At 72.3% G+C, this 114,381-nt stretch carries 102 protein-coding genes and 5 pseudogenes; 58 read left to right on the top strand and 49 right to left on the bottom strand.

Annotated elements, in window-relative coordinates; translation table 11 throughout:
- Positions 1-7 precede the first annotated feature (7 nt).
- Both ACIQUT_RS22410 and ACIQUT_RS22405 read right to left on the bottom strand, forming a co-directional pair.
- Positions 8-1,021: a helix-turn-helix domain-containing protein gene (locus ACIQUT_RS22410; protein WP_403564998.1), complete on the bottom strand. Its 1,014-nt coding sequence runs from the start codon at positions 1,019-1,021 to the stop codon at positions 8-10.
- A gap of 185 nt (positions 1,022-1,206) precedes the next feature.
- Entirely contained in the window at positions 1,207-1,428 is a 222-nt protein-coding gene (locus ACIQUT_RS22405; protein ID WP_403564996.1) for a hypothetical protein, read from the bottom strand.
- Positions 1,429-1,560: 132 nt separating this feature from the next.
- Between ACIQUT_RS22405 and ACIQUT_RS22400 the strand changes: the two are divergent.
- Positions 1,561-1,674 (top strand): annotated as a pseudogene (locus ACIQUT_RS22400) (DNA-binding response regulator); the annotation flags it as partial.
- Between the two features lie 57 nt (positions 1,675-1,731).
- Here ACIQUT_RS22400 and ACIQUT_RS22395 read toward each other — a convergent pair.
- The 3 genes from ACIQUT_RS22395 to ACIQUT_RS22385 all read right to left on the bottom strand — a co-directional run bounded on the left by ACIQUT_RS22395 (position 1,732) and on the right by ACIQUT_RS22385 (position 5,977).
- Entirely contained in the window at positions 1,732-2,988 is a 1,257-nt protein-coding gene (locus ACIQUT_RS22395) for a protein-glutamine gamma-glutamyltransferase (protein WP_403564994.1), read from the bottom strand.
- A gap of 873 nt (positions 2,989-3,861) precedes the next feature.
- On the bottom strand, positions 3,862-4,935 hold the full coding sequence (locus ACIQUT_RS22390) for a pentapeptide repeat-containing protein (RefSeq protein WP_403564992.1): 1,074 nt from the start codon (positions 4,933-4,935) through the stop codon (positions 3,862-3,864).
- Between the two features lie 610 nt (positions 4,936-5,545).
- On the bottom strand, positions 5,546-5,977 hold the full coding sequence (locus tag ACIQUT_RS22385) for a hypothetical protein (protein WP_403564990.1): 432 nt from the start codon (positions 5,975-5,977) through the stop codon (positions 5,546-5,548).
- 1,122 nt (positions 5,978-7,099) lie between these two features.
- Here ACIQUT_RS22385 and ACIQUT_RS22380 point away from each other — a divergent pair.
- The 3 genes from ACIQUT_RS22380 to ACIQUT_RS22370 all read left to right on the top strand — a co-directional run bounded on the left by ACIQUT_RS22380 (position 7,100) and on the right by ACIQUT_RS22370 (position 11,536).
- Positions 7,100-9,019: a hypothetical protein gene (locus tag ACIQUT_RS22380; RefSeq protein WP_403564988.1), complete on the top strand. Its 1,920-nt coding sequence runs from the start codon at positions 7,100-7,102 to the stop codon at positions 9,017-9,019.
- A gap of 228 nt (positions 9,020-9,247) precedes the next feature.
- Positions 9,248-9,379 carry a hypothetical protein gene (locus tag ACIQUT_RS22375; protein ID WP_403564986.1) on the top strand — a complete coding sequence of 44 codons (132 nt, stop codon included), beginning with the start codon at positions 9,248-9,250 and terminating at the stop codon, positions 9,377-9,379.
- 705 nt (positions 9,380-10,084) lie between these two features.
- Entirely contained in the window at positions 10,085-11,536 is a 1,452-nt protein-coding gene (locus ACIQUT_RS22370; protein ID WP_403564984.1) for a Dyp-type peroxidase, read from the top strand.
- A 97-nt stretch (positions 11,537-11,633) separates the two neighbouring features.
- On the opposite strand, the gene ACIQUT_RS22365 is transcribed toward ACIQUT_RS22370, so the two are convergent.
- Positions 11,634-13,370 carry an immunity 49 family protein gene (locus tag ACIQUT_RS22365; RefSeq protein WP_403565075.1) on the bottom strand — a complete coding sequence of 579 codons (1,737 nt, stop codon included), beginning with the start codon at positions 13,368-13,370 and terminating at the stop codon, positions 11,634-11,636.
- Positions 13,371-14,277: 907 nt separating this feature from the next.
- Between ACIQUT_RS22365 and ACIQUT_RS22360 the strand changes: the two genes are divergently transcribed.
- Together ACIQUT_RS22360 and ACIQUT_RS22355 are read left to right on the top strand one after the other, a co-directional pair.
- Positions 14,278-14,802, top strand: a complete 525-nt coding sequence (locus tag ACIQUT_RS22360; protein WP_403564982.1) for a VOC family protein — start codon at positions 14,278-14,280, stop codon at positions 14,800-14,802.
- Between the two features lie 90 nt (positions 14,803-14,892).
- Positions 14,893-15,189, top strand: a pseudogene (locus ACIQUT_RS22355) (transposase); the annotation flags it as partial.
- 141 nt (positions 15,190-15,330) lie between these two features.
- Here ACIQUT_RS22355 and ACIQUT_RS22350 read toward each other — a convergent pair.
- On the bottom strand, positions 15,331-16,872 hold the full coding sequence (locus ACIQUT_RS22350; protein ID WP_403564980.1) for an AMP-binding protein: 1,542 nt from the start codon (positions 16,870-16,872) through the stop codon (positions 15,331-15,333).
- A gap of 406 nt (positions 16,873-17,278) precedes the next feature.
- On the opposite strand from ACIQUT_RS22350, the gene ACIQUT_RS22345 reads away from it, so the two are divergent.
- From ACIQUT_RS22345 to ACIQUT_RS22335, 3 genes are all read left to right on the top strand, one after another.
- Positions 17,279-17,779 (top strand): hypothetical protein, encoded by a 501-nt coding sequence (locus tag ACIQUT_RS22345; protein ID WP_403564979.1) that lies wholly within the window; start codon positions 17,279-17,281, stop codon positions 17,777-17,779.
- Between the two features lie 88 nt (positions 17,780-17,867).
- Positions 17,868-18,077 carry a hypothetical protein gene (locus ACIQUT_RS22340; RefSeq protein ID WP_403564978.1) on the top strand — a complete coding sequence of 70 codons (210 nt, stop codon included), beginning with the start codon at positions 17,868-17,870 and terminating at the stop codon, positions 18,075-18,077.
- Between the two features lie 32 nt (positions 18,078-18,109).
- The gene (locus ACIQUT_RS22335; RefSeq protein ID WP_403564976.1) at positions 18,110-18,346 is read left to right on the top strand and encodes a LysR substrate-binding domain-containing protein; all 237 of its coding nucleotides are present in this window, start codon (positions 18,110-18,112) and stop codon (positions 18,344-18,346) included.
- Between the two features lie 192 nt (positions 18,347-18,538).
- Here the strand turns inward: ACIQUT_RS22335 and ACIQUT_RS22330 are convergent, their stop codons facing one another.
- The 3 genes from ACIQUT_RS22330 to ACIQUT_RS22320 form a co-directional block, all read right to left on the bottom strand.
- Positions 18,539-19,492 carry a C40 family peptidase gene (locus ACIQUT_RS22330; protein WP_403564975.1) on the bottom strand — a complete coding sequence of 318 codons (954 nt, stop codon included), beginning with the start codon at positions 19,490-19,492 and terminating at the stop codon, positions 18,539-18,541.
- A gap of 790 nt (positions 19,493-20,282) precedes the next feature.
- Positions 20,283-20,510, bottom strand: coding sequence for a hypothetical protein (locus ACIQUT_RS22325; protein WP_403564973.1), 228 nt, complete (start codon positions 20,508-20,510; stop codon positions 20,283-20,285).
- Positions 20,511-20,651: 141 nt separating this feature from the next.
- Complete coding sequence (locus ACIQUT_RS22320; protein WP_403564971.1) at positions 20,652-21,071, bottom strand: hypothetical protein; 420 nt, start codon at positions 21,069-21,071, stop codon at positions 20,652-20,654.
- Positions 21,072-21,242: 171 nt separating this feature from the next.
- Between ACIQUT_RS22320 and ACIQUT_RS22315 the strand changes: the two genes are divergently transcribed.
- Positions 21,243-21,536 carry a TniB family NTP-binding protein gene (locus ACIQUT_RS22315; protein WP_403564970.1) on the top strand — a complete coding sequence of 98 codons (294 nt, stop codon included), beginning with the start codon at positions 21,243-21,245 and terminating at the stop codon, positions 21,534-21,536.
- A gap of 210 nt (positions 21,537-21,746) precedes the next feature.
- Here ACIQUT_RS22315 and ACIQUT_RS22310 read toward each other — a convergent pair whose 3' ends face one another.
- Positions 21,747-21,962 (bottom strand): hypothetical protein, encoded by a 216-nt coding sequence (locus ACIQUT_RS22310; protein ID WP_403564969.1) that lies wholly within the window; start codon positions 21,960-21,962, stop codon positions 21,747-21,749.
- Positions 21,963-22,111: 149 nt separating this feature from the next.
- On the opposite strand from ACIQUT_RS22310, the gene ACIQUT_RS22305 reads away from it, so the two are divergent.
- Positions 22,112-23,182, top strand: a complete 1,071-nt coding sequence (locus tag ACIQUT_RS22305; protein WP_403564967.1) for a DUF4034 domain-containing protein — start codon at positions 22,112-22,114, stop codon at positions 23,180-23,182.
- Here ACIQUT_RS22305 and ACIQUT_RS22300 read toward each other — a convergent pair.
- From ACIQUT_RS22300 to ACIQUT_RS22290, 3 genes and pseudogenes are all read right to left on the bottom strand, one after another.
- Positions 23,076-23,627 carry a transposase gene (locus tag ACIQUT_RS22300; protein WP_403564965.1) on the bottom strand — a complete coding sequence of 184 codons (552 nt, stop codon included), beginning with the start codon at positions 23,625-23,627 and terminating at the stop codon, positions 23,076-23,078. The genes ACIQUT_RS22305 and ACIQUT_RS22300 overlap by 107 nt on opposite strands.
- Positions 23,628-23,893: 266 nt before the next feature.
- Complete coding sequence (locus ACIQUT_RS22295) at positions 23,894-24,640, bottom strand: helix-turn-helix transcriptional regulator (RefSeq protein WP_403565073.1); 747 nt, start codon at positions 24,638-24,640, stop codon at positions 23,894-23,896.
- Between the two features lie 30 nt (positions 24,641-24,670).
- Positions 24,671-24,805, bottom strand: a pseudogene (locus tag ACIQUT_RS22290) (HTH domain-containing protein); the annotation flags it as partial.
- Here ACIQUT_RS22290 and ACIQUT_RS22285 point away from each other — a divergent pair.
- Positions 24,785-25,098 (top strand): annotated as a pseudogene (locus ACIQUT_RS22285) (VOC family protein). The pseudogenes ACIQUT_RS22290 and ACIQUT_RS22285 sit on opposite strands and share 21 nt — an antisense overlap.
- 553 nt (positions 25,099-25,651) lie before the next feature.
- On the top strand, positions 25,652-25,978 hold the full coding sequence (locus ACIQUT_RS22280; protein ID WP_403564964.1) for a hypothetical protein: 327 nt from the start codon (positions 25,652-25,654) through the stop codon (positions 25,976-25,978).
- Here ACIQUT_RS22280 and ACIQUT_RS22275 read toward each other — a convergent pair.
- A pseudogene (locus ACIQUT_RS22275) lies at positions 25,917-26,525 on the bottom strand (transposase); the annotation flags it as partial. The gene ACIQUT_RS22280 and the pseudogene ACIQUT_RS22275 sit on opposite strands and share 62 nt — an antisense overlap.
- Positions 26,526-26,845: 320 nt before the next feature.
- On the opposite strand from ACIQUT_RS22275, the gene ACIQUT_RS22270 reads away from it, so the two are divergent.
- Positions 26,846-27,937: a methyltransferase domain-containing protein gene (locus ACIQUT_RS22270; RefSeq protein WP_403565071.1), complete on the top strand. Its 1,092-nt coding sequence runs from the start codon at positions 26,846-26,848 to the stop codon at positions 27,935-27,937.
- Between the two features lie 943 nt (positions 27,938-28,880).
- On the opposite strand, the gene ACIQUT_RS22265 is transcribed toward ACIQUT_RS22270, so the two are convergent.
- Positions 28,881-30,101: an alpha/beta hydrolase family protein gene (locus tag ACIQUT_RS22265; protein WP_403564962.1), complete on the bottom strand. Its 1,221-nt coding sequence runs from the start codon at positions 30,099-30,101 to the stop codon at positions 28,881-28,883.
- A 483-nt stretch (positions 30,102-30,584) separates the two neighbouring features.
- On the opposite strand from ACIQUT_RS22265, the gene ACIQUT_RS22260 reads away from it, so the two are divergent.
- The 4 genes from ACIQUT_RS22260 to ACIQUT_RS22245 all read left to right on the top strand — a co-directional run bounded on the left by ACIQUT_RS22260 (position 30,585) and on the right by ACIQUT_RS22245 (position 34,476).
- Complete coding sequence (locus ACIQUT_RS22260; RefSeq protein ID WP_403564961.1) at positions 30,585-30,827, top strand: hypothetical protein; 243 nt, start codon at positions 30,585-30,587, stop codon at positions 30,825-30,827.
- Between the two features lie 256 nt (positions 30,828-31,083).
- On the top strand, positions 31,084-31,740 hold the full coding sequence (locus tag ACIQUT_RS22255) for a hypothetical protein (RefSeq protein ID WP_403564959.1): 657 nt from the start codon (positions 31,084-31,086) through the stop codon (positions 31,738-31,740).
- 434 nt (positions 31,741-32,174) lie between these two features.
- Positions 32,175-32,843: a hypothetical protein gene (locus ACIQUT_RS22250; RefSeq protein ID WP_403564957.1), complete on the top strand. Its 669-nt coding sequence runs from the start codon at positions 32,175-32,177 to the stop codon at positions 32,841-32,843.
- Positions 32,844-33,360: 517 nt separating this feature from the next.
- The gene (locus tag ACIQUT_RS22245; protein ID WP_403564956.1) at positions 33,361-34,476 is read left to right on the top strand and encodes a translocation protein TolB; all 1,116 of its coding nucleotides are present in this window, start codon (positions 33,361-33,363) and stop codon (positions 34,474-34,476) included.
- 418 nt (positions 34,477-34,894) lie between these two features.
- Here ACIQUT_RS22245 and ACIQUT_RS22240 read toward each other — a convergent pair whose 3' ends face one another.
- The 18 genes from ACIQUT_RS22240 to ACIQUT_RS22155 form a co-directional block, all read right to left on the bottom strand.
- Entirely contained in the window at positions 34,895-35,773 is an 879-nt protein-coding gene (locus ACIQUT_RS22240; protein ID WP_403564954.1) for a DNA/RNA non-specific endonuclease, read from the bottom strand.
- Between the two features lie 30 nt (positions 35,774-35,803).
- Positions 35,804-36,139: an IS3 family transposase gene (locus tag ACIQUT_RS22235; RefSeq protein WP_403564952.1), complete on the bottom strand. Its 336-nt coding sequence runs from the start codon at positions 36,137-36,139 to the stop codon at positions 35,804-35,806.
- Positions 36,127-39,750, bottom strand: a complete 3,624-nt coding sequence (locus tag ACIQUT_RS22230) for a hypothetical protein (protein ID WP_403564950.1) — start codon at positions 39,748-39,750, stop codon at positions 36,127-36,129. The genes ACIQUT_RS22235 and ACIQUT_RS22230 overlap by 13 nt, the downstream gene beginning before the upstream one ends.
- Positions 39,747-40,505 carry a hypothetical protein gene (locus ACIQUT_RS22225; RefSeq protein WP_403564948.1) on the bottom strand — a complete coding sequence of 253 codons (759 nt, stop codon included), beginning with the start codon at positions 40,503-40,505 and terminating at the stop codon, positions 39,747-39,749. Before ACIQUT_RS22225 ends, ACIQUT_RS22230 begins: the two co-directional genes overlap by 4 nt.
- Positions 40,502-40,936: a hypothetical protein gene (locus tag ACIQUT_RS22220; RefSeq protein WP_403564946.1), complete on the bottom strand. Its 435-nt coding sequence runs from the start codon at positions 40,934-40,936 to the stop codon at positions 40,502-40,504. The genes ACIQUT_RS22225 and ACIQUT_RS22220 overlap by 4 nt, the downstream gene beginning before the upstream one ends.
- A gap of 225 nt (positions 40,937-41,161) precedes the next feature.
- Complete coding sequence (locus ACIQUT_RS22215; protein ID WP_403564945.1) at positions 41,162-41,728, bottom strand: hypothetical protein; 567 nt, start codon at positions 41,726-41,728, stop codon at positions 41,162-41,164.
- A gap of 758 nt (positions 41,729-42,486) precedes the next feature.
- Entirely contained in the window at positions 42,487-43,857 is a 1,371-nt protein-coding gene (locus ACIQUT_RS22210) for a hypothetical protein (RefSeq protein ID WP_403564944.1), read from the bottom strand.
- A 302-nt stretch (positions 43,858-44,159) separates the two neighbouring features.
- Positions 44,160-44,711 (bottom strand): MOSC domain-containing protein, encoded by a 552-nt coding sequence (locus ACIQUT_RS22205; protein ID WP_403564942.1) that lies wholly within the window; start codon positions 44,709-44,711, stop codon positions 44,160-44,162.
- Between the two features lie 7 nt (positions 44,712-44,718).
- Positions 44,719-44,952 carry an acyl carrier protein gene (locus ACIQUT_RS22200; RefSeq protein ID WP_403564940.1) on the bottom strand — a complete coding sequence of 78 codons (234 nt, stop codon included), beginning with the start codon at positions 44,950-44,952 and terminating at the stop codon, positions 44,719-44,721.
- A 2-nt stretch (positions 44,953-44,954) separates the two neighbouring features.
- A complete protein-coding gene (locus tag ACIQUT_RS22195) occupies positions 44,955-45,998 on the bottom strand; it encodes an NAD(P)H-dependent flavin oxidoreductase (RefSeq protein ID WP_403564939.1) in 1,044 nt (347 codons plus the stop codon).
- Entirely contained in the window at positions 45,995-46,870 is an 876-nt protein-coding gene (locus ACIQUT_RS22190) for a hypothetical protein (RefSeq protein ID WP_403564937.1), read from the bottom strand. Before ACIQUT_RS22190 ends, ACIQUT_RS22195 begins: the two co-directional genes overlap by 4 nt.
- A complete protein-coding gene (locus ACIQUT_RS22185) occupies positions 46,857-47,771 on the bottom strand; it encodes a diiron oxygenase (protein WP_403564936.1) in 915 nt (304 codons plus the stop codon). Before ACIQUT_RS22185 ends, ACIQUT_RS22190 begins: the two co-directional genes overlap by 14 nt.
- Positions 47,772-47,776: 5 nt before the next feature.
- Complete coding sequence (locus ACIQUT_RS22180; protein WP_403564934.1) at positions 47,777-48,733, bottom strand: inositol monophosphatase family protein; 957 nt, start codon at positions 48,731-48,733, stop codon at positions 47,777-47,779.
- The gene (locus ACIQUT_RS22175) at positions 48,730-50,112 is read right to left on the bottom strand and encodes an aspartate aminotransferase family protein (RefSeq protein WP_403564933.1); all 1,383 of its coding nucleotides are present in this window, start codon (positions 50,110-50,112) and stop codon (positions 48,730-48,732) included. Before ACIQUT_RS22175 ends, ACIQUT_RS22180 begins: the two co-directional genes overlap by 4 nt.
- Before the next feature lie 101 nt (positions 50,113-50,213).
- On the bottom strand, positions 50,214-50,708 hold the full coding sequence (locus ACIQUT_RS22170; protein WP_403564932.1) for a hypothetical protein: 495 nt from the start codon (positions 50,706-50,708) through the stop codon (positions 50,214-50,216).
- A gap of 258 nt (positions 50,709-50,966) precedes the next feature.
- Positions 50,967-51,965: a phosphotransferase gene (locus ACIQUT_RS22165; protein WP_403564930.1), complete on the bottom strand. Its 999-nt coding sequence runs from the start codon at positions 51,963-51,965 to the stop codon at positions 50,967-50,969.
- 56 nt (positions 51,966-52,021) lie between these two features.
- Entirely contained in the window at positions 52,022-52,966 is a 945-nt protein-coding gene (locus ACIQUT_RS22160) for an ROK family protein (RefSeq protein WP_403564928.1), read from the bottom strand.
- The gene (locus ACIQUT_RS22155; RefSeq protein WP_403564927.1) at positions 52,963-54,099 is read right to left on the bottom strand and encodes a zinc-binding dehydrogenase; all 1,137 of its coding nucleotides are present in this window, start codon (positions 54,097-54,099) and stop codon (positions 52,963-52,965) included. Before ACIQUT_RS22155 ends, ACIQUT_RS22160 begins: the two co-directional genes overlap by 4 nt.
- 514 nt (positions 54,100-54,613) lie before the next feature.
- Between ACIQUT_RS22155 and ACIQUT_RS22150 the strand changes: the two genes are divergently transcribed.
- Entirely contained in the window at positions 54,614-55,096 is a 483-nt protein-coding gene (locus ACIQUT_RS22150; RefSeq protein ID WP_403564925.1) for a hypothetical protein, read from the top strand.
- A complete protein-coding gene (locus ACIQUT_RS22145) occupies positions 55,081-55,314 on the top strand; it encodes a hypothetical protein (protein ID WP_403564923.1) in 234 nt (77 codons plus the stop codon). Before ACIQUT_RS22150 ends, ACIQUT_RS22145 begins: the two co-directional genes overlap by 16 nt.
- Positions 55,315-55,816: 502 nt before the next feature.
- Here ACIQUT_RS22145 and ACIQUT_RS22140 read toward each other — a convergent pair.
- The 3 genes from ACIQUT_RS22140 to ACIQUT_RS22130 form a co-directional block, all read right to left on the bottom strand.
- The gene (locus tag ACIQUT_RS22140; protein WP_403564921.1) at positions 55,817-56,944 is read right to left on the bottom strand and encodes a PP2C family protein-serine/threonine phosphatase; all 1,128 of its coding nucleotides are present in this window, start codon (positions 56,942-56,944) and stop codon (positions 55,817-55,819) included.
- 808 nt (positions 56,945-57,752) lie between these two features.
- A complete protein-coding gene (locus ACIQUT_RS22135) occupies positions 57,753-58,703 on the bottom strand; it encodes an RNA-binding protein (protein ID WP_403564919.1) in 951 nt (316 codons plus the stop codon).
- 586 nt (positions 58,704-59,289) lie between these two features.
- The gene (locus tag ACIQUT_RS22130) at positions 59,290-59,874 is read right to left on the bottom strand and encodes a hypothetical protein (protein WP_403564917.1); all 585 of its coding nucleotides are present in this window, start codon (positions 59,872-59,874) and stop codon (positions 59,290-59,292) included.
- 168 nt (positions 59,875-60,042) lie between these two features.
- On the opposite strand from ACIQUT_RS22130, the gene ACIQUT_RS22125 reads away from it, so the two are divergent.
- Entirely contained in the window at positions 60,043-60,354 is a 312-nt protein-coding gene (locus ACIQUT_RS22125) for a hypothetical protein (RefSeq protein WP_403564915.1), read from the top strand.
- 428 nt (positions 60,355-60,782) lie between these two features.
- Positions 60,783-61,280, top strand: coding sequence for a LamG-like jellyroll fold domain-containing protein (locus ACIQUT_RS22120; protein ID WP_403564913.1), 498 nt, complete (start codon positions 60,783-60,785; stop codon positions 61,278-61,280).
- Here the strand turns inward: ACIQUT_RS22120 and ACIQUT_RS22115 are convergent.
- The 3 genes from ACIQUT_RS22115 to ACIQUT_RS22105 all read right to left on the bottom strand — a co-directional run bounded on the left by ACIQUT_RS22115 (position 61,273) and on the right by ACIQUT_RS22105 (position 62,671).
- The gene (locus ACIQUT_RS22115) at positions 61,273-61,725 is read right to left on the bottom strand and encodes an iron chaperone (RefSeq protein WP_403564911.1); all 453 of its coding nucleotides are present in this window, start codon (positions 61,723-61,725) and stop codon (positions 61,273-61,275) included. The genes ACIQUT_RS22120 and ACIQUT_RS22115 overlap by 8 nt on opposite strands.
- A gap of 140 nt (positions 61,726-61,865) precedes the next feature.
- On the bottom strand, positions 61,866-62,318 hold the full coding sequence (locus ACIQUT_RS22110; protein WP_403564910.1) for a pyridoxamine 5'-phosphate oxidase family protein: 453 nt from the start codon (positions 62,316-62,318) through the stop codon (positions 61,866-61,868).
- On the bottom strand, positions 62,315-62,671 hold the full coding sequence (locus ACIQUT_RS22105; RefSeq protein WP_403564908.1) for a VOC family protein: 357 nt from the start codon (positions 62,669-62,671) through the stop codon (positions 62,315-62,317). Before ACIQUT_RS22105 ends, ACIQUT_RS22110 begins: the two co-directional genes overlap by 4 nt.
- 136 nt (positions 62,672-62,807) lie before the next feature.
- Between ACIQUT_RS22105 and ACIQUT_RS22100 the strand changes: the two genes are divergently transcribed.
- The 3 genes from ACIQUT_RS22100 to ACIQUT_RS22090 all read left to right on the top strand — a co-directional run bounded on the left by ACIQUT_RS22100 (position 62,808) and on the right by ACIQUT_RS22090 (position 68,488).
- Positions 62,808-65,624, top strand: coding sequence for an ATP-binding protein (locus ACIQUT_RS22100; RefSeq protein ID WP_403564906.1), 2,817 nt, complete (start codon positions 62,808-62,810; stop codon positions 65,622-65,624).
- A 244-nt stretch (positions 65,625-65,868) separates the two neighbouring features.
- Positions 65,869-67,224 carry a hypothetical protein gene (locus ACIQUT_RS22095; protein WP_403564904.1) on the top strand — a complete coding sequence of 452 codons (1,356 nt, stop codon included), beginning with the start codon at positions 65,869-65,871 and terminating at the stop codon, positions 67,222-67,224.
- A 154-nt stretch (positions 67,225-67,378) separates the two neighbouring features.
- On the top strand, positions 67,379-68,488 hold the full coding sequence (locus tag ACIQUT_RS22090; protein WP_403564902.1) for a protein kinase family protein: 1,110 nt from the start codon (positions 67,379-67,381) through the stop codon (positions 68,486-68,488).
- Positions 68,489-68,784: 296 nt separating this feature from the next.
- Here ACIQUT_RS22090 and ACIQUT_RS22085 read toward each other — a convergent pair whose 3' ends face one another.
- Positions 68,785-69,759: an NADP-dependent oxidoreductase gene (locus tag ACIQUT_RS22085; protein ID WP_403564900.1), complete on the bottom strand. Its 975-nt coding sequence runs from the start codon at positions 69,757-69,759 to the stop codon at positions 68,785-68,787.
- A 132-nt stretch (positions 69,760-69,891) separates the two neighbouring features.
- On the opposite strand from ACIQUT_RS22085, the gene ACIQUT_RS22080 reads away from it, so the two are divergent.
- The 5 genes from ACIQUT_RS22080 (at position 69,892) to ACIQUT_RS22060 (ending at position 73,573) form a co-directional block, all read left to right on the top strand.
- On the top strand, positions 69,892-70,893 hold the full coding sequence (locus tag ACIQUT_RS22080; RefSeq protein ID WP_403564899.1) for a GlxA family transcriptional regulator: 1,002 nt from the start codon (positions 69,892-69,894) through the stop codon (positions 70,891-70,893).
- 128 nt (positions 70,894-71,021) lie between these two features.
- Entirely contained in the window at positions 71,022-71,807 is a 786-nt protein-coding gene (locus tag ACIQUT_RS22075) for a hypothetical protein (RefSeq protein WP_403564897.1), read from the top strand.
- Positions 71,808-71,845: 38 nt separating this feature from the next.
- Positions 71,846-72,049 (top strand): hypothetical protein, encoded by a 204-nt coding sequence (locus ACIQUT_RS22070; RefSeq protein WP_403564895.1) that lies wholly within the window; start codon positions 71,846-71,848, stop codon positions 72,047-72,049.
- A 588-nt stretch (positions 72,050-72,637) separates the two neighbouring features.
- Positions 72,638-73,093: a hypothetical protein gene (locus ACIQUT_RS22065; protein WP_403564893.1), complete on the top strand. Its 456-nt coding sequence runs from the start codon at positions 72,638-72,640 to the stop codon at positions 73,091-73,093.
- A gap of 132 nt (positions 73,094-73,225) precedes the next feature.
- On the top strand, positions 73,226-73,573 hold the full coding sequence (locus tag ACIQUT_RS22060) for a hypothetical protein (protein ID WP_403564891.1): 348 nt from the start codon (positions 73,226-73,228) through the stop codon (positions 73,571-73,573).
- Positions 73,574-74,122: 549 nt separating this feature from the next.
- Here the strand turns inward: ACIQUT_RS22060 and rpsN are convergent.
- Positions 74,123-74,428, bottom strand: a complete 306-nt coding sequence (rpsN, locus tag ACIQUT_RS22055) for a 30S ribosomal protein S14 (protein WP_403564890.1) — start codon at positions 74,426-74,428, stop codon at positions 74,123-74,125.
- Positions 74,428-74,664, bottom strand: coding sequence for a 50S ribosomal protein L28 (gene rpmB, locus ACIQUT_RS22050; RefSeq protein WP_403564888.1), 237 nt, complete (start codon positions 74,662-74,664; stop codon positions 74,428-74,430). The genes rpsN and rpmB overlap by 1 nt, the downstream gene beginning before the upstream one ends.
- Positions 74,665-74,733: 69 nt before the next feature.
- Here rpmB and rpmG point away from each other — a divergent pair, with 69 nt between their 5' ends.
- Genes rpmG through rpsR form a run of 4 tightly spaced genes read left to right on the top strand, consistent with a single transcriptional unit; the run spans position 74,734 to position 76,465 of the window.
- Positions 74,734-74,898: a 50S ribosomal protein L33 gene (gene rpmG / locus ACIQUT_RS22045; RefSeq protein WP_403564886.1), complete on the top strand. Its 165-nt coding sequence runs from the start codon at positions 74,734-74,736 to the stop codon at positions 74,896-74,898.
- Between the two features lie 30 nt (positions 74,899-74,928).
- Positions 74,929-75,063 (top strand): 50S ribosomal protein L31, encoded by a 135-nt coding sequence (locus tag ACIQUT_RS22040; protein WP_403564884.1) that lies wholly within the window; start codon positions 74,929-74,931, stop codon positions 75,061-75,063.
- Positions 75,060-76,202, top strand: coding sequence for a CobW family GTP-binding protein (locus ACIQUT_RS22035; RefSeq protein WP_403564882.1), 1,143 nt, complete (start codon positions 75,060-75,062; stop codon positions 76,200-76,202). The genes ACIQUT_RS22040 and ACIQUT_RS22035 overlap by 4 nt, the downstream gene beginning before the upstream one ends.
- A gap of 26 nt (positions 76,203-76,228) precedes the next feature.
- Positions 76,229-76,465 (top strand): 30S ribosomal protein S18, encoded by a 237-nt coding sequence (rpsR, locus tag ACIQUT_RS22030; RefSeq protein ID WP_403564881.1) that lies wholly within the window; start codon positions 76,229-76,231, stop codon positions 76,463-76,465.
- A 321-nt stretch (positions 76,466-76,786) separates the two neighbouring features.
- Here the strand turns inward: rpsR and ACIQUT_RS22025 are convergent, their stop codons facing one another.
- Positions 76,787-77,239: a YbhB/YbcL family Raf kinase inhibitor-like protein gene (locus ACIQUT_RS22025; protein ID WP_403564879.1), complete on the bottom strand. Its 453-nt coding sequence runs from the start codon at positions 77,237-77,239 to the stop codon at positions 76,787-76,789.
- A 110-nt stretch (positions 77,240-77,349) separates the two neighbouring features.
- On the opposite strand from ACIQUT_RS22025, the gene ACIQUT_RS22020 reads away from it, so the two are divergent.
- Positions 77,350-77,871, top strand: coding sequence for a nucleoside-triphosphatase (locus ACIQUT_RS22020; RefSeq protein WP_403564877.1), 522 nt, complete (start codon positions 77,350-77,352; stop codon positions 77,869-77,871).
- A gap of 368 nt (positions 77,872-78,239) precedes the next feature.
- On the opposite strand, the gene ACIQUT_RS22015 is transcribed toward ACIQUT_RS22020, so the two are convergent.
- Positions 78,240-78,692 (bottom strand): DUF6069 family protein, encoded by a 453-nt coding sequence (locus ACIQUT_RS22015; RefSeq protein WP_403564875.1) that lies wholly within the window; start codon positions 78,690-78,692, stop codon positions 78,240-78,242.
- A 498-nt stretch (positions 78,693-79,190) separates the two neighbouring features.
- On the opposite strand from ACIQUT_RS22015, the gene ACIQUT_RS22010 reads away from it, so the two are divergent.
- Positions 79,191-79,784, top strand: coding sequence for a nuclear transport factor 2 family protein (locus tag ACIQUT_RS22010; RefSeq protein ID WP_403564874.1), 594 nt, complete (start codon positions 79,191-79,193; stop codon positions 79,782-79,784).
- A gap of 348 nt (positions 79,785-80,132) precedes the next feature.
- On the opposite strand, the gene ACIQUT_RS22005 is transcribed toward ACIQUT_RS22010, so the two are convergent.
- The gene (locus ACIQUT_RS22005; RefSeq protein ID WP_403564872.1) at positions 80,133-81,152 is read right to left on the bottom strand and encodes a polysaccharide deacetylase family protein; all 1,020 of its coding nucleotides are present in this window, start codon (positions 81,150-81,152) and stop codon (positions 80,133-80,135) included.
- A gap of 207 nt (positions 81,153-81,359) precedes the next feature.
- Between ACIQUT_RS22005 and ACIQUT_RS22000 the strand changes: the two genes are divergently transcribed.
- On the top strand, positions 81,360-82,982 hold the full coding sequence (locus tag ACIQUT_RS22000; protein ID WP_403564871.1) for a putative glycoside hydrolase: 1,623 nt from the start codon (positions 81,360-81,362) through the stop codon (positions 82,980-82,982).
- 170 nt (positions 82,983-83,152) lie between these two features.
- Here the strand turns inward: ACIQUT_RS22000 and ACIQUT_RS21995 are convergent, their stop codons facing one another.
- Positions 83,153-84,646: a long-chain fatty acid--CoA ligase gene (locus ACIQUT_RS21995; RefSeq protein ID WP_403564870.1), complete on the bottom strand. Its 1,494-nt coding sequence runs from the start codon at positions 84,644-84,646 to the stop codon at positions 83,153-83,155.
- Between the two features lie 167 nt (positions 84,647-84,813).
- Between ACIQUT_RS21995 and ACIQUT_RS21990 the strand changes: the two genes are divergently transcribed.
- The 6 genes from ACIQUT_RS21990 (at position 84,814) to ACIQUT_RS21965 (ending at position 91,242) form a co-directional block, all read left to right on the top strand.
- Entirely contained in the window at positions 84,814-85,839 is a 1,026-nt protein-coding gene (locus tag ACIQUT_RS21990; RefSeq protein ID WP_403564869.1) for an AraC family transcriptional regulator, read from the top strand.
- Positions 85,840-86,166: 327 nt separating this feature from the next.
- Positions 86,167-87,225 (top strand): 3-keto-5-aminohexanoate cleavage protein, encoded by a 1,059-nt coding sequence (locus ACIQUT_RS21985; protein ID WP_403564867.1) that lies wholly within the window; start codon positions 86,167-86,169, stop codon positions 87,223-87,225.
- A gap of 60 nt (positions 87,226-87,285) precedes the next feature.
- Positions 87,286-88,260 carry a quinone oxidoreductase family protein gene (locus ACIQUT_RS21980; RefSeq protein ID WP_403564865.1) on the top strand — a complete coding sequence of 325 codons (975 nt, stop codon included), beginning with the start codon at positions 87,286-87,288 and terminating at the stop codon, positions 88,258-88,260.
- Between the two features lie 38 nt (positions 88,261-88,298).
- Positions 88,299-89,228 carry a TauD/TfdA dioxygenase family protein gene (locus ACIQUT_RS21975; protein ID WP_403564864.1) on the top strand — a complete coding sequence of 310 codons (930 nt, stop codon included), beginning with the start codon at positions 88,299-88,301 and terminating at the stop codon, positions 89,226-89,228.
- Between the two features lie 38 nt (positions 89,229-89,266).
- Positions 89,267-90,637 carry an MFS transporter gene (locus tag ACIQUT_RS21970; protein ID WP_403564862.1) on the top strand — a complete coding sequence of 457 codons (1,371 nt, stop codon included), beginning with the start codon at positions 89,267-89,269 and terminating at the stop codon, positions 90,635-90,637.
- The gene (locus ACIQUT_RS21965) at positions 90,634-91,242 is read left to right on the top strand and encodes an RBBP9/YdeN family alpha/beta hydrolase (protein ID WP_403564860.1); all 609 of its coding nucleotides are present in this window, start codon (positions 90,634-90,636) and stop codon (positions 91,240-91,242) included. Before ACIQUT_RS21970 ends, ACIQUT_RS21965 begins: the two co-directional genes overlap by 4 nt.
- 92 nt (positions 91,243-91,334) lie before the next feature.
- Here ACIQUT_RS21965 and ACIQUT_RS21960 read toward each other — a convergent pair whose 3' ends face one another.
- Entirely contained in the window at positions 91,335-94,217 is a 2,883-nt protein-coding gene (locus tag ACIQUT_RS21960; protein ID WP_403564858.1) for an AAA family ATPase, read from the bottom strand.
- A 305-nt stretch (positions 94,218-94,522) separates the two neighbouring features.
- Here ACIQUT_RS21960 and ACIQUT_RS21955 point away from each other — a divergent pair, with 305 nt between their 5' ends.
- The 3 genes from ACIQUT_RS21955 to ACIQUT_RS21945 all read left to right on the top strand — a co-directional run bounded on the left by ACIQUT_RS21955 (position 94,523) and on the right by ACIQUT_RS21945 (position 98,189).
- A complete protein-coding gene (locus tag ACIQUT_RS21955) occupies positions 94,523-95,236 on the top strand; it encodes a LuxR C-terminal-related transcriptional regulator (protein WP_403564857.1) in 714 nt (237 codons plus the stop codon).
- 164 nt (positions 95,237-95,400) lie between these two features.
- Positions 95,401-96,102, top strand: coding sequence for a DUF4255 domain-containing protein (locus ACIQUT_RS21950; protein ID WP_403564855.1), 702 nt, complete (start codon positions 95,401-95,403; stop codon positions 96,100-96,102).
- A complete protein-coding gene (locus ACIQUT_RS21945; protein WP_403564853.1) occupies positions 96,099-98,189 on the top strand; it encodes an ATP-binding protein in 2,091 nt (696 codons plus the stop codon). The genes ACIQUT_RS21950 and ACIQUT_RS21945 overlap by 4 nt, the downstream gene beginning before the upstream one ends.
- A gap of 75 nt (positions 98,190-98,264) precedes the next feature.
- Here ACIQUT_RS21945 and ACIQUT_RS21940 read toward each other — a convergent pair whose 3' ends face one another.
- Positions 98,265-99,662, bottom strand: coding sequence for an RICIN domain-containing protein (locus ACIQUT_RS21940; protein ID WP_403564852.1), 1,398 nt, complete (start codon positions 99,660-99,662; stop codon positions 98,265-98,267).
- 575 nt (positions 99,663-100,237) lie between these two features.
- Between ACIQUT_RS21940 and ACIQUT_RS21935 the strand changes: the two genes are divergently transcribed.
- From ACIQUT_RS21935 to ACIQUT_RS21880, 12 genes are all read left to right on the top strand, one after another.
- Positions 100,238-101,860 (top strand): phage tail sheath family protein, encoded by a 1,623-nt coding sequence (locus ACIQUT_RS21935; RefSeq protein ID WP_403564850.1) that lies wholly within the window; start codon positions 100,238-100,240, stop codon positions 101,858-101,860.
- 72 nt (positions 101,861-101,932) lie between these two features.
- Positions 101,933-102,376, top strand: a complete 444-nt coding sequence (locus ACIQUT_RS21930) for a phage tail protein (RefSeq protein ID WP_403564849.1) — start codon at positions 101,933-101,935, stop codon at positions 102,374-102,376.
- Positions 102,376-102,888 (top strand): hypothetical protein, encoded by a 513-nt coding sequence (locus tag ACIQUT_RS21925; RefSeq protein ID WP_403564847.1) that lies wholly within the window; start codon positions 102,376-102,378, stop codon positions 102,886-102,888. Before ACIQUT_RS21930 ends, ACIQUT_RS21925 begins: the two co-directional genes overlap by 1 nt.
- On the top strand, positions 102,885-103,043 hold the full coding sequence (locus ACIQUT_RS21920; RefSeq protein WP_187743631.1) for a DUF6760 family protein: 159 nt from the start codon (positions 102,885-102,887) through the stop codon (positions 103,041-103,043). The genes ACIQUT_RS21925 and ACIQUT_RS21920 overlap by 4 nt, the downstream gene beginning before the upstream one ends.
- 2,869 nt (positions 103,044-105,912) lie before the next feature.
- Positions 105,913-106,533 carry a hypothetical protein gene (locus ACIQUT_RS21915; RefSeq protein WP_403564845.1) on the top strand — a complete coding sequence of 207 codons (621 nt, stop codon included), beginning with the start codon at positions 105,913-105,915 and terminating at the stop codon, positions 106,531-106,533.
- 74 nt (positions 106,534-106,607) lie between these two features.
- Positions 106,608-107,030 (top strand): phage tail protein, encoded by a 423-nt coding sequence (locus ACIQUT_RS21910; protein ID WP_403564844.1) that lies wholly within the window; start codon positions 106,608-106,610, stop codon positions 107,028-107,030.
- A 32-nt stretch (positions 107,031-107,062) separates the two neighbouring features.
- Positions 107,063-107,785: a LysM peptidoglycan-binding domain-containing protein gene (locus ACIQUT_RS21905; RefSeq protein WP_403564842.1), complete on the top strand. Its 723-nt coding sequence runs from the start codon at positions 107,063-107,065 to the stop codon at positions 107,783-107,785.
- Complete coding sequence (locus ACIQUT_RS21900; protein WP_403564840.1) at positions 107,785-109,701, top strand: VgrG-related protein; 1,917 nt, start codon at positions 107,785-107,787, stop codon at positions 109,699-109,701. Before ACIQUT_RS21905 ends, ACIQUT_RS21900 begins: the two co-directional genes overlap by 1 nt.
- Before the next feature lie 60 nt (positions 109,702-109,761).
- A complete protein-coding gene (locus ACIQUT_RS21895) occupies positions 109,762-110,193 on the top strand; it encodes a GPW/gp25 family protein (protein WP_403564838.1) in 432 nt (143 codons plus the stop codon).
- Complete coding sequence (locus ACIQUT_RS21890; RefSeq protein ID WP_403564836.1) at positions 110,193-112,166, top strand: putative baseplate assembly protein; 1,974 nt, start codon at positions 110,193-110,195, stop codon at positions 112,164-112,166. The genes ACIQUT_RS21895 and ACIQUT_RS21890 overlap by 1 nt, the downstream gene beginning before the upstream one ends.
- Positions 112,163-112,735 carry a phage tail protein gene (locus ACIQUT_RS21885; protein ID WP_403564834.1) on the top strand — a complete coding sequence of 191 codons (573 nt, stop codon included), beginning with the start codon at positions 112,163-112,165 and terminating at the stop codon, positions 112,733-112,735. Before ACIQUT_RS21890 ends, ACIQUT_RS21885 begins: the two co-directional genes overlap by 4 nt.
- The gene (locus ACIQUT_RS21880; protein WP_403564833.1) at positions 112,732-114,243 is read left to right on the top strand and encodes an NADase-type glycan-binding domain-containing protein; all 1,512 of its coding nucleotides are present in this window, start codon (positions 112,732-112,734) and stop codon (positions 114,241-114,243) included. Before ACIQUT_RS21885 ends, ACIQUT_RS21880 begins: the two co-directional genes overlap by 4 nt.
- Positions 114,244-114,381 lie beyond the last annotated feature (138 nt).

Here is a 114,381-nt window from a genome sequence, read left to right as displayed (position 1 = left end):
GGCGGCTTCACCCTGTCATCGCCGTGCACGGCCCGTCTTGCAGAAAACGGCCACAGCCAAGCGGTACCTCTCCTGCCGCTTGGGCAGGCAGGAGAACGCTGGTCACCTCGCCGGGGACCCGGTCCACCCGGCCGCCTCCGGCGAGCGTCGCGGTGGCCGCACGGTGGCTGAGGAACGCGGCCGGGGTCAGCCCGGTCATGGCTTTGAACTCCCGCTGGAAATGCGGCTGGTCGTGGAATCCGCAGGCAAGCGCGGTCGCGCTGGCAGGGTGCCCCCGGGTCAGCAGCGCCAGGCCGTGGCGCAGGCGGGCCACCCGGGCGACGGCCTTGGGCGACAGGCCGATCTGCTCCCGGAACCGGCGCCGTAGCTGGCGTTCGCTCCATCCGACCTCGGCGGCGACGCTGCCCACGGGCACGGGGCGCGGCCCGGCCGCGAGCAGCTCCCAGGCCCGCAGCACCTGCGGGTTCGGCTCCGGGCCGGTCACGCGGCCGCCGATCAGGCGGGAGGGGCCGACGGGCAGGGAGGTCAGCAGGGAGTCCAGGAGGGCGAATCGCTCGGCCCATCCGGGGGCGGTGGCGAGGGCGTCGGCCAGGTTCCGGGCAGGCGGGCTGCCGAGTACGACGTCCAGGTCGGCCACCGAGTCGGTGAAGTCGCCCATGTCGACGGCCAGCAGCCGGTGGGCGGCCCAGGGAGCGAGGAAGACCTGCACCCCGTACGCGCGCCCGTCGTGCTCGCCGAGTACGGCGCGGGTGTGCGGGCCCGCGAACAGGGAGGTGAAAGAGCGCGGTGTCCGGCCGTCAGCGCCCGCGGGATCGCTGACGCGCACCGGGGGGCCGAACCCCACGAGCAGGGTCACCAGCCCACCGGGCAGCTCCAGCCTGCGGTGGGTCCGGCCCAGGTCGACGCGGTAGCCCCGGTAGCCCCGCACCCCCGGGCGCAGTCGCTCGTGCGGCCGTCCCCGGGCGATCTCCCAGCGGCCCGACGGACACGCCCACACCCGCATGCCGCCCCGGTCCGCCACGTCGGCACCCCCGGCACAATCCAAGCGTGACCAACCGGACGCGACCAGCACGGAACCGGCCAGTCCGGGCGGGATGGGGGTAAACCGCCGGTCAGCCGCCGTCGGTGAAGCGGTGGTGCCGGGCGGCCGTACGGTAGTTGCGCAACGCGCTCACGGCACCGGCGGTCCAGGCCGTCTTCTTCGGATCACCTCGCCGACCAGACGAGGATGGCGGCGAGGTGGAGTCCGGCGAGGCAGACGGTGGCGGTCTTGTCGTGTCGGGTGGCCAGGCCGCGCCACTGCTTGAGTTGGTTGATGCACCGTTCGACGGTGTTCCGCTGTTTGCAGGCGTCGCGGTCGAAGGCGGGTGGGCGACCACCGGGCCGGCCGAGCCGGCGGCAGGTGGCGGCAGGTGGCGGCAGGCGCACCCGTCGCAGTGAGGGAGCTGGAGGAACCAGACATGTGACAGACGAGCGCGTTCGCAGGCGAGCACGACGGCCGGCCCGTGGCCGTCCCCGACGACGGCGGCGAACCCAAGCCCCTCATCCACGGCGTAGGCAGCGGAACGCCGTGTGAGCCGTGTCCTCGTCAAGCTCGATGCCCGGGAACAGGCCCAGCGCGTGGTGATCGCGTACGAGAGCGGCCTGGTACGACCAGGTCAGGCAAGTGCCTGACCCAGAGAGCGCCCAGGCCCGCGGCCGGCCCGGAGGCCGGACTCCCGTCCGTGGCTGTTACGGCCAGCCCTGCTTCACCTTGGCGGGGGCGGTGTTCCAGCTCTTCGGAATGAACGTGATCACGTAGGCTCCGCGGTCAAAGTCTGCGTACCCGGCGGACCAGTTCGGGAAGGTGCTCTCGTACACCTTCATCGGACCCATGCCACCATCGGGCGAGTGATAGTGGTTGGCGTGGGTCCATACCGTCTTCTTGGGATCCGCTTCCGTCTGATCGCCGAACCAGCCGTAGTCGAAGTTGACGTATCCTTCGCCCGGGTTGGCCGGACTGCGCGACACGTTCCTGTCCCCCGACATGTCGACCAGGCCTGTTCCCTGGTCCGGGCGGAAGGCGTCCGGGTCGCCGTACTTGCGCTTGTCGGAGGAGCTCCTCGGATCCTGCCCGCTCCAGAAGTGCTTCGAGTAGACGACCGCCTTCATCCTGGACGGGTCGAAGTTCCCCCCGTCACGGTCCTTGAAGGACGGCGTGCTGCTGAGAGCCGAGTAGAAGGTCGAACGGCCGTCCTCGTGAAGCAGCGGGTCGTTGCTCTTGGCGAGCTCCGCCTTGAGATTGTTCACGTAGGCCGCCACGTCGTGCGAATTTTCCAGGGCCTTGTTCATGGTGGATGCCACATCACGAGCTCGTGTGAAGCCCTTCGTTTCGTCGAAGCTTCCCTTCGCGATGCGCCCTTCGAATTCGGCCCGCGTCTCGCCGGGCCGGGGGCTGTTGTTCCTCAGGCCACTGTTGTACTTGTTCTCGTCGAACGAAGCGAACGCCAATTTGTTCGTCGGGTAGGGCCCCGAGTTGACCCAGGTGATTCCGACACAACCGTAGGACAGCTGTTCTCGCTGCGCTTCGGTCATCTGCCGCGCCTTGCCGTCGCGGTGGCTGTAGGCCTGCTGCCACTTGCGTATGTAGTTGCTGACGTCTGTAGTGGCCCTGCCTCCGCGGGCCCGGTACGCGTCAGGCATCCTGTCCAGGGGCTCGGCCGGAGGGGTCACCCGGTCGTCGGCCGAGGCGGGAGGCCTGAGGGACTCGACGGCGTCCGGCGGTAATCCGAGCGGGGGCTTGCCGGGCTGACCCAGGTCCAAGGCCCGCTCGTTCAGTGCGTTGATCTGCCTGACGTCGTCCACCGTCAGGTCGTGCGTCTCGGCGTAGGAATCCTCCGTCCCCCCACCGTCGCGGCCGACGGCCAGACTGACCGATGGCATGAACGCGGTGGTGCACATGACCACGCCCACAGTGGTGAGGGCGAGAAATACCCGATGTTTATGCATGAACTCACAACTCCCCTGCGGTGAAACCGCGATGGCGGCACGGTCGCCCGCCGGCCAAAACGAGAATCGGCCACCCCTTCGCACGTCATGGAAGGGATCGGCACATCACATGTCGACTCCCGAATCAGGATCGGCTTGCACAAAAAGCGATCATGTCTCTGTGCCAACTCCCCGGCAACATCGTGACTTCAGAATCGGCCACGCCGTCAGACAGGCGGTATCCCGTCATGCGTCCGGGCCTGCCCATCGTTGGAATGCGTAGCGGCAGCGTCCTCTGTTTCTGCTTCCGGGCCCTGCTGGAAGCAGCCCGCCGACCGCCGGGCAGACCGCACGATCCGCGCCACTCGCCTCTGCGGACGCTCACCGGTTCGTCACCGCCGCCGGGGCCGTCACCGCTCCCGCCCTCTACAGAACGGCTGGTAAGACTCTCTGGGCACAGCTTCCCCGCCGGTTTGTGGTTCGTTGTCCCCGCCGGGGGCGCCGGTTCGCCAGCCGACGGTGGCGAGCAGGCATCTCCACTCCCCGGGCCGAGACCTCCTGCACCACGGCATCACTGCCGAGCACTCGGCCGGCGCGCCGGCCTTGATGCTGCGTCTCCCGGTACGCGCAACGAAGAACGTGCCGCCGAAGCGGGAGAAGCCGCGCGTCGACCCCTTGCGCGACGACGCACCTGGGGAGTCCCGCAGCTCCGGTGCGACCCGACGTGGCATCGCTCCAGCCGCAGGACCTACCTCGGCCGAGCGGATCCGAGCCCCCTCATCCTGTGGACCACCTACACCCGATCCAGCTCGATCACCGCCGTCGGGTCGGCCCGCGGCAACTGGCGTTCGCATGAGGTACTCGAGTGGCGCTCGCCACCCTGACACGCCCTGCTCAGGGCTTCGTGCCGTCCGAGAACCTCTGGGTGCAGCGTTCGATGTGCTCCTTCATGCCGTCGGCGGCAGAGTGATGCCCGGGCAGGGTCGTGCTGGTCGTAACGGTCGCCGTGAGCAGCTGCTCAGCCTCCACGATGGTGATGCCCGTGCCGTCGTCGTCTATCAGCCTTGCACCCGAGAGATCGGCCCCCTTGAGGTTCGCCGCGCCCAGGTGTGCACCTTGCAAGGACGCATCCGTAAGCAGCGCGTCACGAAGGTCGGCCCCAGTGAGGTCGGCACGCTTGAGGTTGGCTTCGGACAACTGGGCGCAGCTGAGATCTGCGTTGTCGGCGTGGACACGAGCAAGTGATGCCTGGTAAAAGCTACTTCCCCGCAGTCGCGCGCCGACCAGCGTGGCCCCGTCCAAGCAGCTGCCGACGAACAGCACACCCTCAAGACGCGCTTGGTGGAGGTTAACCTTCAAGAGCGCCGTGTGACTCAGGTCAATCTCGTGTTCGTCTTCCCGGTCGGGACGGCGGCCGAGCACGGATAGAGCCGCACGCACGTCCTCACCAGGTGGGCGAACGCCGCTGTCAGACGCAACAGGCGCATGCTCGCGAATGAAGGCGGCCAGCAGTTGAACGATGGCGTCGTGATCCCGCGCTGAGTCGCCCATGACACGTTCCAGGGCGTACACGCCGCCAAGGCGTTCCGCCAGCGTCTCGGACCCAAGCAGCTTCACCGCAGCCACGAAGCGATCAGTCACCTGCCCTTCGCGGGTCAGCTCCGCTTGCTCTCGGTCCTTGTCGCGGGTGTGCGTCAACGTCTGCTGCGCCACCCGCAGCGTCTGGGCTGTGAAGAAAAGACCGAGACCGGCGCCAAAGGCGACGAACAGCCCCACGATCGCGGTCCGGAATCCAGAGACCGCAACGGCTTTGGGCGCGCTGTCATGCAGACGGGCAAGTTCCGCGTGATCCAGTAGCCACGGGCCACGCCACAGCACAAGGAAGGCCGCGACGAAGGCAACAGCCGCCCACGGCAAAGGGTGGGCCGAGGGCCGCCAGCGGCCTATCCAGCCAGTGAACTTCTTCAACGGAGCTCCGGCGAAGGAACGAGCCCGGCGCCATGCCGGTGCCCGCATTCGACCATGCTGAAGCGGTCCGAGTCCTGCAGGTACCCAGGGGCGGCAGCTCCACTACGGGACCATGGAGGGCGGGTGCGGGGCCCGGAGAGGCGTTCATGGGGCGCCCCACCCGGGTCATACGAGCCGCCATCACCCAGCGGCGTGCCGGCGCCATCGACCTCAAGCACGTCGGCGTCGACTGGCTGACGATCGACCGGAAACTCCCGCAGACCCGACGATCAACTCGGACGGGATCGCCTACCCGCAGGGGCACGGCATTGGCAGCTCCGCCGTGCGCTCGGAATGGGCAGCGGTGCCATGGGGTGACCCGCCCATGGCCGGCCAAACCACGGGCGACGGCGGCCACGGGCTCGACAGGCACGGTAGTTGTCACCAGATCAGCGCGCTGCTCGGCACCACCGGCCTCGGCGGCATGGCTCTCGGCCGTCGGCTACCTCATGCGCCCCGAGCGCGGCGGCACGGGCATCGCCTCGGCCGGTGCATCGTCAACGGCGGCGCGAGTGCGACAGCCAGCGCACCGGCCGGCCGGACGGGCAACCGGCGATCGCCAGCCGAGGGCTCACCAGTAGGCGCGGTCGTCCCAGGACCGGAAGTCCGCGAACTCGACGGGGTCGTCGTCCTCGTCCAGGGCGGCGAACCCATGCGTGGCCAGCGTGCCGCGCTGCCAGTCGAGGAGGGTGTCGATCAGGCCGCCCTCCAGCGGCGGCCCCTGGTTCGCGTGGCGGGGCCAGACGATCAGCGGCCATGTGTCGGGATCCCCGCCCTCGGTGAGCCAGCCGAGGTAGTCGCCGTCGATGGAGTTGGCGAAGGGGAGGAAGCCGCCGGGTTCGGGCCAGATGGCCAGCGGGTACGGCCCCGCGTGGCCGTCCTTGAGCTGCCGGTAGGCGTCCACGGTGTCCTCGACGTGCGTGAGGAAACGCCGCTCGCCGGTCCGGAGCGGGGTGCGGAAACGCAGCCACCCGCTCCAGATGCCGGCACCGTACCCGTCCATCAGCCGCACGTACTCCCCGGGCAGCGGTGTGCCCAGCTCGGCGAACGGCCCCTCCCAGGAGCCGTCGCCGAGGTACGGCCGCTCGGGTGGCGGCGACAGCAGCCGTGGCCCGTCCAGCCCGGTGCCGGTCTCCAGCGCGATTCGGCGCTCGGCCTCGGTGAGCCGAGGCGGGACCGGCGCGGGCGGGGTCCACGCCTCGGCGTCGGGAAGGAAGGCGGTCCGCGACGGTGCCCGGCAGCGGGCCCAGCAGCGGGCCGGGAGGAGAAGGGAGCTCCCAGGTGTCGCGGACGGTGTGCCGCAGATAGTCGGTGAGCGTCAGGTCGTACCGGTGCCACGGGAGCAGGCCACTGCCCGGCACCGCCCCCGAGTGCTGCACCACCACGGTCCACTTGTCGGGGTCGACGGAGGCCGAGGTGTCCCAGAACAGTACGTCGCTGCCCCGCGTGCAGCCCCAGGCCAACAGGCCGCCGGGCTCGGGGTGGAGCACGGGCCGTTCGGCCTCGGGCAGCTCCCGCGCCTCGATCCGCGCCTCCCGGTGCGTCGCGCGCAGCCACTCGCCGTAGTCGAAGCGGTCCCGCTGGACGCACGGCACGTGGATCCACACGTACTCACCGAAGTCCAGCGGCCCGTACCGGTCGGCGAGCCGCTTGTAGTCTGCCGGCAGCCGCAGTCCGAGCCAGTCCTCGACGGCCGCCCAGTCGATGGGTACAGAGGAGGAGGGGGAGGGCGGGCGCTCCGCGGGCCGGGCGGAAATCGGGCGGGGGCGGATGTGCCCGCGCGGGTCGGACTGGCGTGCCTGGAGGACGAGATGGCCCGCAGGGTGGCCGAACTGGATGCGGAGTCGACCGAGGTGGCCGGGGAAGCCCAGCACGCGCTGATCGCCCTGCGGCCGTGGGTGCTGGAGCCGCTGAACGCGGCGGCCCCGGCGCTGAACCCGTTCGAGCAGAGTGGGCGCCGTCGCAGGAGAGCACGCCGTTCACGCTCGGTCATCCCGCCCCGGATTACGAGTTCGTCGAGCGAGACGCCTTCGCAGCCCAAGACACAGGCCAACGCCACCATGGCTGCGCGGGCGTTGCCGTCCTCGAACTTGTCCCACCGCGAGTCGGCGGGGATCATGACCGCGTGCAACACCGACAGGAACTCCACGAGCTGCTCACATGCGCCGGACTCACGGTCGTCGGGGACATGCGCCCGGGCAGCCTGTTCCCGCCGGAGGCCGGCTGGCCCATCGCGCGGGGGATCGCGGCGCCGGACGGCGCGGTCCGGGAAGCGCTCGACGCCGCGTGGTGGCGCCGCCTCGCAGATGCCGACGGCGAGTTCCTGGTGGCCGTCCTCGGACATCGGATCGGCGGCAACGACTCCTGGTGGACCCGGGTCCGCTACGCCGGCAGCGGTGTGCCGGGGCTGACCGGCGACCCCGGGTTCGTGGCGCTCTCCCTTGACGGGCAGGTGCTGCTGGCGGAGGTGCCCGGCGCGGACGGGCCCCGAGTGACGGCCCTCGACCGACTGCCGGAGCGGCTGGAGGAGGCCGCCGGGGCCGCCGGGCGCGAGACGGAGGCCGAGCGAGCCGAGGTGTGGGCAGCGGTGCCCGGCCCACATGCGTGGCCCCTGCACTGGGCGGAGGGGATCGGATCCAATCCGGCCGCGCCGGACGAGCTGCTGATCCGGCTGCTGGATGTGGCGGAGGGCTTCCTGCACGGCTGCGACCGGCCCACCGTACTCGACGCCGCCGTGGCGCACCCCGATCCACGGGTGCGGTCGACGCCCGCCGACACCTTCCGGCCCAAGCTCACGTCCGATCAATGGGTACGCCTGGTCCGTGCCGAACCGTCGCCGAGTCGGCGCGCGCTCTGGGCCGACCATGCCTGCAATCGGGGCGTCGAACTCCCAGGCGACCTGTACGACGACCTCCTCGCCGGCCCGTCCCGCGCTCAGGCCGCCGAACTCCCAGGGCTCCCCGCACACCACCTCCCCGGCCTCGCGGCCGACGCCGATCCCCGGGTGCGGGCGGCTGCCTGCGCCCGGTGGGAGGACCTCGCCGCGCCGCTGCGGGAGCGGCTGCTGGTCGACACTGACGACGCGGTGCGTACGGCGGCGTTGCTCGCCCACCACACCGGCGCCCCCATGCCTCGCGAGGTCTTTGCCGCGCTGCCCGCGCCCCGGCGCGCGCTCGAACTGTGCCGTCTCTCCCGCGGGCTGGAGGCCGACCTGGTCCGGGACGGGGACGCGGAGGTACGCCGAGCGCTGGCCGCCAACCCGCGGCTCAGCGCACCCAGCGTCGCCGTTCTGGCGGAGGACCCGCACGACGACGTCCGCTCGGCGGTGGCACTGCGGCCCGACCTCAGCGAGGAGCAGCGTGCCGCGGTGCGCTGCGACTTCGACCCGACGTTGATGTCGCGCACTCTGCCGTGGGTCGAGGACCTGCACGGTGACGCCGATGCGATGCGCCGCCTCTCCGTATCGTCCCATCCGCTCATCCGCCGAAGCGTGGCCCGTGCCCGGCATCTTCCGCCGGACGTCGTGGAACGTCTGGCGCGGGACGAGGACCGGACGGTCCGCCTGTTCCTCGCCGAATCGTGCGACGACGCGCCAGCCGAGATGCTGCTGGAGGTCTGGCGCTGGTGGGACGGCAGCTTCACTCACCCCGACCGCCCCCGCAGCCACCCCCACTTCCCCCGTGCGGGCCTGCTGCGCTACGCCGGCGACCCCAGTGGGCGGATGCGCCGCCTGGCCCTGGACGATCCGGAGTCCACGCCTGCCGACGTCGCACGTCTCGCCCGCGACCCGGAAGCCGAGGTGCGCCGCCGCGCGGCCGAGGACCCCCGGCTGTCACCGGCCGACGCGGTGCGGCTGCTGAACGACCCGGCGGCCGACGTCCGCGGGACCGCGATGCGCAATCTGCGGCTGCCGGCCCGCGTCCTTGCCGGGCTGCTGCACGACCGCGACACGGCATGCGCGGCGGTCACCAATCCGGCGATCCCGGTCCCCGTCCTGCACCGCCTCCTGGCCGCGGCCGCCGAAGCCGTGGCAGCCCGGCGCTGAACACCGCCACCCCGCAGGGCGGCCCGGACCGTCCCACCCTGAACTCCGGCACACCCCGGCCGGGCGGCCCCACCAAGGCTTGTGTGCTGTCGTGATCAGTTGCTGCGTTCTGCCCTCTTCGCGGGGTGGAACCCGGTAGGACTGGTCGTGCCGCGCAGGCAACTCACCGAGCTGCAGAAGACGTCACCGCCGGACCGAGCGAACACGGCGCACGGCTGTCATGGGGCCGTGGCAGACGGCGCATTCATGGACAACCCCGCCGGAGGACCCCATGAGCCGCACCGGCGCGACATCGACCACGCCATCGCCTACCCCGAGCCACCCACATCCCCGGTCCGGCACCGCCACTGGAGCGTTTGACCATCGCGCGGGAGACGGTGGCCGAGGTCCTGAACGGCCCGGCCGTTCCAGCCCAGGGGGCCGCACTGAAGGACGCGGATGCGGTTCCGGCCGGGGTGACGGTGGCGCCCCGCCGTCGTGAGAGCCGCTCGGCTTGTCTGCTGCCCCAGGAGTATCAGCAGGTCAGGGCCGCACTGGAGCACCGAGTCGGCATCGCGCTGGGACGGGTGACACCGCGGGCCACCGAAACGGGCCTGCTCGACAGCGATGGGTGTGTCCTCGTGATGGGACCGCACCGCCTCCGTATCGGCGGGGCGTCACTGGGCGGGAGATCGCCGGCTTCCTTCGCTCCTCGCCGTCCCGCCCACCCGGCCGATCTCTTCCTGGCCAGACGCGTCGTGCGACGTCCGCGACGAGCGGGAAGACGTCCGTGTCTCCTCCCTTCCCTGGTAGCGCGTGATGGCGTTGGGGTGGAGATCGCGACTGGATTTGGGGAAGCAGCGGCCTGCCGTCGGCGTCACCAGTGCGGCACCGGCTATAACCGGAAGGCGACCTGGTCCGATATGTCTTGTTTTCTGGATTATCCGAGGAAAGATGGCGTCCTCGAACGCCTGATGGATCGGGCACCGCGTTGCGCCGCCCGTGTCGCGGCATGACCGGACCCCTTTTGCCCCGGCGCATTCGCCGTTCCTCGTTACGAGCCCGTCCCAGAGCAAGGAGTGCAGCATGGTCACGGCCCCGACCCGCCCCACGATCGCCCCGGAGGCAGAGCGGCTTCCCGCACCGCCGCTGCGGATGTCCCGAGAGATCCAGGGCAACATCCTGGCAGCGTTCAACAAGGACCACATGACCTTCCGCCATCTGCGGTTCCCGGACCCGGCCCGCGGCCGCGGCTGGCTCTCGGTGATGCTGAACACCGTGGCGGTCACCGCTGAAGTGGAGGACTTCAACGAGGAGTTCTCGGTCACCCGCCGCGCCTACGGCCGCGACCCGGCCAAGGCCGCGACCTGGGTGGGGCTGTCCCTCACGTACCAGGGTCTGCTGGAGGTAGCGGCCCAACCCGACCAGATCACGAAGGACCTACGTGCCTTCGAGGCGCTGCGGGCGGGCGCCGACGGGCGCGCCGCGATCGTCGGCGACGACCCGTCGGAGTGGCTGTTCGGAACGGGTGACACCACTGTGCACGCGATCCTGCTGATCGCCGCGGACTCCAAGGCCGATCTGGACGAGAAGCTCCTGAAGATCGCCGCGGCCGAGAAGGCCCACGGCATGATTCTGGTCCGTCAGGACCAGGGCGAGACCCTGCCGGGCGAACTGCGCGGGCGCGAGCACTTCGGTTTCAAGGACGGTGTCTCCCAGCCCGGGGTCAGCCAGTTCCACCGCGAGGACCCCCGCAAGCCCGGGTTTCGCGAGAACCGGCTCGGGTCCGAACTCATCGCCCCCGGGGAGTTCGTCTTCGGATACCGGTGCGAGAAGGGCAGCAAGAACCGCCAGGGGCCGGAGTGGATGAAGGACGGCTCGTTCCAGGTGGTGCGCCGCCTGCACCAGGATGTGGCGGGCTGGCGCAATGCCGTGGCCGGGGAGGCGAAGAAGTTCACTCCCCCGCTGGACTACGACCGGCTCGCCGCCTGTCTGGTCGGCCGTAGACCCGACGGCAGCCCGCTGGCCAGACCGTCCGACCCGGTGGTCGGTATCGGCACCGACCAGAACAACTTCGACTACCACAACGACCCCCGCGGCCGAGACACGCCCTGCGCGTCGCACATCCGCAAGACCAACCCGCGCAACGCCGACCGGACCAGCAACCCGCGCAGCCACCGCATGCTGCGACGCGGCACCACATACGGCGCGCCCCTGGAACCGGGCAAGCCCGACGACGGCCAGGAGCGCGGTCTGCTGTTCGTCTGCTACGGCACCTCGTTCGACGAGCAGTTCGAGCATGTCCAGGCCAGATGGGCCAACGCCGGGGACTTCACCCCCGGCGAGGAGGGATCACCCACCGGTGTGGACAACGTCTGCGGAGCTGCGGGCAAAGCGACGTTCGAGCTGGGCGAGAACGGCCCGAAGGGCACGGTGAACATGCGGCCCTTCCTCCGGACCACGGGCATGGTGTACGCCTTCACCCCGTCGATGTCCACCCTGCGCATGCTCGCCGAGGGCACACCGCTGCCCGGGTAGCCCGCGCCACCTGGGCACGTACAGGCGCTGCTCCGTCCTCGGCTCCTCGACTCCTCGGCATGAGAGCCGGCAGGACTTCCGCTGCGGCCCGGCCCCCTCAGAAGGGCTCGGCGGCCCGCAGGAGATCCTGCGGAAGACAAGGGGACTCGACGCGGATGGTCCAGCCGCGGCGGCGGGCGTGGCAGGCCAGGCCGAGGATGTCGAGGTCGACGGCGGCGTCCGGGTCGTCGGCGCGGTCCGCGACCCGGTAGTAGTCGCGGTGGGCTTCGAGTGCGTCGGCCAGGGCCAGGTTGAAGCTCTCCTCGTCACCGTCCGCGAGCTGCGACGGCAACACGGCCGGCGGCATGGCGAAGCCCCAGTCCTCGGCGTTCTCGGCCTGCTCCAGCGCCCGCTGCGCGGCCGGTTCGGGGTCGGCGCCCTTGAGGTAGGCGTGGAGGGCTTCGCGGTACGCGCTGAAGGCGGAGCCGTCCGGGCGGGCGAAGGCGGGGCCGGTGAGGACGAGCGGGGCGAGGTCCTCGCGTGCGCCGGTGATGAGGGCGAAGGCGGTGGCCGTCTGCCAGGTGCCGGCGCCGGCCTCCTCGCCCCGCTCGGCCGGGTAGCTCAGCGTGCGGCCGTCGATGGTCACCTCGGCCTCGGTGCCCGGCTCCGCGAGGGCGACACGGAAGAGGGCGGCCCCCATCTGGGAGGCCAGCCGGAGGTTCGCGAGCTGGGCGTCCTTGACGTCGCCGGAGTCCCCTGCGCGCCACTTGAAGAGGCGCTCCTGATCGCCCATGACGCTGCCGAGCCGCCGGACGGCAAGCGGTTCGCCGTCGGCCGCGGTGAAGGCTTTCCGGACGCCCTCGTCGTACATGGCCTCGATCTGCGGGTTCACCGTCCGCTCGCAGGCGGGCCGATCCACCACCAGCGGGCCCGCAGCGAGCGCGGCGACCGCGTCCGGGCGCCGGTCCCGGCCGAACCCGCCGACCCGGGGGCCTCGGGTCTCGAACCCGGTGACCAGCGCGTGCGGAAGGTAGTCGGTGCGCACGGCCGGCGACCAGCCCAGCGTCCGGTACGCGAGAGCGGCGAGGGCGATGGGGACGAGCGGGAGCAGGCTGCTCGGGGAGGCCGCAGGGCCGTACAGGGGGGTCTCTCTGGCCAGGAGGTCGGCCAGCGCGGCGCCGAAGGCGGCCCGGGCCTCGGCGGCCAGGGCGCGCAGTGCGTGCAGTGCCACGCTGTCCGGCCGGTCCAGGAGGGGCTCGCCGGTCTCCTCGGCGCGGGTCCGTATGCGGTCCAGCGCCGCGTCGACGGCGGCGAGCTTGGCCTGCGCGCTCGGCGGGTAGTCCTCGTCGTCGCCGGTGTCGTCCAGGACCACGGCCGTCAATCCTGTGGCGAGCTCGCCGCCGGGTGTCCCCTGCGCCTCCGCGGCGAACTTCTTGCGGGCGAAGTGGAAGGCCTCACCGTGCCACGTGGCCCGGTCCGTAAGCAGCGTCAGGCAAAGGGCGTCGGTCCACTCCCAGGGCGTGACGCTCGCTTCGGGCTCATCGTCACCCGGGTCGTAGCTCATGCCGAAGTTCACGTACGACAGGTAGACACCGAAGCTGCAGTGAGGGTGGTAGGCAGCGTAGGCGACGGCGCCGGCCGCGGCTTCCGCGGCGTCCTTGAGGACGGCCTTGGCCTCCGGGGTGTCGAGGTCGGGTGTCGTGACCGAGAGGGCGGCGAGGTAGTCGAGGAACTCGTCGGCGATCGACTGCCATTCGTAGGTGGTCATCCGGCCGGCCCTCGACATGGACCGCACCTGCCCCCCGATGCGGTTCGTGAAGTCCTCGCGTGCTGCCGACACGACGGCCCCGCCCACCTGGTGACGCTCTATTCGCACTGCCCTGCTCCTTGATCGATCTCTGCGCCGCCAGCGCGTCGTCGACTTCGGGGGCCGGGGTCGCGGTCCTGACGGCACAGTCACCGGCCCACCGCCGCCCCTCCTCAAGGTGCTTGGAGGCCTGGTCCACGGCCCGTTCCCAGTTCTTCCTCTCCGCCCAAGAGGCCCCCTCGGGCAGCGGCTTGTTACGGGCCGGCCTCGTTCACGCCTCCACCATCGGCAATACCCGGGCGGCGTGAACGCCGTCCACTGCACCGCGATGGCATCGGTCGCCTACCCATCCGAAGCCTCGCCCGTGGCGGCCTACTACCATCGCCTGGAAGTGGCCGCGCTCCGCCTGAGTCACCACAGGCCCCGCCCTGTTCCTGTCCCAGCGTGGAGAGATGCCGTTCGCCAACGTCCCGAATGCCTCCGTCCGCGGACGGGCATCGCGCGCCGTCGATCACCCGGAAGAGGCCGCCACGGCACCGCGGCGCCGGCCCACGTGACCTGCGAGACGTTGGGGAATCTCGCCGCCCAGGACCAGCCCGTCACGGGAGTCCGTGCAGACACGGCCAAGACCCCGATGATGCCCATGCTCGACCGGGGCACTGGTCTTGGCCCGTGCCCGGCAGGCCGGAAACCATCAGACCGCGGCAAGCGCTGGCCGCGGCTCCCCCGTACGGAGGGGGTACCCTCCGCCGCGTCCGGTATGCACGGCGTGTGCCGATGTGCCGTGTGACGGGTGAGGCCCGGGGTCGTCCTGCCACGGCGGCGACCGCCACAGACGGTCCGGCAGGGCAACGCGCGGTGCGCTTCCCAACTAGGACATGTTCTGGCCTGGTTGCGCCGTATGGTCGTGCCCACTGCGCGGGAAGGCCGCAGGGAGCCACAGAAGGGAAGACCGATGAAGCACACCGCGCCCGAGGGGTACACCTCCGTGGCACCGTGGGTGGTCACCGACGACACGGGAGCACTGCTCGACTTCGTCGCCGCTGCCTTCGGCGGTGAGGAACTGGCCCGGGTGCCCGTGGAGGACGGCAGCATCGGACACGGGGAGATCAAGGTCGGCGACACGGTCGTCCTGGCCTTCGACCGTCGCCCCGACTGGCCCGTGATGCCCTCGCTGCTGCGGGTCTACGTCCCCGACGCGGACGCGGCCGTGGCGGCTGCCGTGGCGCACGGGGCGCAGGTGATCACCGAGGTCTGCGACAGTGCATGGGGGGACCGCGGCGGCCGGGTCCGCGATCCGTTCGGCAACATCTGGTGGGTGATGAGCCACGTCGAGGACGTCGACCCGGACACGGCGTGGCAGCGTATGTCCGAGCCGAAGTACGCCGAGTTGATGCGCGTGGCGCAGCAGACGCTGGACACCGCGCTCAGCGGGCGCAAGTCCGGGATTTCCAGTGCCCCGCTGCGGCCGGCCGACTGACACCTCGTACCGCGCCGGTGGCGCTTCCTTGTCACGGCCGCCCGCTGGCCCCACCGCATCCCGCGGTGGGGCGAGTCAGCCGGTCGCCGCGTGATCGAGCACCTCGGGGACCCGAATGCGGCGCTGATCGTGGACGACACCGGATTCCTGGAGAAGGGGTTCCGCCCGGCCGGGGTGCAGCGGCAGCACTCCGGGACGGCCGGGCGGACGGATAATTGCCAGATCGGCGTCTTCCTCGCCTATGCCACCGCCCGTGGCCGCACGCTGATCGACCGGGGCCTGTGTGTGCCCGAGTCCTGGACCGAGGACCGGGTAAAAATCCCACCACCCCGTTCACGCCGCTGTGCGGAGTGGCACCACCGACGCGGGGTGGAGCAGCCGGTGGCTCGCCGGGCTCATGACCCAGAGGTCCCTCAGCCGATACCGCGAGGGGGAACACTGGTCTGGGGCATGACCGGCCACGGGTTCGCCAGGGCCGGCAATGCACGTCCTTCGCTCCGCGCGGTCCCGGCACGGGTTCGTCCACGGTCAGGGGGACCCGAGCAGCCCGACAGCCCGGCCGCGGAGCAGCTTCTTGTCCGGCTTCCCCGCGTCGGTCAGGGGCAGCGCGTCGACGAAGGCGATGCTCGCGGGCTCGTACATGGCGCCCTTCCTGTCCCGCACCATGGCGCGCAGCTCCTTCTCACCGACGTCGCCGCCTGGTGTGCGGACGACGACCGCGTGGACCCGCTCCATGAGGTTGGCGTCGGGGACTCCGAGCACTGCGCTCTGCAGGACCTGTGGATGGGAGTTCAGCACATCCTCCAGTTCCACCGTGTACACGTGGCCTCCCACCACCACGATCATGTCTTTCAGCCGGTCCACGATGGTGACGTAGCCGTCCGAGTCGACGAACCCGATGTCACCGGTGTGCAGCCAGCCGTCCCGCAGTACCTCCGCGGTGAGCTCGGGCTGCTTCCAGTAGCCCTTCATCACGTGCGGGGAACGTACGCATATCTCGCCGTGCCCGCCGGCGGGCAGGTGCCGTCCGTCGGCATCACGGACGGCGACCTCGACGCCTTCCAAGATCTTCCCGGCGGTTCGCAGCAGCTCCGGGCGCAGCGGATCGTGGTCCTGGGGGGAGAGCATGCTGATCCCGCCCGCTTCGTTCTGACCGTAGAACTGGTTCAGTACGGGGCCGAAGCGACGGACCGCCGCCGCGAGGCGGGTCGGGGAGGAGGCACAGCCCCCGTAGGTGAGCATGCGCAGGCTGGAAGTGTCGGTGTGGTCGACCGCGGGGTGGTCCATCAACCGGTAGAGGAGCGGCGGCAGCAGGAACATGTGGGAGATGCGTTCGCGCTCGATGGCGGCGAGCACGGCACCGGCTTCGAACTCGTCCAACAGGACGACGGTGCCGCCGCGGTGCAGCGTGACGTCCGCCATGAGGCCCGCCGCATGCGCGAGTGTGGTGCACACCAGAGCCCTGACCTGCCCCACCTCGGACCAGTCCGGTCCGATCGACACGCACTGCTCGAAGGTCGTGCAGATGGCCTTGGGATGACCGGTGGTGCCACCGGTATGACGGATGGTGCAGATGTCCTGCGGATGCGCCGAGCCCGGTAATGCCTCGGTGGACTCCTCGGCGGCGAGTTGCACCAGGTCCAGGCCCGCGCCGCGGCCTCCCCCGAGGACCAGTACCCGCTCCAGCGGCAACCGCTGGGCCAGGTCGGCGGCGCGCTCGTGGTAGGCGGGGTCGACGATCAGCGCCCGGGTCTCAACGTCCCGGAGGATGTCGGCGTGCACATCGGCAGAGAGGCCGGCGTAGAGGTGGTTCACGGCGCAGCCGAGCAGCCCGGCGGCGTAGCGGGCGGCGATCGCCTCGGGAAGGTTGCCGGAGAGGAGGGTGACCGTCTGACCGCGCCCCACCCCCTGGGACCGCAGCGCGCGGGCCATGCCGTAGACGAGGCCGCGCAGTTCACCCGCGCTCACGAGCCGGTCCCGGTGTACCAGGGCCTCACGACCCGGTTCCTTTCCCAGGGCGGCAAGAATCTCTTCCACGTGGCTGTGGAAGTGTTCGGTGGTGTCGTCCATACCGATCCCCATTGGTTGACTTGAGCAACTGGTTGGAGGTTAACGGTCAGTGATCCACAAGCCCAAGCCGGACGCCGACATCCAGCCAATACCCGCTCCCTCATCCACGCCCGGGGCAGGCACACAGTGCCTTTCACCAAACCAAGCGGACCCCTGGGCAGGGACGGCAGGGACGGCAGGGCGTGCGCGGTCAGCGGCGATGGCGGCCCCAGGACTCGGCGTAAACCCATGGCCGTGCTCGTCGCGCAAGATCGCGGCGTCGGCAGAATGAGCTGTCCAGGGGGCCTCGACGTGTTGCTCAGCGCCTTGAGGAGGCTTGCCTGCAAGCCTTGTCGCGTCTACCCGCCAGAACTGCGAAGGGCCATCACCGGTGATTCGACGAGCCAGTGCATTCGCATCCGTCGCCGTGGCTGCGGCATTGACGGTAGCCACGGCCGGGCAGGCCGTTGCGACCACAGGCACCGACCCGGCGCCGGCGCCTGCACCGACCGTCGTCTTCAACAACGGCAACGGGAACGTCTTCAACAGCGGCAACGAGAACATCAACAGCGCCGCAGGCGGCAACAGCCAGGTAACGACGGGACACGCTTCCGGAGGCAGCACACAAACCCCGCAGCCGGTGGGAGCACAGCTGAGCACCTCGGTCGTCCAGGCCACCCGGAACGTGGTGAGCACCGCCGGGCAGGTGGAAACCCTCAACGTTTCATGTCCTCAGGGATGGCAGGCCGTCTCCGGGACCATCACGTTCACACCGCCCACACCGCAGCCCAGCCACCCCGAGTACCTGGTGGGAAGCTTCCAGTTGAATCCAGGCACGTGGCAATTCAACTACCGCATCCCTGCCGACGCGCCGCTTCCCGTGTTCGTGGCCGCATCAGTCGTGTGTGCCCAGGTAGCGGCACCGTAGCGGGCGAGCGAACGCCGGCGTCCGGCACCACGGATGAGGGCCTGCGGCCGCGCCGCCTGGCAGCGCCGATCGGCCGGTCGCCCAGCGTGTGGGTAATGAGTTCCGTGTCGACGTCTGTGCGGGTGGTCTCATTGATCTCCTCGGCGGCCGGCAGGAGGGCGGCGAGCGTGGCCGGCGCGGCAGGTTCCCGGCTGGCCTGCGGCTCGGCCCGGAGGTGGTGGAGACCGCCCAGGTGCCGGCCGGAGCGGTCGGAGCGGTCACGCCCTCGGGCGCGGCCGCGGAGGTGATCACCCCGTAGAGTCCTGCCGCCGACTCGGCCTCGACCCACGCGTGGACATCGACGCCGGCTCCCCGGTCGCCCCGCTCCGCCTCGCCGAGCACGGCGCGGGCACCGCCGTCCTCAGCGCCTCCTCAGCACAGGGCACCAGACTGCGGGCCGTCCCGCTCACCGACGCCGCCACACACGCCCGGCTCGGCCTCATCACCCGCCACGACCAGCGCTCACCAGCCGTACGGCTCCTGCGAGCCAAGCTCCTCACCGCCCTGCAGCCGCCTGGAACACCCTGAGGCGTCCGCACCGCTGCCGAAATCCGCCCCGCCCGGGGTGCGCCCGGCAGCCAGGGCGCCAGCCATCGCTCCTTCGGATGGCTCCACAAACCGTCGGGCCACCCGGCCGCATGGGGCTGGTCCTCCCCTGGAAGAGTTCGGTGCGATGGAGGAGGACCCGGATTCGGTCGTCGTCGCCGGGACGTCCATCTCCTATCGGGTGAGGAAGCGGGTCGCACCGACGTAGACGCGGCCGGTGGAGCCGATGGGTTCCTCCTTGACGACGTCACCGGTCCGAGGCGAGTTGATCATCATCGGTTCACCGTTCCTCGTACCCGTGTAAATACCGACGTGGGTGACGTCCCCACCGGTGGCGGGGCGGAAGGCCACGATGTCGCCGGGCCTGAGATCCTCCGTCCCGTTGATCCGCACGCCTACGGCCGAACCGGCGGGCGCCTGCCCGCCGCCCGCGTCGAACTGCGGCTGTGCGTCACGCGGGATCGTCACACCGAGCGCGGAATACACCTGTCCGGTAAGACCAGAGCAGTCGTAGCCGAACCCGGAAGTGCCCGACCACAGGTAAGGCAGGCCCAGGAACGCGCGTGCGGCGGCGACCACGTCCGCGCCGCTCGGCGCGGCCGGAACCGCTGCAAGGTCACCGGCGCGGAAGAAGATCCGGCCGCCGCTGTTGCCGTAGGCCGTGACGACACCGGGCAGCGGGCCGGCCTGCACCGGGAACGAAGTGTTGTACGAGTACTCGGTCGCCCGCCCCGGAGCGGCACCCTCGAGCGCGGCTGCGGCGGAGGTGAAGCCCCGGACCGTGGGCCGCGCGACGCGCTCCTCGTGAGTGCCCCGGGGCGGCTTCCGACGGTCCGATGTCAACTGCCGGTCAGGAATCCAGCCGGGGTACGCGCCCCGTCCGGCCGGGTCCCTGGGCGTGGGCTGGCCGCGTACCCATACGTGGTCCCACAGCAGTCCCCCGTGCCGCTGCGTACCGTCGACCATCACCTCGGTCCCGTGCAGCGCCTGCGTTTCACCCGCGACGTCGCGCCGCTCGTCCAGTGACATGTCCCTCAACCAGCCGCGGATGTCCGCGGGATTGGCCGTCGCCGGGGCGTCAACGCCTCGAACCTGCTCGGGACTCACCCAGACCTGGGCCACCGCCACATCGACGTAGCAGGTCGGGGCACCGTCGCAGGGGCGCGCCGCAACGGGCGCGGCGGCGTCGGCGGAAGTGCCGATGGCCGGTGCGGCGAGGGAGAGGAGCACTGCGGCTGCCGTCAGAGCTGTCTTCACCAAGGACATGGGGCCATTCTGTCCAAGGTGCCGAGCCTGCGAACCTTGCGGACTCCACACAGCGCATCGAGTGTCAACGGCACCCTTGTCCCCCGTGCAGTCGAAAAACCACCAGCGCTCGACGCAACCACCGGTTCCTCATCGACGCCGATGCCCGACTCGTCGCCGCAGTCGCCGTCGCTGCCGGCTGGCTGGCTGGCAGGCCGGCCAGCCAGCCAGCCGATCACGGAAAACCTCCCACCGCGAGGTCCGGGCGCACGTCGAGCGGCGCCCACACGGCGACCAGCGGGGGCGCTGTCGGGCTCGTCTTCGTCGGCCGAAGGCGTCATCGCGCCCGTGATGGCGTCCTCCAGGGCGTTCGTCAGGCGCTGGATGTGCTCCGGCAGGATCCGCGACGTGGCGGCCTCGGTGTGATGACGCCACTGTCGGCGCAGCAGGTCGTCCGTCTTCTGCGGGGTGTCCCAGGTCGGGCGCTGCCGCCCACTTGCCCAGCCGCACTGGCAGACCACGAGGACGCCCGTGGCCCGCGGGTGTGCGTGGGCGCCATCGTGCCTCAGGCTCCAGGCCGACTCCCTGCCCTTCCAGAGCTCCTGGCCGTCGGCGGTGTCGCGGGTCCCGCCTGTTCCGTCGGGGCGGACGGAGAAGTCGAACCCGATGTCGGTCAGCTCCAGTGAAAAGGGCGTACTTCCAGCCCAGTCATGAGCGCACCGCAGAGGGCCTGCCGGTCGGTCAGGCCCTCTGCGAACTGAAACACCGACGCCAGCGCCAGCCGGGCCAGCGACACCACGTCACGCACCCGCATCGCCAGACACACCTTCGGGAACAGTGCGCGAGCCACCCGCGCAGTCTCCTCCGAGATCTCCGCCAGATCCACCTCATGCAACGACACGAACCCACTCCGAGTACGCGACGACGGCCTGCACAACCCCAACGGGGTCACGCAGGGCCCGGATTCGCCAACAGCGTCCGGATGATTCCGGGCGGAGCCTTCCGGTGTCCGGGCGGCCGCCCGGACAGGAACGGGTGGTTTCTACCGATACGTCCGGTCGCAGCGGTCCGGGTCATTCAGGATGTTCGCGAGGAACAACCCCATGTCGAAGTCCTCCGGTTCCGCGAACGCCGTCGGATCGTCCTCGTCCAGCTCTTCGACCGGCCGGGGATAGGCGATCCGGAGGGTACCGACGGTGAGGTTGTTGATGCTCTCGCCGCGTTCGTGACGCGCTGCGAGGTCTCCCGTGAGGACCATGTCCCGGTCGCCCAGGCGCAGCCGGAGCACTCCGTCGACCCGGTAGAGAACGGCAAGGATCTCGCCGAGCCGGCCGAAGCAGCCACGGCTCCCCGAGGACACGTCCGGCCCGGCGGCGCGGCGAATCGGCCCCAGGACCGCGGAGTCCGTGTCGAACGAGGCCTGGTCACCCCACCGCTCGAACGATGAAATGGTGATCTGCATCGTCTCTTCGCCAATCCGAGGTCGGCGCCACCGGAACGCGGCGTGCCTTCTGCGACCTGCTCCCAGGATTTCCCCTGCACGCGAAGGTACTCGATGGAGGGACCAAGTTTGGTCCTGGTACCGCTTCTGGTTGCCTGCGTAGATCTCTTCCGGCTTGGCCGACGGTGTCACATGCTTGTACTTGACACCACCGGCCCGGGCCCTGTCGCCTACCTTCCAGTCCCGCCCGGCGCGACCGCCAAAGCCTTCGCCGGAGAGTTCGACCGATACCTCGGCATCCCCGTCTCCCCTCGCATGACCCAGACACAGATCGCCACAGCCGTATGCCGCACCTGCAACACTGTCGGCGTCCGCCTGGTCCTCATCGACGAGATCCACCGCCTCAACCCCCGCACCACCACCAGAGCCGAAGCCGCCGACTTCCTCAAAGACCTCACCGAACCCAGCGCCGCGACCTTCGTGTAAACGCCCTCGACCAGTCCTCGCCCGCGCCCGAGTGCAGCACCGAGGGCCCCACCACTCCCTCGCACGTGCAGCGGTGCCCCACAGGGCGGCGGGGCCAGGCCAACTCCAGCCACAGCCCGCCCGCCCCGGCCGCTCCCGCCCCGCGACCCCAGCGAACCCTGGACCGCCAACGGCCGCACCCCGGCATGGTCAGCCGCTCCACACCCACGGTCATACTCCCGTCGAGCGCTCGGCGAGCGCATCGGCGTCCTCCGGCGTGGACCAGCCGGACACCCGGTCTTCCCCGCCCGCGTCCTCGGCCAGGACCAGCGCCGGGTCCGCCAACCGGACCGCCCCGGACCGCACCCCGGGTCCGCGTACCACCAGCAGCCCCGACGGCAGAGCAGCAGGGACGGCCGGCTTCCCGACCACGCGCAGCCAGGCCACCACCACGCCCCTGAATACGGGCGTCGAGCCCGCCTGGTCACCACGGCTGCGGACATCGGAGGGGATGGGCGAACCCGAGACCGAAACGAGTCCGGTACTTTGCCGCAGCGTTCGCTTATCGTGACCCCGACCAGGGATGATCACGCTTTGTGCTCACGAACATCATCTCCGCTGTCGGCCTGGTCGTCCTCCTCTGGGCGGGCGTCCACACCACCCGCCTCGCCGTTCGCAACCGAAAGGCTCGGCACTTCGACGCCTCCGCCTACGGCCTCATCCCCCGCGAGCAGCTCGACACCCGGCGTTCCGGCCCGCCCCGTGACGAGCCCGCGCTGCGCCTCGCCGTCGAAGCTGCCCTGAACGGCGAGTGGGAACCCGCGGCCGCAATCCTCGCAGACAGCGCGGAACGCCAGGACTGGGCGGAGCGCTGGCGGCTCGTCGAGGTGTTCGCGGATCTGGCCGTGGAGGACGAGCGCTGGCTGCGGATCTGGCGCGCCAGGCAGCCGCAGAACGCGGACGCCGTCGTCGTACACGCCCATGCCCTGCTGCTCCGCGCCTGGGCTGCGCGCGGCGAGAAGGACATCAAGCAGACTTCCGACGAGCAGGTAGCGCTGTTCGGCGAGCTGCTGCCGACCGCCATGTACGCCGCCCAGGAGGCGGCGAGGCTGGCACCGAGCGATCCGTCACCGTGGGTCACGATGGTCGCCGCCGCGCGTGGACTCGGCCTCTCTCACGACGAGTTCCGCCGCCTGTGGAGCGAGGTCACGGACCGTGCGCCGCAGCACTACGACGCGCACTGGCATGCCCTGCAGTACTGGTGCGCGAAGTGGCACGGCTCCCACCAGCTGATGTTCAAATTCGCCAAGCAGGCGGCGGGGTCCGCTCCGGCCGGGAGCCTGATCTCGGGCATCTACCTGCATGCCGTGTACGAAGCCGCCCTCCAGGACGGCGAGGCGGCCTACCGCACATGGGTCACCAGGCCCGTGCTCGCCCGCGTTCAGGCCGACCTGGCCCAGGCCGATCCGGAAGACCGTCGGCTTCCCGCGATACGGCACCTGTACGCCGCCGTACTCGTGAAGACGGGTCGGTACGCGGAGGCCCTGGCACAGTTCCGGCTCATCGGCGGATGGTGCGGAGCGGCGCCCTGGACCGACAGACAGGATGCCGCAGCAGCGTTCGACCACGCCCGCGGCCTGGCGGCCCTCCACTCAGGCCGCCCCTAACAGTCCGCGGTGACCGCGTCGGGCAAGCGGTGCCGGTTCTCTCGCCTCCGGCTCCGACCCACAGGCCCAAGGCGTCATTGCGGCCGTCCACGTCCACGCCGACGGCCAGGTGGACCGGATTCGAGGTCACCGAGCCCGAGCGGATCTTCACCCGCAAGGCGTCGATGCAAATGATCGGCCAGACGGCATCGAGAGTCCGGTTCTGCCAGGTCACGAGCTCTTCCACAGCAGCATCAGTGACCTTGCCGATCAGATCGGGGCTGATCTCTACCCCGTAGATCTGGGCCAGGTGGGAGCGGAAGTCGTGCACGCTGATCCCGCGGGCGTAGGGGGAAAGAATCCGGTCGTTGAACCCCTCGAGCCGACGGGCGTTGATCGGAACCAGACGCGGCTCGAAGTCGCCGTTGCGGTCCCGCGGTACCCGCCAGCGTGACCGCGCCGGCATCGGTCAGGACCGTATCGGAGGAGGCCCGTTGCGGGAGTTCCCCGACCCGTGCCCCGCCGGATCTCCGCGTTCGTAGCCGAGGCGTTCACTCGTCTCGGCTTCCAGAGCCTGCTCCAGAACGGCCTGGTGGTCTCCGTCAGCAGCCCGCCCTCACCCAGCAGCGCCGCCCCCGAAGCATCACCTTGTCGAGCAGCTGCTCGACAACCAGACACGCTCGCGGTGAAGTCTCTTGGGGATTGTGATGTTCTTCGCCTTGCTCGTCGCTGTCAGCGGTTGGCTGCCAGGAGAGCACGGGCGCGGCGGATGAGTGCTTGGCGTACCTCGTCGGGGGATAGCACGGTGAGGGGGATGGCCAGGCTGAGGAGGTAGGCGGCGAGTTGGTCGGTGCTGTTGCCACCGATTCGAACCACGGTGGCTTCGGGGCCATCAGGGCTGTGTGTGCCGATGGTGGGTGGGACTTTCTGCAGGGCGCGGTCCAGGGGAAGCGGAAGGCGGATCGTCGTGCATACGGGGTAGACGACGCTCGCGATCCCCTGGGAGACCAGTGCTGCGGCGTCGGGTGGATCGGTCAGGTCGGCCGGTTCGGTGGTGGGGCGTACGCTCACCACTCGGTCGGCACGGAATGTGCGCCATTCCTGTTTGGTGACGTCCCGGGCGACCAGGTACCAGCGCAGGCCGGTATGGACGAGGCGGTACGGGTCGACGGCTCGCACAGAGGCCCGGTCGGCGTGGTCCCGGTAGGAGAGGGTGGCGCGCAGTGTGCTGTGGCAGGCTCGCGCCAGTTCCAGCAGCAGAAGCGTGTCGATCTGCGGTTCGCTGGAGCGGGGGGTGTGTTCGAGGGTCCCGTCCAGTGTGTTCAGCTGCTCCGCGAGGTGTGTGGGCAGGCTCTGGCGGAGTTTGAGCAGCGCGGAGAGGGCGGCTTGCCCGGTGCCGAGGGCTCCGCTGAGCGCGGCTTCGCGCAGGGCGACGGCGACGGCCAGGGCCTCCTCGTCGTCCAGCACCAGCGGTGGCATTCGGGCGCCGGGGCTGAGCCTGTAGCCGCCCCAGGGGCCGGGTGCGGATTCGACTCCGTAGCCCAGGTCCCGAAGCCGGGCGATGTCCCGGCGGACTGTGCGGTCGGTGACCGCTTCGACTTCGGCTGTCCTGACCCGGCTGAGCTGGCCCGCTTCTACGGTGATGCCCTGGGCCTTCCCGTGCTGTACCGGAGTGACGACTTTGTCCTGCTGGGACGGGAGGGAGCCCCGGGGCTGGATTCGTCCGCCAGGCCGGCTACAAGGCTCCGGCCTGGCCTGATCCCGCCCACGGCAAGCAGGCCCACCTCGAACTGGGCGTCGACGACCTGGACGCCGCGCAGGAGCGGATGCTCGCCCTGGGTGCCGTCCTGCCTTCCTTCCAGCCGCGGCCCGACGTGTGGCGGGTGCTCCTGGACCCGGCGGGTCATCCCTTCTGCCTGTCGACGCACGGAATCTGAGCCCTTCCCGCACCGCCTTCGGCTCTCCGGCAGATCCTGCTCCACCAGGGCTCTGACCGCAGTTCCCTGATGGTCAACGTTCAGGGTCGAGGGCGCTGGATGGGCCGAGGAGGCCTCAGACTCCATGGCATCGGAGTGGGGATCTTCCAGCCATGCATCAGGGCCAGGGCGATGCATCTCGCGTCGCGACGGCTGTATCCCGTCGCCTTGCGAATCTCGCTGATCGCTTCGTCCAAGTGTCGCTGCTCAACAAGGTGGCGGGCTCGGTCCAGAGCGGTTCGCGGGACGGGCATCGCAAGTCCGCAGATGATGTCGGGATCCCACTTCTGTCTGCGGGCACGACGGATCCGCATCCATGTTGCCAGTGACACTGCCACTGCACCCCCGACACCAATCGCTCCGCCAGCTCCTCGAGGAGAAGGCACAGCCCGCACGGGAGCACTCCGACTTCGCCGACGACTGATTCCCCCGAGTCTAAGCTTGCCGTTTAACATGCGCACTGCTGCTTCGGTCGAGTAGGTGCTTTGGAGCGGGACCTGACAAGCTTCGCGGCATGGAGTCCAGCAAGAGTCCCGAGAACAACCTTTTGCGCTTGGCGGATGTCTGTCCTGATCTCGTCGGCGAGATAGTTGCCCTGCTACGGGACTCGCATCCGGTAGACCCGATAGTGGACTCGATCTCGAGCCTGCCCTTTCACGGGATCCGCCGCAACTACGTGTTGACTGCTCCGGAGGGGACGCCATCGCCGTGGGTCATCGCACTGGAACGTGGAGAGGAGACGGTGTTCCTGCTGGGTGTTGATCCGTCCCAGTCTGCAGTCACATGGGTTGATGTACTGGACGGACGAGATCTGCCTTCCGCATTGTTGCGTCAGTCGTGACGCGTCTGGGCTTCGTTCCCCTTTGATGGTGGGCTGGGCGACGGTATGCCTCGCCGGTGGCGAGGACGCGTCCGACGTCGTAGCGGGTGGCGGGCCGTCCGTTCTTCGAGCCGAGCGGTCCGCCGGGGCCCGGGCGGGTCGGTTTGGGTGCACGGGCCGGCGTGCCCGTCTTCGCGCGGCAGGTTCCGGACCCCCCGGCGAACCCGGGCGGGGGTTGGTCTGTTCGGCTCCGCCGGCCGCTCCCACGGTCGACGGCGATCGGCCGTGAGAGGGCGGGCGAGGCGGAGCTGCGCGTGGGCGGCCAGGACGAGTCAGGTCCAGCGGTCGCCGCGGCTGAGTCGCGGAGCTTGGGCCGGGTCCAGCCGAGGGTCTGCTTGAGCAGCCGGAACGTGCGCTCAACGTCGAACCTGCGCAGGAAGGCCTGCCAGCACCGGTCGACGTCCTTGGCCGCGGCGCCGGTGCCCGACCACCACAACCAGACCGGTTTGTTCACCCCGCCGCTGGGCAACTTCGCCACCGTCAACCGGATCATTGTGCCCTCGATGATGTGAGACCGGGAGCCACTCCGGTCGGTTTCGGTTTCGGAGCCACTGATCGGGTGACCTGTCCGGTCGGCACTTGGTGTCCAGGGATGTCACGGCGGTGGCGCCGCTAGCTCGGGCGTGCGGGCTCCGGGAGCCGCCTCCCTGACAAGTCGCGGCCGGGGGCCGGCCCCTGTGCGGTTCCGGGCGGCGAGGCTGACAACTGAGCGGCAGTCCGAAGTCGACTGGCACCTCGGCCACTCACGCCAGGAGCGACGCGCTTGACCCTCACGTGGCGTCATGCCGCATTGTCGGTGACGTGGAAGAGCACCTGACTGTGGGACGTGTGGCCGAGCTGGCCGGTGTGAGCGTACGCACGCTGCATCACTATGACGAGATCGGCCTCGTGCGGCCGTCCGCTCGGACCGGGGCCGGGTACCGGGCCTACTCGGCGGGCGACGTGGAGCGGCTGCGGGAGGTGCTCGGCTACCGGCGGCTGGGTTTTGGACTGCGCGCGATCGCGGATCTGGTGGACGACCCGGCCACTGACGCGGCCGCGCACCTGCGCCGGCTGCGTGGCCTCCTGCTGGAACAGCGCGACCGCGCTGCTGCCATGGTGACGGCCATCGACAAGGAACTGGAGGCACGGGCTATGGGGATCAGGGCGACCCCGGAGGAACAACTGAAAGTGTTCGGAGCGCAGTTGTATGAATCCATCGGGTCCGCGTACCCGGCGACGCGGACCACCGAGCCGCGGATCGCCGCGAGGATCTGGGAAGCACTCGGGGACGCGCGGACCGTACTGAACGTCGGGGCTGGCACCGGCTCCTACGAACCCACCGACCGCGACGTCACGGCGGTGGAACCGTCGGCGGTCATGCGGGCACAGCGTCCCGCGGGCGCGGCGCCGTGCGTGGCCGCCGGTGCGGAGAGCCTCCCGTTTGCGGATCAGTCCTTTGACGCCGCGATGGCGGTCAGCACTGTTCACCACTGGCCGGATCCGATCGCCGGGCTGCGCGAGATGCGGCGCGTGGCCCGCCGCGTGGTGGTGTTCACGTACGACGCCAGTACGACCGGCTGGCTTCAGCGGTTCTGGCTCACCCGCGACTACCTGCCTGAATTCGCTGACCTTCTCGTCGGCTGGCCTTCACTGGCCGACATGACCCGTGCGATCGGGGGCCGTGCGGAGCCGTTGCTCATCCCGTGGGACTGCGCTGACGGCTTCTTCGAGGCCCACTGGCGCCGGCCCGAGGCGTACCTGGACGAACATGTGCGCCGCGCGGTGTCGGTATGGACCAGAGTCGGTCCGGAGGCCGAGCAGCGGGCCGTGAACAGCCTCCGCGACGACCTTTCCTCAGGCAGGTGGGCCGAGCGCAACCGCGATCTGGTCGCCCTCGACGCGGCAGAGCTCGGCCTCCGCCTGCTCGTAGCCTCGTGACTGTCCTCGTCCGAACCGTGGTCGCCGACGAGACGAGTCCGCCCATTCGATGGGAGCGTGAGCACAGGCACCTGGCCCAGCTGGACCGGCCCATCGAGGACCACGAGCGCGAACGCATCGGAGGGGACGCGCGGTGAAGGCCGAGCAGGAGCTGCCGCAGGAGTTGTGCGTCAAGCTGCGGCCGGCCGCCGACCGGCAGTCGGCCGGCACCCCGCTGCATTCCGCGGGCATCTCACCATCCTCGACCTGGCAGAGGAAGCCCAGATCAAGCGGTGATTGCTGACGCACAAGTATCCGCATCTCCTTATGGCCAAGTATCAGGCGGAGTTCAAGGCCGCCCAACACCGGAGCGAACCGGTCAGGAAGGCCGAGGCCGAGATCGACAAGCTCCGCGAGGACCCTGGTCAGGGCCAGGAAGGAGAAGCGGCAGCTGGCGGACCTTCTGGGCACCTACACGGTCGTGATCGGGCAGCTGGCTCGTGAGAGAGCCGAGGCGATCGCCGAACGCCGAACGCCGAACGCGACGAGGCTCTGGCTGCCCGAGACACCGCGCTGGGTGTCACCGCCCCGAATCCGCCACCGCAGCGGACCGCCCCACCGGCAGGGCACACCGCACGCTTCCGCGCGGTCGGCGGTGACCTCGGGACCGGATTCCGCACATCATCCGTTCGAAGCCGGCATGCGACACGTGAATGCAATTCGGGACCTCGGGGTCGCCGAGGACGGTGCCTACGCGGCATCGCCGAGCCCGCAGCCGCGATCCGGCGGCGGTTCCGACGCCTCTGGGTCGACCGGCTCCGGACAGGCGCTCACACTCTGCGCAGATTCACTGAGCCAACGCAGCCACCAACCCGCGCGGCCAACCTGCACAGCTCCAGGTCAGGAGCGTGACGACTGCTCGGTTTCACCGACCGACGACCACCGGTGCCGGCCTCCTGGGTGTTCAGGGGAGGAACGTCACTGCCGGGAAGGCCGGGGACGGCCCATCGAGTAGGTGCCCCCGACGGTGGCGCAGGTGCTCGTCGAAGAACGCGAGCGGGTACGCCTGCTGGATCTTCACCGCCTGGTCGGGATCGAGAGTGCCGATCACGTCCTGGAGCTGCTGCCCGCTCCATCCGAGCAGCTTCGCCACCTGTGGGAACAGCGCCTCATTGTCACCGTAGGAGACGTGGGCGGCGCCCTGGGCCTGAATGTTCAGCCGCCAGCCGCGCAGGTGCGACCAGAATGCGGCGGCCTCGGGATTCGTGGCCCGGGTGAACACGGCGGACATCATCATGAAGGGCCGGTCCAAGTCGCCGGCCAGTGGCGGGTTCATCTGCATCGGGCCGTCGAGGCTGAGCCCGGCCCGGATGCGCTCGTCCGCGAGCGTGGCGCAGGCGGTGGCCGTCCCGCCCTTCGACCAGCCGAACGCGCCCATACGCCGGGGGTCGAGGGAGCCGAGCAGCCCGGCCGGCAGCTCCCGGTGGTCGACGTCGGGATTGCACCCGGCGGCGAGCTGCTCGACGCAGTCGAGGACGAATCGCAGGTCAGAGGCGAAGTCTCCGGGCAGCGTCGGCGCCTGCCTGTCACGCAGCGGGACGCCGATCCGGCCGTCGGGGAACTCCGTGTATGTGTCGTACTGGTGAGCTACCGTCACAGCCGCGTATCCGTGGCTGGCGAGCTCTTGGACTGTGACGGTGTGGTCGCCCTGGTGGCTGTGCGCGCCGTGGGCGAACACGACGACGGGCAGCCGTCGGCCCGTTCGCCGCACCGGAGCACCCATGTGGCCGACAGTGAGCGGCCCCAGGGGGGCCAGATCGCTGAGCCCGACGTCGGCGAGGAACGCCCGAAATACGACGGCTGGCATCCAGGGCGCCACCGGGTACCGCTCGACGTCACGGGCGGGGTACCAGACGGCGGCCATCAGCTCGCGGAAGTGCCCTGGGCCCGCGATGTCGTCCGGACGTGACCGGTCGACGAGGTGCAGATGAACCGTGCCCACCGGATACGGCCCGGTCGGCACGGGCAGCATGAGCCGGGCCGCGGCGGGGGTGGGGGCGGCCGGGTCGGCCCACGCGGGGCCGGCAACGGCGGCAAGCGGCACGGCAGCCCCCGCGGCCAGCGCGGCTCCCAGCACGCTCCGGCGCGTCATGCCCTCCCGGCTGATGAACGGCGTGGCAATCAAGAACCCTCCCCGAGTGACGGATCGTCAACCATGCCGCAACGGCTGGTCCGTGGGCACAGGGGAACCCTGTCACGTGCCCCTCCCCCGCAGCATCGGCCCACAGGCTTACGCCCCGGGGCCGATGCGGTCGGCGATTCGTCCGGCGGCAAGGCCGTCCCGATCACCGCGGGCTCGCGGTCCCAGCAGGTTCGATGCACATCACCCCTCATACGCCCCGACCACCGACCACCGCCCACCGCCAGGCGCAGTCGCTGGGGGCCTCCCTGCCACAGCAGGAAGACTCCTTCAGCGATTCGTGCAGCCACGCGACTGACACACCAGGGCCCACTGTCTCTCACACCACTGTCACCAAACCGAGAGCTCGCAGACCGACACCGAGCGTCTCCGCGGAAGTACTGACCACCACGGCATCCGCCTGCCACGACCGGGAGCGGCTGCGCCTTCGACTGCCTGGACCACGCCGGAACCCCCAGCCGGCGCACCGTGGTGCAGGCCCTCGCCCTCCGCCTGGGCCTGCTGAACGTCGACTTCAAAGTCACCGAACCTGCGGAACTGGTCGCCCATCTCAACCACACCAGCGTCTACCGGCGGCGGGGCAGCAGCGAAGCGCTCCGGGCCGACGTGGTCGTCACCGGGCTCGAACGCGACTGGGGAACGCACGCAGCACTTCGGACGCCGCAGCCACGCCATCGAGCGCATCCGCGAGCGGGCCGCTGCCCGCGGTGAGACCCCGCCGCCCCTCGACCAGATCCTCGTACTCCTCGTGGACCGCCTGCTCGACGGCACAGTGCCGTCGCCGGCCGCCGATGCTTCGTGATCATGTCACCGGTCTGCGACAGCGGTGTCCTGGAACGAAGACGCCGGGATCCCCCCGGCTCGCGGTTCGCTCATAGTGATCGGACAAGCGCCGAGGAGCCTGAACCGCTTCGGCCTCGATCACAGACCACAGACCACACACCACAGACCACCAAGGGGCTCTTCCATGTCCGGCAACCGCCGCAAGGCCTTCCTCGTCTCCGCAGTCCTCATCAGCGGGGCCCTGCTGATGACGGCCTGCCAGAACTCGGACACCGGCGCCGCGCAGGACTCTTCCTCCACCGCTCCGGCCGGCAAGACGGGCACCCCGGCCGGCTCGTCGACGGCGGACAACAGCCAGGGCGGCAACAGCAAGGACACCGGCGCGACGGGCAAGGGAACCGCGGAGGGGGCCGGCTCCGGCAACGGCAACGGCAAGCCGGTCGGGCAGAAGTGCGGCGCCAACGACATCGCCTGGAGCACCAAGTCCGAAAGCCAGGCGGGCGGATACATCCTGATCACCGCGAAGGCGAAGCCCGGGATCACCTGCTACCTGCCCGCCGCACTGCCCACCGTGGCCTTCGGGTCCGACGGCACCGCGGCGGGCCCCGCGGAGCAGGCCGTCGGCCAGCAGATCAAGTTGAGCGGGAACACCGCTGCCTACGCCGGGGTGAACCCGAAGACCACCAAGGAGAACGGCGGCAAGGAACTGGAGAGCATCATCGTCGCCGTCGGCAACGACGACCCCAACCCCGTGTCCCTGCCGGTCGGCACCATCACGGTCGACCGCCCGATCGTCACCAACTGGCACACCTCCCCGAAGGACGCCGTCCCCGTCAAGTGAACGGATCCGCCCTCCGTGGCCCGCGGTTCACCAGCCCACGCCCTCGCCTCGCGCGGGCCGGTGAACCGCGGTTTCGTGGTTCCAGGCGCGTACGTCGTGCCACGGCCGCGGCGAACCCTCGAACCCCAGCTCAACCACTTCGGCGTCTCCTACGGCTCTTTCACTGGCCAGAGTGAGAACCAACAGCGCCTGACTCACAGGCAACGGCAATCCGGGACGAGCACGGAAACTCAACGACCCGCGACCACCCTCAACAGCCTCCCGGACTGCAGAGCCGCCCTCCCACGGCGACCGGCACGGCGGTGTCGTCATTGCCATGTCGGCGAGCGGATGTTGCCCACTCGGCACACGGGGTTCGCTGCGGCGTGGATTCCAGCGGGGGTTCGGGAACCTCTGCCTGCGCCTTCTCCTCTCCCTGCGCGAGGAGGGATTTCGTGACCATGACAGAAATCTCGCGAGCGGGACGGCGTGCGACGGCCGCCGCCGTACTGCTGTGCGCATGCGCCATGCTGGCAGCAGGATGCGGTACGCGGCCGGCGAACGGTGCGGCAGCGGCCGTACCGTCCGGCGTGCCGGCCACCGGGTTGTGCGAGCCGCTCGACCTCACGTCGGACGTGGCCGGCCCCGTCTACCCGCCCACCGACGAGGAAACGGGCCAGCCCCAGCCCCAGCCCCCGACGGAGCAGGAGACGGGCCCGCCGCAGCCTACGACCGAGGAACAGACCGGGCCCCCACAGCCTCCCACCGACGATCGGACGGGGGTTCCCGAGCCGCCCACGGACGGTGACGCGACGCCCGGAGCGGTCCCGTGCGGCAACGCGGGCTGGTACGACATGACCCGCGAGTTCAAGGCGTACCAGACCGGTCACCGCACCGCGGACGACCCTTCCGTCGTCGTCGGACAGGTCCGCGTCCGGAGAGTGCGCGACACTGGCGAGGCCCTCGTCGTCTTCGCCACCGACTCCGTCGGCAAGGGCCGGGGCGATGACGCCCGCGCCCTCGCTCAGGTCTTCGCCGCCTGGCGCCGGCAGGTGTACGGGGACCAGGGCACCGTGCAACTCAGAACAGCCGACGGCGGGTTCGCGGCCAACGTGGCCTGGTAGGCGGCACCCCCGGTACGTCGCCGACGGGCGCCGCAGTATCCGTTGCCGGCCCGGTTCACGACGCGGCCGGGAAGGCAGAGCCGCGTCCAGCCAGCAGTCAGGAGGAGTGTGAGCTCGCCGTCCTCGCTGTCGCCCGCTCGTTCTGGTGCGCTTGTGGTGCGCTTGTGGTGCGCTCCGGCTGCGGTCGACCTCCAGCCCTATCTCGACGCCCACGGCAACCGGGGTGCCTTGGGCGCCCTGGGCGCCGGGATCCGCGCCTACCCGCGCGTCCGCTCCACATGGCGCCCAGGGAATCCGCAGCGCCGGCGACTCTGCTGCCTTCGACGCCGCCGGACACGGGCATCGCCCGGAACCGCCATTCGGCGGGTCCCGGTGCGGTGCCCCTGACCTGACAAAGCACTGCCGGGTCCTGTCCGGGCGGTCCTCGCGGCCCGTGAAGATGGCCGGACAGGACCCAGGCCTGGGCTCCGCATGCATTTCTGCCGCTCATGACCGAAGCGATGTAGAGGTTCCGGTAATGAAAAGACGAGTCCTCCTGCGTGCCGCCGCGATAGCCGCCTCGGCCGCAGGCATCGGCGGTGCGCTGCCCAGCCAGGCCGCCCAGGCCGCCCAGGCCGCGACCGGCGTACAGCCCGGCCCGAGTCCCTACGGCGAACTCCTCGCCCCGAACGCGAACGGCCTGCGCCTGCCGGCCGGTTTCACCAGCAGGGTCGTCGCCCGCTCGGGCCAGGCCGTCGCCGGCACGGCGTACACCTGGCACGCGGCCCCCGGCTCCGGCGGCGTCGTACCCGACGGCACCGGCTGGATCTACGTGTCGCACTCCGAGGACGGCGGCGCAAGCGCGATCCGTTTCTCCTCCAACGGCACGATCACCGGCGCCCACCGCGTGGACACCGGCAGCACCGCCCCCACCGTCGGCACCGCGATGCCGGGCGGCGGCTGGCTCGTCGGTGAGCGCGTCACCGGCGGATACGGATACGAGGCCGACCCGCGCGGCGTCAAGGCGGCCGTACGCCGCCCCGAACAAGGGCGGTTCAAGCGCGGCGGACTCGCCTACGACGGCGCCGGCTCCCTCTTCATGACGGAGGATGAAGCCGACGGCGGCGTCTACCGCATGTTCAACACCACCCTCTACGCGTGGACCGCGGCCACCGGCACCGGCCAGGTCGTGCACAAGCAGGTACCGGACCCCTCGGCCGCGACCACGCCCGTCCGCCACCAGTTGCCCGACCAGATCAGGTTCAACCGGCCCGGCGGTCTGGCCGCCGCGAACTCCGTGTCCTACTACGTCCCCACCCAGGGCGACAGCCGCATCTACAGGGTCGACGCGTTCGGTCCGCTGCTCCGCGTCTACTACGACGCCGCCCAGACCGGCGGGGGACCGCTGACCAGCCCGCGGGACATGGCCTTCCCGCTCGGGAAGTCGGCGGCAGAGGAGCTGTTCGTGACGGAGGGCGCCGGCGGCAACGCCGAAGTCTGCGCCATCACCGGCAGCAACGTCATCGCACCGTTCCTGCGCCTTGAGGGCGGCACGGCCCTGGCGGGGCTGGACTTCGCCCCGGACGGCAAGCGCATGTACTTCGCGACCACCAGCGGCATCGTCCACGAAGTGTCGGGCCCGTTCCACGGCTGAGGCCGACTGCCCGAGCCATCGCCGCCATCGCCGCCATCGCCGCCATCGCCGCCATCGCCGCCAGCATGGCCCCAGGGCGGCCCGGCGGCCCGCACCACCGCGTTCGCAGGAGCGACCCGATCGCGTTGGCCGTCCCGGAGGTCCGCCGCCTCCCCACCGTCGCCCTCCAACCCACCAGCCGTGTCAGCGGCCAGGCTGTTGCACTGGTCCAACCGGCGCAGACGCCACCAGGCAACAGCCCGCCGCAGCCACGACCGACGACGGTCAACTGACGAACCCACCGCATGGATCACGAAACCGCACTGGAGTACCGGCCCGGCCGAGACCTGCATCACCCGTCTCCAACCTCCCGGGCCGGTACACCCAGCGGACCTCGTTCCCGCGGCCGTGGACGTGGACGACCGCCGGGGCGGCCGTTTCAGCTCTGCAGGACCATGTCGTCGTACGACTCCAGTTGCTTCCAGCGTTCCGCGGGCGCACGGGTGACGGGCATGAGGTCCGCGGCCGGGAGCGGGCCGAAGTTCAGGCTGGTGAGCTGGACGATGTCGCTGATCGGCACCTGGAAGGTGCGGAACGGGCCGAGCGGCGGCGGGTCGCCGGGCTTGGCGCCCGCCATCGCCCGCTCGAAGGCGCGGGTGAGGTCGGGGCTCTGGTCCAGGACGTACCCGGTGGAGGCGAGCTGTCCGCCTTGGATGAAGGCGGCGACCTTCCAGAAGCGCAGTGGCACCTGGATGCCCCGGTAGGGCGGGTCGGAGTCGTGGAGCACCGGGCCGGTCATGACGGTGAGCTTGCGGTCGAACTGGGCTGCATGGTCGAGCAGATGGTTCTCCAGCCCCAGCCACAGCTTTTTGCCCTGGTTGAAGATGTCCTGTTGCGGGGCCGCGTTGGTGAAGTGGAAGGTGTCGCTGTTCGCGCGGTTGGCTTCGGCCGTGGAGCCCCAGACCGGGTCGAGCCGGCGGACCAGGTGACCGCGGTCCAGGGGGTTGTTGCGGTAGATGTCGTTGCCGGCCTGCTGGGACTCGGGCAACCGGGGGTCGAATTCCCAGGCGTCGTCGCGGCGCACGTCCTCCAGGAGGTTCGCGCCGTCGATACAGACGGCGGTGGCAGCGGCCAGCCTGCGGTCGGGGCGGTGGACGACGGTGAAGTGCGTGTACGGCAGGACGACCGTCTCGACCGCGGGGTCGGAGGGCATCGGAAGCGGTACCACCGGTCCGAGGAACGATTCGTCGTACCCGGCGCGGTCTGACAGGGAGCCGGCGCGCGCCGCCAGGTCCGGCGGCGTCTCGATTGCGTTCATGTGATGGAAATACCGCGCAGGGGAGATCCTTCACCGTGCGGTGCGCCGGGCCACCCGAACAGCGGCCACCCCCGCGCGCATCCCGGAAGGCCCGATCGAGCGACGTTTCGTGTTCACGTCGGATCCGGTGAAGTCGCGGCAGATCAGGTCCGGGGCCTTCGCCGCGGCCGGGTCCGAGACCGTGGTGCGGTGCCTGCGACGCAGCCGCAGCCCCGCGAGCCCGATACTCCGCACCACGCGCGCGATCCGCTTGTGGTTGACGCGCTCGCCGTCCTCGCGGAGCTCGGCGGTGATGCGGAACCTCCCCCGCCGCTCGAATCGACCCGTGGCTCCGCTCTGCCCGAGCGCTCGGATCAGCTCGGGCAACGCAGGTCCGACGGGGCCTTGGAGGTCATGTACTTCTGCCAGACGGCGGGCGCGAGCTCCCGGCCGACCGAGGCGCAGGCGGAGCGGACCCAGGTGCCCGGATCGAGCCTCCACACGATGAGGGTGCCCTTGGTGCCGGGGTTGCCGATCCAGCCCGATTCGGTCGCGGTGACCAGTGCGGTCCCGTCCGCCGTCAGGGCCAGGCCGGTGGACACCCCCTTGGGGCCGGGCGGGAGCGGTATCGTCCCGAGGGCGTGTCCGGACTGGACGTCGATGAGGCGGATCGTGTCGGCGGCCGACTTCCCGGCAACGACGTTCCCGTCGGCGACGGGGCCGACCGCCAGGTCGGGTATGCCCTCCACGGTGTCGAGGTGCCGGTCCCCCGACGCCGTCCAGACGTCCAGCCGGCCGCTCTTGTGCTGGACCAGCAGGCGGTCTCCCACGAAGGCGAGGCCGACGGCATCCGGTGTCGGAAGCTGCCGCGACCGGCCCGAGGCCGTGTCGGTCACGACGACCTCGTACTCCCTGGAGGAGCTCGGGCCGAAGCGGTCGATCCAGGCCACGTGAGCGGCCTCCCGGTCGACGGCGACCTGTCCCGGCCTGAGTTGCCAGGGCAAGTCCTTGCCTCCGGAGCGGTCCGTGCGACCGGCGACCTGGCGGAGCACCTCGCCGGTCGCCGCGTCCCGGAAGCGGATCGCGCCGGCATCGTCGACCTCGGCCACCCGCCGGCCGTCCGGCAGGAACTGGAGCAGCACGGGCGGGTGTGAGCCCTCGCGCTGCGTCATGACCGCGGGCCAGGTGCCCGTCACCCGGTAGTCCTGCGCCGGCGAAACGATCTTGGCACTGCCGTCCGCGGCCTCCACGACGAGTCCGCTGCCGTCCCTCTGCCATGCTGCCGCCGCGAACCCCCAGTCCCCCATGAGCAGGTCGTCGGATGTGAAGTACCTCCGGCCGGCACCCGGCGGGTCCAGGCCCACCACCTCGATCCCCGCGGTGTTGCCGTCGAGGACCGCTGCGGAGCGGCCGTCCGGGGACAGCACGACGACCGGCGCGCGGCAGCCGTTGCAGGACACGGGGACGGTCGCCTCGATCTGCGTCGAGATCCTGGTGCGCCGGCCGGGGTCCCACAGGCTCAGCACGTCGCCCGAGACCGAGAGCAGCCGGTTCCCGTGGCCGAGGAACGCGAGCATGCCGGGACTGACCAACCCCGCCCCGGAAAGGGTCTCCGGGGCGGAGGGCCGCTGACCCCGGACGGTGATCTGTGACACGTGGATGTCGGTGCCGACGGCCTCCGCCGCCCACGTGCCGCCGCTGCTGAGCGCCAGGGCCGTCGCCGGATGACCGGCCCTGGTCTGTGCCAGGCGGGCCGGATCGTCGATGTCGGGTTCGCCGTCGGACGGCCATACGGGGAGGGTCTCGGCACCGTTGGTGTAGCTGAAGTGGCTGCCGTCCGGGGCGAGTGCGGATGCCTGGTTGTGGACGCCGAAGCCGACCGTGCTGCCGGCGGTGCGGGCGAGCGACGGGACCGAGATCCGCTCCCAGCTGCCGTATCCGCTCTCGAGGGCGACCAGGCTCGCGTCGTCGGAGAAGGCGAGGGCCGACGGCGTCAAGGCCATCGTTGCCAGGGTGAGCCGGCCTGTGTTTCCCGTGGTGCGGTCCAGTAACGACAGCGTGGCTTTGGAATCGAAGACCCCGTCGGTCGTCGCGGCGGCGACAAAGCGGCCGGAGGGGGACACGGCCACGGCTTTGGGCTTCTGCCCCTCAGGGGTTCGGGGTGCCTCGGCCGGCCGGCCGGCAGCCCAGACGGCCACCGAGGTGCCGTCGGTCGCGGCGACCGTGGTGCCGCCGGCGTCGGCCGCGACCGCCGTGACGGGGCCGGGCAGCCGGCCCAGGGTCCGGGCGGGCCCGAACGCCGCTCCCGCTCTCGTGCCCGGTCCCTTTCCTCCGCCCGTCCCTGATCCCGTTCCCGTTCCTGTTCCCGCGACGGTCCACTGTTGTACGACTCCCTGGCGGGTGCCGGCCAGTACGGTGCTCTCGTCGCCCGAGCTCGACACCGCGGAGACGGGCCCGCTCGCCTGCGCGCTGCCGGCCAAGAGCGGGGCGGCTGTGACCGCCTGGAACAGCGCGGTACGGGTGAGCGAATCGGCATGGTGCCGGTAGGCCTGTACCGCGAACAGTTCGGCCAGTCCCACGTCGCTCTCGATCAGGCTCTGCGAGACCTCGGCCAGCCGGTGCGCGGTCGTCAGCCGCTGGAGGGCGGCGGCGTCCTGGCGTGTCACGAGCACTCCGGTGGTGGTGGCGGTGACGACCAGGGCCAGGGCGACGGCCAGGCGGCCGGTCCGGAACCTGCGGGCGTGGCGGTCTGCCTGCCGCAGGTCCGCGGCGAACCGCACCTCGCCGGGTTCGGGGGCGTGGGCGATGTCGAGCCGGTTCGGCTCCGGGGCGACCAGCCGCAGCCCCTTGCGGCGTGCGGCCAGCAGCTTGGCGTCCATGTCGGTGACCCGGAGCAGGCGTTCGCCGCCGTCGAGCGCGCCGGTCACCGCGGTGCGCGGCCGCAGCCCGTAGAACACGTCCCGCAGCCGTGCCGCGCTGGGGCGCCGGGTCGGCGGCCGGCGCAGGAGCTCGCGCAGTCCCAGGGCGAACGCCGCCCCGAGGGACGGCCCCTCGATCCGGGCGAGGGGTGCGGGCTCGTCGGACAGCACCAGGCGCCACAGGACGCAGCGTCCCGTGCGCCGGGGTCCCGCCGCGTTCCACGCGTGGCCCAGCGAGACGGCGAACTGCCCGTTCGGACTGACCACCCCCGCCATCGCCCGCGGATCCGGGTACAGGCCGGCGGGCCCGGAGGGCAGTTCGCTCAGCTCCAGCACGCCGGTGGCGCCGTCCTCGCCGGGCTGCAGCCCGGCCGGGCCGGCGGAGCGGCCGAACACTACCGGCACGCTGACGGTACGGCGCCCGGGCCGGGCACCGGCCATCAGCAGCGCCGCGACGACGACCACGCCGCAGACGGCGGTGGACGTCGCGTGGTGGTGGTGGTGGTCGTCGTGCTCCCTGTCGGCGCTGCCCTCGTCGCGGGCGCCGGCGTCACGGGCGCCGGGGTGGTCCCGCCGGTCTCCGTCCTCGGCCGCGCCGTGGGCCTGCCACTCCCGCAGCTGCCCGACGACGTCCCGCAGCCCTCTCGCGACGCCCGCCGACAGCCCGTCGAGCTGCCTGCCGGACGGTTCCGCGGGGCCGGGAGCGGCCCGTGACGAGAGCAGTCGGCTGCGCTGCCACGCCCGCGCCGACGGCGTCAGCGCCTCGACGTGTGCACCGGCCGGGTCCTGCGCTGCGGCCAGGGCGCGGCCCACCAGCCACGCATGGCCGGCCGGGGTGAGGGTGTCGGCCGCCCCGCCGTCCGGTGCCGTCGCCTCGATCCAGGCGCGCAGCTCTTCGGTCCGCCGGTCGAACAGCCACGAGGGGTCCGCGCGTACGGCCTCGCTGACACACTTCCACCACAACTGCCGTTCGCCGAGCAGCTCCTGTACGAGGGCTTGCGGGCTGGCGCCGCTGCTCAGCAGGGCGTCGAGTGCCGCCCGTTCCGTGAGCGGGGCGGAGGAGGCGGTGGCCGCCGTCACGTCAGTTCCCCGTCGATGGCCCGGCGGAGGTCGTCGCCGACGTGTGCGCGGACCTGGCGCCAGGCCTCGCGGGTGGCCTCGTTGAGCGCCGCCCGGACGGATGCGGCGACGGTGTCGGCGTCCCAGTGAGGATCCGGGTCGGCCAGCGGGGCGGGGGTGCGGGCCGACCAACCCGTCGACGAGGCCTCGCCGGTGAACCCCGGGAGGTGCACGTACGAGGCCGCGGCCCCGAACCCCGCCCGCGCCACCGGCACGAGCACCACCCGCTCGGCGCCGTCCGCTCCGCTGTACTTGATCGTGGAGACGAGCGGCCACTGCCACTCGGGATCGGCGCTGCGCACGACCAGTTCCAGGCTGTACTCGGACCGGCCGGATCCGCGGCGGCGCACGAGGAAGGCGGTCGCGCCGTCGGGGGACACCGTTTCGAGTACCACCGCGTCTCCTCCGGCGGCGGTCACTCCGCCGACCGACAGCAGCGGGGGGAGGGTGAACCAGCGCGGGACCGGCCGGTCGCCGGGCCGCCCGCTCCGGGGGCCGGGCCCGAGGCGGTACGGGGTCGCCTGCGCGGCCGAAGGCACCGTACCGGCGGAGGGGCGGGGGTGGGCGGGGGGCAGGACGGTGCCGGTGAAGGACGCCCACACGCGCCGGCGCAGGGTGTACCCCTCGCGCCCGCGCTCCGCCGTCCGCGGGAGGGGGGCCGGCCGGCCGCCGGTGAACGAGTTCCAGCAGCGCCGGGCGAACGGGGCCGACCTCACGGCGTCTGCTCCCCGTGCACCGGCAGCCGGTCCGAGGGCCCCGGACCGGGCACCGTTCCGCCCGGCTCGCCGCCCTCCGCGGGGCGCGGGGCTGCCGCCACGGCTCCGGCCGCGGTGGTGGCCCGGCCGAACTGGGCGAGGAGCGCGGGTGCGGAGGCCCCCACGGTCACCGCGGCGTACACGCCGGTGACCTCGCCGTGCAGCAGCCATCCCGCCGCGGCCCCCAGGGCGAGGCGGAAGAGGGCGGCAAGGGAGTCCGCGAGCGGGTCGACGAACACGTCGAGCGCAGGCAGGGCATCACCCGTCGCGCCCGCCGCTCTGGCCGCGTGGCGGGCCTGCTGCCAGGCGTTCAGACGGCCGAAGGTGACGATGGCCTCGGCTATCAGGCCGCCACCGGCGCCGCAGGCCGTGGCCTCGATCCATGTGAGCATCAACCCGCCCGTCCGTCATCGGGCACCACCGGGCCCGTCGGATTTCCGGCAGCGATGCGCCGATGCCGGCCTTGCCCCCGCTGCCGCACGCTCATCATGCCGCCCCGCCCGGTAGCTGTCTGCGGTTTGCACGAAAGGCGATCCGATCGTGGCCCCTGCCGCTGCGAAGGCGGCAACTCGATCTTTTCCACGTTCAGTTGCGGTGAGGAGGCCGACTCTTGCGCGTCAGGCCGGACTGAGCCCGGCGGCCCGGAGCAGCAAGTCGCGTTCGTCCGGGCTGAGCGGCTCGCCGTCCGGGAGTTGGTCGTCGGCCAGCAGTCGGCGCACCCATACCGCGTCGGCTTCGAAGGCCGTTCGACACAGGGCTCGCTCGGGGTGTTCTTCTTCGGGGCCGTTGATGGCCAGATCCCGCGGGTTACCGGGGTCGACCGGCTCCGACAGGGCCGCGGCCACCAGTACGAGATCGAAGTGCTTGCCCCGATGGGGCACTTCGGGGTCGGCCGCAAGACGGAGCAGGTACGGCACGATCGCCGGCATCGCGGCGCTGATGTGCATCGGTCCTGCCATCACCAGCCGGCTCAGCGTCCGTCCCGCAACCTCGGCGGCCTCGGGGTCGACCAGGCCGTACAACAGTGCCGGGACCCCGTCCGGACAACCGGGCAGCTCCGACCAGACGACCTCCTCACACCCTGCCAGTGCGGGATGCGGGGAGGGATCCACCGCCAGGTGTGGATACGCCGCCGTCAGATCCGCGATCGCGGCCTCCACCGCCGCCCGGCTGACTGTGCACACGCCACTGCCTCCGTCCGCTCCCCCACCCGTGGCCGTTGAGCCCGGCCACACGACCGCGCACGCACGTGTCCGGGGCGGGTTACGGGCCACTTTGCGCATGATCATGCCATGTTCCCCGGGTCCGGGATATGCGCTGCGTCCGCAAGACCCCGTCGGCGCCCCGGCCCGCAGCGCGCTCAGGCGTGGTGCCGGCCCACGGATGTTATCGGCGCTGGTCGCGGCCCTCTGCGGAATCATCGGTGCCATCGCGCTCGGTACGACCCCGGCAGCAGCGGCCGATCAGCGACACCCGGTCTACGCCATCGCCCACCGCGTCGACACCCTGGGCGGCGTGGACGCCGCGCTCAAACGGGTTCTACGAGTACCACGGGACCGTGACGCCGGACAGCTCGCGGCCACACTGTCCTGGACGACCACCTACAACGATCCGCGGTACGTCGACAAGCTGCTCGGCGACGGCCGTGTGGACGGCATCATCGCGGGCTACGGGGCCTTCACCAGGAGTGCGCGAGTACGACAGCAGCTGGCAGTGCGCCAACGCCATCAGCCTCGTCCGCGACTGGGTGAACCGGCACGGCGGCACCCATCGCATGGCCGCCCCCGGGGACCGTCTGTTCAGGTTGAAGACGGGCAACGCCGAACGCACCGGTGCGCGTTGCGTGCACCGGGTGACGTACACCGGGTGCGATCGGCGCGGGACGCGCTCCTCCCTTGGCCGCGTCCCCTCCGGGGTGCCGGAAGCCGGGCGGGGACCGGTCTCAGTCGGCGGCGGAGCCCGGGTCGTCGAGTTCGTGCAGCCCTGCCGGGTCCTCGTCGGTCAGCACCTCCCCGGTCGCGGTGACGAACCGCTGGGCGTGGCCCCGGTGGACGCACAGGAGTTGGTCGCGGGTGCCGGTCCGGCTCCGGTGCACGGCCAGCGCCGGACCGTACTTGCTGCTGTGCCCCGGCATCTCGGTGTCCGTGCTCCATGCGGCGCCGTCGAAGGCGGACCACCACAGCTGCTGGCGGGTGGGGTCGCGGTGGACGCACATCAGCTTGCCGTCGAAGACGGCGAGGCCGATGTTGCTCCGGGTGCGGTGTCCGGGCAGGGCACCCTCGGAGGTCCAGGTGGTGCCGCGCAGCCGGCTCCAGTGGATCGCCCCGTCCTTGGGGTTGCCGTGCAGCAGGTGCAGGGCGCCGTCGTACACCGCGAGCGCCGGGGACCTCGTGGTGGCGCAGCCGGGGACGGGTTCGGGGGCCGTCCAGCTGCGGCCGTCCCGGCTGGAGGTGACCATGATCCGTTGGGCGGCGTCGGCGTAGGCGAGGTGGAGTGCGTCGTGGAAGACGGCCAGCGCCGGGCCGTAGACGCTCTCGGCGTTCGGGACCGGCCGGTCCGGCCTCCAGGTGCCACCGTCGTACGAGGTCAGCGCGATGCTCCAGTCGCCCGAGCCGCCGCGGTGCGCGCAGTACAGGCTGTCCTGGAACACGGCCAGGGCCGGGCTGCCCAGGGTGTGGTGGGCGGGGAACGGCTGGTCCTCGGACCGGCTGCCGTCCGCGCGGAGCGCGGTCCACCACAGGTCGGGGTCGTCGCCCCGGCCCTGGTAGACGCAGTACAGGTCGTCGTGGAAGACGGCCAGGGCAGGGGTTTCGGAGGCGTGGCGGGCCGTGAACGGCAGGTCGGACCCCCAGCCGGCGCCCGCTTCGAACACGCTGAACCACAGGCCGGTCTCGCGCGGCGGCGCGTCGAGGGCCATGGGGGCGAGGAGGGTGGGCGCGGCCCACGGCGAGAGCAGCTCGCACCCGGCGCCCCGGGCGGCCGACCGGATCTGTTCGGCGTGTCCGGCAAGCTCCGCTCCGACGGCTTCGGCCATGGCCTCGGGCAGGGATCCGGCGAGCACCTCCGACACCAGGCTGCGGAAGCCGCCGGCGGGCCCGGTGCCGGCCGAGGGGGCGAGGCGTTCAGCGGCCGCCTGGTCGAGGCGGAGGGCGAAGCCCCATCCCAGCAGACGGACAGAGACGGCCGCGCCCTCCGCGGCCAGCTCCTCGCCCGCCCGTACCGCGCACTCCACGGCTTTGGCTGACGGGGTATCGGGGCCGGGCTCCGGTGCCGTGCTGCTCGCCCGCCCGGGGGCGGTGCTTTCGATCGCCATGCTGTCTTCCTGCCTGCAGGGCCGCGGGCCGGACAGCCCGGCCTCCGCGCGCGGCGCGCGGCGCGCGGGCGAGCTGTCCGGGCCTGCGGACATGGACGTTTGCGGCCCGGTCCCGGCAGGTGTGCGCCGGGCTGCGGGCTCCCGCTCCCCCACGATTCACGGGGAGCGCCATTGCGGACAAGCAGCCGTTCGGCCGCCTGCGGTCGGCGAACGCGCCACTGGGTCGGGGGCGCGCGGGTCCGCGGATCGGTGACGGCCGGGTGGCAGTCCGGGCACGTCGACGGCGGGCACGGGTGCCGGCCTCAAGGAAGATCGGCCCGAACGGGTGGCAGGGGTGGCCGCGCGTCGTGCGGCAGCGGGAGGATCCGGTCGCCCACCCGGATCGTCCCGCCGCGGACCACCTCGGCCCGCAGCCCGCCGCGGTGCAGCAGGCCGCGGATCAGGCCGGGGCGGACCAGTTGTTCGAGGCGGGTGCAGGGCTCGCCGAGTTTGAGTCCGCGCAGTGTCACCGTGCCGATCCGGAAGTCCCGGTCCACCAGTGGGTTGAGCCGGATGTCCCGGCAGACGAGGTTGCGGCGGCATTCGGCGGGGGTGAGCGTGATGCCGTGTTCGCGAGCCAGGGCTTCGAGGGCCTCCGCCTCGATGAGGGTGACGTCGCAGACCCCCGATGCCCGGCCGGTCCCCCGGCGCCGGGGCCGGGGACCCTCGCCCGCCCAGTAGTTGCGGTCCCCCACCAGGCCGCGGCCGGTCACCGCTCGGGCCTGCGCGACGCCGAAGGTGGGCCCGCCGGTGCGCGCGGCGAGGTGCAGGGAGGTGACCCGGCCGGGTCCGGGCGGCGGCGGAGCCTGCGCCATGGGCTGCTCACCCCTTCAGGAAGTGGTCCGTGAGGGAGCGCAGCGTACGGAACTGGTTCACGTCGATCTGGTCGAGCTGCAGTTCCCGGCCGATCAGGTCCTCCAGCAGCAGGATGAACTCCATGAAGCCGAGCGAGTCGATCAGCCGGTTCTCGATCAGGTCGAGGTCCTCCGGGATCTCCTCGACGGTGGGGTTGCGTTCACGCAGCCAGTCCACGACCGGTTTGATGGCGTCGTCCATGGTCACCTCTCCTGGATCCCGTGCAGTCCTTCGGTCCTGCTCGTGCGCGCGGTGGTGGCGTCCGGGGGGCTTGGGCCGGTGCGCCGCGCGCTCTCGTACTCCCGGCGGACCCGGGCGACGGTCGCGGCGGCCGGGTGCAGGGCGGTGACGCGGGTGCAGGACCTGCCGCAGTACAGGGCCATCTCCTCGATGCGGCCGGTGGTGCCGTCGCCCGGGGCCGCCGCGCTGTAGCGGGGTACCGGGTACTCCCGCCCGTCCACCCGGGTGGTGGCGATGAAGGTGGCCGGGGCGCGGTCCGCGGTGTCGGTGAGGGGGTTGCGCAGGACGCGGTGCAGGCGGTGCGGCCAGCCGATGTCGAACAGGGAGGTGACGAGGGTGTCCTCGGCGACGGCTTCGACCACCCATCGTTTGAACTCCGGGTGCGCGGTGGATTCTGCGGCCGGAACGAACAGGGTTCCGGCCATGGCCCCGTCCGCGCCGCGGGCCACGGCGTCCGCGAGGTCCCTCCCCGTCGCGATCCCGCCGGCGACGGCCAGGACGGCGTGCGGGTAGCGGGACCGGACGCCGGACAGCAGGGTGTCCACGGGCAGCCGGCCGAGCAGGTGGCCGCCGGCTTCGGTGCCCTGGAGGACCAGGACGGCCGCGCCCAGTCCGAGGGCGGTGTCGGCGTCCTCGGGGGTGCCGACCTGGACCACCAGCGGGTGTCCGGCGCCCAGCACGGCGCGGGCCGCGTCGGCGTCGGGCAGCCCGAAGGTGGTGACGAAGCCGCCCCGGGGCAGTTCGGGCAGGACGGCCCGGAGCTGGTTCAGGCACGCGGCCGGGCCGGTGACCTCGGGAACCACGTTCACCCCGAACGGGCGGGAGGTGGCGGCCGCCACCTCCCGGACCAGCCGGGCGGCCCGCGCGGGCGGTTCCTTGAACAGCGCGAGGGTGCCGCCCGCCCCGGCCCGGGACACCTCGGCACACAGCGCGGGCCCGGCCACTGCACCCATTCCTGCCTGGAGCAGTGGCAGTTCGAGGCCCAGCCGGGCGGCCAGCCGGGTCACGCGCCCTCCCCGGCCTGCCGTACCGCGCGGTGCGCAGCGGCCAGGTCCCCCTCGAAGCGGTCGCCGAGGGCGTGCACCCAGCGCTCCAGGCCGAAGGCCACGCAGCCGGTGAAGGCCGGGCGGCCCGCGTGGCGGATGCTGCGGCGTTCGCCGAAGAAGTTGCGGTGGTTGTTGGTGGAGGCGACGGCGGTGCCGTCGGTGTGCAGGTACTCGTCCTTGACCGGGGCGAGCAGTTGCATGACGGTGCGGGCGCCGTCCTTCTCGTAGAAGGGGTCGGTGGCGGGCTGCCGGTCCAGGGTGAGGCCGAGGGCCGCGCCGAAGGCGGTGATCCGCTGCCGGTGCCGGTCGAGGTGGGCCCGTACGGCTTCGGCGGAGCCGACGCACACGATCTCCCGCATGGTGAACCCCCAGAGCCTGCGGAGCCCGTCGTGGTGGTCCTCGTTACGGAAGCACCGGGCGGCGGTGCTGATCAGGACCGGGGTGTCGGCGCTGCTGCCGGTGAGGTGCAGGAAGCATCCGTAGCAGGCCGCGGAGGGCAGCAGGTGGGTGGCGTCGGCCAGGTCGGCGGCGGGCAGCGCGGTGGCTCCGGGCGGGTCCGCGGCGAGGGAGGCCAGTCGGTCGGGGCGGATCCGGGTGACCGGGCTGCCCAGGTGCGGGAAGTTGCGGAAGTAGTCGAAGGTGCGCAGGTCCTCGGCCCTGAGCAGGGGCGGGTAGCTCTGCTGCCGGGCTCCGGCCTCGGCGCCCCAGCGGGTGAACACCGCGTCGAGTGCGTCCATCAGCAGGACGGCGGGTTCGTCGAGGGTGGCCAGTCCGTCCCGGACCGACCAGGCGGCCGCGGTGTCCCCCGTGGCCGTGGGGTCAGTGACGGGCATCGAACACCCCGATCCGGTGGAGGAAGCCGGTGGTCTTGTGCAGGACCTTGGCGTGGGCGGCCTGCCGGGCGGGGTGGGCGAGCAGGCGCCGGCGCAGGGCGAAGCCGTCCGCGAGGCCCGCGTCCCGGTAGACGGCCGGGTTGTAGAGGGACTCCATGCTGGTGGTGAGGTAGCGATCGAGGTAGCTGCGCAGTTCGAGCCGGGCCGCTTCGTCCAGGCCGCTGTCGAGGAGCCGCTCCCACAGCAGTTGCACCAGGCGGCGGCCGAAGGCGATGTGGCGGGACTCGTCCTGGTGGTGCAGCCGGTTGATGTGCCGGATGGTCGGGTGCAGGCGGCTGTCGGCGGCCAGGTGGACGTTGTAGTGGTCCACGATCTGCTCGAAGATCAGGATCCGGGCGAACACCAGGAAGTTCTCGATGTCCGGGTCGCGCGGAGCCTCGGGCAGCTTGACCGACTTGTCGGGGTAGATCTTGCCGGCGTACTTGAGGCAGAAGGTCGCGAAGAACCACATGTGGTCGTTCTCCTCACCGATGAAGTGGTGGAAGAACTCGGAGGGAAGCTCGAAGCCGGGCGTGTGGATGCGCCGGGTGACCTCGATGAGCAGTTCGCGTATGCCGTGCACGTTGAGGCTGTAGAAGTTGACGCTCTCCCACCGGCTCAGGGCCTGGATCCGGGCCGGGCTCATTTCGTCGATCAGCTCGGTGCCGTGGACGGAGAGCAGTTCGGGGGACATCCAGAGTCCGTCGGTGGGGATCGCGGGCGGCCAGTCGAAGGTGGTGAACGGGTTGTAGTAGTCCGCGGTGGCCTTGTCGGAGAGCCGGTCGAGCAGGGCCCGGAACTCGGTGTCGTCCGCTGTCGCGGTGCCGGCCGGCCTGGTGGGCCGGGTGTTCTGGGGGCGCATGGTCGTCACTCCTTCCACCGGACGGCCGACAGCAGGGCCCGGTGGAGTTCGGGGGTGGATGCGGCCACGCAGGACCGCTGGTTGCCGATGGTCAGATCGGTCAGGACCGTCTCGCCGAGCGGCTGTCCGTAGCCGTCGGTGATGACCGCCCCGGCCCGCTCGGCGAGGAAGACGGCCGCGGCGATGTCGTACGGGAACAGGTGCAGGACCCGGCCGTTGCCGACTCGTTCGAACTCGGGCAGCAGTGCCGGGTCGTCGCGCAGCAGCCGGTTGCCGATGTCCACGTAGGCGTCGAGCTGGCCGGTGAGCAGCCGGGAGATGGACCAGGTGGCGCTGTTGAAGACGAAGACCCCGCCGGTGTTGGCCGAGCGGTCGATGAGGTGGCCGTAGGCCTCGGTCATGAGGCGGGCCGGGTGGCCGTTGAACTCCAGCGACCAGAACATCCGCGCGGGGTCGGTGGTGCGGGTGAGCGCCGGGACGGGGTGGTCGTAGCCGTGGGCGGTGATGCCGGGCGTCGCCAGGTCCCCGTAGAGGTAGGCGCCCGTGCGCAGTTCCATCAGCAGCGCGTGCTCGACGTCGGCGATGCGCGGGCGGTGCGACATGCGGGCGACGGCCACCGAGACGGTGGCCGACTCCAGGCCGGCGACGGCGGGCCGGGTGCCGTCGATCGGGTCGACGACCAGCAGGTGGGCCGGGTCCGTGCCGTGGTGTTTCAGGCCCCGGTCCTCGGAGTAGACGGCGACGGGCAGGTCGTGGCCGACGACGTACTGCCAGACGGCCGCCTCCGCGACCTCGTCGAGGCCGAACTGGGCGTCCCCGCCCGGTGAATGGCCTCGGACCAGGCGGCTGCCGGCCCGGTGCCGGGCCGCCAGAACGGCGTCGCGGACGGCACGGGCGAGGCCGGTCACGTAGTGCCGTACGGCCGCGGCCTGTGGGGTTCCTCCGTGCTCGGGGCCGGTCATGACGCCGCCTCGGCGGCGAAGAGGGCTTCGAGCCGGTCGCAGAGCACATCGGCCTCCGCGCGGGTGAGGATCAGCGGTGGGCGGATCTTGATCACGTTGCCCCGTCCGTAGCGGGAGGTGCGGAGGATCAGGCCGTGGTCCATGCCGCGCCGGGTGAGGGCCTGGGCCCGTTCGCTGTGCGGGCGGCCCTCGTCGTCGCCGATCTCGATCCCGATCATCAGGCCGAGGCCGCGCACCTCCACGACGGCGGGGTGCAGGGCGGCCAGCGCGCGCAGCCGTTCCATGACGTGGGCGCCCACCTCCCGGACGTTCTCCAGGAAGCCGGGGCGGCCGATCACGTCGAGGGTGGTGGCCGCGGCGGCGGCAGCGAGGACGTTGCCGCCGTAGGTGAAGGAGTGGTGGTCGCTGCTGAGCCCGGACATCCGCTCGTCTGCGACGATGGCCGCGATCTGGGCGCCGGATCCGCCGAGGCCCTTGGCGGTCGTCAGGATGTCGGGCCGGACCCCGTAGTGCTCTGCGGCGAACATCCGGCCGACCCGGCCTATACCGGTCTGGATCTCGTCGAAGACGAGGGCGATGCCCCGTTCGTCGCACAGGGCGCGCAGCGCGGGCAGGTAGCCGTCGGGGGGCACGATGTTGCCGCCGCTGCCGGAGACCGGTTCGACGACCACGCAGGCGACGCTGCCGGAACTGGCGTGGTCGAGGAAGTCGTTGATGCGTTCGACGCACAGCATGCCGCAGCTGTCGGGTCCCGCCTGCCGGTAGAAGCAGCGCAGGCAGTAGGGGTCGGGTACCTGGAGCACGCCTGGCATCAGGTGCGGGAAGGGCGCCTTGCGGAACGCCTCGCCCGACATGGTGGTCGTCATCATGGTCTGGCCGTGGTGGCTGCGGAACAGGGTGATGACGTCGCGGCGGCCGGTGGCGAGCTGTGCCATCTTGACCGCGCCCTCGTTGGCGGTGGAGCCGCCCGACACCTTGAGGTGCACCTTGGTCAGGTTCGGCGGGGTGACCTCGACCAGCCGCCGGACCAGCTCGTTGACGGGGGCGGTCTGGAAGGTCGAGGTGGTGTGCACCAGCCGTTCGGCCTGGTCGCGCATGGCCTTGACCACTTCGGGGTGCCCGTAGCCGAGGCTCAGGTTGAAGGTGCCGGACGCGCAGTCGAGGTACTCGTTGCCGTCGGTGTCGTACAGGTGGACGCCCTCGCCGTGGTCCATCTCGTAGGCGCTGACCGGGTAGTACAGATGGTTCTGGGCGTAGCTCAGGGCATCACCGCGGACGTCGCTCCGGGCACCGCTTTGCGCGTCGCGCCGGGCACCGTTTCGCGCGTGGCTCCGGGCGTCGCTCTTCGTGTCGCGCTGGTCGCGCATGAGGTCGGCCATGAATCTCCTGTCGACTTCCGTCCCCCGGACACGATGGACGGCGGATATCGCTCCCGCTGCCGGTTATCCCGGGGAGCCTTTTATTCCGATGCTCGGAGAGTTCACACGTCCAGAATGAACGTGAACGCCGCGTCCCACCCCTCGGGGGTCTCACGGACATCCATCAGGCATTCTGGCCGGAAATACTTGTCAAGGTGGTTTCGGCGTTCGCCGGGGAAATACAGCATCGTGGTCAGCACGGATCCGCCGGGCGGCTGCACCTTCACGTGCACATGCCGGGTCCGCCCCGGGTAGAGGGCGGGCAGCACCGTCTCCAGCCGCCACTGCCCCTCGGCGTCCGCGAACTGGTGGCCGCGCAGCCGAAAACCGCTGTCGTCGTAGACCCCGGCGTCCCCGACCTGCCAGAAGTCGAGCAGGGTGCCTGCTATGGGCTTGCCCTCGACGGTGCGCACGGCGCCGTGCAGCAGCAGCGGGACGCCGCCTTCCACATCGTCCCGGAAGCTGGTCCTGAAAGGGGTGTCGGGTTTGTAGTACGGCCCTTCGCGCAGGGCGGGCGTGGGAGGCGTCCCGTTGCAGCGAACGGTCGGCGTGAGCACCTTCAGGACATTCTTCGGACTTCCGTTCTCCACGGCGGAATTCTCCCTCGGTGAAGGATCTTTCGCTTCGGTCCAGGCAGACTAACCGGCGTTCTCGATGGTGAGAAGAAGGCCGTGCGCCACCTCTCCGCCATTTATTCGAAATTTTCGCCAGGACTTCCGCGATCCGCACGGACAGCAGTTGTCTCCTGAGAATTGGGCGACGCACGGGCCGGATGGGAAGGTGGCGACCGGTGGCATGCGCTCGTCCGGTCACGGTCAGCAGTGGGTGGTGGACCGGCGCAGTACGGCACGGGCGCGGGCGAAGTAGGCCGGGTCGGGCGGCGCGGTGAGGATGTCCGCGAGCGCGAAGAGGTCAAGCGTCCGGCTGAGCCCCAGCCAGTCCCCGGGCAGTCGGCCGTTCCCGCCCCTGAAGCCGTCGAGGAAGCCCTCGGCGAAGGCGGGCGGGTACTCGTGGGCGAAGCGCAGCATGTTTCCGACATCGAAGAGCGGCGAGCCGCTGAACGCCAACTCCCAGTCGAGCACGGCGGCCACCGCCCACTGCCCGGCGCGTCGTCGGACCAAGACGTTCTTCGGGTTGAAGTCGCAGTGCACCAGGCTGCGTTCACCCGCCACGGCAGCGAGTGCCCGGGGTCCTCGGCGGGCCAGGGCGCGCAGTACGGTCGCGTCCGTCCCGCTCAGCGGACCGTCCGCGGCCGCGGTGGCCAGACAGCGCTCGACGAAGCCGGGCAGGTCGCCCAGCAGGGCTGCGCCGTCCGCGGCCGGGACCAGCGAAGAGTCGCCGAAGACGCCCGGGCGGGGCAGCCTGACCCGGCCGATCCGCGCCAGCACCGCACCGACGGCCCGGCCCAGGTCCCGCGCCTCGCCGCTCACCAGGCCGTCCGCGAGCACCTGGCTGAGCGGGGTGCCGTCCACGAACCGGTACAGCAGGGTGGGGCGGCCGGTGGCCCGGCCGTGTGGATCGGCCGCGACCACCGCGGTCACCGGGACGGTACGGGCCGCCGCCCGACCGAGGACGGCGACCTCCACCGCACAGGTGTTGCGCGGGACCCGGCTGCCGCTGGGCCGGTAGCGGCGCAGCACGTAGCGCTCCGCGTCCGGCGCGTCGGCGGGCCGGGCCGTGAGCAGGGCCATGTCATTGGTGAACCCGCCGGGCAGCGGGTCCACCTCGTGCAGCCGGGCGCCGGGCAGGGCGTGCCGGGTCAGCCAGGCACGGGTGGCCGGGTCCAGGAGGCCCGCCGGATCGGGGCGCGTCACACCGGCCAGCCTGCCCGGCCCGGGGCCGTCCTCATACGTCCGGTCCCCCCGATGGCTCAGCGCCGGACCGGCCGCGGCCGTCGGCGGCGGCCGCCGCGGCCGTCGGCGGCGGCCGCCGCGGCCGCCAGGACCAGTCCGCCGGCCGGTCCGGCGAGCCGGCCGAGCCGTGCCGGGACCACGAAGCCCTCGGCTGCGTGCTCGGGCAGCCCGGGGTATCCGCCCAGTGCCGCGGCCAGTTCGGCGCGGAGCAGCGGGAACAGCCCGGGGAGTTCCGCGACGCCGCCGCCGATCACGATCCGCTGGGGCGCGGTCGTGTAGACGATGTTGCGCAGCCCCGCGGCCAGGTAGGACGCCTCCAGCCGCAGCGCCTCGCGCAGTGCGTCGCCGGCCAGTTCTTCGGCCGGGGTCCCCCAGCGGGCGCCCATCGCCTCGCCGCCCGCCAGCCCCTCCCAGCAGTCGCCGTGGAAGGGGCAGGAACCGGGGAAGTCGTCGCCCGCGACCCGGGGCACCGCGAGATGGCCCATCTCGGTGTGGACCAGCCCGCTGACCACCCTGCCGCCGATCACCGCGCCGCCGCCGATGCCGGTGCCGACGGTGAGGTAGACGTAGGTGTCCAGGCCCCGTGCCGCGCCCCAGCGGCCCTCGGCGAGGGCCGCGCCGTTGACGTCGGTGTCGATGCCCACCGGCACGCCGAGCGCGGCGGCGACCGGGCCGGCGACGTCCACCCCGGACCAGCCGGGTTTGGGGGTGGCGGCGAGACGGCCGAACCCGGCATGGCCCGGGCGCAGTTCGAGCGGCCCGAAGGAGGCGATGCCGATCGCGTCCAACGGGCCGGTCTCGGCGGCCGTCTCCCGGAAGAAGGCGATGGCCCGGGCCAGGGTGGGGCCCGGCTCGCCGGTCGGGAACCGGGTCTCGGCCTCGATCCGGTCGGGGGCCGAGCCGACCAGGCAGACGAACTTGGTCCCGCCCGACTCGATCGACCCGAGGCGCGGCGCGCTCACGCGCCCACCGGCCAGCCGTCGGGGCCGACCGGGCCGGAGTGCGAGCGGATGACGACCTTGAGCGCGTCGTAGCGGGGTGGCCGCCCGGTGCCGCCGCCCCCGTCGCCCCCGTCGCCCCCGGTGAGCCCGCCGAGCGCGGTGAAGGCTTCTGCGTACCGTTCGAGCGGGAACTCGTGCGTGACCAGCCGCGCCAGGTCCGGTCCGGTGCCGGAGCCGGGTCGTTGGAGACCGCCGAGTTCGGCGGCCAGGTCCACGGCGACCGGGAAGATGTCGGCCCGGTAGTCTCCGGCGCCGATCAGCCGGATGCCCCGGTTGGTGAGCCGGAGCGGGCGCAGCGGCACGGTGTAGGCGTCGTCGAAGCCCATCACCACGACCCGGCCGCCGTCGTCGATCAGGCGTAGCGCCGTGTCCAGGCCGGTGCCCGTGGTGTCGAAGACGACGGAGGGACGCTCGCCGCCCGTGGCCTTCACCACGGCTTCGGCCGGTTCCGTTCCTGCCACGTCCACCACGTGCGTGCACTGTTCGCGGGCCCGCTCCAGCCGGTAGCCGTCCGGTTCTGCGACGGTGACCCGGCGCGCCTGGCGGGCGGCGACGAGTGCGGTCAGCATCCCGATCGGGCCTGCGCCGAGCACCACCACGGTGTCGTCGAAGGTCACGGACGCGGCCCCGACGTTGTTCAGTACGCAGGCGAGTGGCTCGATCAGGACCGCGCTGCGGAAAGGCAGCCCGGCGGGAACCCGTTCGACGAAACGTTCCGGCAGAGTCACGGACTCCGCGTACGTGCCATCCCGGTCGACGCCGACCTCGGTGCCGGCCTTGTGACGGCAGAAGTTGGTCGCCCCCCGGCGGCACGGGACGCACCAGCCGCAGTACAGCGTGGGGTTGACCACCACCCGGTCCCCCACCCCCACCGAACGCACCTGCGGCCCCGTCTCTCGCACCACACCCACCGACTCGTGTCCGAGCACCACGCCCGGCCGGGCGGGGAACCGCCCGAGCAGGATCTTGCGGTCCGTTCCGCAGACCCCCGTACCCACGATCTCCACCACGACGTCATCACGGTTCACGAGCTGCGCGGCGGGCCGGTCCTGCAGTTCGGCGGAGCTTGGACCCAGATAGACGAGAGCGCGCACGAGACCTCCCCATCGGTTGTCTGCGGGCGACGCTAGCGCAGCCGGACGCAGCCGGACACGACGCCTCTGAGCCACTCCGCGGCCTCGGCCCGCGCCGGCAGCGAAACCCTGTGCGGCGGCGCCGGAATCGACCGGCTCACCGGCGGCGCGGGCGGCGACCTCCTGGAACGACAGGACGGCGGGCGCCGGCCCGAGCATGTGCGTCCTCCCGCGTGCCGGACACAGGACACCCTGGCCACAGGAACAAGGACTCGGCAGTGCTCAGGGGAACTCGCGGGATGTCGCACGGTCGACGTGCCCGACCCCTCGTTGTCGGCCCTCGCAGGGGGAGGGGAAGAGGCGGCGCATGGGGGCTCCGCCCGAGGGGAATCACGGCCGGGTGAAGACAACGGGGTACGGGCGGGGTTGGTACCGCGGTCGGCTGCCCGTCTGGTTACGGGGACTTGTCGTCCTCGCAGCCGGATGGGGAGTCCTTCTCTGCGGTCAGCAGGTCGCCGAAGGGTACGGGGCGACCATGGCGTACCGCGACGCGCCGGTCTGCGACGTCGGGAGCCGGACGGGGAACGGGGGCGACGGTGAGGCGTGCGTGCGGCGCGAGGCGGGCACGGTACTCGACCGCCGGACGGGCGAGCGCTGCACCCACAACGGCACGAGCGGCGGCACGATCGGTGGCCCGAGCGGGGGCGTCACGACGATCGGCGGAGGCGGCATGGCCAGCGCCGGCGGCATCACGGGCGGCACGGTGACCGGCGGGGTGACCGCCGGGGGCGGCGGGGGCGGCACCACGTGCACGACGTACCACGACGTCAAGGTCGAGTGGCCCGAGCGCACCGCCTGGTTGGCGGTGGGGCCGGAGACGTACGACGAGGTCAGGACGGGTGACCGCGCCGAAGTCCGGCTGTGGCGGGGCGAGGTCGTGGGGCTGGGGGTGCGCGGCCGCACCCACTCCTACGCACCCTCCTCGCAGAGCGGAGTCCTGCCGTGGCTCGCGCGCTGAGCTGCCTGATCCTGGCGGCGGGCGCGTGGGGAGCGGTGAGCGGGCGGCTTTCGGACCTCCTCGCCTTCCCCAACTTCGGCTGGCCGTTCGTGGCCGTCGGGGTCGGATGGCTCGGCAGCATGGCGCTGTTCGGCGGACACCCCGTGATCTGGGGCTTCGCCATCCTGTGGACGGGGTTCGCGGTCTTCTGGATCGTGAGCACCTGGCGGACCGGGTGACTGCCCCGCCAGGGGCCGCCGGTCAGCGCCCGGCTCCCAGACGTCGGCCGGCGAGTGAGCGACGTCGGCGGACAGGGTGTGACCGACGTCTTCGAGGTCGGGACGGGTGGCGGCGACGGCACGCAGGATCCGCAGGAGGGACCGTGTACCCCGAAGCCGTCACCGCGGCCCACACGATTTCACTGCCTGCCAGGCCGCCGGGGGCCTTCCCCGGCAGACGCCGGGAAACACGAAGGAGTCGGCCGGCCTCTCCGGGCCGTCTCAGCACCGCACCGGTGAGCGCCGGCGGCTGACGCACCGCCCCGCACGGCGGCCCGGTGCTGAGGCATCAGCGTTCCCAGTCCCGCTACCGTGCGTTTCTCACCCCTGACGGCATGTCCCCACCCATCACCCGGTGCGGGAGCGCCGCGCCGGAGCCGAGGGGGACCAAGCCGCCGGGCACCCTTGCTGCCGTCGCTCCTGCCTCCGCCCCAGCGGTTCGAGGCAGGAGGGTTCCCCGGCGCTACCTCTCCGCCGAAGGCATGGGGCCCGTGGAACGGGCCGTACCCGCCGTGCTCGACATGCAGCCGCTGCCGGCGGTGTCCTCGTCGAGCCGGTCGACGAGGATCATCGCCACGTCGTCCGTCAAGCGGCCTCCGGTATGGCGGATCAACGCCTGGTGCAGTTCCTCCAGGAACTCCCGCGGGGTGGCGCTCGCCCGTATCCCCTCCATGGTCTCCGGCAGGGGGAAGAAGACGTTGTCCCGATTGCGGGCTTCGATCACGCCGTCGGTGTACAGGAGCAGACGGTCGCCGCGTACGAACGGATAGCTCTCGGCCTTGGCGGTGAGGTCGTCCACGAGGTCTCCCAGACCCAGCGGCGGCAGTGGCGTGTCGGGCATCAGCGCCTGAACGACGCCCCGGTGCAGCACCAGCGGGGGCGGATGGCCACGGTTGGCCACGAGCACTACCTGTTCGTCCGGCACCTGGGCCATGAGAGCGGTGGTGAATCCCTCCATCAGAACTTCCGGAGCGTACGCACCGGGCACGGCTGCCTCCCGTAGCAGCGCGGCCTCGCAGCAGTTCATGACCTCCGTCAGCTCGTCCTCGTAGTGAACGGACACCCGGAACGCACCCAGGGTCACCGCGACCGCGCGCATCGCAGTCAGCCCCTTGCCCCTCACGTCCCCCACGATCAGCCGGACGCCGTACGGCGTCTGCACGGCCTCGTACAGGTCACCGCCGACCAGCGCCCCTGTCCCCGCCGCGAGGCACAGGCTGGCGGCCCGCACCGGGCCCAGCCTCTCGGGGACGGGCCGCAGGACGACCTCCTGCGCCGCCACAGCGATCCGGCGGACCTGGTCTAGCTCGCCCTGCCTGCGCGTACGCATGGCACTACTCAGGATGACACTGGCCACGGACACCACGAACAGCCCCAGGAAGTTCCCGATGATCAGCGGGGTCAGCGTTCCCCACGACTGGTTGTAGGTCGCGGAGGCCGCGTTCACACCCGCGGCGAGGACTGCCGTGGCCAGCGTGCCCATCGGCCCCATCGTCAGCGCGGCCAGCGCCGGCGTCGTGGTGAGCACGGGGCCGGTGACCAGATCGTGCGCCGGCGAGAGCTCGATGCTCAGCACGGCCAGCGCGATCACGAAGGGAACACACTGCCCCAGCCTGAACGGAACCCCGCCGTGACCGCCCACTCCTGGTCGAGTGGACGCTCCAGGCCGCAGAGGGCGGAGGCGGAAACGCATAGGTACAGCCTGCCTCGCCGGAAGGGAGCGCTCCACCCCTCGGCCCGTGCCGGGCTCCCGGATCAGCGGACCGGACCGGGAGACCGGTGAACGCGTCCCGCGCTCGCCGCACCGTCCCAGCCGCCCCTGGGCCCGCCCAGCCGTCGAGCGCGGCGACCGTCGAGGCCACGTCCACCGTGCGGGCCGGGGCGGGGCGTCACTCACCGTCCGCATCCGTACGACGAAGACCCCGGGATGGGGAGGGTAGCCGGGTGGCCCGTGGTTCCCGGAATCGAATGCGAGAACACGCTCGGGTCCGAGAATCGATGGCCGGGGCGGTATGTACGCAGCGATCCAGCGCGACTATCACGGATGGCGGTGGGTGACTCAGGCCGGCCTCGCCGGCATGCGAAGGAGTCCTGGTTCGCCGTCCAGGGATGACAGCGCTTTCCCGAGAGCCGTACCGGCTGCACGCCCGTGGTCCGATACCCGCATCGCGCAGCCGTCAGTGGATGAAGTGGTGAGTAGATCACCAGGAGAGATTGCCCCGCACCGGGGGTCGCCCTCCCCCACCTGCGGCGACCCGCACCCCGTCCCCGGGTGTCCGCGACCGACCTCGGCGAGGCGCTCACCAACCTGCCGGGACGCCTCCGGGCGCAGGAAGACGAGCTCTGAGCACGACACCTGGCTTGCACAGCATCGGCTGGCCCGCCCGGCGCGAACCGGGTCACCACCGGGCGCGCAGCATGCCGTCGCTGTCAGGCAGGACGGCAACGAACATCGGGTGGCGTTCGTCGGAGTACATGGACAGGGCGCAGGCCGCCCGTGCGTCGGCCACCAGGGCGGCGAGCTCCTGGTACTCGGTGTCGTCGACGACCGCGTGGCGGATCGTTCCGTCCTGCGCCTCCCACACGAACTCCACGGAGTCCTCCGGGGGTAGCGCGGCGAGGACCGCGCCGACATCGGGGGTCAGGTCGGGCCAGACGGTCAGCAGGGCCCGCGGGCCGAGACCAGCGCGCACCGCGTCGAGGTTCTCCGTCGTGAGGCGGTGCCAGCGTGCGGCGTTGCGGACGTAGGTCTCCTCCAGGAGCGCCGTCTGCCGTGAGGCCAGCTCCGTGCGCAGGCGCGACCAGAAGTCCTCGTCGGCTGGCTCCGTCGCTTCCTGTTCGTCGAATTCCGCCGCGTAGGGGGAGGCCGTCAGCGGTTCCGGGAAAAGCCCGAGTTCCCTTGTACGGGCCACAGCGTCCAGGCAGGGCCGGTCGCTGCCCACGTACACGTACTGGTCCCACCCGACGTGCACGGTGAACAGGTCCCCCGCCTCCAGCCGGCACCACGCGCCCTGGCCGCGGAGCATGGCCCGGACCAGCTCCAGAGCGACCGGAAGGGGAACTTCGGCCCCGTCGTGGTAGCCGGTGAGGTCGGGCGGGAAGAGCCCGCTGAGGCCGTGTCCCCCGACCGGCGGCTCCACGCCGAAGTGGACCAAGCCGGTGACCGCGGGCTCACGGATCTCCAGCCGGTCGATACCCGAGGCCTCCGCGAAGGCGGCGATCGCCGCCAGGTACGCCGCTTCGACCGGCCCGTGGTCACTGTCCGTGTCCTCGGCGCCGGTGTAGTGGCCGCGCTCGTCGCGGTCGGCAGGGTCGTACTTGGTGATCCGGTGGACGAAGGCCGGCGGCACGGTACTCCTTGGGCGGGGCGAAAGGAGTACAAGCGTAGTTTCCGACCCCGAGCCGGTATGCCGCGGGTAGCGCCCTCGGTCGTAGCGGAAGGGGAACGGGGATCGAAGGGCCGTAGGCCTGTCGGCCCCGAGGGTCAAACCCAAGGCCGACGGCGTGGTCCGTGGGGCCATAGTCGATCTTCCAGTCGGCATGGACGCCGGCGAATCCGCCCTTGATACACCGCAAGCCAAGGGTCACCCATCGGACGGATCCATCGCTGCCGAGCGAGAACGCGACCGCGGCCTCGAACTCCTCACTCCCGCACAAGCAGCCGGCCGCACCAGGCTCGTCGTCCTCCCAGGACTCCTCGTTCCCGTACTCCTCGCCATCCGCGATGAATGCACGGCTTCCGCAGCCCGAACACTCCCGTTCCGCTCCGGACGCGTTGACCAGCACGTAGAACACCCGCACTCTGCGGGAACACTGCGAGCTCCGCGGGGACACCCTCGCCAACCTGATGCTCGGTGGTGCAGACAGGTTCGGCAAGCGGCAGGAGGCGGTTGCGTGAAACGCCTCCCGGGGGCCCGTACCGTGCGTTTCCGGCTCTCAGCTGAGGATGTCCAGGAAGTCCGTCCAGGAGCCGTCGGCGGCGGAGCGGGACCGCATCGGGCGCGGCTCCGGGTAGGTTGCCGTTGCGGCCCTCGCGCGGACGATCTCCGGCCCGCCGCACGCCGCGACCGCGAAGGCGCCGAAAACCTTGGCGAACGCGGCCGGGTCCTGAAACTCCACGCCGAACGCCCGGCCGTCCCGCAGCGGCACCCACACCACCCGTTCGACCCGTTGCCATTCCGGCACCGGCTGGTCGTCCGCGGTCGACCGCCCCTCCAGCCACAGCCGCGCCACGTGCAGCAGGTTCACCTCCTCCATCGGCAGCTGCTTGCGGCGCACACGCAGTTCACGTGTCGTCAGCACGACCCGCTGGTCCTTCTTCGGATACCAGACGACGCCGATCCCGAACGGCACCCACAACAGGATCCCGATCATCGGCAACACCACTGCGTCGCCCCACGAGCGGAGCAGCCCGCCGTCCAACAGGTACAGGGCCCCGAAGACCAGGACCCACTTCGCCGTCATCCGCCAGAACCCGGTGCCCTGCCGGTACAGGACCCGCCGCTTGCTCGTCATCGTCATGCCCACACGCTATCGGCCGCCCCACCGCGAGCTCCGCCGCGTCGAGGGCGGCCACGGGGCACCGGCTGTGGTCGGGTGGCGCGCTCATCCGGAGCGTGGCTCCGTCCTTCCCGGTCACGCCTCGGACCTGCGCGCAAGCTCGTGCCGCCGCGGCGGGTATGGCCGCGCATGGACGGGAAGCTCCTGACCAAGGAAACGCAGGCCGAACGCCTGCGGACGCTGCCGACCGGCGTTCCCGGCATCTCCTACGGTCTCGGCATCCTCGACACCGCCGGCTGGCTCGGCCGCAACGGCGACCTGCCCGGGTACGAGGCGGTAGCCGTCCGGCACCCCGCCGACAAGGCCGTGCTCGTCGTCCTCGTCAATTCCAACGTCAACTACCAGGACAAGAACCTGTCCTCCCTCGTCGCGAACACCGTCACTTCCATCGTGACCCCCGACCGCCCCTGGCCCGCCCCGACACCCGCCAAACCGGAGTGAGCCTCGGCCGGTGGGGCTCCGGCAAGTCCGCGGACGGCAAGTGATCCAGACCTTCGACGGCGGCAGGACTTGGTCGCCCGACGAGCGGGTGCTGCCGAACCTGAGGGAGCGCGACTGGAAGTGGCTCTCGATCGGCCCCGGGAAGGCGGTGAAGCTGCCGTCGGGTCCGTTCGTGGTCTCGGGTGAGTACCGCCGGGAGGTCGTGACGAACGGTGTCGCCCAGTCCTACAGCGGTGCCGTCTTCTCCTACAGCGACAACGGTCTGGACTGGAAGATCGGCGCCCGTTGTACTCCGCGCCGACCCGTCAGGGCGCCGAGTCCAACGACCGCTTCAAGCTCGCCGTGCGCACCGCTCCCGTTCCCGGCAGCACGGCGAAGCCGATCCGGCCCACGCCCGGCGCCGTGCCACGGCCAAGTCCGGCAGGACCATGCTCTTCGACGGTGCCGACGACGTGGTCCGCGTGTCCTGCGACGACTCGCTGCGACTCGGCAAGGACGACTTCACGGTCGCCGGCTGGGTCAAGTACAGCGCGTCCACGATCGAGCGTCCGATGGTCGTCGGCTACGAGCAGGACGGCGCCGCTTCGTCCTTCAAGCTCACTGCACGTCCCGACGGATCGATCAAGGGGTCGATCAAGGGCCGGATCATCGTGGACAACGTGGACGCGGACGGCAAGCCCGCCAAGGCACTCCGGGACGTCGTGCAGGAGGTGACCACGGCCACCGGGCTGGACAACGACCGCTGGCACCACGTGGTGCTCCAGCGCCAAGGCGCCGCGCTCATGCTGTCCGTGGACGGCGGGGCGAAGACCACGACGACCGCCGGAACCCTGCTGCCCGGGAAGGAAGGAGAGACGCCGAAGCCGGTCTCCGGCCTGCTGCTCGACCTCCGGGTCTCCCCACCCACCGGGCCCGCCCTCAGTTGACTGCCTGCTTCACGAGTGCGGCGATCCGGGCCTCCACCTCGGGCGTCACCTCGGTCAGGGCGAAGCCGGCCGCCCACATCGGGCCGTCGTCCAGCTGCGCCAGGTCGCTGAACCCGAGCGTCGCGTAGCGCGCCTTGAACTTCTCCGCGCTCTGGAAGAAGCAGACGACCTTGCCGTCCAGTGCGTAGGCGGGCATCCCGTACCAGAGCTTCGGCGCGAGGACCGGGGCGGTGGCGGTGATGACGGCGTGGACGCGCTCGGCCATGGTCCGGTCCGAGTCCTGCATCTCGGCGATCTTCGCGAGTACGTCCTGTTCCTCCTGCGCCGCCTTGTCCGCCTTCGAGCTGCGGCGCGCCGCCTTCTTGAGTTCCAGGGCGTGGTCCTTCATCGCGGCCCGCTCCTCGGCCGTGAATCCCGCGTGCGCGCTGCTGTCGGTGCTGCTCATGGTGGATCTCCCTCTTGAGGATCTTTGAGGATCTGGATGTGTGGATCTCGAGAAGGGGCCTCACGGCCCCCTGTTCGGGTCGTGCCATCGGCCCGTGAAGGCTTGGACCCCTCGGCCGTACGGCGGGATCGGGCGGGGCGTCAGGCCAGCCAGCGACCGTCGCGCATCAGCTCGCGGCCAGCCAGCTCGTTCTCCTCTCGCCAGGCCTGGATGCGGTGGGGAGTGATACGGAACCAGCGGTACGGAGTGGTCAGGGCGCGCGGGTCGAAGCCGGTGCGTGTGGCGAATCGGTCACCCCGTTGCGGCGGCAGTGCGTCGATGTCGAGGACCTCGACTCCGCCCTCGATCATGGCGACGTCGCGGGTGTGGCCGAGCGCGAGCCGAGCGGTCCGGGTGGCGGCCAGGTTCCGGCCGGTGGGGCTTTCTGCCGGGGTGGCCGCCAAGAGCGCCTCGCCGTCCCAGTCGAAGGACAGCGGTACCAGATGGGGGGCGCCGTCCGCCGAGGCACTGGCCACCCAGACGTCGATGTCGTGGGTGAGCCGGTGCTCGGTGTCGCGGCGGCGCTGTGCGCGGGAGCGGGGTGGGGTGCTCATCGGTCCTGCAGGAGCCCGAGGAGGTTGCCGTCGGGGTCGATGACGGTGGCCACCAGGCGGCCGCCGCCGACGTCGTGGGCGGGCTCCTTGACGGTGGCGCCCGCGGCGGTCACTTCGGCGAGCTTCGCCTCGATGTCCGGCACGTGCCAGTAGGCCAGTGACGAGGTCAGGCCCTGCGGTCCGCCGCCCGGGAGGAGGCCGATGTGCTGGCCGGCGACCTCGAAGCCGACGTAGTAGGGCCCGTCGGTCTGCGGTGCGACACCGAGCAGCGCGGCGTACACCGCCTTGGCCTGGGCGAGGTCGGACACGGGATGCAGCATGGTCTTCATCCCCTGGGTGGAAGAGCTGGTCACGGTCACTCCTGTCGTCGTGGGTTCCGATCGGCCCGGTGTGCGTTCCCGGGCTCGTTCCCTGTGATCACAGCTTCCCCCGGCCGGGGTACGGGGCGCCTCCGTGCTGACCACGGAAAGCACCACGGATAATGACCCGGTGTCCACTCCAGTGATATCGGCTCGGGAAGCCGACGTGCTCGCGCTGCTCGGGGAGCACCTGAGCAACGCGGAGATAGCCGCGCGGCTGTTCATCTCCGTACGGACGGTCGAGTCGCACGTCTCCTCGCTGCTGCGGAAGCTGGAGGTGCCGGACCGGCGGGCGCTGTCCCGGCGCGCGCCCGAACCGGCGCGTGCCGAGCGGGCGCGCCCTGCACCCGCGCTTCCGGCACCGCTGACGGCGTTCGTCGGCCGGACGCGGGAACGCGGGGAGCTGGCCGCGGCGGTGACGGAGCGCCGGCTGGTGGCCGCCGTCGGTCTGGGCGGGGTGGGCAAGACGCGGCTCGCGCTGGCGGTGGCGGCTCAGGTGGCCGGCGACTTCGCCGACGGGGTGTGCTTCGTCGACCTGGTCCCGGTCACCGATCCGGGGCGGGTGGGCGCGGCGGTCGCGGCGGCCATGGGCGTGGGCGAGCAGCCGGGGCGCAGCATCGACGACACGCTGGTGGCCGCGCTGGCTGACCGTCAGGCGCTGCTGGTACTGGACAACTGCGAGCAGGTGCGCGACGGGGTGGCGCCGTTCCTGGAGCGGCTGCTCGTGGCGTGCCCGGGGATACGGGTGCTCGCGACGAGCCGGGCCCGGCTGATGGTGCCGTTCGAGTGGGTCTTCCCGGTTCCGCCGCTGTCGCGGGTCGGCGGCGGCGAGTCGGAGGCGGTCGCCCTGTTCCTGGAGCGGGCGGCGGCGGGCGGCAGGGCCCCGGCTCCGGCGGAACACGAACGGATCGCGGCCCTGTGCGAACGGCTCGACGGCATGGCGCTGGCCATCGAACTGGCGGCGGCGCGGTGGTCCACGCTCGGACTGGACGGCCTGACGGCCGGCCTCTCCGACCAGCTGCGGATCCTCGCCGGCGGCCCCCGTGCCGACGGCAGGCACCGGTCGGTGCGGGCCGTCCTCGACTGGAGCCACGACCTGCTCGAACCGCAAGACCGGGCGCTGCTGCGGCGGGTGTCGGCGTTCGTCGCTCCGTTCACCGCCGAGGCGGCCGCCGAGGTGGCCGGGTTCGCCCCGCTGGAGGCGGCCGCGGTCGCCGACGGGCTCGGCAGGCTCGCCGAGCAGAGCCTGCTCGCCGTGACACCGTCCGAGACCGGCACCCGCTACCAGGCGCTGGAGACCCTTCGCCAGTACGGAACGGAGCGGCTCGCCGACGCCGGTGAGCTCACCGACGTCCGATCACGACACCTGGCATGGTGCCTGGTCGGTGCGGCCGGCCTCAAGGAAGGCGGCGGCCCGGACTGGCGAGCCCGGTTCGACGCGGTCGCGGAGGACCTGCGGGCCGCCTTGGCCTGGGCCGCAGCCCTGCCGGAGCAGCGCGCGGACGCGTGCCGTCTCGCCCTGTCCATGGCCGAGCTGGCCTTCACCCGCAACCTGCTGGGCGAGGCCCAGCAGCGGTACGAGCAGGCGGCCTTGCTCGCTGCCGGAGCCGACGCCGCCGACGCATTGCGGCGGGCCGCCGGAGTGGCCGGGTGCCGCAGGCTCGGCGACGACATGTACCGCCTGCACCGGGCCGCCGCCGAAGCCGCCCGCCGGGCCGGGGACACCGCCGCGGCCGCCCGCGACCTGGCGGCCGCCGCCACCGCCGCGTACCGCTTCTCCAGCACGTTCAGCCGGATTCCGCCCGTGGACGAGGTGACCGGCCTGCTCGCGGCGGCGCGCGAGCAGGCCGGTGACGACGACCCGGCCGCCGAGGCGGCCGTCGCGCTGGCCGAGGCGGCGGTGGTCGCGGACGCGTTCGGCGCGGTCCAGGGGGCCCCGGACAACTCCGCGCCGGACACCGTCGCGTGCGCCGAGCAGGCCGTCGAACTCGCCCGGATCGCGGGCGACCCGGTGGCACGGTCCGCCGCCCTCGACGCGCTCTCCGGCGCCCGGAGCTGGGCCGGTGAGACCTTCGCCGCCGCGGCCGCCGCCCGGGCCCGGCTCGACATCCTGGCCTCGGCACCGAGCGCCCCTGCCCGCACGCACGAGCTGATCGACGCCCTCGCCATGGCCGCCGCGACCGCCGTCGGCGCGGGCGAGCTGTCGGCGGCCCGCCGGTGGGGCAGCCGGCTCGCAGGCCAGCCGCAGCTGGCCGAGGTGGGCGACCACGCCACGTCCTGGCTGCTGGTCGCGGACGCGTTCGCGGGCCGTGCCGACGAGGTGCTCACCGGCAGCGTGCGCTTCCTCGACGCCTGGGAGCAGGCCGGGCGGCAACGGTCGTTCTCACTCGGACCGGCCGCCGCCTCCGTCGCGATGATCCACGGCTTGCGAGGCGACCACGAAGCCCGGGCGACCTGGCTCACGATCACCGACCGGGCCGGCAGCAAGGAGGACCACCAGCACGGCCACGGCGCCGTCTTCGACACCATGGTCCTGCTCCATCACGGGGACGCGGACACGGCCCTGGAGCGCATCGCGCCCGAGCCGGAGCACGTGTGGAAGTGGGTCTGCTGGGTCTGGCTGCACTGGTACACGGCGCTCCGGGCGGAGGCAGCGGTCCTCGCCGGGCACCCGGACGCCCGGGGCCGGATCGCCGCCGCCCGGGACGTGGTCACCGGGAACCCGGTCGCCACCGCCCTGGTGGACCGGGCGGAGGCACTGCTCGGCGGCGATCTGCCGCGGCTGCTCGCCACCGCGGCGGCGTTCGACGCGGCCGGCTGCCGCTACCAGTGGGCGCGCACGCTGCTGCTCGCCGGGGGCGAGCACACCGCGGCCGGCGCGTCCGCACTGGACGACCTCGGACTCACGCCCATGGCCGTGCGGGAGCCGCACCACTGGCGCCCCTGAACAGCGCGTCGCCCTCTCGGCCTCGACGCAGCACCCGCTGCCGGGTGCGTCCCAGTCGTGGATTTCCGGCCTTGCACAGCACGCGGCGCACGCGCCAGGCGCCGCGTGCCGTACCCATACCTGTACCCGTACCCGTACCCGTAGCCGTAGCCCGGCCGCTGCTCGTCGATCCGGTTGAGCAGCCGGCTCAGCAGACGCCGCAGCGACAGGAGGTGGCTCCGGGCCCGCATTAGGGTGCACTGCCATGGACGCTGCTGATCTCGACCGCCAGGCCCGGACCCTGTCCGGCTGCATACCTCCGCTCCTCGTCTCCCGGCTTCTCGAACTCGGCTACGGGGAGGAGGTGGCGTGCCAGGCCGGCCGTGGGGACTGGTTCTGCGCCCGTGAGTGGACGCGGCTGCTCGGTGACCAGGGGCGGCAGGCAGAGGCGTTGGAGGTGCTCGCTCCGTATGTCGCCACGGGCTGGTGGCCGGCCGCCCGGGCCCAGGCGGAACTGCTGGAGAGCTGGGGCCGGGCAGAGGAGGCGATCGTGCTGGCCCGGCCGTACGCAAGAACCGGAGGGCTACCGCTGGAGTTCCTCGCACGACTGCTGGCCCGGCACGGACGCAAGGACGAGGCGGTCACGCTGCTGAGCAACGGAATCGAGGACCAGCTCCTGGCCGCCGCTCTGGTCGACATCACCGAGGGGACGGACCGGGACGAGGAGATCGCCGCGCTGCTGGCCGCCCGGATCCCCGACCGGCACCGGTGCGACAGCCCGTGGTGCTGCCGTGGGCTCGACCCCGACACGGCCATCGGGCTGCTCGCGGTGATCCGTGAACGCCAGGGCCGCGTCGACGAAGCGATCGCCCTCCTGCACACCCGACACATCACCTCCGTCAACAACCACGACCAGCTGGCCGACCTGCTCGCGAGGCACGACCGGATCGACGAACTGCGCGCGTACGCCGCATCCGCACACCACGGGCACGCCGCGCGACGCCTCGCCGAGGTGCTGGAGGGGCGCGGTGACGTGGAAGGAGCGATCGCCGTGTACCGGCAGCCGGACCACTCACCGGCCCCGCAGCGCCACGATGCGGTGCAACTGGCGCAGCTCCTGGCCCGGCACGGCCGGGGCGACGAGGCGATCGAGGTGATGCGAACGCTCGTGGACTCTCCCGGCGGCGCGGACGACTGGATCGTCGACACGGCATGCACCCTGTACGCCGACCACGGCCGCGCCCAGGACGGCCTGGCCCACCTCGACGCCCTCAAGGCGCGCCGCGACGGCGAGGAGGAAGGGGACTTCTTCAGGATGCGACTTCGGCTCATGGCCGACTGCGGTCTGCTCGACGAAGCAGTCGAGCAGGCGCGGGCCCACCCCGAGGGCGACACCTCGTACGCTGCCTGGACCATCTCCGACATGCTCGCCGAGGCCGGACGGGCAGAGGAGGCCGTCGCGGTCCTCGAACCGCACGCCCCCGCCCACAGCAGTGCTCTGGCCGGCCACCTCATCGACCTCGGCCGGGTCAAGGACGCCGTGGCCCTCCTGCAGCCGCGCGAACCCGAGCCGGCCACTCCCGTCTGGACGGGCACGTTCTCCACCGAGTCCCCGTCCTGACGCCGCCCTCTCCGAGCCGCTGGGGATCCGCTGCGCCGGCGGGCGTCGCGCCTGCCGGGCGCGCCGGGTTCCCGGTCGGGCTTGGCGGATAAAGTCGATGACGTTCATGTGATCACCGCGAAGCCCTGGTTCGGGGCACCGAGGAGCCGTCCCGATGCACCACTCCGACTCCCCGTACGCCGCGCGGCTCGCCGCCTACGGGACCGTGGCCACCAGCTTGTCCCTGCTGAGCGACCGGCGACTCGGTGACATCGTGGCGTCCGCCCCTCCGGTCGGGTCCGGCATCGGCGGCAGGTCCGCGGAACTGGACGTCGACGGGACACGGGTCTTCGTCAAGAGGGTGCCGTTGACGGACGTCGAGACCCGGCCGGAGAACGTCCGGTCCACGGCGAACCTCTTCGGCCTGCCGATGTTCTACCAGTACGGAGTCGGCTCGGCCGGATTCGGTGCCTGGCGGGAGCTGGCCGTCCACACCATGACCACCAACTGGGTCCTGGGGAGGGAGTACGAGGGCTTCCCCCTGATGTACCACTGGCGGGTGCTGCCCGACTCCCCTCCCGAGGGCTTCGTGGACGGGTTCGGGGGCATCGACGGAGCCGTCGCCCACTGGGACGGCTCCCCGGCCGTACGCGAGCGGCTGGAGGCCGTCGGCCGGTCCTCCCACAGCCTAGTGCTCTTCCTGGAGCACGTGCCGCAGACGCTCGGTACGTGGCTGTTCGAGCACCGCTTCGAGCACGGCTTCGAGCACCGCGAGGACCCGGCGCCTGCCGGTGAGGACTCTCCCTACGCGTGGGCGGAGGACGCCTTGGCGCGGGGTGCCGCGTTCATGAGCTCTCGTGGGCTCGTGCACTTCGACGCCCACTTCCGCAACCTCCTGACCGACGGCCGGCTGATCTACTTCGCGGACTTCGGACTGGCCCTGAGCTCGGGCTTCGAGCTCTCGGCGGCCGAGGAGCGGTTCCTCTCGGACCATCTCGCGTACGACCGCCACTACACCGCGAGCCATCTGCTCCGCTACCACCTCGTCGACCGCGTTCGGGGCGGTACGGAAGCGGACGTGTTCCTGCAGGAGTGGATCGCAGGACGAAGGCCCGACGGAGTCCAGCCGGAGATCGCGGCGATCATCGGACGGCATGCCCGGGCCGCCGTCGTCCTGGACGGCTTCCACCGCCGGCTGCTCACGGAGAGCAAGCGGACGCCCTTCCCGGCCGCCGAGCTGGACCGCGCCGCGGCCGCCTCGGCCGTTGAGGCGGCACACGGTTGAGGAAGCGCATCTCCCCCGCCTCGCTTCTCCGGGCCGAGCCCGGTGAAGGACCGTACGCCTCGGTGCAGGCTCGCCGCACCTCCGGGGCTCTGCGCAGACCCAGGCGGTAGTCGCCGTCCAGCAGGACGAGGAGCCTGCCCGGCACCCGGGCACGGTGGCTGCGGGCACGACGGGGCTCAGAGAGGTGGCGTCCGCGGCTCGCACAGTCCTCTCTGCGCAGGCAGGCCAGTTCACACGTTTCCGTCTCCGGGCAAGTGCGGCGCATGGTGTGCGGGAGGGCGGCACGGACGACGGGGTCACGGCGTGACGGAGAGTACGATCTTTCCGGTGGTGCGGCCGGCCTCGCCCAGCGCGTGGGCAGCGGCGGCGTCCTCGAGCGGGAAGACCGCGTCGGCGATCACCCGCAGGCGGCCGTCCTCGACCAGCCTGGTGATCTCGCGCAGGCCCTGCCGGTCGGGCTCGACGAGCATGAACGCCGCCCGCACCCCGGCCGCCTCGGCCTCCTCGTGGGGGAAGGTGTCGTCCAGCGGCAGTATCGAGACCAGCCTTCCGCCCGGGCGCAGGGTGCGCAGGGAGCGGGCCCAGTTGGCGCCGCCGATGGCGTCGAGGACAACGTCGACGTCGCGGACGGTCTCGGCGAAGTTCCGGGTCCGGTAGTCGATCAGTTCGTCGGCGCCAAGGGAGCGCAGCAGGTCGTGCTTGGCTGCGCTGGCGGTGCCGATCACATGGGCGCCGCGGGCCTTCGCGATCTGGACGGCCAGGTGGCCGACGCCGCCCGCGGCGGCATGGATGAGGACGCGCTGGCCGGGCCGGACGTCGGCGGTGTCGACCAGGGCCTGCCAGGCGGTGAGCGAGGCCAGCGGCAGGGCACCCGACTCGATGTGGGTCAGGCCCCGGGGGCGGGGGGCGAAATGGCGGGCCGGGGCCGTGACGTACTCGGCGTAGGCGCCGGCCGGGTGCGGGAAGCGGGGCATTCCGAAGACCTCGTCGCCCGGCTGAAAGAGGGTCACACCGTCGCCGCACTCCTCGACCACCCCGGAGACGTCGAATCCCAGGGTGAAGGGAAGCTGCGTCCCGTCGGCGAACACCCCTCGCTCCCGGGTCTTCCAGTCGGCCGGATTCACACCCGCCGCGTGGACGCGGACGAGGATTTCGCCCCGGCCCGGCTCCGGGCGCCGGGTCTCGATGACCTTGAGGACGTGAGGCGCTCCGGGGGCGTCTTGGGAGACGGCGCGCATGGTGGGGGCGGTGGCGGTGGCGGTCCAGGACATGTGACGTTCTCTCTCCAGGATGCTTCTCTGCTGTACGTGCCCGTTCTCTTCTCCCGGGCACGTACAGCAGCCTGCCGGGCCCCGACGGCCCCCAGTAGCGGCGTGACGGCCACGGCCTGAAAGGATCTGGCCATGCACCACGTTGGCGTTCTGGCACTGGACGGTGTCGTCCCCTTCGAGCTCGGCATCCCCGCCCGCATCTTCGGCGCCGCCCGCGACCGGGCGGGCAACCCGCTGTACACCGTGACCACGTGCAGCCTCGACGGTGGCCCCGTACGGGCCGAGGCCGACTACGGCCTCACCGTCACCCACGACGCCTCCTTGCTGGCCGTCGTCGACACCGTCGTCATCCCGCCCTCCCACGCACTCGGCCCCATCCGCGAAGAGGGCCGCCTGCCCGCCGTGCTGCGCGACGCCCTGGCTGCCATCCGCCCCGGCACCCGGATCGTGGGCATCTGCACCGCCACGTACGTCCTGGCCGCCGCAGGGCTCCTCGACCACCGCCCCGCCACCACCCACTGGCGCGAAGCGGAGCGCCTGCAGCGGATGTTCACCACCACCCGCATCGACCCCGACGTGCTGTTCGTCGACGACGGCGACGTCCTCACCTCCGCCGGCGTCGCCGCCGGGATCGACCTCTGCCTACACCTCGTCCGCCGCGACCACGGCAGCCGGACAGCCAACGACGTCGCCCGCTCGTGCGTGGTGCCACCCTGGCGCGACGGCGGACAGGCCCAATACATCCAGCGCCCCGTCCCCGACCCGGCGGCCGCCGGCACCGCCCCCACCCAGGCATGGGCGATGGAACGCCTCGCCGACCCCCTCACCCTTTCCGACCTGGCCGCCCACGCGAACATGAGCGTGCGCACCTTCACGCGCCGCTTCCGCGACGAGACCGGCACCACCCCCCGCCAATGGCTGATCCGCCAGCGCGTCGACCTGGCACGCCACTACCTGGAGACCACCGACTGGCCCGTCGACCTCGTCGCCCACCGCGCCGGCTTCGGCACCGGCGTCTCCCTGCGCCAACACCTCCACGCCGCCATCGCCGTCACCCCCCAGGCATACCGCCGTACCTTCCGCCCCACCACCACGGACGCAGCTCCTGCCGCAGCCGCAGCCGGGGCCGCCTGAACGGCCCGGCCACCCAGACTGCGACGCCGCGTACGGCCCGCCCGCTCACCCGACCACCCCAAGGCCCGCTCGACGATCGCCGTCGGCCGCGGGGCCAGGGCGCCGCGAGGCTCTCCTCCCGGGCGTGGGTGTACGGCGGTCCGGACGCGCTCATCGCCCACGGCCGCGGCCGGGGCGCCGGCTTCGCGCTGGTGATCCACGGCCGGACCCGCGAAGCGCTGCTCCAGGTCGTCGACACGCTGGGGATCGCCTGCACCGACGAGGACGTCAATCCGCCCGGCGAGGTCCCCGAACCCCTGGAGGAGCTCGGCCCGTTCGCGCTCGCCGACGGCGACACCGACGACCGCTGGCGCTGGCGCTGGCGCTGGCGCTGGCGGGTGGAATCCACCGGCAGCTCCCCGGCCGCCGCCACCGTCCCCGCCTCGCTCCGCGCCCTGCCGGACCGCACCGCCGCCGCCCTCGACGAGGACGCCACCGTGGCCGCCGCGGGCGACGCCGAAGGCCGCGTCCACGTAGGGGAGTCCACCGCCGAGGCGGTCGCCGACGGGCCCTCCACGGCCGTCAGCAAGCCGCTGCACCGTGCCCCGCTCTGGCCTGCGGCCTGGGCGGACGGACTGGTCCGCATCTGGGACCTGGGCTCCCGCGCAGTGGCCCGGCTGCACCTCGGCACCGGCATCACGGACCTGGCCCTGGAGAGCGACGGCACGCTGTACGTCACCGGACCGTCCGGCCGCCCGGTGGCGCTGCGCCTCGATACGGAAAGGCTCTGGCCTCACCGCGCACTCCAGCTGCGTCTGGACGACGTCGGCTGGGGTTCGTACTGGTCCGGACGCGGTCCCGCGCACGCGGTGCCCGGTCTGATCCGCAAGGCGACGACCTCTACCGGCTGCTGGTCTCCAAGCACTCGGGGCTGACCGCGGCGGCACCCGCGGTGCCGTTCCTGGCGGAGCTGATGACCGACCCCGACAACCGGGCCCGTCCCACCCTGCTGCTGCTCATCGCGGACATCCCCGACTGCGACAGCGCAGAGAACCGGGCCGCGGTGCGGGCGGTACTGCCCTCCCTGCGCCATCTGCACGACGATCCGCTGCCGTCGATCCGGTGGGCGGCAGCGGAGCTGGAGAAGCACTGTGCACCGCGGCCGGAGGAGGAGTAGGCGAGCCCGGTTCCGGGTGAGGCGACCGCCGGACCCGCCGGCATCCGGCCGCGGCAACGCCCGCCGATGGGCATACGGCGTCGGAACCGGCCGGGCGGGCGCCGCTCGGGAGCCCCGTCGGCTGGCCGGCTCACCCCAGCGGAGGGGAACGCGCTGCGGCGAGCCGGCCAGCCGACGAGGCGTGAACGGGTCAGAGCGTCGAGGAACTCGTCGACCGACAGCAGCTACGCAACACAGCGTGCGCAACCTGCTGGTGGACTACCTTCGCCACCGCCGCCGACCTGGACCACTCCTCGCTGCGGCAGCTGGCCCGGGTTCTGCCCGGCACGTTCTGGAGCAACGTCGAGAAGGCGAACCCCGACGAGGCCGACCTGCGGCTGAGCGGGGAAACGGTTCACCGCCGCCGGCGCACAGTGGCAGCGCACCGCCAGCGAGTACGACCTCAAGCGCGCCCGGACGGAGAAGTCCTTCCCCGTCCGGGCGGTCAACCGGGACACCGGCGAGCCGGTCGCCGTCACCCGGGACGAGATCGCAGCCTTTCACGTCATCGCTCAGGTCATCCGCCGGCACCGCGGCACCTACGGCACGGTGCCGATCGCGAGCCGGTACGACGTCCACGAGAAGGTGTGGTGCCCGCCCCTGCCCAACCTGTTCCAGACCCAGACCGGCCTGGAGCGACAGGCAATGGGCACCAGCACGATCTGGCGCCGCCTGCGCAAGTGCTGCACCGAGCTGGCCAAGACCCACCCCGAGTTCTTCGGGACGACCTTCTCCGCCCACGACTTCCGCAGAATCTTCGCCACCGACCTGGTCAACTCCGGGCTGCCCATCCACATCGGCACGCCTGCATCCGATGCCCGATGCTCTCGGTCAACCCAACGATGCTGCCCCGGCTGGACGAGCCGGAGGACGACCTGGTCGCCCGCCGTCAGCATGCGATCGCCCAGGGCTGGCCGGGGCGAGGTTGAAGGCTTCGAGCTGACCTTGACGTTCCTGCGCTCCAAGCGGGCCAAGGTCCACCGAACACAGCAGCTGCCCCGTTGAACCTGGGCAGCACCCCCAGCAACAACAGCGGTGGTGCAGAGGGGCTGGCCTTCTGCAGATCAGGGATTGCTCCGAGCTGCGATAGTTGGCACCGAGCCGGGCGAATAGCTGCGCGAATCACAGGGGGAGACAGTGGAGCGGATCACCGAGGACCAGGTCGCCCGGCTGGTCCGCTTCGTGTTCGCGCGAATCCCCGACCCAGCCTCGTGCCAAGGCGAAGCCCGTCGCGCTGCCACCGCGCTGCGACTGGCTGCAAACAAGCAGATCGCGGCGGTACGCTTCCATCGGTCCTCCCTGCCTGAGCAAGCGGCGGGGACCGAGCTACACGCAACCGCCTCATGGAACCTTCTGGTTGCCTTCGCTGAAATCTGGCACGACCACCCGGAGTTTCCTGCCGACGCCGCCATGGAGACTTTCGAGTTCGACTCCGAGTCGCCCCTCTCGCCGACTACGAACCACGACCCGCGGTGTGAGCGATAGGCCCTGCCGGACTTGGTGCAGAGAAGGGTGAGGTTCTGGGCGACGGTGCGGCAGCCCCGGACACCCGTCGACCGCCACCGGGCGCCGGGCGGGACCGATGAGTACGTCCCCTGCCTCAACCGTCTGTCCATGCCTGCCCACAGGCCGACCGCCCGATGGACGCACCCGGTGTCTGCCGGAAGGGATCCGGGGCGACGCCGACCGGAACCGGTGCGGGGTCGTAGTGGTCGGACACCGCGCTGACCGCGGTCCGCGGCTGCTGGCACAACTCCGACAGGCGCGGCAGAACAGCCCCGGACCGGAATCGCAGGACCGCCGGATAGCCCTCTTCGCCCCGTTGGAGCGACACCGAGAGCACCACGGCGTGCGGGCCGGCACGGATTCTTTTGCAGCCGGTCCACCACCAGGCCCCTGGCGTACGGGGCGTTGCCGGCGACCACGCTCAGCAGTCGCTTGGGCATGTGGCGTCCCGTCAGTCGGTGCGGGTGGAGTGGTGCGTGGGGCCGCACCCCGTCGGAGATGTGGGCCCACGCACGCTCGCTGCGGGTACTACCAGGACGACTTGGTGACTCCGGGCAGGAATCCGGCGTGCGCCTGTTCGCGCACCCGGACGCGCGAGAGCCCGAACCTGCGCAGGTGCCCGCGGGGCCGGCCGTCCACGCTGTCCCGGTTGCGCACCCGGGTGGCGCTGGCGTTGCGGGGCTGCTTGCGCAGCTCCACCAGCGCCGCGCCCCGCTCGGCCGCCGTCGAGGACGGCCGCCGGAGGACCTCCTTCAGCTCGGCACGCCTCGCGGCGTACCGCTCGACGGTCGCCTTGCGCTTCTCGTTCTGCGCGATCTTGCTCTTCTTGGCCATCAGACCTTCACCCCCCGAGCGCGGATCCGGGCCACCGCGGCCTCGATGCCGATGGCGTCGACGGTCTTGATCGCCTTCGCGCTCAGGCTCAGGCGGACATGGCGCCCCTCGCTCGGCAGCCAGTAGCGCTTGCGCTGGATGTTGGGGTCGAAACGGCGGGAGGTACGCCGGTGCGAGTGGGAGATGTTGTTGCCGAAGCCCGGCTGGGCGCCGGTCAGCTGGCAGTGCGCGGACAAGGTGCTACCTGCCCCTCTCTGAACGGAAGCAGTTATTGGAAATGATTTCCATTCCCGTATAGTAGCGGCATGGCACGCAACGAAGTACGCCCGGTCATCAAGCTCCGCTCCACGGCCGGCACCGGCTACACGTACGTCACGCGCAAGAACCGGCGGAATAACCCGGACCGCATGGTGCTGCGCAAGTTCGACCCGGTGGTCCGCCGGCACGTCGACTTCCGCGAAGAGCGCTGACGCCCGCCCCCCTGCCTGAAGGACACCGTCATGAAGCCCGGAATCCATCCCCCCTACGGCCCCGTCGTCTTCCGCGACAAGGCGGCCGGCTTCGCCTTCCTCACCCGCTCGACCGCCGCCGGCCGTGTCGAGCGCTTCCGGCGCCGGTACGGGAGCAAGGCGTGACCCTGCCCGTCGTCATCGTCGGCGGGCTCCACTCCGACGCCCGCAGGGAGGTCGTGGAGCGCCTGCTGCACGCCGTACCCGGCAGCACCGCCCTCCACCACGACCTGTCCACGGCTGTACAGGGAACCGTGCAGCGCGTGGTGCGCGACGCCTCGGGCGAGACGTCCCGTGGCGAGACACCCCTGGTCAACGACTGCGCCTGCTGCGCGCTCCGCGAGGACCTGGTCCCCGAGCTGGAGCGCCTGGCCGGCAGCGGCCTGACCCGGCTGGCCGTCGTCGAGCTGTGGGACTCCGTCGAGCCCAAGGCGATGGCCGAGGTGATCGCCGCACACGGCGCCGACGTACTCGACCTCACCGGCGTGATCACCGCGGTCGACCCCGCGCTCGCCCTGCCCTACCTCGTCAACGGCGACGACCTGGCCGACGCGGGCCTCGCGGCGGCCGCCACGGATCGGCGCACCATCGGAGACACGTGGGCGCGGCAGCTCGAATACGCGCCCGTACTCGCCCTCGTCGACAGCGGGGAGGCCGACGACGAGGACCGCGCCCTGCTCGCCCAGCTCCACCCGACCGCTCGACGGGTGGATGCCGAGTCCGGCGAGCTGGCTGAGCTGGCCATCGCCGGGTTCGACGTGGAAGCGGCGGCCGCCGCCCAGCACCCCGCCTGTGCCCTGCTCCCCCAGGAGGCCGACGAGGCGGGCGTCACCACCTTCGTCTGGCACCGCCGCCGCCCCTTCCATCCCCAGCGCCTCTACGAGGCCCTGGAAAACCTCTGCTGTGCCGCCGCCCGCAGCCGTGGCCGGTTCTGGCTCGCCGACCGCCCCGACACCCTGCTGGCCTGGGACTGCGCGGGCGGCGCCCTGTGCGTGGAGAACGCCGGCCCGTGGCTGGCGTCCCTGCCTGACGCCGCCTGGGAGCTGGTCCCGCCGATGCGCCGGGCCGCCGCCTCACTCGACTGGCATCCCCGACACGGCGACTGCTGTCAGCACCTCGTCTTCACCTCCCCCGGCCTCGACCGCCACGGGCTGGCACAACTCCTCGAATCCTGCCTGCTCACCGACGCCGAATACGCGGCGGGCCCCGAGGCGTGGAGATCCCTTCCAGCCGCCTTCGACACCCTCCTCGACCCCGTCTCCTGACACCCCGACGACCTCAAGGAACACGCATGGCGCGCCACCAGAACCCCCACAAGCCGCTCAAGGCCCGCCCCAACCCGCTGGACGCAGCAGGGATCACCTCCATCGACTACAAGGACACCGACCTGCTGCGGAAGTTCATCTCCGACCGCGGCAAGATCCGCAGCCGCCGCGTCACGCGCGTCACCGCGCAGCAGCAGCGACAGCTCGCCGCCGCTATCAAGAACGCCCGCGAGATGGCCCTGCTCCCCTACGGCACCCGGTAGACCTCGGCGAAAACCGCCGGCGGCACCACCGATTCCCTGCCGCCGCGCCCAGGGGAAGGCCACCGCGCCGCAGCTCGTCCCGACTGCCCGCGACCGTCCTGCCCGGGTTCCTCGGCGCGGGAATGCCACCCTGCTCACTCACGTTCCCCTCCGACCGGCCCTTCCACCCCGGCCGCCTGTGGGCCTTCGTCGCCAAGGGCCTCGACAGCGGCGCGGCCCGGGACTCCGGGCCGGGCGGTGGTCGCAGCCACGGCACCGCCCAGCCCGGCTCCTGCAGGAAGCGCACGAGACGCTGCCCCACTGCGACCAGGGGTGACACGCTCAGCGCTCGTAGGTCCCGACCAGGGTGCCGGAGGCCAGCTCCCTGCCCTTCAGGGCACGGTGTACGTCTTCGACGCCCGGGCGGTCGTGCAGCGGCAGCGGCTCGGACAGGGCGTACAGGTGGAAGAAGTACCGGTGCGGCCCGTGCCCCGGTGGAGGCATGGGCCCTCCCCAGCCCATGCGTCCGAAGCCGTTGGGCCACGGCAGGCCGCCGTGGGGCTTCTGGTCCTCGGCCACCCCGGTCGTCCCCGGATCGATGCCCGTCACCAGCCAGTGCAGGAAGGTCGGCCCGGGCGCGTCGGGATCCTCGCACAGGAGCACCAGCTCCGTGGCCTCGTCGGGCACCCCCGACCAGGCCAGGGGCGGTGAGATGTTCTCCCCCTCCCCGCTGTACCGGCGGGGGATCACCGTCTTGTCGTCGAACGCGGTGCTGCTGAGTTCAATTCCGCTCATGCGCGGCGCCATACCCGCGGACGGCGGCGCAGGCACCGGTCCGCACGCCAAAACCCCCGTACGGCCGAACCCACGCGGCCCGTCGCCGGGGTGGGGGTGAGGATGGCACTGTGCCGACAAGGATCCTGCTCGAAGGCCGCCCCGGCTCGGGCAAGACGACCGCCCTCCGCCGGCTGGCCGCGCTGCTGCCCGCCCGCGCAGCCACCGGCTTCACCACGCAGGAGATCCGGCAGTCCGGCCACCGAGTCGGCTTCGCCCTGGAAACCCTGGCAGGCCGACGGGAGGTGCTCGCCCACGTCGACCTCCCCGGTCCCCCGCGCGTGGGGAAGTACGGCGTCGACCTGAACGTGATGGAACGACTGGCACTGCCGTCGCTACGACCTGCAGCAACCGGGGAGGCGACAGGGCAGCTGGTGCTCATCGACGAACTGGGTCGGATGGAACTGGCATGCACCGCCTTCCGGGACGCCGTCACCACGCTGTTCACCGCAGACATCGACGTCGTCGCCACGGTCCACGCACACCGCGATCCGTTCACCGACGCCCTCAAGCAGCGCACCGACATCGAGGTCATCCACCTCACCCCGGCAAACCGCGACGCCCTGCCCATGGAGCTCGCGGCCCGACTGTAGGGGCCCCGGACCCGCGAAAGGCCGCCTCCCCCTTCCTGAACTGGTCGATCTCGGCGATCGCCCGGCATCCGGGGCACGACCGCACGACGATCCGCGCCCCTCCGAACGGCGAGGGAGTCGCCTGATATCGCCGCCGGGCATCGGACGCGGCCGGTCAGACCGTCCGGGACGCCGGCCACGTCATCGCCCTCGAACGAGCCGCCGGCACATGCTTCTCCCGGCAGAACGCCCCTTCGCCGGCCCGGCCCACGCGCAGGACTGACGCCTCATCGGTCAGTTCAAAGGCTGCATCGGACTCCTGTCGCGTCACCGTCTGCGCCGCCGAGGGGTCCACGTCGTGGCGTCTCAGCAGGCCGACAAAGACAGGCTCAATGGTGGCGGCGGTGGAGCTTCAGCGCGATGACGACCGCGACGCCGAGGGTGATGTGCATGAGGGACAGGGCTGCGACGGTGCCGCCGTCCGCGCCGGACGACAGCGGGCCGGCAACCGACAACAGTGCCAGCCCACCGCCCACGTACTGCGCGATCCGCAGGAAGACCGGCTTCCACAGGGCCATCAAGAGGGCAGCGCCCGTCCCGACGACCAACGGGACAACGGAGGCGCCGATGACGCCCCCGACCGTGATCGGGTGCTCTTCCCCGCCGTCGACGATGATGAGCGAGGCACCGGCCAGCTTGGCGACGGCAAGAACGATCAGATTGACCACGGCCGCGCCGACCGCGCTGGCGGCCAGCACCTTCCACCAGGTGAGGCCGGAACGGCGGACCGAGGGTGCGACGGGCACCGCGGGGCCGGAGTTGGGAACGGCACTGCTCGACATGAGGCTTCCTCCAACGTGTGAAGTGCTGGCTGCGCTGCCCTACGGCCAGCGGCATACGAAGAAGCCTCCAACCTGAACCTCGCTTGAGGTCAAGCCCTGTCCCGGCCCTGCGAGGTCAGACCACGAGGAACGAGTTCAGGGGTCGTTCTCCTCTGCATTGCCTGCGCATAGGCCGATTCTTGAAGTACAGGATGGTGACGCGGCGGAGGTAGTGGGGGCGGCTGGCTCCGCGGGTCGGAGTGGCCCGACCCGCGGAGCGGCGGCAGGCCGGCCACCGCAAACGCGGCGGGTGGTGGCTGCCCGTCGAGCCGGCCCCAATGTGCGGTGGGAATCGGGGGTGCTGCGGCGTGGGCGGCCGCGGGACGCGGAGCCGTCGGCCTGCGTGATCGACGCCCGGGTGCGGTGCACCCAGGAAGAGCCCGTTCTGGTCGGCAGTCTTCGGCCCGCCCAGACTCGGTCGGGCAGGACACCACCGCACCCATGGACGAGGAGCCCACCATGACAGGGAACACACCCGCCGATGCCGCCGAGGGCGTCGCGATCACCGGCGCGAGCAGCGGCATCCCGGAGGCGACCGCGCGCGGGCTTGCCGCTGACGGCCACCGGCAGCCGCATACCGCCGCCACGGACCGCAACGGCCTGGGGCACAGGCTGCAGGTCCTGGAGGACAAGGAAGCCCTGCGCACTCTTCTGTTCCGAGGCTGGCGTGCGTTGGACCGCAAGGACTGGCAGGCCTGGATCGCGTGCTGGGCCGAGGACGCGATGCTGGAGTTCGGACCGTGGGGCGCGATCCGCGGAAGGGACGCGATTCGGGCCAAGGTCGAGGAAGCGGAATCGCCGTACCCGCACATGCAGCACCACATCCTCAACCTCCACGTCGAGGTGGACGGCGACCGGGCGGCCGGCATCGGCTACATGTGGTTCGTCGCCGTCACGGAGCCCGGGAGGACCTCCTCGCCCTATTCCATGGGCGGCCCGTACGACTGGGAGTTCCACCGGCATCCGGACGGCTGGCGCCTCGTGCGCCAGAGGCTCGGCGTGTGGTGGACCGACGGCGGGGAGGCTCCGGCCGCGTTCGAGCCGGAGGCCTGAAGCCCTGCCACCTAGCGACCGGGCAACCGGGCAACCGGGCAACCGGGCGGAACGCGACGGGGTCCTCGTCCCGGGTGAGCGCGGCGGAAGAGCCGGGCCGGCTCGCCGGGGCTTCGTCCCCTGCTTGTGGTGTGCGGGTCCGGTGCAGGACTCGCCGGTGGCGAGGACGCGTCCCACGTCGTAGCGGTGGCGGGCCGCTGGTTCTTCGAGCCGAGCGGGCGGCCGGGGCCGGGGCGGGTGGGTTTCGGTGCACCGGCCGGCGTGCCCGTCTTCGTGCGCAGGTTCCGGGCACCGGCCGGACCGGAGACCTGGCGCGCGCTGTTCCACGCGCTGCGGTGGCGGCACGGGTCAGTACGGCCGCGCCCGCTTCGCGAAGGCCGGCGACAGCTCGTGCTGCAAGGCGCTCGGGAAGGCGACGGTGTTCGGGTCCCCGTCCGAGACGTACCGGCTCTTTCCGGCAGCGAGCTTGTCCAGCCAGCGCGACGAACCGAACTCGGCGTCCTCGTCGTTGTGTCCCGCCGAGCGGATCCGGGGGATCTCGCCGGGTGTGAAAGCCTTCGCGAACGGCGAGACCGACGGGTTGGCTCCCACGAGGTACACCCCGTCGTATCGGTAGCCCGTTCCGCGCGTGGCGAGCCCGGCCGGCTGGGGCATGGCGCCGAAGGGCAGGGCGAGCGAGGTGACCTGCGTCCCGGGCGCGGCCTTCTCGATCGCCTCCTGGCCGCCTGAGATCGCCCTCGCTACGCCCGCCTCGTCCAGGGAGCGCAGGTTCTCGTGGCGGCCGGTGTGGTTGGCGACCTCGTGCCCGTGCTCCTTCAGCCAGGCCAGGGCCTTGGCGGTGCCTGTCGCCGAGAAGGCGTCCGCGTTGACGAAGAAGGTCGCCACCGGCTTGAAGGCGGGGTGCTTCTTCGCGGTTTCCGCCAGAATGGCGACTGCGGTGTCCGGCGCCGGGGTGCCGTCCGGGCCGAGGCGCACCTGACTGTTGGTCGAGTCGTCGAACGTCAGGACCACAGGGTGTGTGCCTGCCGGGATGTCGATGCGGCCCGTCTGGAAGTCCCGTGCCGTCACCGGTACGTAGTTCTCCCGGGCAAGGCGCTCCAACTCGGCCCGGAAATCGGCCGGGGTGCGGTCGTAGACGCCGGCCGGGTTCCCGGTGAGCTGGTGGTACATCAGCACCGGGACCTGGCCGAGTTCGTTGGCGCCGACTTCCGCCGGGCCCTTCGCGACGACGGGGCCGGCCGCCGCCGGTGACGCGGCGGCATGGCCTCGCCCCGCGGCCGGTGACGGCCCCGTGGAACAGCCGGTGACGAGCAGGGCGGCGCCCGCCAGGGCGCCAAGCGGGATGAGCGGGATGAGCGGGTGGCGCATCAGAAGCCTCTCCAAGGCAATGTGTCGCGCCATGACTACCTGCGACGGGAGCCCCCATACCGCACTGTCCCCTGCATGGCGTAGCCGCCGCGCCGGAACCGATCGCGGCCGTTCGTGTGAAATCTGAGCCGAGCAAGGCGACCGGCACACGGAGCGGCAATGAATGGAGGCACATCCGGCCCACCCCACGGCACGAAGGACCTCACGATGTTCCCCACACGCATGTCGCATGCCGGCTCCTCCCTCCGTCCCCGGCGCTCGGCCCGTCGGCGCGCCCTCATAGCGACGACCGGAGCGGTCGCGCTGGCCGGAGCGGGCGTCGGAGCCTGGACGTTCCTCGCGCCGGGTCCCGGCATCCAGGGGGTGAGCGACGGCGTGGTCCTCGACGGTCGCGCGGCCGCACGGGTCAGTGCCCACCTCGCCGCCGACGCGGCCGGCGGCAGGAACAAGCTGCGCGTCACCCTGGACGGTGCGGCGGTCCCCGTGACAGCCGATGGCGCCCGCCTGAAACTCGTCCTTCCGCGCCTCAAGGAAGGCCGGCACACCCTGGTGGTGACCGGCGACAGCAGCCTCCCCTTCGCCTCGTACCGCAAGGTCGTGGGCTTCTCCGTCGATGCCACTGCTCCCGAGCTGAAGGTGGCCGACCCCGAGATCAAGAACGCCGCCCCCGTGACCATTGCCGGCAGCGCCTCCACCGACGCCCAGGTGCGCGTCAACGGCAAAAAGGTCCCCGTCGACAAGGCCGGGGCCTTCAAGGCCACGGTGCCGAAGGGCACCCCCTTGGTCACGGTCACCGCGGTGGACCGCGCCGGAAACACCACCACCAAGGACGTGTCCGCCCGGGGACGCCGCCCCATGATCCGGGCCGCGCACATCACGGCCATCGGCTGGGGCGACGACACGCTGCGCGGCGACATCCTCGCTCTGGTCCGCAGCGGCAAGCTCAACGCCGTCCAGCTGGACGTGAAGGACGAGGACGGCGAGGTCGGGTACGCGTCCCAGGTGCCGCTGGCCCGCCAGATCGGCGCGGCCAAGGGCTACTACGACGCCCGCAAGGCGATCGCCGAGATCCACGCCGCCGGCGCCCAGGCCATCGGCCGCATCGTGGCCTTCCGCGACCCCAAGCTCGCCTCGGCCTCCTGGAAGTCCGGCAAGCAGGACCGGCTCGTGCAGACCCCGGACGGAGAGCCCTACGACGGCGGGCACTACGGAGCCCTGTCCTTCACGAACTTCGCCAACCCCACGGTCCGCAAGTACAACCAGGACCTCGCCGTCGAAGCGGCTCGGCTCGGCTTCGACGACATCCTCTACGACTACGTGCGCCGACCGGACGGCCCGCTGACGGACATGCGCTTCCCGGGCATCGGTACCGCCACGCCCGAGCAGTCCGTCACCTCGTTCGTCGCGGACACCCGGACCGCGCTGCGTCCCCACCCCGCGTACCTCGGCGTCTCGGTCTTCGGTATCGCCGCGACCCGCCCCACCGAGATCGCACAGGACATCGGTTCCCTGGCCAAGGTCACCGACTACATCGCACCGATGGTCTACCCGTCCCACTGGGGGCCGGGAGAGTACGGCGTCGCACAGCCGGACACCGCCCCGTACGCGATCGTGCAGCGTTCGCTCGCCGACTTCGCCCGCCAGTCGAAGGGCACGCAGAGCGAGATCATCCCGTGGCTGCAGGATTTCTCGATGGGCAGCACCTACGGGCCGGCTGAGGTGGCCGAACAGATCAAGGCTGCGGCAGCAAACAAAATGAACTCCTTCATCCTCTGGAACGCCGGCGCCCGCTACCAGGGCGCGGCACTCTCGAAGATCGCCACGCGCTGACGGGGCGGCCGCGCCGTACCCGGGACGTGTGGGTGAGTGAAGACGTGTGGGTGGGTGAAGGGGTGCCGGGTGGGGTCTTGGCCGGGCACCCCTTCGACGCGTGCCGCAGCCGTTGCCAGTGGCAGTGGCGGGCGGTGGCCTGACGCCTCCGGCGCGGGCGAGGCGCCTCCTCAGGAGGGGGTGACGACGATCTCGCGCTTGAGGATCTTCCCTGTGGGGCCCTTGGGGAGTTCCGCCGCGAAGGTGACGATCCGCGGGTACTTGTACGCCGCCACGCGCTCCTTGACGTAGGCGCGGATCTCCTCGGCCGTGGCGTCGGCGCCCTCGCGCAGGGCGACCACCGCCGCGACCTCCTCGCCGTGCACGGCGTGCGGCACGCCGACCACTGCGGCCTCGGCCACGGCGGGGTGCTCGTACAGGACCTCCTCGACCTCCCGCGGATACACGTTGTAGCCGCCGCGGATGATCAGGTCCTTCTTGCGGTCGACGACGAAGTAGAACCCGTCCTCGTCGACGCGGGCCAGATCGCCGGTGTGGAACCATCCGCCGCGTACCGCCTCCGCGGTCGCCTCAGGGCGGTTGAAGTAGCCCTTCATCACGTTCTCGCCGCGGATCACGATCTCGCCGACCTCGCCCGGGCCCACCTCGCAGCCGTCCCCGGCGACGAGCTTCATCTCGACCCCGCGGATCGGCATCCCGATGGAGCCGGCCTTGCGCGGGCGGTCCGGGTGGTTGAAGGAGGCCACCGGTGACGTCTCGGAGAGGCCGTAGCCCTCCAGCACCGTGGCGTCGAAGCGCCGCTCGAACCCGTGCAGGACCTCGACGGGTATCGCGGCACCGCCGGAGACGGCCACGCGCAGCCGGGAGGCGTCGAAGCCGTCGGGGAGTTCGGCATGGAGCAGGGCCGAGTACATCGTCGGTACGCCCAGGAACACGGTGACCCCGTCACGGCACATGACCTCCAGTGCCCGCTGCGGATCGAACCGCGGCAGCAGGGTCAGCGTCGCCCCCGCAGCGACGGACGTGTTGAGCGCACAGGTCTGCCCGAACGCGTGGAACAGCGGCAGGCCGCCGAACAGGACGTCGTCGGGGCCTGCCTGCAGCAGGGTCTCGGCGGCGGTGGCCGTGTTCGAGACCAGGTTGCCGTGCGTCAGCTCGGCTCCTTTGGGCGTGCCGGTGGTGCCCGAGGTGTAGAGGATCAGCGCGGGGTCCCCGTCCTCCCGGTCGACGACGCCGGACAGCGGTTCGGCGGCCGTGAGCAGGTCCTGGATCGCGGAGGGCTCCGTCACCAGGCACTCGGCCCCCACCTCGGCGGCGGCGCGCGCGACCTCCTCCGCGAACAGCGGGAACGCCACGGCGACGCGGGCCCCGCAGTCGCGCAGGACGTACGCCACCTCGCGGGCCTTGAGCAGGGGGTTCATCGGCACGACCACTCCCCCGGCCCGCAGGATCCCGTAGTAGACGACCGGGAACAGCGGCACGTTCGGCATGCTCATGGCCACGCGGTCGCCCGGCCGCATGCCGCGATCCTGCAGCACCGCGGCGAACCCGGCACTCGCGTCGTCCAGCTCGGCATAGGTCAGAGCGGTGTCGTCGTGTCGTACGGCGACCTGATGGCCGCGGGCCACCGCGGAGTTCACCAGAATCACGGCGAGGTTGGTCATGGGCGGCAGTCTCCTTCTGTTCGTCCCGGTCGTCTTCTGTTCGTCCCGGTCGTCGGCACGGTGCGGGCGGCGTGGTTGAGGGGATGGTAGGGCGGTCGCGGTCCCGATGCTTGACGTGCCGGGACGGGAAACTTAACTTCTGGGGACCGAACACCTGGAGCGCGCCGATGAGGCCCCTTGTCCGCACCGCAGCGCTGAGCGGCTACGTCGAGCTGGGCCGCTCCCTCGGCATCGACCCGAGCGCGCTGATGAGGCGCGTGGGTCTGGACACTGCGGACCTCGCCGTTCAGGACCGGTGGATCTCCGGGCCCGCCGCCGTCCACCTCCTGGAGCTCTCCGCGGACGTCTCGCACCACGACGACTTCGGCCTGCGCATGGCCGAGCTGCGCCGCTTCTCCAATCTCGGCCCCATCAGCCTGGTCGTCCGCGAGGAGCCCGACGTACGCAGTGCGCTGGCAGTGCTGCTGCGCCACGAGCACATGTACAACGAGCTCCTGCACACGCGCCTGTCCGAACGGAACGGCCTGGCCACCGTCAAGGTGGACCTCCGGCTCGGTGAGACGGCGCCGGCCCGGCAGGCCACGGAACTGGCCGTGGGTGCCTTCGCCCGCATTCTGCAGGGGTTCCTCGACCCGCGGTGGCAGCCCCTCTCGGTGTGGTTCACCCACGGTGCTCCGGCGGACACGGGCAGACACCGCCGCCTGTTCGGCCCGGGGCTCGAGTTCGACCGCGAGTTCAACGGCATCGTCTTCTACGCCGACGACCTCGACGCCCCCAACGCCATGGCGGACCCGCAGCTGCGGAACTACGCCCGGCAGTACTTCGACGCCATCGCCGCCACTCCCAGGGACACCTCGGTGGCGGACCGGGTACGCGAACTCATCGAGGCCCTGCTGCCCACCGGCCGGTGCTCCATCGAGCAGGTCGCCCGCAGCCTCGGCGTCGACCGCCGCACCGTCCACCGCCATCTGGCCCGGTCGGGAGAGACGTTCTCGTCGCTGCTGAACGCCACACGGATGCGGCTCGCGGAGCAGTTCGTGCCCCATCCCCGCCACTCGCTGACGGAGATCTCCGACCTCCTGGGCTTCTCGTCGCTGAGCGCGTTCTCCCGGTGGTTCCACGAACAGTTCGGGTGCAGTCCGAGGCAGTGGCGCAAGGAAAAGGGCCAGGCACGGCATCCGGGCCGGGGCTGACGGACACGGCCGTACGCCCTGCGGACGGCACCTCGGTCTCCGGTCGCCCGTGTCCCCAAATGACAAGTCGCCTGTCACCACGGGTCAAGCAGCCGTCCTCACCCGGCCCTACCTTGGCTGCACCGCTCACGGCGGTCGACCGCCGGAGGTGAGACGGGTCGTTCCCCTACGGCCCGCTCCCCTCCGGCACCGGTCGACCGCTCCCGGGCCCACGCGCCCGATGTTCTCCCCGTCCCGATCGCGCCGGCCCCTGCCGTCCGGACACTGCGACTCCGCAGGTGCCGACCGGCACGGCCGGTGATCACCCGCACGCAAAGGAGAAGGACCGTGCATTTCCACGACGACTCGCTCTTCCCCGAGAACCAGGAGAAGCTCGTCATCCAGGCCGCCCCGTACGGGCCGGAGTGGCTGCCCGGCGACGCCGACGACCTGCCGCTGACCATGGACGAGCACGTCCGGGCGGCCGTCGACTGCCACAACGCCGGTGCCACGGTGCTCCACATCCACGTGCGCGAGCTCGACGGCAAGGGCTCCAAGCGGATGTCCATGTTCAACGAACTGCTGGGTCGGCTGCGCGAGGCAGTGCCGGACATGGTCCTGCAGATCGGCGGCTCGATCTCCTTCGCCCCCGAGGGCGAGGGCGGCGACGCCAAGTGGCTCGCGTACGACACCCGTCACCTCCTGGCCGACCTCACGCCGGCACCGGACCAGGTGACCATCGCGATCAACACGAACCAGATGAACATCGTCGAGATCATGACCGACGACGACCTGGAGGGCACCTCGATCGCGAAGCCGGACTACTACCGGGCCTACCGCGACATGGTCGTCGAGGCCGGCCCCGAGTTCTACCTGGAGCACCTGAAGCGCCTGCACGCGAGCGGGGTCCAGCCGCACTTCCAGCTCGCCACCATCGCCCAGCTCGAAACCGTCGAGCGGCTCATCCGCGCCGGCATCCACACCGGCCCCCTGGTCCTCAACTACGTCGCGATCGGCGGCGGTTTCGCCGGGCGGCACCCCTCCGACCTGATCGAGTTCATCCGCCGCGTGCCGGACGGTGCGGTCCTCACCATCGAGAGCTCCATGCGCGCCGTGGCCCCGATGAACGCGATCGCGATCGCCCTCGGCGTGCACGTCCGCGTGGGCAATGAGGACAACCTGTGGCGGCGCAAGGGCGAGCGGATGTCCTCTGTCGAGCAGGTCGAGCAGATGGTCCGGCTCGCGGACACCCTCGGACGCGACATCGCGACCGGCCCCGAGGCCAGGGAAATCTACAAGATCGGCGAGTACTACCCCGACGCCGACGAGACCCTCGACCGTCTGGGCATGGTCCCGAACCGCCGACCCGGGCAGCGCGGCTTCATGCTGCGCGCCCTCAAGAGCTGACCCGGCCATCCGGCCGTCCTGGACAAGCCCCCCACACGCACGAGCGATCGGAGCAACCCCGTGGCCCACGCCGTCCGCTTCCACGAAACCGGTGGACCCGAGGTCCTGACCTGGGAGGAGGTCACCGTCGGTGACCCGGGTCCGGGCGAAGTGCGCATCCGGCACGTCGCCGTCGGCCTCAACTTCGCCGACACGTACTTCCGCACGGGCCTCTACCCGGTCCGGCTGCCCGACGGAATCGGCGTCGAGGCCTCCGGAGTGGTCGACGCCGTCGGTGAGGGCGTCACCCACGTAGCCGAAGGCGACCGTGTCACCTACACCGGCAGCCCGTTGGGGGCGTACAGCACGGAGCGGATCATGCCCGCCTCGCACCTGATCAAGCTGCCGGACGGGATCGGCTTCGAGACCGCCGCCGCCATGACCATGCGCGGCCTCACCTCCGCGTACCTGCTCCGCCGGATCCACGCGTTGAAGGCCGGTGACACCGTGCTGCTCCACGCGGCGGCGGGCGGTGTCGGTCTGATCCTCAGCCAGTGGGCCAGGCTCCTCGGCGTCACCGTGATCGGAACGGTGTCCACCGAGGAGAAAGCGGAGCTCGCACGCGCCCACGGCTGCGAGCACGTGATCCGCTACCGGCGCGAGGACGTGGCCGGGCGGGTGCGCGAACTGACCGACGGCGCCGGAGTGCCGGTCGTCTTCGACAGTGTCGGCAAGGACACCTTCGCCGGTTCGCTGGCCTCGCTGTCACGCCGCGGACTGCTGGTCTGCTTCGGCACGGCCTCCGGTCCGGTGCCACCGATCGACGCCATGCAACTCGCCGTGAAGGGTTCGCTCTTCGTGACCCGTCCGGCACTGGCCGACTACATCGCCGAACCGGCGGAGCGGGACGCCCTGGCCGGCGAACTGTTCGACCACGTCGCCTCCGGACGCATCACGATCGAGATCAACCAGCGCTACTCCCTCGATGACGCCGAACAGGCACATCGCGATCTGGAAGCCGGACGGACCACGGGGTCCTCCGTCTTCACCCTCTGAGGACGCCCCTGCCACACCCCACCCCAGGAGTGAGCACCATGCACGAAACCCTCCGACCGCAGGACCGCGCTCCGGCCCGGGGGCTTGCCCTGGTCCGCCCGAGCGTGCTCCGCACCTCCATCCGTGTCGAGCCGCTGACCTGTTCCCTCGGCGCCGAGCTCGCCGGCGTGAACCTCGCCGACGCCGCCCGTGACGACGACCTGTTCGCCGAGATCAAGATCCTGCTGCTCGAGCACAAGGTGCTGTTCCTGCGCGACCAGGACATCACGCGCGCCGACCACGTCGCCTTCGCCGAACGCTTCGGACCGCTGGAGGACCACCCGGTGGCCGGCAGCGACCCGGACCACCCGGGCCTGGTCCGCATCTACAAGGACCTGGACAGCGCGCCCGAGCACTACGAGAACGCGCTCCACACCGACGGCACGTGGCGCGAGAACCCGTCGATGGGCGCCGTACTCCGCTGTGTCGAGTCGCCCCCCGTGGGCGGCGACACGATCTGGGTCAACATGGTCGAGGCCCACCGCCGCCTCCCGGAGCACATCAAGACGCAGATCCAGGACCTGCGCGCCCGGCACAGCATCGAGGCGACCTTCGGCGCGGTCATGCCCGGGGAGCAGCGTCAGGCGCTGGCGGCCCGGTTCCCGGACGCGGAGCACCCGGTGGTGCGCACCCACCCGGAGACCGGTGAGGAGATCCTCTTCGTCAACGCCTTCACGACCCATTTCGTCAACTACCACACGCCCGGGAACGTCCGCTTCGGCCAGGACTACGCGCCGGGCGCCGGCCAGCTGCTGAACTACCTGATCAGCCAGGCCGCGGTGCCCGAGTACCAGGTCCGCTGGCGCTGGCGGAAGAACAGCGTGGCCATCTGGGACAACCGCTCCACCCAGCACTACGCCGTCCAGGACTACTGGCCCGCCGTCCGCAAGATGGAGCGCGCCGGAATCGTCGGCGACAGACCCTTCTGACCCTGCTTTTTCCGTCAACAGCAGTTGAGGTGATGACAATGGGGTTTCTCACCACTGCGGCACCCGCCCCGGAGAGAACCGGGACCCGCACCGGCACCGCCACCGACTCCTCGGAATGGCCCGTGTCCCGGCGCTACGCGTGGGTGGTCTTCGCACTGAGTTTCGCACTCCTGCTCTCGGACTACATGTCCCGGCAGGTGCTCAACGCCGTCTTCCCGATGCTGAAGGCCGACTGGCTGCTCTCGGACGCCCGACTGGGCTCCCTCAGCGGCATCGTTGCCCTGATGGTCGGTCTGCTCACCTTCCCCCTCTCGCTGCTGGCCGACCGGTGGGGCAGGGTGAGGTCCCTCGTCATCGCGGCGACGATGTGGAGTCTGGCGACCCTGGGCTGCGCGGTGGCGGCGGGCTACGGCCAGATGTTCATCGGCCGGCTCTTCGTCGGCATCGGTGAGGCCGCGTACGGCAGCGTGGGTATCGCCGTGGTCCTCAGCGTCTTCCCGCGCACCCTGCGGGCGACGCTCTCGGGGGCCTTCATCGCCGGCGGCGCGTTCGGCTCGGTCCTGGGCATTTCCATCGGTGGCGCTGTGGCTCAGGCATACGGCTGGCGCTGGGCGTTCGGCGTGATGGGCGTCCTCGGCCTGGTACTCGCCGGCGTCTACGCCGTCGTGGTCACGGAGAAGCGGCTGGCCCCCCGGTCGGACCCGTCCAGGGACAGGGCGGCCGGCACCGACACGCACGACCGGCTCCGCGTGCTCCTGCCGCGACTGTTCTCCTCCGTCTCGGTGGTGAGCGCCTACGTCGGCAGCGGCTTGCAGCTGTTCATCGCGGGCGCCCTGATCGCCTGGCTGCCCAGTTACTTCAACCGCTACTACGAGATGCCGACCGCGAAGGCCGGTGCGACCGCGGGTCTCTTCGCCCTGATGATCGGAATCGGCATGGTCGCCGGAGGGATCGCCTCGGACCGGTTCAGCCGGCGCGACCCGATCCGCACGTGGTCCGTCGCCATCTGCTGCAGCGTGGGCTCCCTCGTGCTGCTGATGACCGCGTTCCGCCTGCCCGCCGGCCCGGTGCAGCTGCTGGTGCTGGCGCTGGGAGCCCTGCTGTGCGCCGGTACGGCCGGTCCCGGAGCCGCGATGGTGGCGAATCTGACCCCCGCGGCCATCGCCGCGACGGCCTTCGCCACGCTCACGCTGGCCCAGAGCCTGCTCGGGCTGGCCCCCGGCCCCGCCGTCACGGGCATGCTCGCGGACCGGTTCGGTCTGCTCGGCGCGCTCGGGCTCGTCCCGCTCGTGGCGATCGCGGCCACCGCGGCCTTCTTGATCGGCCGCCGACGGTACGCACGGGATCTCCACCGCCTCGCCGCGCCCGCCGCAACGGCGCAGACCCAGGGACCGGAGGCGTCGTCATGACAGGGACCACCGTGCCGACGATCGTGATCGTTCCCGGCATGCGGGAACACGTCGAGGACCACTGGCAGACCGTTCTGGCCGAGCGGCTCGGCGATGGGGGCCGCACCGTCCACGTCGTTCCCCCACTGGTGCGCAACCGGCTCAGCCGCGACGCCCACGTCGCCAACCTGGTCGAGGTGATGGTGCGGATCAGCGGGCCCGTGACCATCGTCGCGCACAGTGCGGGGGTCATGACCACGGTGCAGTGGGCCCAGTGGCACGAGGCGGACGTCCGGGGCGCCCTGCTGGCCGCGCCCCCGGATTTCGGGACACCGCTGCCGGACGGCTACCCCACCCCCGACGAGCTGGCGACGCACGGCTGGACACCGGTGCCCCGCAAGCCGCTGCCCTTCCCCAGCATCGTCGCGGCCAGTTCGAACGATCCGCTGGGATCCCCCGGGCGCGTGGCCGAACTCGCGCGGGAGTGGGGGAGCCGCCTGGTGGAAGTCGGCCCCGTCGGACACCTCAACCCCGCCTCCGGACACGGTCCGTGGCCGCGGGCCGAGGAATTCGTCGAGGCGCTCGAACACGGCAGGTACCGCAGGGCGCCATCGCCCGCCTCATAGCCAGCCCGCGTCGCCCTCCGCGCCCCAGGCCGTCGGCAGCCGCCTGCGCTCACCCCCTGCGGGCCGGCAGAGCCCTGCGGGGCCGGTCGGCCTCAGGACGGTTCCCGGGCGCCGGCGGTCGGGGGGCGGGTACGGGACAGGGCGGCGGGCAGTTCCGACCTCCGGCGTACGCCCAGTTTCCGGTAGGTGTTCGTCAAATGGGTCTCCACGGTGCGGCGGGCCACGTGCAGGAGGTCCGCGATCTCGGTGTTCGTCCGCCCCGCCGCGGCCAGTTCGGCGATGCGGCGCTCGCTGCCGGTCAGGGCCCCCGAGCCGGTCCGCGCCGCGGCCGGGACCCGGACGCCACCCTCCCGGAGGGCCTCCTCGGCCAGTGTGAGCAGCCGCAGGCCGCCCTTGCGTTCGGCCAGGTCTGCCGCCTCGCGCAGCCGGTCGCGGGCGTGTCCCCGTTCACCGGCGGCGAGGAGCTGGCGGCCCTGGGCGATCAGGGCCTCCACCAGTTCCATGCCGACGTCTGCGGGAGCGGTCCTGAGGATCTCGACCGCCTCCTCGGCGAGGTGCAGTCCGCGGCGGCCGCCGGTCGCGGTGCCGAGGACGCGCAGCGCGCGCCCCACGGTGCGCGGGGTGTTCCACACCCGGGCCAGCCGCAGCTCCTCGGTGGCCAGGACCAGGGCCTCCTGGCCGCCGCCGAGCGCGAGGCGGCACTGGGCGACCGCCGTCCGCCACGGGGTGACGACCGGGCTGAGCACCTCGCGGGCGGTCTGGCGGCGGCCGCACTCCAGGAAGTCGTGGAGCGCGCCCGCCGGATCGCCGGCGGCCAGGCGCTGCACTCCCCGCGCGTAGAGGAACCGGTTCAGCTCCCATGATTCCGGGGCCCGGCTCAGGTCGAAGGCGTCGGCGAGCCGTGCGGCCTCCTCGAAGCGCCCCGTGTGGACGAGGGCCATCAGCACGTGGGCGTCCCGGTTGGAGGGTCCGCCGTGGGCGCGTGCGGCGACGGCCGCGCCGTCGTCGCGCACGGCGATCAGCCGGGCGACGTCACCGCGCGCCGCGGCGATGTCGGCGCGGGTGTTGAGCAGCGCGTCCTCCATGGGGTGGAGCAGGGCCGGGTGCTGGCCGACCAGGCCGCGGTCCACGAGCCGTTCGGCCTCGTCGAGTTCGCCCGCCCACTCCGCGACCGCCGCCGCGGTACCCAGCAGGAACGGCTCGGCCAGCGGATCGGAGGGCTGTGCCAGCAGGGCCCGTACGCGCGTCATGGCTTCGCCGGCCGAGATCAGCCCGGCCGTCGCCTCGTACCGCACCAGCAGGGCCAGGCCGGCGGTGCCGACGAGTTCCGGGGCCTGCCCGCCGCTCTCGGAGAGCCTGCGGTAGGTCTCCTGGCGGGTCGCCGGGTCGGAGTCGGACAGCAGCGCGGTGGCGGTCTGCACGGTGCGGGTGAGTCCGGGATGTCCGCCGAGGCTGCCCTCGGTGCGCCGCAGCACCTCCAGCGCCGTGGTGACCTCGCCACGGCCGACCAGGGCCGTGCCGAGGGCGACGGCCGCGCGCACCCGGTCGCGAGGTGCGGCCGGCAGGTGCTGTGCCTCCGCCAGACGTGCGATGGCCACCGTGTCGTAGGCCGAGGCGTACTCCAGCGAGCCCAGCTCGGTCAGCAGTTGCTGGCGCCGGTCGTCGGAGAGCGGTTCGTCCAGGGCGCGGCTCAGATAGCCCGCGGCGTCGCCGGGGCGGGCGTCGTGCACCGCGGCCGTCGCCGCGTCGCGCAGCACGCGCAGTGACCAGGGCGGTCCGACGCCCCGTGTGCGCACCAGGTGGGCGGCGACCGCCTCGGCACGCTCGCCGCGTCGCAGCATCGTCTCCGCCGCGACCCGGTGCGCCGCCTCTCGTCGTGACGTCGGCCAGCCGGTCAGCACGGCGTCCCGCAGCAGCCGGTGGGCGAAGCGGGGCAGGCCGGCGGGGTCCGGGCGCAGGAGTCCGATGCGGGTCATCGCGGTGAGCCAGCCGGCGACCCGTGCGGGATCCGCTTCGGCCGCTTCGGCCAGTACCCCGGCCACGTCCGTGCCCGCCGGACCGCCCGCGCCGCCGCCGGTCCGGCGTTCCTGGGTCTTTTGGGGATGCTGGGGCTCCTGGGGCTGCTGCTGCGGGGGCGGCCAGGCTTCCTCCAGTGCCGCCAGGCAGCGGGCCACCTCGGCCGTCGCCGCACCCGCGCTGTTCAGCCACCACGAGACGGCCGCCGGATAGCTCCCGGGATACAGCGCCGCGCAGGTGTCCGGCAGCGGCGGGACCGCCTCCGCCGCGGACCCGGGCGCCCGCGGGCCGCCGAGGTCGTCGAGCAGGGCGTGGAGCAGCATCGGGCTGCCGGCGCCCGCCCGTACGCACTCGGCCGTCCAGTGGGGTCCGGCTGTCGGGAAGGCGGCCTGGACGAGCTCCGTGGCGGCCGCGTCGCCGAGCGGCTCGATCGTGTGGGTGCGGACGAGGGACGGAGGCAGGGACTGGGCGAGGCTGGGGGGTCGGGTGTCGATGTCGTACTGACTGCGTTCGCTCGCCACGAGCAGCACCGGTAATCGGTCGATGCGGCGGACCGCCTCCCGCAGCCAGCGGCGTGACGCGGGGTCGGCGAGATGGACGTCGTCGACCGCCACCAGGAGCGGGCCCTCGGCTGCATGGGCACGCAGCAGCCGCCACAACCGGGCCGCGCTCCCCCGGTCGTCGCCGTCGGGTGCGAGGTCGGTGAAGTCCGGTTCCGAGCCCAGGAGTTGCAGCACCGTGGCGAAGGGCGCCCCGGTGTCCTCCGGCGAGCAGCGGGCCCACAGCACTCGCAGGCCCAGGGCCTCGGCGTCCCGGACGGCGGTCTCCAGCACGGAGGTGCGGCCGGTGCCGGCGGCTCCCCGGAGCAGCACCAGGCGGCCGGAACCGGAGCGGGTCCGCTCCGCCTCGGCCACGAGCAGCGCCCGGGGCACGTCGCGTTCGAGGAGCGGTCCGGTCATCAGTGCCTCCTGTGGTGGAAGGTGTGCTTTCCCGCCGGGTGAGACGGCGGAATCCGTGTCGGGGTGGGGTGAAGTGGCGTACCTCACTGCGGTCCCCCCGGAGCTGCCCCGATGCTGTCGGATCCGCTGTGAGCTGCGGTGGCGTGCGCGGGGGCAGCCGATCTCGTGGTGGCCGCCGGCACGGTCTCGTGGTACCGCTCGTGGTGCTCCACGATTGCGGTCCCTGCGGCGGCCGCAGAAGGGTTGAAGGTGCTCATCCGCCACCGGCCCGCACTCCGCGGCGGGCCGCTGAACAGGGGAATCGGTTGCTCAGCTCACCCAGCACCACGACCACGTCCTCTCCCGGTGCGCCCTCTCCCGCCACGGGCCGGAACATCACGGGCCGGACCGTCGGCCCCGTGGGCCGGCGCGTTCCCGTGACGGTGTCCGCCACCGACCCCATCAGCCGTGAGGGCGCGGTCAGCCAGTTGCGCAGACACCCGGAGATCGAGCTGTGCGAGGAGTCCGGCCCGGGCACGGTGGCGCTGCTCGTCGAGGACGCGCTCGACGAGGCGGCTCTGGCCCGGCTGCGCCGGATCGTGCGCAGCGAGGGGGCTCGTGCCGTGCTCGTGGTGGGCGCGATGCGGGAGAGCGAGCTGCTGGACGTGGTGGAGTGCGGTGTCGGTGCGATCGTCTGGCGCCACGAGGCCACTGCCGAGCGGCTGGTGCAAGCGGTACTGGCCGCGTCCCGCGGTGACGGTGACCTGCCCGCCGATCTGCTCGGCCGGCTCATCCAGCAGGTGGCCACGCTGCACCGGGGCGCGATGGGCCGGACCGACATGCCGGCCTTCGGGCTGACGTCGCGTGAGGTGGACGTCCTGCGCCTGGTCTCCGAGGGCTTCGACACCGGCGAGATCGCGGGCAAGCTGTCCTACTCCGAACGGACCGTCAAGAACGTCGTGCATGGCCTCACCACGCGGCTTCACCTGCGCAATCGGGCGCACGCCGTGGCTTTTGCCCTTCGGGAAGGCTACATCTGACCGTCCGGGCAGACGACAGGGGCGGGGCGTGTCCGCGGGGGCAGGGAGGACTGCCCGGCGGCCGTCCCCCGTGGCCCTGCGGCCCGCACGGCCGCCCGGGGACGATCGACGGCGGACGACGGGCCGGGCGGGAACGGCCGTGCGGGCAGAGCGGGAGCGCAGGCGTGATCCACGAGGTGGACGAGGTACTCAAGGGCCTGCTCGGCAGCGGGGCGTTGACGGGTTCGGGCATCGAGGTGTCCTTCGAGGCACCGACCCGCGACTGGGCGGCCCGGCGCAACGCCCCCGTGGTCAACACCTACCTGTACGACATCCGGGAGGACGTGGCCCGGCGTCAGCGCGGCCACGTGGCGGTGCGGGACGAGCGCGACGTGGTCGTGCGGCGGAGTCAGCCGCCGCGCTGGTTCCGGCTGTCGTACCTGGTGACGGCGTGGACGAAGACCCCGCAGGACGAGCACCGGCTGCTGTCCGCCGTACTCGCGACGCTGCTGCCCCGTGAGGTGCTGCCGCCGGACGAACTGCCCGGTTCCCTGCGGGCGCTGAACCTTTCCGTACCGCTGACGGTGGCCGGCATCCAGACGGAGTCGCGGTCGCTCGCCGAGATCTGGTCCGCGCTCGGCGGCGAGCTGAAGCCGTCCCTCGACCTGGTGGTGACCGCGCCCTTCCCGGCCTTCCCGGAGTACGACGCGGGGCCGCCCGTCACCGAGGGCGCGATGGTCCGCGTGAGCGGTGTGGACGGCGGCCCGGCGGCGTCCGAGGGCCGTTCGCACCGTCCCCGCCAGGTGGCGGCCGCCCGGGCGGCACGGGCCGCCCGCAAGGACGCGGCCTCCTGCCCGGAGGTTCCCCGCCGCCCGGACGCGCCGTGAGCGCCCCGTACGCCGTCCCGGCGCCGGGTCCGCAGGCGGCGGGCACCGGGGCAGCGCCGGATGCCGTCGACGACCCCGCCCGCGTGCTGCTCGCCCGTCTCGGCGGGCTGCGCGCGCGGGTGTCCGAGCTCGTCGAACGACGGGCCGCCGGAGATCCCACGGCCGACGACCCCCTGCGCGGGCTGTACCTGTCCGACGAGGCGGTGCGCCACCTCCTGCGCAGCCGGCCGGCGGTGGCGGACGACGGAACGGAATCCGTCACCGCCGCCGCCATCAGCACCACCCGGGCCGGCACCGGCACCGGCACCGACGGCCCGACCGGCGATGCCGACCGGCTGGCGCGGCTGGCCGCGCGGACGGGCCTCACCGAACTCGACACCGCCATCGTGCTCGCCGCCCTCGCCCCCGACGTCGACCGGACCTTCGAGCCGCTCTACGGCTACCTCAACGACGACGTGAGCAGGCGCCGGGCCACCGTCGGCCTCGCCCTCGACCTGTACGGGGTGCCCGCACAGTCCGCCGCGGCCCGGGCCCGGCTGCACGCCTCCGCGCCCCTTGCGGCTCTCGGTCTGCTGGAGGTCGAAGAGCCCGAACGCCCCTTTCTGACCCGTTCACTGCGCGTGCCCGACCGACTCGTCGGGCACCTCCTCGGCGACGACACGCCGGACATCGCGCTGCTCGGCCTGCTGCGCCCGATGCCGAAACCGCTGCCCTCCGACGCGGCCGCCGAGCAGTTCACCCACCGGCTCGCGACCCTCCTGGAGTCCGGCCCCGCCACCGTCTACCTGCGGGAACAGCGTGAGGGCGACGGCCTGGCCGCGTACGCCGCCGCCCTGCGCGCCGCGGGCCTGCACGCGCTGTGCTGCGCCGTGCCCGGTGAGCACGCGGCCGAGTTGCTGCGCGAGGCGCGCCTCACCGGCCGGGCCCTCGTCGTCCCGGCACTGCCCGAGCGGCCCGGCCCGCTGGTGCGGGCGCTCGCCGCGGCGCCGGACGTGACCGTGCTGCTGGCCGATCCCCGCCCCTACGACCCGCACTGGTGCCCCGAGGACCCCCTGGTCCTGGACGCGCCGGGCCGCCGGGACGGTGGGACGGCCGCCTGGCGGGCGGCGCTGGGCGCGGACGGCGCCGGCTTCGACCTGGCCGCGACGGTGGCCCCGTACCGGCTCGGCGGGGACCGCGTGCGGCGGGCCGCGCAGGCCGCACGCGCACTGGCCGCCTTCGACGGCGGTCCGGTCACCGCCGCCCATGTGCGGCACGCCGCGCGCCGCCAGTCGGCCTCGGGGCTGGAGAGCCGCACCCGCCGCATCCGGCCGGCCGTGGACTGGGGGGACCTGGTCCTGCCCGAAGGGCCCCTCGGGCAGCTGCGTGAACTGGCCCTGCGTGCCCGCCACCGCGACCGTGTGCTCGGCGACTGGCGGCTCAGCGCGGGCGGCGGGCGCGGGCGGGGCGTCCTCGGCCTGTTCGCCGGGGAGTCGGGCACCGGCAAGACGCTGTCGGCGGAGGTCGTCGCGGCCGACCTCGGGCTCGATCTGTACGTGGTCCAGCTGTCCGCGGTCGTGGACAAGTACGTCGGCGAGACCGAGAAGAACCTGGAGGGGATCTTCACGGAGGCGGACCGCACCGACGCGGTGCTGCTCTTCGACGAGGCCGACGCCGTCTTCGGCAAGCGCTCCGAGGTCAAGGGCGCGCACGACCGCTACGCCAATCTGGAGAGCGCCTATCTGCTCCAGCGGCTGGAGTCGTTCGACGGCATCGCGCTGCTGACCACCAACCTGCGCGCGAACATCGACGAGGCGTTCACGCGGCGGCTGGACCTGGTGGTCGACTTCCCCTTCCCGGACGCCGGGCAGCGCCTCGCGCTGTGGCGGCACGGGCTGGCGCACGTACCGTCCGCCGACGGCATCGACGCGGCCCCGCTCGCCCGGGACTTCGAGCTGGCGGGCGGTTCCATCCGCAGCGCGGTGGTCACCGCCGCCTATCGCGCCGCCGGGCGCGGCGGCGAAGTGACGGCGGAGGACCTCCTGGAGGGCGCCCGACGGGAGTACCGCAAGGCGGGGCGGCTGGTACCGGGCGAGGGCGGCTGGTGACCCGGTGGCCGAGCCCGGAGACGGGGCCCGGTCGCCCGGGCCCGGTGACCGGGCCGGGCCGGGCCGCCGCGGGCGTCAGTCGGTCTTGGGGTGGACGATCTTCCACTCCTGGTTGCCGGTGTTGCTGCAGTCGGAGATGTTCAGCCGGTCCCCGACGGCGGCCCCGCCGTTCACGTTGAGGCACTTGCTGTTGCTGGCGTAGTTGCGGATCCAGTAGTCGCCGCTGTCCTGCCGGTCGATCCACCACAGCTGGTTGTCCGCGGTGGTGCCGTCGCAGTGGAACTCGCCGATGCCGGTGCCCACGGGCCGGGCGCCGTACTCGCCGAGGTCCATGCAGAACCGGTCCTTGACGTTGCGGATCTGGAAGAGCGGCTTGCCGCCGGGACCGAGCTCGGGGTACTTCACCTCCAGGTTCCAGAGCTGGTTGTCCCCGTCGGTGCCGTCGCAGTCGCTCTGCTGGACCGCCATGTTGATCCGGCCCTTGTCGCGGCCGGGCAGTTCGGCGCACATCCGGGTGGCGGCGTTGCGCAGCAGCACCCGTTCGGCGGGCACCACGGGCGGCGGTCCCGCGGGCTCCTGCGGCTGTTCTCCCCCGCCGCCCTCCTCCTCGGGCTTCTCGGACTTCGCCGGTTCGGGTTCGGCCTTGGGCGACGGCGGCGGGGGCGGTGCGGAGAGCGCCGGAGGGGTCGGCAGGACGGCGCCCGCCTGCTCGGTGGCCTCGGTGGCCTCGCTGCGGACCTGCGGCTTGTACGCGATCCAGATCATCACGGAGGCGATGGCCATGGCCAGGAAGAGCCCGAAGAACGTGGCCAGCCAGCGGGGGAGGAAGCCGCGCTGGACGTACGTCCCCTCGACCTCCAGGGGTTCGGTGCCGGAGCGGCGCACCGCGAGGGTGTAGGGCCGGTCCTCCTTCGAGCCGAACCAGATGATCTGCCGGGACCGCAGGGTCGTGTCGACGAAGGCCGCACGCCCCGGCTCGATCTGTACGTTCCCGGGGCGGATCTCGTACGTGAGGTGGTCCCCGTTGTCGCTGCCCGTGACCGATGCCGTCACCTTGGTGTTGCCGAGGTTGTCGACCGCCAGTTTCGGGCGTCCGCGGAAGCGGCCCTTGACGGTCGGCGGCACGAGTTCCGCGCGCACCTCGCCGAACGGGGTGATCGTCAGGTTCCCTTCCGGCACCGTCACGGCGTCGGGATGCTCGGTCGGCGTGATCCGGACCGCGTACGGGTTGGGCCCGGCCGTGGCATCGGGGGTCCGGGGCGGCGCGAACGTCAGCTCGACCGTCCCGGTGGTGCCCGGGTACAGCCGCAAGGTCGCCGGTTCCACCGTCGTCCAGGGCGCCACGTCGCCGACGGGTTCAAAACGGTATTCGTCCACCACGTCACCGGTGTTGCGCACGCGCAGGCGCACGCGGGCACTGCTGCCGGGATCCACGGTGACGGAGGCGGGTTCCAGGGAAGTCCAGAGGCTCACCCCCGGCACGCTAACCGCGCCGTCGCCGACGGTCAGGAGTCGCGGGGGCAGACCTGGTTGCCCCGACGTACCCGCCCCGCGTCCGCCCCGCACACCGACCGCGACCGCGGGCGCGCTGGGCGGTCGGCTCCGCGTGTCGGCAGCCCGGGCCGTGCCGGTGCCGCTGCTCCTCGACGGCGCGGGCCACCGCCGCGTTCCCCGCCGCCCGATGGAGGTTCGGCAGCCGCAGGACCGGGGTGCTCGGCGGCACCGAACGGCGCGGGGCGGCCCGTTCGGCCGACGACCGGTTCGGCTCACCGTGCGCGCGCATGACGCTCCCTCTCGACTGTCCCGGCGGCTGGCCGTCCAGCCTTGTCCGAGCCCCCGCCCGCCCACAGGTCCGCGGGGGCAGACTTCGGGGCAGTCGGACCGGCCCGCGCGGCCGGGCCCGTCGCCGGGTACCGCGGCGCCTGCCCCTCCGGGCAGCGGCGGGGGCAGCGGCGGTGCCCCCACCCGGGTACCGGGGGGCGTTCCGGCGGGCGCGACGGGCGCGCCACAGTGTGGGTGTCCTGTCTCGTAGCGGAGGAGAGCAGAGCATGCCGTCCTACCTGTCGCCCGGCGTCTACGTCGAGGAGGTGGCCAGCGGTTCGCGCCCCATCGAGGGGGTCGGCACGTCGGTGGCCGCCTTCGTCGGTCTGGCGTCGACCGGCCCGCTGAACGAGCCGACGCTGGTGACCAACTGGACCCAGTACGTCGCGGCCTTCGGCGACTTCACCGACGGCTACCACCTCGCGCACTCCGTCTACGGGTTCTTCAACAACGGGGGTTCGGCGGCGTACGTCGTGCGCGTCGGCGGCTCCGCCGAGGACTCCGGCCGGGGGCAGGCCTCCGCGCCCGCCGCGGTCACCGGTGCCGCCGCCCCGGCCGCGCTGCCCGCCTCCGAGCCCCAACGGCTCGGTGGCTTCGCCGTCACCGCCACCGCGGAGGGCCGCAGCGGCCCGCTGTCCGTCGAGGTCGCCGACGCCGAGGGCGAGGGGCCCGCCGAGCGCTTCAAGCTGATCGTCAAGGACGGCGACGAGCCGGTCGAGACCTTCGACGTGACCGCGAAGAAGGGCGGCCGTGCCTATGTCGTCACGCAGGTCAGGGAGCGTTCCAAGCTCATCGCCGTGACCGAGGCCTCGCCGGCCGCGCCGCCGGCCCGCCCGGAGAACCAGACCGTGGTCCTGCCGGCGCCGCCGCCCGCGCCGCCCGCGCCGCCCGCGCCGCCCTCGGCGCCGGGCGCCCCGGCCGGCCGTACCGAGGGCGCTCACCCCGGTCCGGCGCAGTACCTGGGCGATTCCGCCGACCGCACGGGCTTCGGCGGCCTGGAGGCCGTCGACGAGATCTCCATGGTCGCCGTGCCCGACCTGATGGCCGCGTACCAGCACGGTGCGATCGACCTGGAGGCCGTCAAGGCGGTCCAGCTCGGGCTGATCGCGCACTGCGAGCTGATGGGCGACCGGGTCGCGATCATCGACCCGCCGCCCGGCCTGAACGCCCGCGACATCCGGGTCTGGCGCCAGGAGACGGCCAACTACGACTCCAAGTACGCGGCGCTGTACTACCCCTGGATCAAGGCCTTCGACCCGGCGACCGGGCAGTCGCGCCTGGTGCCGCCGAGCGGTCACGTCGCCGGCATATGGGCCCGCAACGACTCCGAGCGCGGTGTGCACAAGGCCCCTGCCAACGAGGTCGTCCGCGGTGCCGTCGACCTCGAACTCCAGATCACCCGCGGCGAGCAGGACCTGCTCAACCCGATCGGTGTGAACTGCATCCGGGCCTTCCCCGGCCGCGGCATCCGCATCTGGGGCGCCCGCACCCTCTCCTCCGACCCCGCATGGCGCTACCTGAACATCCGCCGGTACTTCAACTACCTGGAGGAGTCGATCCTGATCGGCACCCAGTGGGTGGTGTTCGAGCCGAACGACCACAACCTCTGGGCGCGCATCCGCCGCAACGTCTCCGCGTTCCTGGTCAACGAGTGGCGCAGCGGCGCCCTGTTCGGGCAGAGCCCCGAGCAGGCGTACTACGTCAAGTGCGACGAGGAGACGAACCCGCCGGAGTCGGTCGACCTCGGCCGGGTCATCTGCGAGATCGGCATCGCGCCGGTCAAGCCCGCCGAGTTCGTGGTCTTCCGGCTGGCCCAGTTCTCCAGCGGCAACGGCGAGTTGGAGGAGTAGCCGGGCGCGGAGCCCGCCTCCGCCCCCGGTGCCTCCCCCTGCCCCTCCCCCCTCCAGAAGGACAGCGAACAGATGAGTCTCCAGCCGGGTGACGCCCTCACGTCACACAACTTCGGGCTCCAGATCGACGGAGTGATGGTCGAGTACCTCGCCGAGGTCAGCGGCCTCACCCTCGAACAGGACGTCATCACCTACCAGCAGAACAGCGCGCAGGGCCGCGCAGAGGTGGCACTGCTGCCGGGCGTGAAGAAGAACGGCCAGTGCACGGTCGTGCGCGGCATGACCCAGTCGACGTCGTTCACGCAGTGGATCAACGACTCGATCCGCGGCCAGATGAGCACGGCCCGCAAGAACGCCTCCATCATCGTGATGGACTACCAGGACAACCCGGTGAAGCGCTACAACCTGCGCAACGCCTGGTGCAGCAAGATCGACACGAGCACGGTGAAGGCCGGCGAGGCGGCGGCGCTGACCGAGACCGTCACCATCGTGTTCGAAGAACTGGTCATCGAATAATGCGGCGTTCGGCTGCCAAGGCTCCGGGTTCCGCGGTGCCCCAGACCGCGGCGGCGGGGGCGGGTCTCCCCCACCCGACCCCGGCCGCCGCACCGGACCGTGCACCCGCCGGCCCTCCGGCCGACCCGGTACCGCGGCAGTCGCTGCGCACCGAGTTCCCCTTCGAGCTGCCGCGCGGCTACGTCGACGACGCGGGCACCGTACACCGTGACGGTGTCATGCGGCTGTCCACGGCGCGCGACGAGCTGGTCCCGCTGCGGGACGTGCGCGTGCAGGAGAACCCGGCGTACCTGTCGGTGGTACTGCTCGGTCGGGTCATCACCCGGCTGGGCACGCTCCCGATGGTGCACGACGGGATCGTGGAGAACATGTTCGCGTCCGACCTGGCGTTCCTCCAGGACTTCTACCGCCAGATCAACGCGGAGGGCCACACCCGCGCGGTCGTGCAGTGCCCGCACTGCTCGGAGCCCTTCGAGGTGGAACTCGGCGGGAGCCGCCTGGGGGAATCGTGACGTACGCGACCGACCGGCTGCACGAGGAGATCGCGTACGTCGCCTACCACTTCCACTGGGGCCTGGACGCGATCCTGGACCTGGAGCACCAGGACCGGCGCCGGTACACCGAGCAGATCGCGTCCCTCGTGACGCGCGGCGCGACGGAGGGCTGAGCAGGTGGCATTCCTGGACCGGCTGCGGGGGCGGCGCGGCGACGCCGGCGTTGCGGCGTCCAACGGCTCCACGGCTGCGGGCACCGAACCCGTGGACACGGCGCCCGCCGAGGCCGGCGGAAGCACGGCTCCCGCGCCGCCCGCGCCCCCGGCGGCCGTCGCCGCCTGGGCCGGCCTGCCGCCGCTGCGGCGTACGACGGGCGACGGCGCGAGGGGCGTCGCGGAAGCCGGTTTCGGCGGGCGACTGGCGACCTGGCAGAACCCGTCGTTCACGCGGGCGCCCTCCCCCGCGGTCCTGGACCCTTCAGTGGGCGGCAGTCTGCTGTCGGGGGCGGGTGCGCCGACCGCGGCCGCCCGCCCGGTCTCGGGGCTCGAACGGCCCGCCCCGGGCCTGCCGTCGGGCCCCCGGGCCGGCGTACCCGCCGTGCAGCGCATGCCGGTGGCGCCGCTCCGGAGGGTGCCGACGGATACGGAGTTCCCGGCCGCGCACGGGACGCCCCCGGTACCCGCGGGGACCCGACCCGCCGGTACCGGGCCGACGGTACCCGTAGTCGCGGCGGCTCCGGTGCCGCCGGTGGCGCTGGTGCCGCCGGTGCTGCCGCACCCGCTCGCCGACCGGCCGGCTCCGCTGCGGACGGCGAACCGTGGTGTCACGGTGACACCCGTACCCTCGGCTCCGCCGCGGATGCGGCAACCCCTGACCAAGGCGCCGGCCGCCCCCGCGGCGGACCGGCGGGCCCTGCCCGCGACGCGCCGGACCGCTCTTGCGGTGCCGGAGGTGACACCGGCTGGGGCGGCGCCGAGCCCGGCGTCCGCACCGGCCGGTGCGGACCGCGGCGGCCTCGGCGCGTCCGTCGCCGCATCAGGCTCCGCGTCCCCGGCGCAGCGGGCGGTGGCTCCCCGCCCCGACAGGCCGCCCGCCTCCGGGGACGCTCCGTCCCCGGAGGCGTCCACGGTCCGTTCGTCGCCCCCGGACGGCCTCGCCGTTCCGCCTGCGTCCTCGGGCATGCCGCCGGTCACCCGTCCCGCGCAGGGCGGTCCGGTACGGGACATCCCGCCCCGGTCACCGTCCGTGGAGCGCCCGGGTCCGGCCGCCGGGCGTACGGGACTCGGCGCACCGGTACAGCGGGAGGCAGTGCGCCGTCCCGGGGATTCCGCGCCGCGCACCGACGTGCCCGGCGGGTCCGGCACGCCCGTGTCCGAGGCGGTGGCGGCCGCGAAGGCGCCGCGTACGGACACGCCCGCCGTCGCTCCCGCTCGGGTGCCCTCTCCCATGGCGTCCGCACCACGGACACCCGGGCACGACGGGACGACCGATGCCTCCGGACCCGCGCCGAAGACCGTGCACGCGTCCCCGGCACCGGCATCCGCCCCGACCGGGGGTACGACGGCACCGACGTCCGGGACCGCCGCGCCCGTCCGGCGAGCGGTGCCCCGGGAGGGGACGCCGCCCGCAGCGAAGGCGCCGCGTACGGACACGTCCGGATCCCGGAGGGCGTGGCGCGACGGGGCGGCCGACTCCCGAGCGGGGGGCACGAACCCGTCCGGCGCGGGCACGCGTCCGTCGGACCCGGAGACGAAGCCTTCCGGCGCCGGGGCGAAGCCGTCCACGGTCGATCCCTCCGGCCCGGCTGGGGTGGCACCGTCGCCCCGAACCGGTGCGCCCGTACAGCGAGCGGTATCCGCGCCGGGAGCGATACCGCCGGCTCCGGCCGATGTGCGCCGCTCCTCCACCGTGCCCGCGGACCCGCCCGCCGGTCCCTCCCCCGAGTCGGCCGTCCGACCCCACACGCCCCCGCCCGCTGTGACGGGTGTTCCGGCGGGCGGCCCCGACGCCCCGGCCCCGCGGGACGCCGCCGCGCAGGCGCGCCCCACCGCCAGCGCCGTCCCCACCGCCCGCACCGAGCGGCCGACGGCCCCGACAGCCCCGACAGCCCCGACAGCCCCGACAGCCCCGACAGGCAGCGTCCCGCGGACCGGCGCCCCGGCGACACCGTGGCCCGCCCCGCAGGCCCACACCGCTCCCCGGGCCGAAGCGTCCCCGCCGACGCGCAGCCCCGGACGTACGCCCGTCCAACGCGCCGTGTCCGCGGCCGGGCCCGTTGCCTCGGCCGCGCCCGCCGACACGCCCACCGGCCCTTCCCTCCCGCGCGGGGAGGTCGGCTCGGAAGGGACACAGGCCGTGCAGGCGTCCTCTGCTGCCCCGGCCGCCCGTCCGGGCACGGCAACGCCTGCGGTGCAGCGCTCCACGCCCCGCCCGCCGGCCGCGCCTGCCGACGCAGCGGAGTCCGCCGTCCGCCGCGACCCCGCGGCCGTACCCCCGTCGGCCCCCGGCCGCACCGAGTCCCGGCACGGCACCGCTGCACCGGGCCCCGGCCCGGAGCGCCCGACCCGTACCGCCGCCGGCTCGGCGCTCGCGGGCCAGCTACGGCCCGGTGTCGCGCCTCCCCCTGCGGGGCTGGGTGCGCCCCTGCCGTCCCCGGCGCATCCAGGGCACCCGGGGCATCCGGCGCCCGCGGCGGCGTCGGCCCCGACGCCGGCTGCCGCCCACGGCACGGCCCCGGGGCACGCGAGCGCGCGTACTCCCGGCTCCCCGCACCACCCCTCCGCTTCCACACCGTCCACCGCGCGGCGACGCTCCTCGCTCGGCGCCCCGATCGCTGCTGTGCCGGGCCGGACAGCGCCGATCGCCGCACCGGCGCACAGCGGTTCCCGTGCCGCCGCTTCCGCTGCTCCGCCGGTCCAACGGGCTTCGGCACCACCCGCGCCGTTCGCCACGCCCCCAGCGAGCCGGCTGTCCTCGGCCCTCCCGGCGACGCCGCCCACGCCCGGTGCCGCGCGGCCCGCGCCGGCCCCTCCCCGTACGGCCGTGGCCGACGCTCCAGCCGTCCGCCGGGCGGTCCCCGCCCGGGGCGTTCCCCTGCGCAGCACCTCCCTGCCCGGCGTGCACCCGGCGGCGCGCGGTCCGCTCGCCGTGGCACCGCTGAGTCCGCCGCCCGCGGCCGCTGCCCCGGCGTTGCCCGCGGTGTCGGCGGCCGGGGCACCGTCCGGGCCGGCGGTCCAGCGCTTTCCGTCCTTCGTCTCCGGGTCCCGCTCCGGCCGGTCCAACGGTGCGCTCGCGGCCACCGCGGCCGCCTCGACGCCGGGGCATCCGCGGCCGTCGTCGCAGCAGGCGCCGCCGCCCGCACCCTCCCCGCCGCCCGGACCGCCGCCCGAACCGCCGCCGTCATCGTCGTCGTACCGGCCGTTCACGGCGCACGGCGCGCCTGCGCCCGGCGGCCGCCCGGCTCCCGGGGCGGCGTTCGCGCAGGAGGACCCGCCGCCCGGGTACACCGCGGTCCCCGCCGGCCGCTTCGATCCCCGCGAACTGACCGAGTTCCAACTGGACGAGCTGGTGCACCGGATCATCGGCCGGGTCACCCGCCTCGTCCGTACCGAACTGCGCATGGACCGCGAACGGATCGGCAGACTCCGCGATCCGCGCGCCTGACGGACGCCCCGCGGTCCTCCCCACCGCGGGCCCATCGCGCGCCCACCACAGGACGACAGAAAGGCCCACCTCGGATGCCTCGTCAGGACCCCGGGTCCACCATCTGGTTCACCCTCACCATCGACGGCGAGAGCCTCGGCTTCTTCAACGGATGCGAAGGCCTGTCGTCCCAGGTGGAGATCGAGCACCGCCAGGAAGGCGGCAACAACGGTTTCGTGTGGCACCTGCCCACCCGGGTCACCTTCCCCACCATCCGGCTCACCCGGCCGCTCACTCCGGACACCTCGAAGGTCGCCCGGTGGATCTCGTCGGTCCAGACGGGGATCAAGCGGCCCACCGCCCAGATCACGGCGCTGCGGGCCGACGGGTCGCTGGTGGCCCGCTGGGGGCTCATCGACGTGCTGCCCGTGAGCTGGCAGGGCCCCACCCTCGACCCCGCGAGCCCCTCGGTGGCCACCGAGGTCCTGGAGATCGCCCACCACGGGTTCACGGACTGACGGCGCCAACGGAGCGGAGAAGAGGGACACCCATGGCCACGAGCAGCAGGGGCGCCGGCAAGAGCCTGGTGCGCGCGACGCTGGCGATCCACGAGCCGCCGGTCGGGACGAGCACGACGCCCGGGGCGCTGATGCGGACGTTCGGCTTCGAGTTCAATCCGGCGCAGCTGTCCCTGAGCCAGCGCGCGCAGTGGAAGGCCACGCCGACGATGGCCGTGCGCGACGGCTCCAAGCCGGAGTTCATGGGCGCCGAGCCGCGCGAGATGACCCTGGAGATCTTCCTGGACTCGTCGGCCGCGCCGACCGGCAACACGGTGCTCAAGAAGGTCGAGTCGCTGCTGGGCTGCTGCGAGGTGACGGCGAAGAGCATCGCCGCCGACCAGCCGTCGCCGCCGTGGGTGGTGTTCGAGTGGGGGTCGTTCTCCACGGCCCGCTTCGTCGCGTACGTGGCCTCCGTCGAGGCGTCGTACAGCCTCTTCGGCACCACGGGCGTACCCATCCGTGCCACCTGTCAGGTGCACCTGGTGGAGATCCCGGGAAAGACCAAGGGCCAGAACCCGACCTCCGGCGCGCTCACCGCCCAGCGCGTGCACCGGGTCGTGGCGGGCGACTCCCTGCAGTCGCTGGCCTGGCGGGAGTACGGCACGGCCACCGTGTGGCGGGCGATCGCCGAGGTCAACGGCATCGACGACCCGTCCCGGCTGCCGACGGGCACCGAACTGGTGCTTCCCGCACCCGAGGAGGTGTCGCGCTGATGGTGCAGCCCGCGTTCTCCAGCATCATGCACGTGCGGATCGGCTCCGCGAAACTCCCCGACGACATCGCCCCGCTGCTCGTCGAGGGCTGGGTCGACCAGGGCGTCGGCGTGCCCGCCGCGTTCCGGCTGACCTTCCGCGACCCGTACCGGCTGGTCCTCGGCAAGCTCGGCGTCACCTTCGGCACGAGGGTGGTCCTGACGCCGATCGCCGACGGCCAGGGCGGCGGCAAGCCCCTGCTGACCGGCGAGGTCACCGCGCTGGAGGCCGACTACGACGGCACGGGAAGCTTCACCGTGATCCGCGGCTACGACTTCGGGCACCGGATGATGCGCCGGCGCCGCGTCGCCGCCTACCGCAACCAGAAGGCCTCCGACATCGCCCGCAAGCTCGCCGCCCTGGACGGCGTGCCGATCGGCCGGATCCAGGCGACGAAGGGCGCGTACGGGTTCATCAGCCAGCCCAACGTCACCGACTGGGACTTCCTCTCCCGGCTCGCCGACGAGAACGGCATGGTGATGTCCCTGGACGCCAAGGGGAAGTTCCGGTTCGTCACGCCGACCCCGTCGGCCGGCGCGCCGTCCCCGCAGACCGACGGCGACAGGAGCCCGTTCGTGCTCCAGGCCGGCCACGACGTCCTCCGGCTGCGGGCGGCGGTCACCGCCGCGGACCAGGTCGGCACGGTCGAGTCGCGCGGCTGGAACGTGACGACCAAGAAGAAGATCGTCGAGACGGCCCCGGCCACCACCGACCCGGGCATCTCGATCGGCCTCACTCCCGGCCGGGCGGCCGGGGCGTTCCCCTCGGCGCACCTCGTCGAGACCGGCACGCCGTACGACCGGCAGGACGAGGTGCAGCAGGCCGCGAAGGCCCTCGCCGCCGACGTCACCTCGTCGTTCGCGGAACTGGAGGTGGCGGTGTACGGCAATCCCGAGCTGCGGCCCGGTGTGCCCGTCGCCCTCGCCGACGTGGGCAGGCCCTTCGAGGGCAAGTACACCGTCACCTCCGTGCGGCACGTCTTCGGCGACGGCAGGCACTACGAGTCGTGGATCACGGTGAGCGGACGCCAGTGGCGCTCCCTGTACGGGCTGGCGTCGGGCGGAGGCGGCGCGGACGCCGCGGGCGCCGCCCGGCTGCCCGGCGTCGCGAACGCCATCGTCACCGACGTGCAGGACCCGTTGAAGCAGGGCCGGGTCAAGCTCCGGTTCCCGTGGCTGGACGACACGTACGTCAGCGACTGGGCGCGCAGCGTGCAGTCCGGGGGCGTGGGCGGCGGCGGCGTGTTCCCCATGGACGTCGGCGACGAGGTGCTGGTCGCCTTCGACCGGGGCGCGCTGGACCACCCGTTCGTGATCGGCGGTCTCTACAACGGCCGTGACCTGCCCACCCGGGTCGACGACGTGCCCCTGCACGACGGGCTCAAGCGCAAGGCAGCCCGGCACACCCTGTCCGACCGGCAGGCCAACCGCGTCGACCTGCTCAGTCAGCGGACCGGCGGGCGCAAGCAGGGCGTGCGCATCGCCAGCGGTGACGACCGGCTGACGATCAACCTCGACCGCACCAGGACGGAGATCACCGTCGACAGCAAGGGGTCGGTGACCATCAAGGGCGGCCGCTCGGTGTCCGTCGAGGCCGGCACCGACCTGACGCTCAGCGCCCGGCGCCGACTCACCATCAAGAGCGGCGGCCCCCTCGACATCCAGGGCCGCGGCATCGTCAACATCACGTCGCTCGCGGGCGCCGTCAGCGTCGACGCGATGGGCGCGCTCAGCCTGAAGGCCGTGGGCGCCACCATGATCACCTCCGGCGGCACGGTCCAGGTCAACTCCATCGCCAACGTCGGCATCCGCGCCATCAAGGTCGATCTCATGGGGCTCGTCTACGTCAACACCGTGAAGTACCCCCTCCCCGCATGACCGGACGACCGCACCGGCGCGCCCGTGCCGCCGGCAGAAGGAAAGAGCAGGTGGCCCCTGATGGCCGAACAGTTCGTCGGTTCCGGCTGGGCGTTCCCGATGCGCATCGGACCCACCGGGGGCATCGCCCTGGTCAGTGGTGAGCGCGAGGTCGAAGAGGCCATCCGGCTCGTCCTGGCCACCGCCCCGGGCGAGCGGCCGATGCGCCCGGAGTTCGGCTGCGCCATACACGACCTCGTCTTCGCCCCGGTCAACGAGCAGACCGCGGGACGCATCCAGCACGAGGTGCACGTCAGCCTGGACCGCTGGGAACCCCGGATCGAGGTCCACGACGTGGAGGTCTCCACCGGCACCGACCGGAGCGTCCTGTTCATCGACGTCCGGTACTCCATCCGCGGGACGAACAACCCGCGCAGCCTCGTCTTCCCCTTCTACGTCATCCCCTCCCACGACGAGCCGGGCGCGCCGGGCTCCTCGGAAAGCGACCGCTGATGTCCCTGCCCTCCCCCAATCTCGACGACCGGCGCTTCCAGCAGTTCGTCGACGACGCCAAGCGCTACATCCAGCAGCGCGCCCCGGAGTGGACCGACCACAACGTCTCCGACCCCGGCGTCACGCTCGTCGAAACGGTCGCGCACATGGCGGACCAGATCGTGTACCGGCTCAACCGCGTCCCCGAGAAGAACCACCTCGCCTTCCTCGACCTGGTGGGCATCACCCTCTTCCCGCCCTCCGCGTCGCGCACGGACGTCACCTTCTGGCTGTCCGCGCCCCAGGAGGACGTGGTCCTGGTCCCGGCCGGTGCCGAGGTCGCCACGCTGCGCACCGAGCGGGAGGAGGCCGTCGTCTTCGCCACCGAACGCGACCTGGCCGTCGTCCCGTGCGCGATGTCCCACGTGGTGGTGCAGCACCGCGGGCAGCCGGTCGCGGACCGCACCGCGGACCTCGTCGAGGACAAGGACGTGCTGTGCTTCGCCGAGGCCCCGAACCCCGGCGACTGCATGCTCATCGGTCTGACCGCGGCCGCTCCGCACTGCGCGCTCGCCCTGGAGCTCGACAGCCGCGTCGACGGCGTCGGTGTCGATCCGCGCCAGCCGCCCCTGCTGTGGGAGGCGTGGACCGAGGACGGCTGGCAGCCCTGCGAGGTGGACCGGGACGGCACCGGCGGTCTCAACCGCCCCGGCGACGTCGTCCTGCACCTGCCCGGCGGCCATGCGCTCTCGCGCAACGGCGGGCGGGAGGCCGGCTGGGTCCGCTGCCGCGTCACCGATCCGCTGCCCGGCCAGCCCTTCTACACCACCTCGCCGAGCATCCGCTCCGTCGACGCGTACACCATCGGTGGCACCACCCGCGCGGTGCACGCCGAGACCGTCCACGACGAGGCCCTCGGCGAAGCCACCGGACTGCCCGGCCAGCGGCTGCGGCTCGCCCACGCCCCGGTCGTCGCCGACGACCCGCCGCTGCTCCTGCAGACCGCCGACGGTGACGGCGGCGGCGACGACGGCTGGCAGGACTGGCAGGTGGTCCCGCACTTCGCCGCGTCCCGGCCCGGCGACCGCCACGTCACCCTGGACGGCGCCACCGGCGAGATCGCGTTCGGCCCGGCCGTCCGCGAACCGGACGGGACGCTGCGCCAGTACGGGGCGGTCGCCCCCAAGGGTTCCGTGGTCCGCGCCCACCGCTACCGCACCGGCGGCGGACGCGGCGGCAACGTGGCCCGCGGCGCCGTCCAGGTGCTGCGCACCTCCATCCCGTACGTGGCCGAGGTCGTCAACCGCGAGGCGGCGCGCGGCGGCGTCGACGGCGAGACGGTGGAGGAGGCCAAGCTGCGGGCGCCGATCACGCTCCGCGCCCAGGACCGCGCCGTCACCCTGCGCGACTACGAGGAGCTCGCCCGGCGCGCCGCGCCCGAGACCGCGCGCATCACCTGTCTGGAGGGCGAGGGGGGCGAGCACGGCGCCTACGCGGTCCGCGTCCTCGTCGTCCCCCAGGCCGTCGCCGATCCGGGCGGGCGGCTGCGCTTCGAGCAGCTCGTGCCCGGCGACGACCTGCTGCGCCGGATCACCCGCCACCTCGACGAGCGCCGCCTCATCGGCACCCGGCTGGCCGTCGGCCCGCCCTACTACCAGGGCGTCACCGTCGTCGCCACGGTGCACGCCTTCCGCGGCGTCGACACCGACCGGGTGCGCCGCCGGGCGAACGACGCGCTCTACCGCCACCTCGACCCGCTGACCGGCGGCGCGGACGGGCAGGGCTGGGCCTTCGGCAGGCCCGTCCAGGCGGGCGAGGTGTTCGCGGTACTGCAGCGGGTCGCCGGGGTGGAACTCGTCGACCAGGTCGTCCTGCACCCCGCCGATCCCCTCACCGGCAAGCGCGGCGACCCGACCGACCGCATCGACCTGGAGCGGCCCTCGCTGGTCTTCTCCTTCGACCACCGCGTCCGGGTGATCGGGGACGACGGATGACGGCCATTCCCTATCGGGGCTCCGTCGACGGCCTGGGCTCCCCGCTCCCGCTGGGCGCGATGCTCCCCGCCGTCTTCGCCGACGACGACCTGGCACAGCGGTTCGTCGGCGGCCTGGACGAGGTCCTCGCGCCCATCCTCAACGTCCTGGACTGCCTGGACGGCTATTTCGACCCGGCGCTGGCCCCGGCCGACTTCGCACGGTGGCTCGGCACCTGGGTGGGTGCCGAGACCGACGGCGGCGAGCCCGAGCCCAGGCTGCGGGCCGCCGTCGCGGCCGCCGTCGCGCTGCACCGGGTCCGCGGCACCCCGCGCGGCCTCACGGAGGCCGTACGACTCGCCTTCGGCGTCGCACCCGAGATCACCGAGAGCGGCGGCGCCGACTGGAACGCCCGCCCGCTCGGCCCCTTCCCCGGCGCCCCGCGCCCCCGTCTGCACGTCACCCTCCGGCTGCCCGAGCCGACTCCGGCCGACACCCACCGACTGGACTCCCTCGTCGCCGCCGCCCGCCCCGCCCACATGCCGTACACGGTCGAGGTGACCGCCACCGAAAGGACTCCCGAAACATGACCACGCAGAACTGCCCCGAGTGCGGAACGCGCGCAGAACCGGGCCAGTCCTTCTGCGACGCGTGCGGTGCCGTGCTCGGCTGGGACCAGGGCGCCGCCCGCGCCGCGCGGCCCGCCGACCCGCCGTCGCACCCGCACGGATCCGCCGCCGACGCTGCGAGGCCGCCGCACGAGGCCGCACGGCCGGCCGGAGCCGCGCCCGATGCCCGGACGACGGGCGGCTCCGACACCGGTACGCCCGCGCACGCCGGCACGACCGCAGGCCCGGCGGAAGCCGCCCGTCCGGGCGGGGCGGCGCCGGGCTCCGGCGGTTCGCGGGGACCGGCGTCGGTTCCCCAGGGGACGGCAGGCCCGGGAACCGGCGCGAGTTCGGAAGGCCCGGGAACGGTCGGCGCGCCGGGGCGCGCCGAGTCGGCGGGCGCGGGGTTGGCGGGCGCGGGGTTGGCGGGCGCGGGGTTGGCGGGTCCGGCGCGCCGGGACGTCCCGTCGCCGGCGGACGGCGCGTCACCGGAGCACGGCGCGTCACCGGAGGACGCCTCGCCAAGCGGGCCCGCGCCCACCGGACACGTGCCCGCCGCACCCGCTCCGCACGCGCTGAGCGACACCATGTCCGACCGGGCCCGATCCCTCCTCGTGCCCGTGGCGGACGCGGACGCGCCGCGCCCCGCTCCGGCCGCCGCCGCGCCCGTCCTGCCCGGCCGACCGGACACCGACCGGCCCGCCGTACGAGCCCCCGGACAGCAGCCCGGCGTCGAGGGCGGTCCGCCGTGCCGGTGGTGCTCGACACCCAACCGTGCCGACCGCCACTACTGCGTGCGCTGCGCGATGCCGCTGGCGGAGACCGGCGAGGCCGCCGCACCCGGACGGGCGCCGTGGTGGCGCCGCCTGTTCGACGGGCGGCACCGCGAGACGCCGTGGGCGGGCGACCGCCCCCGGCTGCGCCGTGTCTTCGACCGCATCGGCACCTGGATCACCCTCGCCGTCCTCGTCGCCCTGGCGGTCCTCGGCGTCGTGTACCTGCCCGCCGGCATCCAGGCCGCCCGGGACCACTTCGCCAAGCGGGCCCCGGTCGCTCCGGACCGGATCGCGGCCTCCCGCTCGTATCCCGGCCACCAGCCGGAGCTCGTCTTCGACAAGCGCAGCAACACCTGGTGGGGGCCCGGCGTCTCGGAGTCCGGCCGAGGCGAGTGGATCGAGGCCACCTTCAGCGAGCCGACCCGACTGCTGGACCTGGTCATCACCCCGGGCGTCTCCGCGCGGGCGGACAAGACCGGCGAGTCCGCCCTTCCGCACCGCGTCACGGCGACGATCACCGGGAAGGACGGCAAGGTCACCACGCGCCGGCTGACCCTGGACCAGGGGGCGGGCGGCCAGCGGCGCCCGTTCCCCGTCGGCGAGGTCACGAAGGTCCGCTTCACCGTCGAGTCGTCGCACACGACCTCCGCCGACAAGCAGGTCGCCATCGCGGAGATCGAGTTCTTCGGCCCGTCGAACGCCAACCGCTCCTGACCGCGCACACAGGGGCCGTGGGGGGGGCCGCGGGCCCCCCCCCACCCCGGCGGGGGACCGGGGGAGCGGGGGGGGGCGCCCCCGCGCCGCGGCCGGGGGGGCGCGCGCCCGCCCCGCCGGGGGGGGGCCCGGGCGGGG

The organism is Streptomyces sp. NPDC090445, from assembly GCF_044769385.1.
Lineage (GTDB): Bacteria > Actinomycetota > Actinomycetes > Streptomycetales > Streptomycetaceae > Streptomyces.
Note: the sequence above shows the minus strand (reverse complement) of the source record. Positions and strands in the feature narration are given on the sequence as shown.

Coding starts and splice junctions, on each gene's coding strand:
- ACIQUT_RS22200 (WP_403564940.1), bottom strand. CDS start 44,952: ATGGACGACGCCATCAAACCGGTCGTGGACTGGCTGCGTGAACGCAAC.
- ACIQUT_RS21935 (WP_403564850.1), top strand. CDS start 100,238: ATGCCGTCCTACCTGTCGCCCGGCGTCTACGTCGAGGAGGTGGCCAGC.
- ACIQUT_RS22185 (WP_403564936.1), bottom strand. CDS start 47,771: ATGCGCCCCCAGAACACCCGGCCCACCAGGCCGGCCGGCACCGCGACA.
- ACIQUT_RS21890 (WP_403564836.1), top strand. CDS start 110,193: ATGTCCCTGCCCTCCCCCAATCTCGACGACCGGCGCTTCCAGCAGTTC.
- ACIQUT_RS22240 (WP_403564954.1), bottom strand. CDS start 35,773: ATGAACGCAATCGAGACGCCGCCGGACCTGGCGGCGCGCGCCGGCTCC.
- ACIQUT_RS22320 (WP_403564971.1), bottom strand. CDS start 21,071: ATGCAGATCACCATTTCATCGTTCGAGCGGTGGGGTGACCAGGCCTCG.
- ACIQUT_RS22220 (WP_403564946.1), bottom strand. CDS start 40,936: ATGCTCACATGGATCGAGGCCACGGCCTGCGGCGCCGGTGGCGGCCTG.
- ACIQUT_RS22015 (WP_403564875.1), bottom strand. CDS start 78,692: ATGTCGAGCAGTGCCGTTCCCAACTCCGGCCCCGCGGTGCCCGTCGCA.
- ACIQUT_RS21910 (WP_403564844.1), top strand. CDS start 106,608: ATGCCTCGTCAGGACCCCGGGTCCACCATCTGGTTCACCCTCACCATC.
- ACIQUT_RS21925 (WP_403564847.1), top strand. CDS start 102,376: ATGCGGCGTTCGGCTGCCAAGGCTCCGGGTTCCGCGGTGCCCCAGACC.
- ACIQUT_RS22395 (WP_403564994.1), bottom strand. CDS start 2,988: ATGCATAAACATCGGGTATTTCTCGCCCTCACCACTGTGGGCGTGGTC.
- ACIQUT_RS21970 (WP_403564862.1), top strand. CDS start 89,267: ATGGGGTTTCTCACCACTGCGGCACCCGCCCCGGAGAGAACCGGGACC.
- ACIQUT_RS21960 (WP_403564858.1), bottom strand. CDS start 94,217: ATGACCGGACCGCTCCTCGAACGCGACGTGCCCCGGGCGCTGCTCGTG.
- ACIQUT_RS22090 (WP_403564902.1), top strand. CDS start 67,379: ATGCACCACTCCGACTCCCCGTACGCCGCGCGGCTCGCCGCCTACGGG.
- ACIQUT_RS22150 (WP_403564925.1), top strand. CDS start 54,614: ATGGCGTACCGCGACGCGCCGGTCTGCGACGTCGGGAGCCGGACGGGG.
- ACIQUT_RS22110 (WP_403564910.1), bottom strand. CDS start 62,318: ATGAGCACCCCACCCCGCTCCCGCGCACAGCGCCGCCGCGACACCGAG.
- ACIQUT_RS22190 (WP_403564937.1), bottom strand. CDS start 46,870: ATGCCCGTCACTGACCCCACGGCCACGGGGGACACCGCGGCCGCCTGG.
- ACIQUT_RS22120 (WP_403564913.1), top strand. CDS start 60,783: ATGCTCTTCGACGGTGCCGACGACGTGGTCCGCGTGTCCTGCGACGAC.
- ACIQUT_RS22040 (WP_403564884.1), top strand. CDS start 74,929: ATGAAGCCCGGAATCCATCCCCCCTACGGCCCCGTCGTCTTCCGCGAC.
- ACIQUT_RS21895 (WP_403564838.1), top strand. CDS start 109,762: ATGGCCGAACAGTTCGTCGGTTCCGGCTGGGCGTTCCCGATGCGCATC.
- ACIQUT_RS21905 (WP_403564842.1), top strand. CDS start 107,063: ATGGCCACGAGCAGCAGGGGCGCCGGCAAGAGCCTGGTGCGCGCGACG.
- ACIQUT_RS22300 (WP_403564965.1), bottom strand. CDS start 23,627: ATGCCGGCGCGGTCACGCTGGCGGGTACCGCGGGACCGCAACGGCGAC.
- ACIQUT_RS22025 (WP_403564879.1), bottom strand. CDS start 77,239: ATGAGCGGAATTGAACTCAGCAGCACCGCGTTCGACGACAAGACGGTG.
- ACIQUT_RS21965 (WP_403564860.1), top strand. CDS start 90,634: ATGACAGGGACCACCGTGCCGACGATCGTGATCGTTCCCGGCATGCGG.
- ACIQUT_RS22010 (WP_403564874.1), top strand. CDS start 79,191: ATGACAGGGAACACACCCGCCGATGCCGCCGAGGGCGTCGCGATCACC.
- ACIQUT_RS22385 (WP_403564990.1), bottom strand. CDS start 5,977: ATGGACGGGTACGGTGCCGGCATCTGGAGCGGGTGGCTGCGTTTCCGC.
- ACIQUT_RS21930 (WP_403564849.1), top strand. CDS start 101,933: ATGAGTCTCCAGCCGGGTGACGCCCTCACGTCACACAACTTCGGGCTC.
- ACIQUT_RS22070 (WP_403564895.1), top strand. CDS start 71,846: ATGACCGACCCCGACAACCGGGCCCGTCCCACCCTGCTGCTGCTCATC.
- ACIQUT_RS22295 (WP_403565073.1), bottom strand. CDS start 24,640: ATGCCACCGCTGGTGCTGGACGACGAGGAGGCCCTGGCCGTCGCCGTC.
- ACIQUT_RS22125 (WP_403564915.1), top strand. CDS start 60,043: ATGGACGGGAAGCTCCTGACCAAGGAAACGCAGGCCGAACGCCTGCGG.
- ACIQUT_RS21990 (WP_403564869.1), top strand. CDS start 84,814: ATGAGGCCCCTTGTCCGCACCGCAGCGCTGAGCGGCTACGTCGAGCTG.
- ACIQUT_RS22210 (WP_403564944.1), bottom strand. CDS start 43,857: ATGGCGATCGAAAGCACCGCCCCCGGGCGGGCGAGCAGCACGGCACCG.
- rpsN (WP_403564890.1), bottom strand. CDS start 74,428: ATGGCCAAGAAGAGCAAGATCGCGCAGAACGAGAAGCGCAAGGCGACC.
- ACIQUT_RS22315 (WP_403564970.1), top strand. CDS start 21,243: ATGCTTGTACTTGACACCACCGGCCCGGGCCCTGTCGCCTACCTTCCA.
- ACIQUT_RS22095 (WP_403564904.1), top strand. CDS start 65,869: ATGGACGCTGCTGATCTCGACCGCCAGGCCCGGACCCTGTCCGGCTGC.
- ACIQUT_RS21900 (WP_403564840.1), top strand. CDS start 107,785: ATGGTGCAGCCCGCGTTCTCCAGCATCATGCACGTGCGGATCGGCTCC.
- ACIQUT_RS21995 (WP_403564870.1), bottom strand. CDS start 84,646: ATGACCAACCTCGCCGTGATTCTGGTGAACTCCGCGGTGGCCCGCGGC.
- ACIQUT_RS22350 (WP_403564980.1), bottom strand. CDS start 16,872: ATGGACGACACCACCGAACACTTCCACAGCCACGTGGAAGAGATTCTT.
- ACIQUT_RS22280 (WP_403564964.1), top strand. CDS start 25,652: ATGGAGTCCAGCAAGAGTCCCGAGAACAACCTTTTGCGCTTGGCGGAT.
- ACIQUT_RS22245 (WP_403564956.1), top strand. CDS start 33,361: ATGAAAAGACGAGTCCTCCTGCGTGCCGCCGCGATAGCCGCCTCGGCC.
- ACIQUT_RS22080 (WP_403564899.1), top strand. CDS start 69,892: ATGCACCACGTTGGCGTTCTGGCACTGGACGGTGTCGTCCCCTTCGAG.
- ACIQUT_RS22360 (WP_403564982.1), top strand. CDS start 14,278: ATGAAGCACACCGCGCCCGAGGGGTACACCTCCGTGGCACCGTGGGTG.
- ACIQUT_RS21975 (WP_403564864.1), top strand. CDS start 88,299: ATGCACGAAACCCTCCGACCGCAGGACCGCGCTCCGGCCCGGGGGCTT.
- ACIQUT_RS22370 (WP_403564984.1), top strand. CDS start 10,085: ATGGTCACGGCCCCGACCCGCCCCACGATCGCCCCGGAGGCAGAGCGG.
- rpsR (WP_403564881.1), top strand. CDS start 76,229: ATGGCGCGCCACCAGAACCCCCACAAGCCGCTCAAGGCCCGCCCCAAC.
- ACIQUT_RS22005 (WP_403564872.1), bottom strand. CDS start 81,152: ATGCGCCACCCGCTCATCCCGCTCATCCCGCTTGGCGCCCTGGCGGGC.
- ACIQUT_RS21880 (WP_403564833.1), top strand. CDS start 112,732: ATGACCACGCAGAACTGCCCCGAGTGCGGAACGCGCGCAGAACCGGGC.
- ACIQUT_RS22085 (WP_403564900.1), bottom strand. CDS start 69,759: ATGTCCTGGACCGCCACCGCCACCGCCCCCACCATGCGCGCCGTCTCC.
- rpmG (WP_403564886.1), top strand. CDS start 74,734: ATGGCACGCAACGAAGTACGCCCGGTCATCAAGCTCCGCTCCACGGCC.
- ACIQUT_RS22130 (WP_403564917.1), bottom strand. CDS start 59,874: ATGACGATGACGAGCAAGCGGCGGGTCCTGTACCGGCAGGGCACCGGG.
- ACIQUT_RS22000 (WP_403564871.1), top strand. CDS start 81,360: ATGTTCCCCACACGCATGTCGCATGCCGGCTCCTCCCTCCGTCCCCGG.
- ACIQUT_RS22255 (WP_403564959.1), top strand. CDS start 31,084: ATGTCCGGCAACCGCCGCAAGGCCTTCCTCGTCTCCGCAGTCCTCATC.
- ACIQUT_RS22115 (WP_403564911.1), bottom strand. CDS start 61,725: ATGAGCAGCACCGACAGCAGCGCGCACGCGGGATTCACGGCCGAGGAG.
- ACIQUT_RS22180 (WP_403564934.1), bottom strand. CDS start 48,733: ATGACCGGCCCCGAGCACGGAGGAACCCCACAGGCCGCGGCCGTACGG.
- ACIQUT_RS21885 (WP_403564834.1), top strand. CDS start 112,163: ATGACGGCCATTCCCTATCGGGGCTCCGTCGACGGCCTGGGCTCCCCG.
- ACIQUT_RS22175 (WP_403564933.1), bottom strand. CDS start 50,112: ATGGCCGACCTCATGCGCGACCAGCGCGACACGAAGAGCGACGCCCGG.
- ACIQUT_RS22205 (WP_403564942.1), bottom strand. CDS start 44,711: ATGGCGCAGGCTCCGCCGCCGCCCGGACCCGGCCGGGTCACCTCCCTG.